Source organism: Priestia sp. SIMBA_032 (genome assembly GCF_046535215.1).
Taxonomy (GTDB): domain Bacteria; phylum Bacillota; class Bacilli; order Bacillales; family Bacillaceae_H; genus Priestia; species Priestia aryabhattai.
Genome location: NZ_JAWRXD010000001.1, coordinates 173014 through 288356, shown reverse-complemented (window position 1 = coordinate 288356; position 115343 = coordinate 173014). Strand labels below are relative to the sequence as shown.

The 115343-nt window shown below is 36.2% G+C and carries 105 protein-coding genes and 7 pseudogenes (2 of these 112 only partly in view); 88 read left to right on the top strand and 24 right to left on the bottom strand.

Going from position 1 to position 115343, the window contains the following annotated elements:
- The 15 genes and pseudogenes from SB717_RS01445 to SB717_RS01375 all read left to right on the top strand — a co-directional run.
- Positions 1-159, top strand: partial view of a Crp/Fnr family transcriptional regulator gene (locus tag SB717_RS01445; protein WP_410903064.1) — the final stretch only. Its footprint begins 534 nt before the window's first position; 159 of the gene's 693 nt are visible here — the last part of the coding sequence; its start codon lies off the left edge, out of view; it ends in the stop codon at positions 157-159.
- A gap of 34 nt (positions 160-193) precedes the next feature.
- The gene (locus tag SB717_RS01440) at positions 194-910 is read left to right on the top strand and encodes a YjjG family noncanonical pyrimidine nucleotidase (RefSeq protein ID WP_410903063.1); all 717 of its coding nucleotides are present in this window, start codon (positions 194-196) and stop codon (positions 908-910) included.
- Between the two features lie 230 nt (positions 911-1140).
- Positions 1141-2829 (top strand): gamma-glutamyltransferase, encoded by a 1689-nt coding sequence (ggt, locus tag SB717_RS01435; RefSeq protein WP_271991429.1) that lies wholly within the window; start codon positions 1141-1143, stop codon positions 2827-2829.
- 587 nt (positions 2830-3416) lie between these two features.
- Positions 3417-4871 (top strand): glycoside hydrolase family 68 protein, encoded by a 1455-nt coding sequence (locus SB717_RS01430; protein WP_097823867.1) that lies wholly within the window; start codon positions 3417-3419, stop codon positions 4869-4871.
- A 97-nt stretch (positions 4872-4968) separates the two neighbouring features.
- Positions 4969-6534, top strand: coding sequence for a glycoside hydrolase family 32 protein (locus tag SB717_RS01425; protein WP_410903062.1), 1566 nt, complete (start codon positions 4969-4971; stop codon positions 6532-6534).
- Between the two features lie 106 nt (positions 6535-6640).
- Positions 6641-7075: a ferritin-like domain-containing protein gene (locus SB717_RS01420; protein ID WP_013056263.1), complete on the top strand. Its 435-nt coding sequence runs from the start codon at positions 6641-6643 to the stop codon at positions 7073-7075.
- 301 nt (positions 7076-7376) lie between these two features.
- Positions 7377-8837, top strand: coding sequence for an MDR family MFS transporter (locus SB717_RS01415; protein ID WP_410903061.1), 1461 nt, complete (start codon positions 7377-7379; stop codon positions 8835-8837).
- A 478-nt stretch (positions 8838-9315) separates the two neighbouring features.
- Entirely contained in the window at positions 9316-10506 is a 1191-nt protein-coding gene (locus SB717_RS01410) for a glycine C-acetyltransferase (protein WP_410903060.1), read from the top strand.
- A gap of 37 nt (positions 10507-10543) precedes the next feature.
- Positions 10544-11503, top strand: a complete 960-nt coding sequence (locus SB717_RS01405) for an L-threonine 3-dehydrogenase (protein WP_410903059.1) — start codon at positions 10544-10546, stop codon at positions 11501-11503.
- A 210-nt stretch (positions 11504-11713) separates the two neighbouring features.
- Positions 11714-12178: a histidine utilization transcription antiterminator HutP gene (gene hutP / locus SB717_RS01400; protein WP_074678180.1), complete on the top strand. Its 465-nt coding sequence runs from the start codon at positions 11714-11716 to the stop codon at positions 12176-12178.
- A 358-nt stretch (positions 12179-12536) separates the two neighbouring features.
- Positions 12537-13757, top strand: coding sequence for an MFS transporter (locus SB717_RS01395; RefSeq protein WP_410903058.1), 1221 nt, complete (start codon positions 12537-12539; stop codon positions 13755-13757).
- A gap of 252 nt (positions 13758-14009) precedes the next feature.
- Positions 14010-14111 (top strand): annotated as a pseudogene (locus tag SB717_RS01390) (type 1 glutamine amidotransferase domain-containing protein); the annotation flags it as partial.
- 189 nt (positions 14112-14300) lie between these two features.
- A complete protein-coding gene (locus tag SB717_RS01385) occupies positions 14301-14591 on the top strand; it encodes a putative quinol monooxygenase (RefSeq protein WP_074678176.1) in 291 nt (96 codons plus the stop codon).
- 479 nt (positions 14592-15070) lie between these two features.
- Entirely contained in the window at positions 15071-16510 is a 1440-nt protein-coding gene (locus SB717_RS01380; protein WP_410903057.1) for an aldehyde dehydrogenase family protein, read from the top strand.
- Between the two features lie 151 nt (positions 16511-16661).
- Positions 16662-17510: an MBL fold metallo-hydrolase gene (locus SB717_RS01375; protein WP_045291409.1), complete on the top strand. Its 849-nt coding sequence runs from the start codon at positions 16662-16664 to the stop codon at positions 17508-17510.
- A 136-nt stretch (positions 17511-17646) separates the two neighbouring features.
- Here the strand turns inward: SB717_RS01375 and SB717_RS01370 are convergent, their stop codons facing one another.
- Positions 17647-17883, bottom strand: a complete 237-nt coding sequence (locus SB717_RS01370) for a hypothetical protein (RefSeq protein ID WP_129707417.1) — start codon at positions 17881-17883, stop codon at positions 17647-17649.
- A 166-nt stretch (positions 17884-18049) separates the two neighbouring features.
- On the opposite strand from SB717_RS01370, the gene SB717_RS01365 reads away from it, so the two are divergent.
- The 3 genes from SB717_RS01365 to SB717_RS01355 all read left to right on the top strand — a co-directional run bounded on the left by SB717_RS01365 (position 18050) and on the right by SB717_RS01355 (position 20358).
- Positions 18050-18676 (top strand): LysE family transporter, encoded by a 627-nt coding sequence (locus SB717_RS01365; protein WP_074678170.1) that lies wholly within the window; start codon positions 18050-18052, stop codon positions 18674-18676.
- Positions 18677-18803: 127 nt separating this feature from the next.
- Positions 18804-20147 (top strand): amino acid permease, encoded by a 1344-nt coding sequence (locus tag SB717_RS01360; protein ID WP_182003872.1) that lies wholly within the window; start codon positions 18804-18806, stop codon positions 20145-20147.
- A 70-nt stretch (positions 20148-20217) separates the two neighbouring features.
- Entirely contained in the window at positions 20218-20358 is a 141-nt protein-coding gene (locus tag SB717_RS01355; RefSeq protein WP_013082476.1) for a hypothetical protein, read from the top strand.
- Between the two features lie 46 nt (positions 20359-20404).
- Here SB717_RS01355 and SB717_RS01350 read toward each other — a convergent pair whose 3' ends face one another.
- Complete coding sequence (locus SB717_RS01350; RefSeq protein ID WP_013056278.1) at positions 20405-20557, bottom strand: YpzG family protein; 153 nt, start codon at positions 20555-20557, stop codon at positions 20405-20407.
- 227 nt (positions 20558-20784) lie between these two features.
- Entirely contained in the window at positions 20785-22458 is a 1674-nt protein-coding gene (locus SB717_RS01345; RefSeq protein WP_410903056.1) for a ribonuclease J, read from the bottom strand.
- Positions 22459-22675: 217 nt separating this feature from the next.
- Between SB717_RS01345 and SB717_RS01340 the strand changes: the two genes are divergently transcribed.
- The 3 genes from SB717_RS01340 to SB717_RS01330 all read left to right on the top strand — a co-directional run bounded on the left by SB717_RS01340 (position 22676) and on the right by SB717_RS01330 (position 23681).
- Positions 22676-22816 carry a hypothetical protein gene (locus SB717_RS01340; protein WP_410903055.1) on the top strand — a complete coding sequence of 47 codons (141 nt, stop codon included), beginning with the start codon at positions 22676-22678 and terminating at the stop codon, positions 22814-22816.
- Positions 22817-22884: 68 nt separating this feature from the next.
- The gene (locus tag SB717_RS01335; protein ID WP_410903054.1) at positions 22885-23031 is read left to right on the top strand and encodes a hypothetical protein; all 147 of its coding nucleotides are present in this window, start codon (positions 22885-22887) and stop codon (positions 23029-23031) included.
- A gap of 233 nt (positions 23032-23264) precedes the next feature.
- On the top strand, positions 23265-23681 hold the full coding sequence (locus tag SB717_RS01330; protein ID WP_074678164.1) for a hypothetical protein: 417 nt from the start codon (positions 23265-23267) through the stop codon (positions 23679-23681).
- A gap of 81 nt (positions 23682-23762) precedes the next feature.
- Here the strand turns inward: SB717_RS01330 and SB717_RS01325 are convergent.
- Positions 23763-23966 (bottom strand): annotated as a pseudogene (locus SB717_RS01325) (KGG domain-containing protein); the annotation flags it as partial.
- Between the two features lie 220 nt (positions 23967-24186).
- Between SB717_RS01325 and SB717_RS01320 the strand changes: the two are divergent.
- Entirely contained in the window at positions 24187-24411 is a 225-nt protein-coding gene (locus SB717_RS01320) for a hypothetical protein (RefSeq protein ID WP_025749248.1), read from the top strand.
- 96 nt (positions 24412-24507) lie between these two features.
- Here the strand turns inward: SB717_RS01320 and SB717_RS01315 are convergent, their stop codons facing one another.
- Entirely contained in the window at positions 24508-25239 is a 732-nt protein-coding gene (locus SB717_RS01315) for a ZIP family metal transporter (RefSeq protein ID WP_410903053.1), read from the bottom strand.
- A gap of 466 nt (positions 25240-25705) precedes the next feature.
- Here SB717_RS01315 and SB717_RS01310 point away from each other — a divergent pair, with 466 nt between their 5' ends.
- The 3 genes from SB717_RS01310 to SB717_RS01300 all read left to right on the top strand — a co-directional run bounded on the left by SB717_RS01310 (position 25706) and on the right by SB717_RS01300 (position 27823).
- Positions 25706-27091 carry an amino acid permease gene (locus tag SB717_RS01310; RefSeq protein ID WP_410903052.1) on the top strand — a complete coding sequence of 462 codons (1386 nt, stop codon included), beginning with the start codon at positions 25706-25708 and terminating at the stop codon, positions 27089-27091.
- A gap of 151 nt (positions 27092-27242) precedes the next feature.
- Positions 27243-27464, top strand: a complete 222-nt coding sequence (locus SB717_RS01305; protein WP_016763596.1) for a hypothetical protein — start codon at positions 27243-27245, stop codon at positions 27462-27464.
- 158 nt (positions 27465-27622) lie between these two features.
- Entirely contained in the window at positions 27623-27823 is a 201-nt protein-coding gene (locus SB717_RS01300; protein WP_045291392.1) for a hypothetical protein, read from the top strand.
- 89 nt (positions 27824-27912) lie between these two features.
- Here SB717_RS01300 and SB717_RS01295 read toward each other — a convergent pair whose 3' ends face one another.
- Both SB717_RS01295 and SB717_RS01290 read right to left on the bottom strand, forming a co-directional pair.
- Positions 27913-28122 (bottom strand): alpha/beta-type small acid-soluble spore protein, encoded by a 210-nt coding sequence (locus SB717_RS01295; RefSeq protein ID WP_013058452.1) that lies wholly within the window; start codon positions 28120-28122, stop codon positions 27913-27915.
- A 90-nt stretch (positions 28123-28212) separates the two neighbouring features.
- On the bottom strand, positions 28213-29196 hold the full coding sequence (locus tag SB717_RS01290; protein ID WP_410903051.1) for a LacI family DNA-binding transcriptional regulator: 984 nt from the start codon (positions 29194-29196) through the stop codon (positions 28213-28215).
- A gap of 299 nt (positions 29197-29495) precedes the next feature.
- Here SB717_RS01290 and SB717_RS01285 point away from each other — a divergent pair, with 299 nt between their 5' ends.
- The 12 genes and pseudogenes from SB717_RS01285 to SB717_RS01230 all read left to right on the top strand — a co-directional run bounded on the left by SB717_RS01285 (position 29496) and on the right by SB717_RS01230 (position 47179).
- Positions 29496-30716: an MFS transporter gene (locus SB717_RS01285; protein WP_410903050.1), complete on the top strand. Its 1221-nt coding sequence runs from the start codon at positions 29496-29498 to the stop codon at positions 30714-30716.
- A gap of 42 nt (positions 30717-30758) precedes the next feature.
- Positions 30759-32216, top strand: a pseudogene (locus SB717_RS01280) (glycoside hydrolase family 32 protein).
- A gap of 274 nt (positions 32217-32490) precedes the next feature.
- Positions 32491-33951, top strand: coding sequence for a protein adenylyltransferase SelO (locus SB717_RS01275; RefSeq protein ID WP_410903049.1), 1461 nt, complete (start codon positions 32491-32493; stop codon positions 33949-33951).
- Between the two features lie 589 nt (positions 33952-34540).
- Positions 34541-35992: a glycoside hydrolase family 68 protein gene (locus tag SB717_RS01270; protein ID WP_410903048.1), complete on the top strand. Its 1452-nt coding sequence runs from the start codon at positions 34541-34543 to the stop codon at positions 35990-35992.
- A gap of 363 nt (positions 35993-36355) precedes the next feature.
- Complete coding sequence (locus tag SB717_RS01265) at positions 36356-39142, top strand: sigma-54-dependent transcriptional regulator (RefSeq protein ID WP_193423413.1); 2787 nt, start codon at positions 36356-36358, stop codon at positions 39140-39142.
- A gap of 255 nt (positions 39143-39397) precedes the next feature.
- On the top strand, positions 39398-39838 hold the full coding sequence (locus SB717_RS01260; protein WP_014460796.1) for a mannose/fructose/sorbose PTS transporter subunit IIA: 441 nt from the start codon (positions 39398-39400) through the stop codon (positions 39836-39838).
- Complete coding sequence (locus SB717_RS01255; RefSeq protein WP_074678150.1) at positions 39835-40329, top strand: PTS sugar transporter subunit IIB; 495 nt, start codon at positions 39835-39837, stop codon at positions 40327-40329. The genes SB717_RS01260 and SB717_RS01255 overlap by 4 nt, the downstream gene beginning before the upstream one ends.
- Before the next feature lie 12 nt (positions 40330-40341).
- A complete protein-coding gene (locus SB717_RS01250) occupies positions 40342-41151 on the top strand; it encodes a PTS mannose/fructose/sorbose transporter subunit IIC (RefSeq protein ID WP_074678148.1) in 810 nt (269 codons plus the stop codon).
- Positions 41152-41177: 26 nt separating this feature from the next.
- Entirely contained in the window at positions 41178-42005 is an 828-nt protein-coding gene (locus tag SB717_RS01245) for a mannose/fructose/sorbose PTS transporter subunit IID (RefSeq protein ID WP_013056298.1), read from the top strand.
- An 85-nt stretch (positions 42006-42090) separates the two neighbouring features.
- Positions 42091-45669: a glycoside hydrolase family 32 protein gene (locus SB717_RS01240; RefSeq protein WP_410903047.1), complete on the top strand. Its 3579-nt coding sequence runs from the start codon at positions 42091-42093 to the stop codon at positions 45667-45669.
- A 244-nt stretch (positions 45670-45913) separates the two neighbouring features.
- Positions 45914-46660 carry a type I methionyl aminopeptidase gene (gene map / locus SB717_RS01235; protein ID WP_410903046.1) on the top strand — a complete coding sequence of 249 codons (747 nt, stop codon included), beginning with the start codon at positions 45914-45916 and terminating at the stop codon, positions 46658-46660.
- 210 nt (positions 46661-46870) lie between these two features.
- Positions 46871-47179 carry a DUF5634 family protein gene (locus SB717_RS01230; protein WP_410903045.1) on the top strand — a complete coding sequence of 103 codons (309 nt, stop codon included), beginning with the start codon at positions 46871-46873 and terminating at the stop codon, positions 47177-47179.
- An 841-nt stretch (positions 47180-48020) separates the two neighbouring features.
- On the opposite strand, the gene SB717_RS01225 is transcribed toward SB717_RS01230, so the two are convergent.
- Positions 48021-48494, bottom strand: a complete 474-nt coding sequence (locus SB717_RS01225; protein WP_410903044.1) for a YbaK/EbsC family protein — start codon at positions 48492-48494, stop codon at positions 48021-48023.
- 316 nt (positions 48495-48810) lie between these two features.
- Here SB717_RS01225 and SB717_RS01220 point away from each other — a divergent pair, with 316 nt between their 5' ends.
- From SB717_RS01220 to SB717_RS01195, 6 genes are all read left to right on the top strand, one after another.
- On the top strand, positions 48811-49002 hold the full coding sequence (locus tag SB717_RS01220) for a hypothetical protein (RefSeq protein WP_410903043.1): 192 nt from the start codon (positions 48811-48813) through the stop codon (positions 49000-49002).
- Between the two features lie 37 nt (positions 49003-49039).
- Positions 49040-49864, top strand: a complete 825-nt coding sequence (locus SB717_RS01215; RefSeq protein WP_410903042.1) for an aldo/keto reductase — start codon at positions 49040-49042, stop codon at positions 49862-49864.
- A gap of 352 nt (positions 49865-50216) precedes the next feature.
- Positions 50217-51728, top strand: coding sequence for a histidine ammonia-lyase (gene hutH, locus SB717_RS01210; protein WP_410903433.1), 1512 nt, complete (start codon positions 50217-50219; stop codon positions 51726-51728).
- Positions 51729-51777: 49 nt separating this feature from the next.
- Positions 51778-53439, top strand: a complete 1662-nt coding sequence (gene hutU, locus SB717_RS01205; protein ID WP_410903041.1) for a urocanate hydratase — start codon at positions 51778-51780, stop codon at positions 53437-53439.
- 16 nt (positions 53440-53455) lie between these two features.
- On the top strand, positions 53456-54745 hold the full coding sequence (gene hutI, locus SB717_RS01200; RefSeq protein WP_410903040.1) for an imidazolonepropionase: 1290 nt from the start codon (positions 53456-53458) through the stop codon (positions 54743-54745).
- Positions 54720-55703, top strand: coding sequence for an agmatinase family protein (locus tag SB717_RS01195; protein ID WP_410903039.1), 984 nt, complete (start codon positions 54720-54722; stop codon positions 55701-55703). The genes hutI and SB717_RS01195 overlap by 26 nt, the downstream gene beginning before the upstream one ends.
- 147 nt (positions 55704-55850) lie before the next feature.
- On the opposite strand, the gene SB717_RS01190 is transcribed toward SB717_RS01195, so the two are convergent.
- Both SB717_RS01190 and SB717_RS01185 read right to left on the bottom strand, forming a co-directional pair.
- Positions 55851-56789 carry a nucleoside hydrolase gene (locus tag SB717_RS01190; RefSeq protein ID WP_410903038.1) on the bottom strand — a complete coding sequence of 313 codons (939 nt, stop codon included), beginning with the start codon at positions 56787-56789 and terminating at the stop codon, positions 55851-55853.
- Between the two features lie 39 nt (positions 56790-56828).
- Positions 56829-57899: an isocitrate/isopropylmalate dehydrogenase family protein gene (locus SB717_RS01185; RefSeq protein WP_410903037.1), complete on the bottom strand. Its 1071-nt coding sequence runs from the start codon at positions 57897-57899 to the stop codon at positions 56829-56831.
- A 434-nt stretch (positions 57900-58333) separates the two neighbouring features.
- Between SB717_RS01185 and SB717_RS01180 the strand changes: the two genes are divergently transcribed.
- From SB717_RS01180 to SB717_RS01165, 4 genes are all read left to right on the top strand, one after another.
- Positions 58334-59755 carry a YfcC family protein gene (locus tag SB717_RS01180; protein ID WP_048018582.1) on the top strand — a complete coding sequence of 474 codons (1422 nt, stop codon included), beginning with the start codon at positions 58334-58336 and terminating at the stop codon, positions 59753-59755.
- A 63-nt stretch (positions 59756-59818) separates the two neighbouring features.
- Entirely contained in the window at positions 59819-60991 is a 1173-nt protein-coding gene (gene iadA / locus SB717_RS01175; protein WP_410903036.1) for a beta-aspartyl-peptidase, read from the top strand.
- A 92-nt stretch (positions 60992-61083) separates the two neighbouring features.
- Positions 61084-63654 carry a cyanophycinase gene (locus SB717_RS01170; protein WP_410903035.1) on the top strand — a complete coding sequence of 857 codons (2571 nt, stop codon included), beginning with the start codon at positions 61084-61086 and terminating at the stop codon, positions 63652-63654.
- A 243-nt stretch (positions 63655-63897) separates the two neighbouring features.
- Entirely contained in the window at positions 63898-65943 is a 2046-nt protein-coding gene (locus tag SB717_RS01165; protein WP_410903034.1) for a sigma 54-interacting transcriptional regulator, read from the top strand.
- A gap of 70 nt (positions 65944-66013) precedes the next feature.
- Here SB717_RS01165 and SB717_RS01160 read toward each other — a convergent pair whose 3' ends face one another.
- Positions 66014-67090, bottom strand: a complete 1077-nt coding sequence (locus SB717_RS01160; RefSeq protein WP_410903033.1) for a cyanophycinase — start codon at positions 67088-67090, stop codon at positions 66014-66016.
- Between the two features lie 422 nt (positions 67091-67512).
- Here SB717_RS01160 and SB717_RS01155 point away from each other — a divergent pair, with 422 nt between their 5' ends.
- Together SB717_RS01155 and SB717_RS01150 are read left to right on the top strand one after the other, a co-directional pair.
- Positions 67513-68781, top strand: a complete 1269-nt coding sequence (locus SB717_RS01155) for an MFS transporter (protein WP_410903032.1) — start codon at positions 67513-67515, stop codon at positions 68779-68781.
- 36 nt (positions 68782-68817) lie between these two features.
- Positions 68818-68985: a MerR family transcriptional regulator gene (locus SB717_RS01150; protein ID WP_410903031.1), complete on the top strand. Its 168-nt coding sequence runs from the start codon at positions 68818-68820 to the stop codon at positions 68983-68985.
- Positions 68986-69291: 306 nt separating this feature from the next.
- On the opposite strand, the gene SB717_RS01145 is transcribed toward SB717_RS01150, so the two are convergent.
- Positions 69292-70038 (bottom strand): phosphorylase family protein, encoded by a 747-nt coding sequence (locus SB717_RS01145; RefSeq protein ID WP_410903030.1) that lies wholly within the window; start codon positions 70036-70038, stop codon positions 69292-69294.
- Positions 70039-70323: 285 nt separating this feature from the next.
- Here SB717_RS01145 and SB717_RS01140 point away from each other — a divergent pair, with 285 nt between their 5' ends.
- From SB717_RS01140 to SB717_RS01130, 3 genes are all read left to right on the top strand, one after another.
- On the top strand, positions 70324-70881 hold the full coding sequence (locus SB717_RS01140) for a GNAT family N-acetyltransferase (RefSeq protein ID WP_410903029.1): 558 nt from the start codon (positions 70324-70326) through the stop codon (positions 70879-70881).
- 52 nt (positions 70882-70933) lie between these two features.
- Positions 70934-71383 carry a GNAT family N-acetyltransferase gene (locus tag SB717_RS01135; RefSeq protein WP_410903028.1) on the top strand — a complete coding sequence of 150 codons (450 nt, stop codon included), beginning with the start codon at positions 70934-70936 and terminating at the stop codon, positions 71381-71383.
- A gap of 144 nt (positions 71384-71527) precedes the next feature.
- Positions 71528-72289, top strand: a complete 762-nt coding sequence (locus SB717_RS01130; protein ID WP_074678111.1) for a class I SAM-dependent methyltransferase — start codon at positions 71528-71530, stop codon at positions 72287-72289.
- A 95-nt stretch (positions 72290-72384) separates the two neighbouring features.
- On the opposite strand, the gene SB717_RS01125 is transcribed toward SB717_RS01130, so the two are convergent.
- Complete coding sequence (locus tag SB717_RS01125; protein ID WP_098621366.1) at positions 72385-73032, bottom strand: YczE/YyaS/YitT family protein; 648 nt, start codon at positions 73030-73032, stop codon at positions 72385-72387.
- A gap of 117 nt (positions 73033-73149) precedes the next feature.
- Between SB717_RS01125 and SB717_RS01120 the strand changes: the two genes are divergently transcribed.
- Together SB717_RS01120 and paiA are read left to right on the top strand one after the other, a co-directional pair.
- A complete protein-coding gene (locus SB717_RS01120) occupies positions 73150-73602 on the top strand; it encodes a MarR family winged helix-turn-helix transcriptional regulator (protein ID WP_074678107.1) in 453 nt (150 codons plus the stop codon).
- Positions 73603-73621: 19 nt separating this feature from the next.
- Entirely contained in the window at positions 73622-74146 is a 525-nt protein-coding gene (gene paiA / locus SB717_RS01115) for a spermidine/spermine N(1)-acetyltransferase (protein WP_410903027.1), read from the top strand.
- A 309-nt stretch (positions 74147-74455) separates the two neighbouring features.
- On the opposite strand, the gene SB717_RS01110 is transcribed toward paiA, so the two are convergent.
- Entirely contained in the window at positions 74456-75037 is a 582-nt protein-coding gene (locus SB717_RS01110) for a DUF2087 domain-containing protein (RefSeq protein ID WP_410903026.1), read from the bottom strand.
- Between the two features lie 315 nt (positions 75038-75352).
- Between SB717_RS01110 and SB717_RS01105 the strand changes: the two genes are divergently transcribed.
- Positions 75353-76021, top strand: a complete 669-nt coding sequence (locus SB717_RS01105; protein ID WP_410903025.1) for a type 1 glutamine amidotransferase domain-containing protein — start codon at positions 75353-75355, stop codon at positions 76019-76021.
- A 122-nt stretch (positions 76022-76143) separates the two neighbouring features.
- Here the strand turns inward: SB717_RS01105 and SB717_RS01100 are convergent, their stop codons facing one another.
- Complete coding sequence (locus SB717_RS01100; RefSeq protein WP_013082531.1) at positions 76144-76338, bottom strand: hypothetical protein; 195 nt, start codon at positions 76336-76338, stop codon at positions 76144-76146.
- Positions 76339-76569: 231 nt separating this feature from the next.
- On the opposite strand from SB717_RS01100, the gene SB717_RS01095 reads away from it, so the two are divergent.
- From SB717_RS01095 to SB717_RS01005, 19 genes and pseudogenes are all read left to right on the top strand, one after another.
- Positions 76570-77034, top strand: coding sequence for a hypothetical protein (locus SB717_RS01095; protein ID WP_410903024.1), 465 nt, complete (start codon positions 76570-76572; stop codon positions 77032-77034).
- Between the two features lie 49 nt (positions 77035-77083).
- On the top strand, positions 77084-77338 hold the full coding sequence (locus tag SB717_RS01090) for a hypothetical protein (RefSeq protein WP_410903023.1): 255 nt from the start codon (positions 77084-77086) through the stop codon (positions 77336-77338).
- Positions 77339-77966: 628 nt separating this feature from the next.
- Positions 77967-78563, top strand: coding sequence for a class I SAM-dependent methyltransferase (locus tag SB717_RS01085; protein ID WP_410903022.1), 597 nt, complete (start codon positions 77967-77969; stop codon positions 78561-78563).
- A 303-nt stretch (positions 78564-78866) separates the two neighbouring features.
- Positions 78867-79082 carry a DUF6366 family protein gene (locus SB717_RS01080; protein WP_098621360.1) on the top strand — a complete coding sequence of 72 codons (216 nt, stop codon included), beginning with the start codon at positions 78867-78869 and terminating at the stop codon, positions 79080-79082.
- A gap of 390 nt (positions 79083-79472) precedes the next feature.
- Positions 79473-80144, top strand: coding sequence for an HAD family hydrolase (locus tag SB717_RS01075; protein ID WP_410903021.1), 672 nt, complete (start codon positions 79473-79475; stop codon positions 80142-80144).
- 797 nt (positions 80145-80941) lie between these two features.
- A complete protein-coding gene (locus SB717_RS01070; RefSeq protein ID WP_410903020.1) occupies positions 80942-83455 on the top strand; it encodes a PEP/pyruvate-binding domain-containing protein in 2514 nt (837 codons plus the stop codon).
- Positions 83456-83547: 92 nt separating this feature from the next.
- Entirely contained in the window at positions 83548-84132 is a 585-nt protein-coding gene (locus tag SB717_RS01065) for a TetR/AcrR family transcriptional regulator (protein WP_074678085.1), read from the top strand.
- A gap of 16 nt (positions 84133-84148) precedes the next feature.
- Positions 84149-85495 carry an MFS transporter gene (locus SB717_RS01060; protein WP_410903019.1) on the top strand — a complete coding sequence of 449 codons (1347 nt, stop codon included), beginning with the start codon at positions 84149-84151 and terminating at the stop codon, positions 85493-85495.
- Between the two features lie 297 nt (positions 85496-85792).
- Complete coding sequence (locus SB717_RS01055) at positions 85793-86644, top strand: transketolase (RefSeq protein WP_051463703.1); 852 nt, start codon at positions 85793-85795, stop codon at positions 86642-86644.
- Complete coding sequence (locus SB717_RS01050) at positions 86644-87597, top strand: transketolase family protein (RefSeq protein ID WP_410903018.1); 954 nt, start codon at positions 86644-86646, stop codon at positions 87595-87597. The genes SB717_RS01055 and SB717_RS01050 overlap by 1 nt, the downstream gene beginning before the upstream one ends.
- Positions 87598-87640: 43 nt before the next feature.
- A complete protein-coding gene (locus SB717_RS01045; RefSeq protein ID WP_098621353.1) occupies positions 87641-88399 on the top strand; it encodes an SDR family NAD(P)-dependent oxidoreductase in 759 nt (252 codons plus the stop codon).
- 208 nt (positions 88400-88607) lie between these two features.
- On the top strand, positions 88608-89318 hold the full coding sequence (locus SB717_RS01040; protein ID WP_025749192.1) for a FadR/GntR family transcriptional regulator: 711 nt from the start codon (positions 88608-88610) through the stop codon (positions 89316-89318).
- A 707-nt stretch (positions 89319-90025) separates the two neighbouring features.
- Entirely contained in the window at positions 90026-91357 is a 1332-nt protein-coding gene (locus SB717_RS01035) for an MFS transporter (RefSeq protein ID WP_410903017.1), read from the top strand.
- Positions 91358-91465: 108 nt separating this feature from the next.
- Complete coding sequence (gene pfkA / locus SB717_RS01030; RefSeq protein ID WP_410903016.1) at positions 91466-92422, top strand: 6-phosphofructokinase; 957 nt, start codon at positions 91466-91468, stop codon at positions 92420-92422.
- A gap of 89 nt (positions 92423-92511) precedes the next feature.
- Positions 92512-92646 carry a GapA-binding peptide SR1P gene (locus SB717_RS01025; RefSeq protein WP_107917869.1) on the top strand — a complete coding sequence of 45 codons (135 nt, stop codon included), beginning with the start codon at positions 92512-92514 and terminating at the stop codon, positions 92644-92646.
- 75 nt (positions 92647-92721) lie between these two features.
- Positions 92722-93186: a ribose 5-phosphate isomerase B gene (rpiB, locus tag SB717_RS01020; protein WP_098621352.1), complete on the top strand. Its 465-nt coding sequence runs from the start codon at positions 92722-92724 to the stop codon at positions 93184-93186.
- 293 nt (positions 93187-93479) lie between these two features.
- Positions 93480-93917, top strand: coding sequence for an NUDIX hydrolase (locus SB717_RS01015; protein ID WP_410903015.1), 438 nt, complete (start codon positions 93480-93482; stop codon positions 93915-93917).
- Between the two features lie 94 nt (positions 93918-94011).
- On the top strand, positions 94012-94395 hold the full coding sequence (locus SB717_RS01010; RefSeq protein WP_074678069.1) for a YkvA family protein: 384 nt from the start codon (positions 94012-94014) through the stop codon (positions 94393-94395).
- 133 nt (positions 94396-94528) lie between these two features.
- Positions 94529-94867, top strand: a pseudogene (locus SB717_RS01005) (hypothetical protein); the annotation flags it as partial.
- A gap of 205 nt (positions 94868-95072) precedes the next feature.
- On the opposite strand, the gene SB717_RS01000 reads toward SB717_RS01005, so the two are convergent.
- Positions 95073-95549, bottom strand: coding sequence for a DUF2062 domain-containing protein (locus SB717_RS01000; protein WP_410903014.1), 477 nt, complete (start codon positions 95547-95549; stop codon positions 95073-95075).
- 315 nt (positions 95550-95864) lie between these two features.
- On the opposite strand from SB717_RS01000, the gene SB717_RS00995 reads away from it, so the two are divergent.
- Positions 95865-96776: a C40 family peptidase gene (locus SB717_RS00995; protein ID WP_410903013.1), complete on the top strand. Its 912-nt coding sequence runs from the start codon at positions 95865-95867 to the stop codon at positions 96774-96776.
- Between the two features lie 448 nt (positions 96777-97224).
- Here the strand turns inward: SB717_RS00995 and SB717_RS00990 are convergent, their stop codons facing one another.
- Positions 97225-97959: an NADPH-dependent F420 reductase gene (locus SB717_RS00990; RefSeq protein WP_410903012.1), complete on the bottom strand. Its 735-nt coding sequence runs from the start codon at positions 97957-97959 to the stop codon at positions 97225-97227.
- A gap of 225 nt (positions 97960-98184) precedes the next feature.
- On the opposite strand from SB717_RS00990, the gene SB717_RS00985 reads away from it, so the two are divergent.
- On the top strand, positions 98185-98544 hold the full coding sequence (locus SB717_RS00985; RefSeq protein WP_074678051.1) for a winged helix-turn-helix transcriptional regulator: 360 nt from the start codon (positions 98185-98187) through the stop codon (positions 98542-98544).
- A 254-nt stretch (positions 98545-98798) separates the two neighbouring features.
- On the opposite strand, the gene nfsA is transcribed toward SB717_RS00985, so the two are convergent.
- Positions 98799-99539: an oxygen-insensitive NADPH nitroreductase gene (gene nfsA, locus SB717_RS00980; RefSeq protein WP_410903011.1), complete on the bottom strand. Its 741-nt coding sequence runs from the start codon at positions 99537-99539 to the stop codon at positions 98799-98801.
- 525 nt (positions 99540-100064) lie between these two features.
- On the opposite strand from nfsA, the gene SB717_RS00975 reads away from it, so the two are divergent.
- The 7 genes and pseudogenes from SB717_RS00975 (at position 100065) to SB717_RS00945 (ending at position 106303) form a co-directional block, all read left to right on the top strand.
- Positions 100065-100655, top strand: a complete 591-nt coding sequence (locus SB717_RS00975; RefSeq protein WP_176547854.1) for a TetR/AcrR family transcriptional regulator — start codon at positions 100065-100067, stop codon at positions 100653-100655.
- A gap of 67 nt (positions 100656-100722) precedes the next feature.
- On the top strand, positions 100723-101079 hold the full coding sequence (locus SB717_RS00970; RefSeq protein ID WP_410903010.1) for an MmcQ/YjbR family DNA-binding protein: 357 nt from the start codon (positions 100723-100725) through the stop codon (positions 101077-101079).
- Entirely contained in the window at positions 101060-102037 is a 978-nt protein-coding gene (locus SB717_RS00965; RefSeq protein ID WP_074678043.1) for an NAD(P)H-dependent flavin oxidoreductase, read from the top strand. The genes SB717_RS00970 and SB717_RS00965 overlap by 20 nt, the downstream gene beginning before the upstream one ends.
- Before the next feature lie 389 nt (positions 102038-102426).
- A pseudogene (locus tag SB717_RS00960) lies at positions 102427-102681 on the top strand (CBO0543 family protein); the annotation flags it as partial.
- A 1285-nt stretch (positions 102682-103966) separates the two neighbouring features.
- A complete protein-coding gene (locus SB717_RS00955) occupies positions 103967-104791 on the top strand; it encodes an MBL fold metallo-hydrolase (protein WP_410903009.1) in 825 nt (274 codons plus the stop codon).
- A 247-nt stretch (positions 104792-105038) separates the two neighbouring features.
- Positions 105039-105356, top strand: a complete 318-nt coding sequence (locus SB717_RS00950; protein WP_410903008.1) for an EamA family transporter — start codon at positions 105039-105041, stop codon at positions 105354-105356.
- A gap of 543 nt (positions 105357-105899) precedes the next feature.
- Positions 105900-106303: pseudogene (locus SB717_RS00945) on the top strand (GNAT family N-acetyltransferase).
- A 110-nt stretch (positions 106304-106413) separates the two neighbouring features.
- Here SB717_RS00945 and SB717_RS00940 read toward each other — a convergent pair.
- The gene (locus tag SB717_RS00940) at positions 106414-106554 is read right to left on the bottom strand and encodes a hypothetical protein (RefSeq protein ID WP_410903007.1); all 141 of its coding nucleotides are present in this window, start codon (positions 106552-106554) and stop codon (positions 106414-106416) included.
- A 184-nt stretch (positions 106555-106738) separates the two neighbouring features.
- Here SB717_RS00940 and SB717_RS00935 point away from each other — a divergent pair, with 184 nt between their 5' ends.
- Together SB717_RS00935 and SB717_RS00930 are read left to right on the top strand one after the other, a co-directional pair.
- Complete coding sequence (locus SB717_RS00935; RefSeq protein WP_410903006.1) at positions 106739-107257, top strand: DinB family protein; 519 nt, start codon at positions 106739-106741, stop codon at positions 107255-107257.
- Positions 107258-107302: 45 nt separating this feature from the next.
- Positions 107303-107842, top strand: coding sequence for a DUF1697 domain-containing protein (locus tag SB717_RS00930; RefSeq protein WP_410903432.1), 540 nt, complete (start codon positions 107303-107305; stop codon positions 107840-107842).
- A 572-nt stretch (positions 107843-108414) separates the two neighbouring features.
- Here the strand turns inward: SB717_RS00930 and SB717_RS00925 are convergent.
- Complete coding sequence (locus SB717_RS00925; protein WP_410903005.1) at positions 108415-108750, bottom strand: hypothetical protein; 336 nt, start codon at positions 108748-108750, stop codon at positions 108415-108417.
- A 307-nt stretch (positions 108751-109057) separates the two neighbouring features.
- Complete coding sequence (locus SB717_RS00920) at positions 109058-109618, bottom strand: MEDS domain-containing protein (RefSeq protein ID WP_074678032.1); 561 nt, start codon at positions 109616-109618, stop codon at positions 109058-109060.
- Positions 109619-110011: 393 nt separating this feature from the next.
- Between SB717_RS00920 and SB717_RS00915 the strand changes: the two genes are divergently transcribed.
- From SB717_RS00915 to SB717_RS00905, 3 genes are all read left to right on the top strand, one after another.
- Positions 110012-110854 (top strand): STAS domain-containing protein, encoded by an 843-nt coding sequence (locus SB717_RS00915; RefSeq protein ID WP_098621336.1) that lies wholly within the window; start codon positions 110012-110014, stop codon positions 110852-110854.
- An 80-nt stretch (positions 110855-110934) separates the two neighbouring features.
- Positions 110935-111753: an STAS domain-containing protein gene (locus SB717_RS00910; protein ID WP_098621335.1), complete on the top strand. Its 819-nt coding sequence runs from the start codon at positions 110935-110937 to the stop codon at positions 111751-111753.
- 462 nt (positions 111754-112215) lie between these two features.
- Positions 112216-112950, top strand: coding sequence for an alpha/beta fold hydrolase (locus SB717_RS00905; RefSeq protein ID WP_410903004.1), 735 nt, complete (start codon positions 112216-112218; stop codon positions 112948-112950).
- Positions 112951-112993: 43 nt separating this feature from the next.
- Here the strand turns inward: SB717_RS00905 and SB717_RS00900 are convergent.
- From SB717_RS00900 to SB717_RS00890, 3 genes and pseudogenes are all read right to left on the bottom strand, one after another.
- Positions 112994-113542 (bottom strand): annotated as a pseudogene (locus SB717_RS00900) (DUF2268 domain-containing putative Zn-dependent protease); the annotation flags it as partial.
- Positions 113543-113823: 281 nt separating this feature from the next.
- A complete protein-coding gene (locus tag SB717_RS00895) occupies positions 113824-114387 on the bottom strand; it encodes a methyltransferase family protein (RefSeq protein ID WP_074684439.1) in 564 nt (187 codons plus the stop codon).
- A 95-nt stretch (positions 114388-114482) separates the two neighbouring features.
- Positions 114483-115343 carry the 3' portion of an FAD-dependent monooxygenase gene (locus SB717_RS00890; RefSeq protein ID WP_074684438.1) on the bottom strand. Its footprint extends 765 nt past the window's final position, so the window shows 861 of its 1626 coding nt (coding positions 766-1626); the start codon falls outside the window, past its right edge; it ends in the stop codon at positions 114483-114485.

Here is a 115343-nt window from a genome sequence, read left to right as displayed (position 1 = left end):
AAAGATATAGCTAATTTAATCGGAACGACTTACCGGCATTTAAATCGTGTTCTTCAGAAATTCGTAGCGCAAGGAGTTATTGAAAAAAAGAAAGGCTCCATTATTCTTAAAGATAAAGAAAAACTGAGCTGTCTAGCAAACGACAATATATACGAGTAGACAAAGTAATAGATTAGTTGAAGGAGAGAGAAGAATGAAAACATACCGAACGCTTCTATTTGACATTGATAATACGCTTTTAGATTTTAACACAGCCGAAGAGCAGGCTTTACAGCTTCTTTTTGCTAACCACGATATTCCGTTGACTGAGGAAAGTAAAAAACGTTATAGCTTGATCAACCAGGGGTTATGGACAGCTTTTGAAGAAAATAAAATAAGCCGTGAGCAAGTTGTAAATACTCGCTTTTCTACTCTATGTAAAGAATATGGAATAGAGAAGGACGGACAGCTGCTTGAAGCAGAGTACCGAATGTATTTGAACAATGGTCATCAGCTAATTGACGGAGCAGTTGAAGTAATTAAAAACTTGAGCAGTCACTATGAGTTATATGTTGTTACAAATGGCGTATCGGCTACACAATATAAGCGCCTTCAAGATTCAGGTCTATATCCTTATTTTAAAGAAATATTTGTTTCAGAAGATACAGGTTTTCAAAAACCTATGAAGGAATATTTTGATTATGTTTTTTCACGTATAAAAGAGCTGTCCGTACATGAAACATTGATTGTTGGAGATTCTTTGAGTGCAGACATTCAAGGCGGGCAGCTAGCCGGTATTGATACGTGCTGGTTTAATCCTCAGAAAAAAAAGAATGATACAAATTGGAATTCTACCTATGAAATAGGAAGGCTTCAAGAGCTTTATAACTTGCTGAACGTAAATAATAAAGTAGCTTCGGGACAAGTGTAAAAGTGTATAAACGTTAGAAAACGCAAAAAGTGCTAACCTTTTCTTTAAACAAAAAGGGTTGGCACTTTTTCTATTTTACGGCTTTCAAAGGCTTAAAATCTGCTAGGGATATTGGTCTATAAATAGGGTGGTTAAAGTAATCAATACAAATTTAAACAGTTTTATCTCAAAAGCAATAGGGTATTTTACCAATATCCCAGATAAAGTAAGTAACTAGGAGGTCGTAAAAGATGATTAATGGCAAAAGTTTATCTCGTTCAAGAAAGAGTTCATATAGAAGAGAAACAGCGGTTGGAAAAACAGGAATGGTAGCCAGTGCTCATCCAATTGCAACCGACGCCGGAGAACAGGTACTAAGAGCTGGAGGCAATGCAATTGATGCAGCAATTGCCGTTCAGTTTGGGCTCAATGTTGGAGAACCGATGATGACCGGTATTGGAGGCAGCGGCTTTTTTATGGTATACCACAATGAAAGCAAAACAACTAAAATTTTTGACGGGCATTCTCAGGCTCCTAAAGCAGCTTATCCTGAAATGTTTCTTGATGAAAATAAAGAAGTTATTCCGTTTAGAAAGCGTTCTACTCATGCAACGGCAATTGGAATTCCAGGGATTTTAAAGGCGATGGAAGCAGCTCGTAAAGAATATGGAACAAAACCCCTTGCTGAATTAATTGAACCGGCTGCCCAAGCAGCAGAAGCAGGTGTGGAAACAAACTGGGTGCTTGGAGATATTTTAAAAACATATGCCTACCGACTAGGAGAACATGCTAAGCAGCTATATTCCCCAAACGGCAAGCCTATGCAAGAAGGAGATATGATTAATAAAAAAGATCTTGCTAAAACATTCCGCATTCTTCAAGAAAAAGGTATCGAGGCTTTTTATGAAGGTGAAATTGCAGAAGCCATTATTTCAACGATAAAAGAGCACGGCGGTTTTATGGAACTGTCGGATTTGAAAGAATACGAGATTAAGATCGATGAGCCCGTGTGGGGAGATTATAAAGGATACCGAATTGCTTCTTCTAACATGCCTAGTGCAGGAGGAGCCACCGTGCTGCAAATCTTAAAGCTATTAGAGGACTTTGATGTGTCTCAGTACGACGTGAAATCTTGGGAAAAGTATTATTTGTTTGCAGAAGCTATGCGCATTGCATTTTCAGATAAAATTGCATTCTCTGGAGATCCAGCCTACAGTGACATTCCATTAAAAGGACTTTTAAATGACGAATATATAAAGGAACGTCAAAAATTAATTAATTGGAAGCATAAAAATGAGAAAGTTGATTTTGGCAACCCGTGGGATTATGAGAAAGGCCAAAAAGTGAACGTTGTGCGTCAGCCTTATGAACCTGAACGTGAGCTTAGTGAAACAACTCACTTCACGGTAGTTGACCGCTGGGGCAATATTGTCGCTTGTACATCAACTGTGGAACATCCTTTTGGTACAGGAATTATGGTTAAAGACCATGGATTTTTACTCAACAACGAGCTTACTGATTTTGATGCTATTCCTGGAGGGTTAAATCAAGCGGATGCAGGAAAGCGTCCGGTTAGCTGTAAAAGCCCAACCATCGTTTTTAAAGACAGTGAACCTGTACTCACTTTAGGGTCTCCAGGCGGACCAACGATTGTAGGGTCTGTATTTCAAACGCTTATTAATGTCTTAGACTATGGAATGGATATAAAAGAAGCCATTGAAGAACCAAGAATTTTTAATAGTACAGGATCACTTATCGGTTGGGAAGCCGGAGTGGATATGAATGCAAAAGGAGAGCTAGAAGCCATGGGGTTTAATTTTGGAGATGAGCCATTCCCAATCGGAAATGTTCAAGGTATTCAAATTGATAAAGAAACCGGCCGTTTATTTGGAGCAGCTGATTCCAGCCGTGAAGGAAAAGCAACTGGTTTAGACTCTTAATATTCAAAAAATGCATTATACGCTCTCTCTTTTTACAAAAGGGAGAGCGTATAATGCATTAAAAAAGATAAAAATGAGTAGGTAAAAAGAAGGAATATTTTTTTCTGAAAACATACTTTAGACCTTTATTATTATCATCCTAATCTTTAGAAAGGAAAAAGAATAGAACGTTTTCATGTCCGGCTAATAAAAAAAAGGTACTGATTTTTCAAGAGATTGATAAAAACAGAATGGTCGGAAAGTATAAAAAACGGAATAGCGTTTTCAATGCTGGAAAGATAAAGTGTTTAATCATGTAGAAAGTATCAAACGCAACGTCTGGAAATCGTGGTTTGAAATGTAAAAAAGCCGTACACTTTTGTTGGAAAAACGGTTACATAAAAAAGGCTCTTACACGTAAACTTTGGTCCTAGTTACAGCTCGATGAAAAAGATAAAAATGAGAAATAGCTACATTTGGCATGTTTGACTTTCGTCATTTATCCAAGTAATCTTTTGGTTGAACGGAACCGGTTCTGTTTTCGGATTTTTGATAGCTAATTGAATTAATAAATTTATATTCTTTACTAACACAAAAGGAGAAAACATATGAAAATGAAACGAGTTGCTAAGCATACAACTGCTGCTACATTGGCTGCAGCCCTACTAGTAGGCGGGGGATATCAAACATTTGCTAAAGGAAACGACAGCAAAGACTTTAATAATAGCTACGGAATTTCGCATATTACTCGCGATAATATGGTGAAAATTCCACAGCAGCAAAACAGTGATCAGTTTAAAGTTCCTGCTTTTGATGAATCAACTATTAAAAACATTGCTTCTGCTAAAGGAAAAAATGCATCAGGAAATACAATTGACTTAGATGTATGGGACAGCTGGCCATTACAAAATGCTGATGGAACAGTAGCGACTTATCATGGATATCAAATTGTGTTTGCCCTAGCAGGTGATCCAAAAGATTCGAATGACACGTCTGTTTATCTTTTCTATAAAAAAGCTGGAGACAAATCAATTGACAGCTGGAAAAACGCTGGAAGAGTGTTTAAAGACAGCGATAAATTCGTTCCGAATGACCCGCATCTTAAAAATCAAACACAAGAATGGTCTGGTTCTGCCACGTTAACAAAAGATGGTAAAGTTCGTTTGTTCTACACGGATTATTCAGGTAAACAATACGGAAAACAAACGTTAACGACAGCTCAAGTGAACATGTCTCAGCCAAACGATAATACGTTAAAAGTTGATGGAGTAGAAGATTACAAGTCAATCTTTGACGGTGACGGAAAGATTTATCAAACGGTTCAGCAGTTTATTGATGAAGGCGGTTATGACACAGGGGATAACCATACGCTAAGAGATCCTCACTACATAGAAGACAACGGACATAAGTACCTTGTTTTCGAAGCTAACACAGGAACAGAAGATGGCTATCAAGGTGAAGACTCTCTATATAACAGAGCATACTACGGAGGAAACAATCCTTTCTTCCAATCTGAAAAGAAAAAGCTTCTTGAAGGATCTAATAAAGAAAAAGCTTCTTTAGCAAACGGGGCTTTGGGCATTATTGAGTTAAATGATGACTATACGCTCAAAAAAGTAATGAAGCCGCTTATTACATCAAACACAGTTACAGACGAAATTGAACGTGCAAACATTTTCAAAAAAGATGGAAAATGGTACTTGTTCACCGATTCTCGCGGATCTAAAATGACGATTGATGGAATCGGACAAGATGATGTGTATATGCTAGGCTATGTTTCAAATACGTTAACAGGAAAATATAAGCCTTTAAATGATACAGGATTAGTTCTTCATATGGATTTAGATCCTAATGATAAAACATTTACGTATTCTCACTTTGCTGTACCTCAAACAAAAGGCGATAATGTCGTTATTACAAGCTACATGACAAATAGAGGCTTTTATGAAGACAACCACTCTACATTTGCACCAAGCTTCTTAGTGAACATTGACGGTTCAAAAACATCTGTTGTAAAAGATCGTGTTCTTGAGCAAGGTCAGTTAACAGTAGACGAAGACTGAGCGCTTTGCAATAGCAATAAAAGAAAATGGTGATTGTAATCACCATTTTCTTTTGTTTTATTCGATATAGACAAAAAAGAGAAAGGTTGGGGTTTGTTTGAAGAAAAAAGGTGCTTATAAATGGATAACGCTTGCCGTTCTTTTAGTTATAATAGCCGGACTTATTATAACAGCCGTATCCAAAAAAGAGGATACAAAAGACCCAGGAAAAGAAAAAGAGAATAAAAGTGAATCCACTTATCGCCCGGTGTATCACTTTAGTACGCCTGATAAATGGAAAAATGATCCTCAAAAGCCCATTTATTTTGACGGGAAATATCATTACTATTACTTATACAATCATGATTATCCTAAAGGCAACGGGACGGAATGGCGACATGCAACGTCTAAAGATTTGGTTCATTGGAAAGATGAAGGAGTAGCTATTCCAAAGTATACAAATAAAAATGGCGATATATGGTCCGGATCCGTTGTAGAGGATAAAGATAACACAGCAGGCTTTGGTAAAGACGCAATTGTAGCGATTATGACCCAGCCTTCTGCCGATGGACAAAAGCAAGAACAGTATCTATGGTATAGTACCGATAGAGGAAAAACCTTTAAATCGTATAGCAAAAATCCTATCATGCCTAATCCAGGCACCAAAGATTTTAGAGATCCCAAAGTCATATGGGATAATGAACATGACAAGTGGGTTCTCGTCATGTCAGAAGGTGAAAAAATCGGATTTTATGAATCTTCTAATCTAAAGGATTGGACGTATACGGGAGGATTTGTAACTAAAGATATTGGCATTACCGAATGTCCAGATCTTTTTCAAATGAAGGCCGATGACGGGACAATCAAGTGGGTTCTCGGGACAAGTGCGAATGGAAAAGAAAGCGGAAAACCAAACACCTATGCTTATTGGACGGGAAATTACGATGGAACAACATTCACTCCTGATATAGACGAGCCACAATGGCTAGATCATGGCTTTGATTGGTACGGAGGAGTCACGTTTAAGGACGGTAAAAATGAGGATTCTTTAGAAAAACGCTATGCTTTTGCATGGATGAACAACTGGGATTATCCTGATAAGACACCAACGATGAAAGATGGATTTAACGGATTTGATTCAGTAACCCGTGAAATTACGCTTTCGAAACAAGACGACGATCAGTACAGTCTGTTATCAAAGCCTGTGGAAGAATTAAATCAGCTAACTGATTCAACAAATTCTCTCAAGCAAGTAGAAGTGAACGGGGAGAAAAAGTTAAAGATAAAAGGCGAAGCTTATCAGCTTGATACGGATATTTCGTGGTCGGACGCAGAGAATGTAGGCTTACGACTTCGAGAGTCCGCCGATCAAAAGCGGCACATTGATGTGGGCATTTTTGCAAAAGATAACGTCTCATATGTAAACAGAAGCTATAGCAATCAGCCTGATCAAAGCAAAAAGTATGTGGAAAGCCGTGATTACTTTGATGCAGGCAAGAAGAATGTTCATTTGAAGATATTGGTAGATAAAACAAGCATTGAAGTCTTTGTTGATGATGGAAAAACCGTGCATTCTAGCGAAGTGTTTCCGCGTCACAACGACCAAGGAATTACGCTTTTCTCTCAAGGAGGAACGTCTCTCTTTAAAAATATAGAAATCAAACATCTTCGCTCTCTTCAGTAATTTCCCTACTTTAAAAAGAAGGAGCAGAATATCGCCTTATTGTGGTTTAGGACTAGATAGAAAGGGTACATGTCTACTAACAGCAAATGAAAGGGTGTTTATTCAAATGGAAGAGAAAATGAGACAACTAATAGAAGGACTTAATACCGATTTAGCGGGTGAATATTCGGCGGTTATTCAGTACACTTACTATGCGTCTACAGTAACCGGCCTAGAATATCAAATTTTAAAACCTTTCTTTGAAGGAGAAATTCCTGATGAGCAAGGACATGCCCTTTATTTATCAGAAAAAATCAAAAACCTTGGCGGTGAGCCAACAACTAAGCCGGCTGAGGTGAAGCACGTCTCAAACGTGACGGAAATGCTTAAAGAAGCGAGCAAGGCTGAAAAAGAAACTATCCAGCGCTACGAAGAGCGAAAAAAGCAAGCAGAAGAGTTAGGATTAACAGAGCTTGTTGTAAAGCTTGAAGATATGATTGCAGATGAAACAAATCATATGGAAGAAATGGAACGTTTATTAAAAGATCCCCGATTAAGTTGATCATACAAAATACGTAAAAGCATTCCGTACCAGGTGTTACGGGGTGCTTTTTTGCAATTTAAAAAGGAAATAAAACATTATGTACGCATGTTTCTATTAATGAGAGGAAAGTCATATTTTTGAAATTATCTATCGCTTTGAAAAAATTTATAGTAAAATAATTATTTGGCTGCATATGGCAGCAACTATATGCGGGGCATCACATACATATAAAAGCTAAAAGGGTATCCGTATATTGAAACCGCTTTTATCTTCTATAAGAAAAACCATGGTATGCCCGCAGTTGCAAGGAGAGAGAAAGATGAGGAAACGAATCATGACAGCGCTGCTGCTTGTCACTGTTTTAGCTGCAATGGAAGGAACCATTGTCAGTACGGCTGTTCCAAGAATTACAAGTGATCTGTCGGGCATTGAGCTAGTTAGCTGGGTATATGCCATTTATATGCTGACAACTGCTGTATCTACACCTATATACGGAAAGTTAGCGGATCTATTCGGCCGCAAAAAAGTTATGCTTGTTGGAATCATTATTTTCTTAATCGGATCGATACTTTGCGGACTTAGCTTTTCGATGCAACAATTAATTGTCTATAGAGCTATCCAAGGGCTGGGCGCCGGGGTCGTTATGCCGCTTACAATGATTATTATTGGGGACTTGTATGAAGAAGCAAAAGAAAGAGCCAAAGCGCAAGGGTGGATTAGCGCAGTTTGGGGAGTTGCGGGAGTTCTCGGGCCTCTTCTTGGGGGATTCTTAGTGGATACGCTGTCTTGGCGCTATATTTTCTTTTTAAATATACCGTTTGGACTAATGGCTTTTTTTGTTCTTTTAGTAAACTATAAAGAAGAAGTGGTAAAAGAAAAACGCTATATCGATTATATTGGAGCGGTGACGTTTTCAGTGGGAACAATTGGGTTTTTATACGCGCTTTTAACCGGAAGTCAGCATCAAAACTGGGGAGATCCGACCATTATAGGGTTATTTGTTCTAGCTGTTCTAACATTCATTGGCTTTATTTATATAGAAAAGAAATCTCCCGAACCTCTTATCCCGCTTGAACTGTTTTCCATTCGAAGTGTATCTGTTATAAACTTATTAACACTTCTTGTGGGATCAGTAGTTATTAGTATTACGGTCTACCTTCCAATTTGGAGTCAAGGAGTGCTGGGGAAAAGTGCAACCGCTGCTGGTTTTGTATTAATGCCTATGCCAGTATGCTGGACGATTGGTTCACTGCTTTCAGGGAATTTAGTAGGGCGTCTTAAAACGCACTCTATCCTTACGCTGGGCACGGCAATTGTAAGTACAGCTTGTTTTATGCTGTTTTTAGTTTCCACCCACTCACCCGTATTTTTAATTTATGTAGCCGTTGGGGTTCTTGGGTTAGGAATGGGGATTATTACGCCTATCTTTATGTTGGTTATTCAATCAGCAGTCCCAGCTAGCAAAAGAGGAGTAGCGGTGGCTCTTAATACGTTTACAAATACATTTAGTCAAACGCTAGGTTCCGCAGTGTTTGGTACAATTTTTAACTTAGTGACGCTTTCACAGGCAAAGAAATTAGGGCAAGAAAATTTAAATGCTTCGTTTGAGACAGGCGGAGTACCAGCAGAAGAACTGTCAAAGCTGCATGAAATTCTTGCATCAGGTGTTCACATTATTTACAGTGGAACGTTTTTAGCTGCTTTACTAAGCTTTGCTGTCTCATGCTTATTAGTAAAAAACGGACATAAAAAAATAAAGAACATCTCTATGCAAAAGTAACGGAAGAGACTGCTACAAAAGTAGTTTAATTGAAGGAAAATCCGAACGAGTTCGATTAAGGACCAAACTCGTTCGGATTTTTTTATTAGTATGGTGAATGTAGTTTCGTGTATGGAGGTGCTTTTAGCTGTTGATTCAGTTATGTATCAGTCTCTTTTTTAAAAGAATTATCAAAGAGAGAAAAGAAAAAAGATATTGTCTAATAACGTTCTGGCAAAATCGTTAACAGAAGGAGGAATTTTTATTATTGCCGAAAATTTCTTATTTTTTTGTATTTTTAGTATGGACATTTACTGGGTTGTTGATTATTATAAATTCTATAAGTATTGAATTTTAAGCGCTTACAAAAGGAACATTTGTCTTTCTCAGGAATACACTTGATTTTTAATTCATATACTATAAGTGCTTGGATTAATCTTTTAATGGGGAAAAGAGAAGTTTATAAGACGTGTTGAACAACAATGAGGGGGTATGGAAGATGACAAGCAGACGTTTAAAAGAATTTTTGAATAATAATTTAAAAGATTTAAAAGATAAAGGGCTATACAACGTCATTAATCCAGTAGAGGGACCAAACGGACCTGTTATTCAAATTGATGGAAAACAATTAATTAATTTATCATCCAACAACTATTTGGGGCTTGCTACAGACGAAAGGCTTATTAACGCGTGCAACGAAGCTACTGAAAAATACGGAGTGGGGGCTGGAGCTGTCCGAACGATTAATGGAACTCTAGATATTCATATTAAGCTAGAGGAAAAGCTGGCAGAGTTTAAGCATACAGAAGCAGCTATAGCTTATCAGTCTGGCTTTAACTGTAATATGGCAGCCATCTCCGCGGTTATGGATAAACATGATGCGATTTTATCAGATGAGCTGAATCACGCTTCAATTATTGACGGATGCCGGCTATCAAAAGCAAAAATTATTCCTTTTAAGCATTCAGATATGGAAGATCTTCGTGCAAAAGCAGGTGAAGCACAAAAATCCGGTTTATATAATAAAATAATGGTAATTACCGATGGTGTATTCTCAATGGATGGAGACATTGCTAAGCTTCCGGAAATTGTAGAAATCGCAGAGGAATTTGACTTAATCACATACGTAGATGATGCTCACGGGTCGGGCGTATTAGGGAACGGCATGGGCACAGTCAAACATTTTGGCTTATCTGAAAAAGTAGACTTCCAGATTGGAACATTATCAAAAGCGATTGGAGCTGTAGGTGGGTACGTAGCCGGAAAAAAAGACTTAATCGACTGGTTAAAAGTAAGAAGCCGTCCGTTTTTGTTTTCGACTGCTATTACACCAGGCACGGCTGCTGCCTGTATGAAAGCAATTGAAATCCTAAGCACAAGTACAGAGCTGCAGCAGCAAATGTGGGAAAACAGTCGATATTTAAAGCAAGGATTAAAAGAACTAGGCTTTAACATTGGAGAAAGTGAAACACCTATCACTCCGTGCATCATAGGAGATGAAAACCAAACGCAGATTTTTAGTGAGAGATTAATAGAAGAAGGGGTATACGCTAAATCAATTGTTTTCCCAACCGTTCCAAGAGGGACAGGACGCGTTCGCAATATGCCGACGGCTGCTCATACAAAAGAAATGTTAGATGAAGCACTTCGTATCTACAAAAAAGTAGGCAAGGAAATGAAATTAATCTAAACGTTGAATCTAAGCAGTACATGAGGAGGATATTGAGATGAAAAAAGTATTAATAACGGGGTCTCTAGGACAAATCGGTTCTGAATTAACAATGAAAATGAGAGAGATGTACGGTTCAAAAAATATTATTGCCACTGATATTCGCAAGACGGAGAGCGATGTTGTGACTTCAGGTCCATTCGAGATTTTAGACGTAACGGATCAGACTGCTTTATTTACGATCGCCCAAAAGCATAAAGTCGATACGATTATTCACTTGGCTGCGCTGTTATCAGCGACAGCCGAGCAAAAGCCGCTTCTGGCGTGGAATCTCAATATGGGCGGATTAGTAAACGCGCTCGAAGTAGCGCGTGAGCTGAAGTGCCAATTTTTCACTCCAAGTTCAATTGGTGCATTTGGTCCAACGACTCCAAAAGACTGGACGCCGCAGGATACGATTCAACGTCCTACCACGATGTATGGTGTTAATAAAGTAGCGGGTGAGTTACTTTGCGATTACTATCACCATAAATTCGGAGTCGATACACGAGGGCTTCGTTTTCCAGGCTTAATTTCATACGTAACGCCTCCAGGTGGAGGGACAACGGACTACGCTGTTGAAATTTATTATGAAGCCGTTAAACATAAGCGCTATACGTCTTATATCGACAAAGGAACATATATGGATATGATGTATATGCCTGATGCACTAAACGCTGTTATCCAACTAATGGAAGCAGATGGTTCTAAGCTGAAGCACCGAAATTCATTTAACGTTTCTGCCATGAGCTTTGATCCAGAACAAATGGCAGCGGAAATTCGAAAAACGATTCCGGAATTTGTGCTGAATTACCAAGTAGATCCTGTTCGACAAGCAATTGCTGAAAGCTGGCCTAACCATATAGATTCCAGCTGTGCGATAGAAGAGTGGGGATTTAAAACAGAATATAACCTAGAAAAAATGACGAGAGAGATGCTGGGAAAGTTAAAAGTTGAATCACAGCTTGTCTTAACGTAAGTAGAGAAAAATGATTTCTTCCTTGAAAATAAAGTAAGCGCTTACTAAAAGGCGGGTTGTTTGTTTATGCAAGTTCTACTTCGTAACGGTGGTGGAGAGTACACATAGATTTTCTGACCCTTTAAGTGAGCGCTCGTTCGTCGAATAATCAGCACCTTTTTAGGTGCCGTCTGTTAAAATAATAAGGGGATAGAAGGGAGGGAATGACAGTTGAGCAATAAATTTCAACAAGTTAATGATTTTTCAATGGGAAGATTAACATCTTTACTTGTTCTTTTACATAATACGGAACTAGCTGAAGGTATTGAAAAGGAAATCAATGAGAGAGGATACAGCTACACAGTAGGAAAAGTCGGAGCGATGGAACTGTCTAAAGTCGTGGCGGCAATTGAAACGAGCGCCAAGACAAACAAAATTATTAATGCCCAGTCGTACCGGGAAGTCCATGCTCTTTATCATGCTATACTTGAAGCCATTCAAGGAGTTAGTCGAGGAACGCTGCAGCTAGGTGATATTTTACGGACAGTAGGACTCACATTTTCAATTGTGCGCGGAAAAATTGAGTTCTCAGGATCAAGCGAGGAATGGATTAGTGTTTGTGTGTATGGAACAATAGGTGCGCCTAAAAAAGGCTTTGAACATGATACATTAGGCTTTGGTTTTAACCATATCTAAAGAGTAATTGATGAAATAGTATGATAATAAAAAGCGAGTAGTAGATGTACATAGCCGCTTTAAAGAAGATATTTTTCTTATTGAAAGGTTCTGTGCGGCGTGTTAACATAGTGATTAATATAATAACTGCCTTTAAGACGGTCCAGAGAGGCCGAAAAGGACGGATAACTTGTTTATTGCTTCTATGCCTATCTGTGCCCTTTTGCCCTCTGCGACAAAAGGGCTTTTATGCGTTACTTACCTCTTTTAAACGAAGTCCAGAGAGGCTTCAAAAGAGAATGGACATATGTTATTTATCCATTCCTTCAAAAAAGAAAGAGCGTTGATACAGAAAGAATACAGTGGAGGGTGGAGCAACATGAATTATCGTAACAAGACAGTTGTAGCATCAGTAGCAGGTTTGACATTAGAAGGGATGGACATTATGTTTATCTCGTTTGCTATGTCAATGATTATTGCTGAATTTCACATTGATTTAGCAACAGGTGGACTTATTTCTTCTATTACAAATATAGGAATGCTCATAGGCGGCGTAATCTTCGGAATTTTAGCAGATAAATTTGGAAGAGTGCGGGTTTTTACCTACACGGTTCTTCTATTTGCAGTCGGAACGGCATTGACAGGTTTTGCAGCAAATGTTGAACAAGTGTATGCTTCGCGATTTATTGCTGGAATTGGGGCTGGAGGAGAGTACGGAATCGGTATGGCTCTTGTTGCAGAAGCGTGGCCGAAACATAAGCAAGGACGAGCTTCATCTTATGTTAGTGTTGGCGCACAATTTGGAGTTATTCTTGCGGCGCTTTTAAGTTCTCTGATCCTGCCGATTTTCGGATGGAGAGCGCTGTTTTTTGTCGGAATCATCCCCGTCATTTTTACTTTTATCGTACGAAAAAATTTAAACGAATCTCCTGAGTGGCTACAAGCTCAAAAAGAGAAAACAGCGGTTGTTAAAAATAATGGTAAGCTTCGTCAATTATTCGCTACGCCTAGGACGGCGATGACGACTATTTCGCTGGCAGTGATGGCTACAGTCCAAATTGCAGGCTATAACGGCCTTATGATATGGCTTCCGTCTATGCTTCAGCAATCACAAGGCCTCTCTGTTTCAAGTTCAGCTCTTTGGACAATCAGTACAGCCGTTGGAATGATTATAGGCATGCTAACATTTGGTCAATTTATGGACCGTTTTGGATCGAAACGTACTTTTGGAATCTTTCTTCTTGCTTCAGCTTGTGCGGTATTTTTATACTCGTATGCCGAAGGAAGTGCAGGGCTGCTTATAGGAGGAGCTGTGGTCGGATTTTTCTCAAACGGAATGTTCGCGGGATACGGAGCATTGATAAGCAGCCACTATTCAGTAGAAGTTCGCAGTACTGCAACGAACACTATTTTTAACTTTGGGCGAGCGCTCGGAGGGTTATCACCCATTCTTGTCGGCTATCTTTTGCAAAGCTATGATATGACGGTGGCGATGACGTACTTGGCTGGGCTGTACTGTATTTCGTTTGTTTTTATGGTGAGTCTTAAAAAAACGGGTGAAAAGAAAGTAAAACAAATGAACGCTCAGTCTGCTCTTTAAAATAAAAAATAGATGCTATGCTTTTCTGGAAAAACCGCTCTTACTCAAAAGGGCGGTTTTTTTGAGTGTATAAAAAAATAAGTTCAGGTGTTGTGGTGTTGTATGGTTGTTTTTTTCGCAAATGCCTTATTAACAAAGACTTCTACATTATCTATAAAAATATTTATGGATAAGCAGATATTTTCTAATTTGTATTATAGTAATTCCTCTCTTACAATTTGGTATGTAAGGCGGAAACAGAAAATACTATACTGGACAGATAATATACAAGCAGATGGAAACTTGATAACAGGTCAAAATCCTCAGTCCACAATCAGTGTAGCAAAAGCAGTCGTGAAACAATTATTGAAATAAGATGTAAAAAAGCCTGTAGGCTTTTTTATCACCAGCATGAAGAAAGACCGCTGTAGATAACATGTACGTTTTACTGTCTTAGACTAGAGAAATCAAACATCATACAAAAAATATGATGGTTAGTGTAATAAATACAAAAAGAGGGAAGCTTTTCATGGAGAATATTTTTTAAAGAAATGAGGAAAAACGATGTCAGAAGTTATTATTAACGCCATTTTGCAAGCCAAGCCAGGAAAAGAAGAAGAGCTTCGATCAGAGTTAGTAAAAGTTATTGAACCATCAAGAGAAGAAAAAGGATGTATTCAATACACTCTCCACCAGGATACAGACAAAGCAGGCACATTTGTTTTTTATGAGAAATGGGAAAGCAAAGAAGATGTTGAAGCTCACATTGAAACACCTCACTATCAACAATACAGACAGCAAACAGAACCGTTAATTGAAAGCAGAGCGGTACATCGTTTACAAGAAGTGCGTTAATACAAAAGAGGCTGGAGCAAAAGTGTTTTAGTTGAAGGAAGATCCGAACGAGGAATCAAGATTCTTGATGGAGAATCAAACTCGTTCGGATCTTTTTGTGGTTATGGTGAATCTCAGTTTTATTTAGTGAGACCAAGCAGTAGAGTAAGCGAGGAAGCTCATCGACCTCCAGCAGAAAGCGAAGGCTTGCACAGAAATTCACAGCGGTATCACAAGTAATCCATACTAGCTCCTTTATCCAATTTGTTCATCTTTAGATGGGATTGATTTCGCTATGACTTCATCTCTGCTTGTTATAAAGAACTAAAAAGCTTCAGGGGAAAAACAATTTCAGCTGCGAAAAGCCGATTGGAAAAGGGATAAGGCAGTCAAAGAAACAAAAAATAATACCAGTGGTGTTTGAGAAGCAGACAGGCGGGTAGATAAAAACTAGATGACATAGTTCAACAATTAACAAACTAAAAGGAGAGATCAAATCAATGCGTACAAATTTAAAACATTTTATTAACGGAGAATGGGTTGAATCAACAGGAAACGAAACGTCAGATGTGATCAATCCTGCTACTGAAAAATCAATTGGTAAAATTAGCTTAGGTACAAAAGAAGATTTAGATAAAGCCGTGGCAGCAGCTAAAGCAGCCCTTCCCACATTTTCAAGAACAACAAAAGAAGAGCGAATTAAAATGCTTCGCAATATTGCAAAAGGATACGAAAAGCGTAAACAGGAGATTATTGAAGTTATGACTGAAGAGCTTGGCGCTCCTTTAAAGATTTCAGAAGAAGTTCACTATGAAATGGGACTTAGCCACTTTAAAGAAGCAGCTAATGCACTTGAAGATTACACATTTGAAAAAGATCATGGAAGCTACAAGGTCGTAAAAGAGTCTATTGGAGTAAGCGGACTTATTACACCATGGAACTTCCCAACAAATCAGACCTCTACTAAAATTGCAGGAGCTATTGCAGCAGGAAGTCCAATGGTATTAAAACCATCAGAACTTACACCGTATGCAGCGATGATATTAGCAGAAATCATTGATGAAGCTGGTGTACCAAAAGGTGCCTTTAACCTTGTAAACGGAACGGGAAGTACAATCGGTGACGGTATTAGTTCTCACCCGGACATTGATTTTGTATCATTTACAGGATCAGGTGCTGTAGGCGAGAAAATTATGCAAAACGCGGCTAAAACAATCAAAAAAGTAGCCCTTGAGCTAGGCGGGAAATCACCGCTAGTTGTATTAGAGGATGCGGATGTAGAAGAAGCGGCTAAAATAGCAGTTTCACACATTGCAATGAATACAGGGCAAGTATGTACGGCAGCAACGCGCATTATCATTCCTGCCTCTATGAAAGAAAAATTTGAAGAAGCAGTGAAGAAGGTTCTACCATCATTCCCAGTTGGTGATCCATTAAATAAAGACAACGTAACTGGACCGCTCGTAGCGGAAAAACAGTGGGATCGCGTACAGGATTATATTAAAAAAGGAATGGACGAAGGTGCAACACTTCTTACTGGAGGAACGGGCAAACCAGATGGCTTAGAAACAGGATACTTTGTTAAACCGACAGTCTTTACTGACGTTTCAAATGATATGGTTATTGCACAAGAAGAAATCTTTGGACCTGTAACCACTATTATTACGTATGATGATCTAGAGCAAGCTCTTGAAATTGCAAACGATACAATTTATGGACTTGCAGGCTATGCGGTCGGAAAAGACCAAGAAACGCTTGACTATGTTGCTAAAAATATTAGAGCTGGTCAAATTATCGTCAACGATGCCGAGCAAGACAGAGCTGCACCATTCGGTGGATTTAAGCAATCTGGTATTGGACGCGAGTGGGGAGCATTTGGTATTGAAGAATATCTAGAACCAAAGGCGATCATGGGCGTTAAAGTTCCAGCAAAAGTATAATTGATGTAAAAAAGAAAGGAGTTTTTCTCCTTTCTTTTTTTATGGATACATAAAAGAGAGCCAGTTAAAGAAAGAATAACGAAAGCAAAGGTGGATAGCATAAACGTGTATCACATATATGAAGTGACACGTTAAAGGAGGGAATTATAAATTGAATAGAGAGATGCACGGAAGTTCATCAACGGAAAGTTTCATTCCCATGAGCTCTATAGCCAGTGGAAAAGGAGTCGAAGTGGCACCGGATATCTACAGCTACACTACACAGATTGTTAACGTATGTTTTATAGGAAATCCAGACAAAGAAAATAGTTTTGTACTTGTGGATGCGGGAATGCCTAATTCGGCTTCTATGATTATCAAAGAGGCAGAAGAAAGGTTTGGAAAAGAAAAAAAACCGAAAGCAATTATTCTTACACATGCACATTTTGATCATATTGGATCTATTATTGAACTAGTGGAGAAGTGGAACATACCGGTATATGCACATCCACTTGAACTTCCATATGTGACGGGTAAAAAAAATTATCCTACACCAGATGGCACAGTGGAAGGCGGGCTCGTGGCAAAGCTTTCTCCACTATTTCCAACGGAAGCCATTGATTTAGGCTCTCACGTGCAAGCTTTACCAGCCGACGGCTCTATACCTCATATGCCGGAATGGGAATGGATTCACACCCCTGGTCATTCTCCAGGACATATTTCTCTTTTTAGAAAGCAGGATCTGGCGCTTATCGCAGGAGATGCTTTTGTTACCACTAAGCAAGAATATTTACTGGATGTACTAGAGCAAGAATTGGAAATTAGCGGTCCTCCTCGTTATTTAACTACGGACTGGGCATCTGCCAAAAAATCAGTTGAAGTGCTTCAGTCACTTCATCCATCTGTGGCGGTGACAGGACATGGAAAACCAGTTTCCGGCGAATGGCTTTCAACTAATTTATTGAAGCTTACGAAGAATTTTGATGAGATTGCTCGTCCTGATTACGGAAAGTATGTATAAGAATAAAGAAAAAAGTTTACTCTTTACGCAGCTCTTAAAAGCTGCAGGTGAAGATCAAAAGCTCTACGAACTCAGTGAGTTCGTAGAGCTTTTTTAGTTTTTCGTATAAAAGTAAAAAAAGTTACAACTACCCTTATTAAAAATTTTGCTGAATAGCCTGCTGCGCTTCGCGTAAATGTCTTAAGTGCTCTTCCATTCGTCTTAATTCTTTATCACCAGACGTCGCTTCTTTTTGCTCATTAATTTGCTGCTGAACGATATTCAAATGCATTTGAGCATTTTGAAAATTGGCTCCATTCAAATTCATTTGTCCTTGATAAACAGCCTGCTCCGCTAATTGTAGTGCTTCTTTAATATGAGTGTATGAATTCATGTCTCTCATCCTTCTGTATAGTATTTACAGTTAACATGCGCTGCTTTTTCGCAGGTATACAAAAGGATTTAGAAATAAAATAAAAATTACGTAGTACAAGCTAAGCAGGCTGCATACATTTATCATAGTTCAATTTATAAAACCTCAGAAGCAGGGAGGGATGCATGTGGGAGCTTTTTTCAGCTATATGTTACTAGGGCTATCGTTAGCCGCACCAATCGGTCCTATCAACGCCGCTCAGCTTGATAAAGGAATCAAAAATGGTTTTTTACATGCTTGGTTCTTAGGAATAGGAGCAACATCGGTTGACGCTCTTTATATGCTTGTAGTTTATTTTGGGTCCGTTCATTTTTTAAACAGCGATTTTATGAAAACGTTTCTTTTTTCGTTTGGGTGCTTCGTATTAATTTATACCGGTATTGAAGGATTAATGAGCGCAGGGAAAATTACACAGCATCGGAACGCAAAAGGAGATTCGGTCGTAAAGTGTTTTTTTTCAGGTTTTTTCATTTCATTAACAAACCCGCTTACTATTCTTTTTTGGCTTGGTATTTATGGCTCTGTTTTAGCCAAAACAGCTAATACATACGAAACAGGACAGCTTATTTTATACAGCTGTGCTATTTTTACAGGGATTTTATGCTGGGATATTGCTATGGCAGCTTTAGCAAGCACTTTTCGTAGGTATTTAGCGGCGACGTTTTTGACTGCAGTCTCCGTTATATCCGGCCTTTCTCTAATAGGATTTGGTATATATTTCGGCTGGCAAGCTGTACAGCAATTCATTATTTAAAAGGGGAGAAAGCAGAACTGAATTTAAAGCGTTTTTTATCTGCTGAAAAATAGTAGAAAGCTGTCTCTTTTTGCGCATAAATTTTTCAAACTATCACACACTACATCGAGGTGTAAGGAGTGATAGTATGAAAAAGAAAATAGGCTGCGGAAGTCAGGTTGAAGGGAAATTAAAATGGTGGCAGCTGTCTTTAATCGGAGTAGGGTGCATCATCGGTACAGGCTATTTTTTAGGATCAAGTATTGCAATAAAAGCCACGGGTCCCTCTGTATTAATTGCTTTTTTACTAGCAGCAGTATGTACATTTATTGTATTTGACGCTCTTGCTAAAATGAGTGCCCAAGATCCTCAAAAAGGTTCGTTTCGCTCCTATGCTAAAAAAGCTTATGGAAGATGGGCAGGCTTTAGCAGCGGATGGGTGTACTGGAGTTCAGAGATGCTGATCATGGGGAGTCAGCTCACGGCTTTATCTCTTTTTACACGTTTTTGGTTTGACGGTATTCCACTGTGGGTCTTTGCCTCTATTTATGCTGTTTTAGGCATTGCTGTTGTATTAATCGGAACAAAAGGCTTTGAACGAATGGAAAATGTATTTGCTGTCACAAAAGTGGCTGCCATTTTAATGTTTATTGTATTAGCTAGTCTCGCTTTATTTGGATGTCTAGACGAAGGTGCCAAACAAGGGATGCCACGAACGATGAGTGAAGTATTTCCCCACGGGTTTTTAGGTTTATGGGGCGCTTTGCTTTATGCCTTTTATGCTTTCGGCGGAATCGAAGTCATGGGAATCATGACGGTTCGTTTAGAAAACAAAGAAGACGCCCCGAAAGCGGGAAGAAGTATGCTTATTCTCCTTGGAGTTATTTATATTGTTTCACTGAGTTTAGCTATTTTAATTGTCCCATTTCATGATTTTCATGGAAATCAAAGCCCTTTTATAACGGCTTTGGAAACATATCATCTTCCATTTTTTCCTCATGTGTTTAATGGAGCAATGATTATCGCTGGATTTTCAACAATGTCGGCTTCTTTCTTTTCTGTAACAACGATGATTGTCACTCTTTCAGAAGATGGAGATGCTCCTGCATTGTTTTCAAAGCAAAAAAAGAAAAAGCTGCAGTTTCCTTTACCGGCCTTGCTTTTAACAACGGCAGGATTAATTGTTTCTATTGTTCTTTCCTTGCTATTGCCCGGGAAAATTTATGAGTACATTACAACAGCAGCGGGACTGATGCTGATTTATAACTGGTTCTTTATTTTAATTTCTTTTCATCGCTTAATCAAACAAACCGTTTGGGATAAAGTAAAACAAGCTGTTGGCCTCTTATTAATCCTGCTAGCAGTAAGCGGTACGCTGTTAGAATCTGCAAGCAGGCCAGGTTTCTTTGCAAGCTTAGGCTTTCTAATTGTTATAAGCCTTGTTATTTTAAAACTGCGCCATAAGTGGAAAGAAGAAGAAGCCGCTAGCTAACATATATTTAATCTTTATGAGGGACACTATGCACGTTGTACAATTACAAAAATAAAAGGTGGTTATGAACATGCCAAAAAACAAGCAGACTCCTTCTTCACAAGTAGATCAAAAACAAGTAGTAGATGACAAAGCGAAAGCGCTGCGAGAAAATAATTATGAAGATGGTCATATTCGCAAGATAACTCAAAGCGGAGCAGACGGCCAATAACAAAAAAAGACGCGTTCGCGTCTTTTTTTGTTGAAGTGTATCATCCTTACCAACGATGAGCTTTTGCATTACTTCGCAAGATGATGTTCGTTTGAGACATCTCTGTATGTCCATTTACTTGGGACTTTGAACGCTTCGGTCTCGTCCAGTTGTGGCGGAATAGTTCTGAATGCTGATCTACTTGATTTTTATCATTCATCATAATCACCTCAAGGATAGGATACTTTCACAAGATATTTACGGTGAAATATCTCTCTTATAGAATGGGATAAAAAAGAAGAAATACACCTAACACTTTTAACCATACATATAAAGGGAGTGCCTATTCATAAACTATAAAGGGCAACTTCTAACTTTGGGTTAAGCTTCGGATTTATAAAGTAAAACTGCCTTAGTGGGGACTAAGGCAGTTTTTTAGTGGAATAATCAAACTTCAATAATGACAGGAAGGATCATAGGTCTTCTTTTGGTTTGGTTATATAGAAATTGGCCAAGCGCTGTCTTGATTTCTTTTTTCATAATGCTCCATTGGTGAACATGAGCTTTTTGTAATTGATTTACAATTTTAGTCACTTGTCGGTTAACATCTTTTAATAACTGCTCTGAATCTCTGGTATAAACAAAGCCTCGTGAAATGGTATCTGGACCAGACACAATTTTCCCTTCCGCTTTATTTAAAGTAATCACAATAACCAGCATACCATCTTCTGAAAGCTGTTTGCGGTCACGTAAAATCGCGTTGCCAACATCCCCAATGCCAAACCCGTCTACATATACATTACCTGCAGGGATTTTTCTTGTTTGAACAGCTGCTCCGCCCTTGATATCAACAATATCACCGTTATTTATAATAAAAATGTTCTCTTTTTCCACCCCCACGGATGCTGCTAATAAGCTGTGGTGATGAAGCATTCGAAACTCACCGTGAATGGGGATAAAATACTTTGGCTTCATCAATGTAGCCATTAATTTTAGCTCTTCTTGATAGCCATGTCCTGATACGTGCATACCTGTTGCGCTTCCTGAACCGTAAATCACATGAGCACCGAGTGTGAAAAGACTGTCGACAATACGAGAAATATTACGTTCATTGCCAGGAATAGGCCCTGCCGATAAAATGACCGTGTCTTCAGGAAGAATCTCTACTTGTCGGTGATTTCCGCTGGCTAATCTAGATAGAGCGGCCATCGGCTCGCCTTGGCTTCCAGTACAGAGAATAGCGACTTGTTCAGGCGCAAGTGAATGTACTTCATAAGGTTCAATTAGCATTCCTTCAGGAATGGTTAAATACCCTTTCTCTAACGCAACTGATACAACGTTAACCATGCTTCTTCCTAGCAGCGCAAGTTTTCTGTTCGTTTTAATCGCTGCATCTACAATTTGCTGTACGCGGTTAACATTCGAGGCGAAAGTAGAAATAATCACTTTTCGCTTTGCTTTACGAAAAGCTTCTTCTACATGTTTGCCAACTAGCTTTTCTGAAGGCGTAAATCCAGGGCGTTCAGCATTTGTGCTTTCTGATATTAAAGCCAGTACACCTTCACTTCCAATTTTAGCCATTTTATGAAGATCTGGATATTGGTCGTTAACAGGAGTTAAATCAAACTTAAAATCCCCGGTATGCACAACAGCTCCTTCAGGCGTATGAAAGACAATGCCAAGACAATCTGGAATGCTGTGATTCGTTTTAAAAAAAGAAAGCGGAATATTACCTAACGTAATTTCTGACTCTTCGTTGATTTCAATAAGCTCCGTCTCTGCAGATAATTGATGTTCCTGCAGTTTAATGTCAATTAATCCAAGGGTAAGGCTTGTTGCATAAATGGGAAGGTTCAACTGTTTTAAAAGATAAGGAATGCCTCCAATATGATCTTCATGACCATGCGTAACAACCACTGCTCGAACTTTTTCTCGATTCTCTTGCAAGTATGTAATATCAGGTATAATCAAATCAATTCCTAATAAACTTTCGTCAGGAAATTTAGAGCCGCAGTCAATTACAATGATGTCATCATCATATTGAACGGCATACATATTTTTTCCTATTTCATTAATGCCGCCTAAAGCAAAAATGGATAGTGTGTTTCTATTTGTACTCACACTTATTTCCTCCTATATTTTCAAAATGAATATGCAGAATTTCTACTCTTAGTATGAACATTTATTTCTGGTGCATTCTGTTAAATATGGAGATTTTATTTTTATTTAATAAGAGGGATGCAAGCAAAAAGAAAAGAAGGTCATTTTCCTAATACTACCTCTTATTTTCTTTTTATAACTCCATAAAATATAGACGTTACACATGGAGGTGGATGGAATGAGTAAACAAAATAAAAGCAAAAACCAAGGAGTCAGCAGCAGTGCAGCTGCTGTCGATAATGTGAATGAAAATATTTTATCAAACGATATTCATACAGATGAGCTTCAAAAATCAAAAGTAAGCCGTCACAACAAATAAAAGAATGACAACCAAAAGAGCAGCTTTGAGCTGCTCTTGATAAAATAGAGATAGGGAAGTGAAAAAACGTGTCAGAAAACAAAAGTTCTCAATATAAAGAAGAAAATAAGTCAACTCCTAGTCGTTCTCTTGAATATAAAGAACGCACAAATGAATCACAGAGTACACGTCAAATGCTGCGCAGCATTCTCGAATATTCGAGTCGATATCGTTAATAAAATTCTACATATAAAATTATAAGGATAAGCGGGCAATATAAAAGTTGAAGCCCCGCTTTAATACAAAAAAAAGCAAGCAGCTATGCTTGTTTTTTTGTATGTATAGCCTTGTACATATTGAAAAAAAAACATACATACGTTATTTTAGATAAACGTATGTATAATGGTAAACCTGTACATGTATTTTTTGAGAAAAATTAAAGTTTGGAGAAAAGAAGTAGGGGGATTTTATGAATTTACATGATTTTGTTCATGGAGTAGATCCAACAATAGAGCTAGTTATTGAAGATGAATTTCCTGGAACGCGGTGTGTAGGCGGAAAGTACGTTCCTAGCACGCATTCTATTTTTTTATATGAAAAAGATATTAAAATACAGTGTCAGCACTTGTTTGGTTCAAATGAATGTTTAGAATCTTATCAATGGATTATTTTAGCTCATGAATTAGGCCATGCGCTAGATGAAGACCTTTTGTCTTTGAGTAAAAAGTTTGATGAAACAGAAGATATATGGCTTCTGTATCAAATTGAATGTAATGCTTGGGAGATAGGAGAGAAATTGATTCCTTTTATTGATTCAGAGCTATTCTCATCCATAAAAGATCAATCGTTAGCCCATTATCATAAAGAGATGGAAAAGATTAGTTAGAAGAAGAAAAGTTCCAGTGGCTTGTACTATAAGGAACTTTTCTTCTTCGAGTTGTTTATATACTTCAAATACTAGTTAATTATTACGCTGGCTGCTGCTGGATCTGCCGCCTTTTTTTCCAATTTCCTCGTAAAATTCTTTACCTTGATTTTTGGAAGTAGCTTCTCCGCCTTTTTCACCAATTTCTTGATAAAACTCTTTGTCATGATTTTTGGAAGTAGCTTTTCCACCTTTTCTTCCTGCTTCTTCACGACTCATTTTTTCATTCTTTTTATTAGTTGCCATCTTGCATCCCTCCTAATAAATTTGAATTCATAGTCTGTCTTCCCGGTCAAAAAAGGATTAAACTGGTTATTTTTTATTTTTTCTAAAAATTAGATTTTTCTCAAAACTAGCAGATCGCAAAGCGCTGTATAGCAGTATTTATTAAGCTGAAAATAATCTTAAAAAAAATTATATGAAATATGATATGGTTAATAGAAATAAGAAAAAGGAGCTTAGAAACATGTCAAAATATGTAGAAATGGATAACGCTTCGCTGCGACGGAAAATACAAGAATACAAAGAATTAATTTGGAGAGTAGGGCCAGGAAGTGAAAGAACTATAGAAGCTGTTCAAGAGATTCAAGGAATGGAAAAAGAGTTAAAAGCACGCAACGCAGAATTTGAAGCTACGGATTGGAAAGCTTTTACTCGGGAAATAAAAGAAAACTACGATTTTACTTACTAAGAAGACACATTCATAATAATGTGATTGAAATAAATGTCTCCAAGTAGAAGGCTTTCTCTTTTCTACTTGGAAACGATAGAAGTAGTATGAAGACGATTAAGAAAAATGATCCAGTATCAGTGAAGCAAGTAATCCAAGTGCAGCAATCAATCCTGTAATAGAACCTCCTTCTTCATAGGCCTCTGGCATCATTGTAGAACCTACCATAGCAATAATGCCGCCGCCGGCAAAAGCAGCAATAGCAGCCATAAGTGTCTCAGATGCGTGATCTAAAAAAACAAAGCCTGTCCATGAACTAAAAGCTGAAATGAACAAAACAGCTGCCCATAGTAAAAAAATTTTCTTTTTAGAGAATCCGCTTTTTACTAGACCGGTCGTGCTGGACAGTCCTTCAGGAATATTACTTATAAAAATAGCGATAACAAGAAGCCAGCTAACGGTTGCATTTTCAATTAAGCTAGCTCCAATCATAATGGACTCTGGGATTGCATCCATTACGGTTCCTATAAATATAGCAATTCCAGAACTATTCGCGGCTATTTGTTTTGTAGACCTCTTTCTTTTATTCGCTCCTTGACGTGAAATTAGATAGTCTAAAAAAGTAAAAACGACAGCCCCCGCAAGGAACCCAAGAGAAGTAGCTTTTAACCCGCCGCTATGAACCGAGTCTCCAAGCAGCTCATAGGTAGCTGCTCCAATTAATACACCCGTCCCAAAAGCCATAATATAACCAATTATCTTTTTGCCGATAGGCAAAAAAACTGCTGCCAAAGCACCAAGAAGGACAGCTGATCCTGAAATTCCGCCCCACATCGCAGCTTGCCACATGAAAAATCCCTCCTCATCTCTCTTTTCTATGGATACTTTCCCTAAGAAGAGAAAGTGAAAACGTAAAAGGAGAAGAAAGGAATTTGGTCGATTGAGCAGCGGTTTCATTTTGTTATCCTTGAGAACGAGAGTGTTCCAGCATCCAAGCTGAGACTATATTTTATTTTTAATATTCATAAAATTTTAATTATACTGAAATAAAAAACTATTTTACGAAGATGACTGATATGACAGAGGTAAATGGTTTATTTAAGTGTTTTTCTGAAAAAAACAATTGTATTTCTGAGGAAAATTCATTATTATAAAATAAGTAATTATACAGTCGAATAGCTAAAAATAGAAAAAATAGTTTAGTTGTAAAGGTACTAGGTAAAAATGGAATGATTTAAAAACGACAGCTGTTCCATCAGAAACAGAAAGTATCTTTCCTAACAGAGCTATAACAAGTTTAGGAGGAGGAAATGGAATGGCAGACAAAGAGCTAAAAAGAGGCTTAGAATCTCGTCACATTCAAATGATCGCGCTTGGTGGAACAATTGGCGTTGGATTATTTATGGGATCAGCAAGCACTATTCAATGGACAGGTCCATCGGTATTACTTGCTTACGCAATTTGCGGAATGTTTATTTTCTTTATTATGCGTGCTATGGGCGAAATGCTGTACATGGAACCAAGCACAGGTTCATTCGCTACATTTGGCCACAAATATATTCATCCATTAGCAGGTTATATGGGTGCGTGGAGCAACTGGTTTCAATTTGTAATCGTAGGGATGTCCGAAATTATAGCGGTAGGAGCATATATGCATTACTGGTTCCCTCATTTACCAGCTTGGGTGCCTGGTATGATAGCCATGTTGATTTTAGGAGCAGCAAACTTAATTTCAGTCAAATCATTTGGAGAGTTTGAATTTTGGTTTGCGATGATTAAAATTGTGACGATTATTTTAATGATTATCGCAGGACTTGGATTAATTTTCTTTGGATTTGGAAATGGTGGAGACGCAATCGGATTATCAAACCTTTGGGCACACGGCGGCTTCTTTGCAGGCGGATGGTCAGGCTTTTTCTTTGCGCTATCTCTTGTTATTGCAGCTTATCAAGGAGTCGAGCTAATTGGGATTACAGCTGGTGAAGCAAAGGATCCTAAAAAAACGTTAACAAGCGCGATTCAAAGTATCATTTGGCGCATTTTAATTTTTTATATTGGAGCTATTTTCGTTATCGTGACGGTATATCCTTGGAATGAGTTAGATTCTTTAGGAAGTCCATTTGTATCTACATTTGCTAAAGTTGGTGTTACGGCAGCTGCAGGTATCATTAACTTTGTAGTCATTACGGCAGCGATGTCAGGCTGTAATAGCGGGATTTTCAGTGCAGGACGCATGCTTTATACGCTCGGTGTAAACGGTCAAGCACCTAATTTCTTTACAAAAATTTCTCGCAACGGCGTCCCAATTTACAGTACACTCGCTGTTATGATTGGATTAGTAATCGGTGTTATTTTAAACTACATTGCTCCGCCTAATGTATTTGTTTATGTATACAGTGCTAGCGTGCTTCCTGGAATGATTCCTTGGTTCATTATTCTTATCAGCCAAATTCGTTTCCGTAAAGCTAAAGGCGCTGAAATGGATAGTCACCCTTTCAAAATGCCCTTTGCGCCTGTAACGAACTATGTAACCATTGCTTTTCTACTAATGGTGCTCGTAGGTATGTGGTTTAATGATGAAACGCGTATTTCACTTATTGTAGGAGTTATTTTCCTCGCTCTTGTTGTCATTAGTTTTTACGCATTCGGAATAAATAAACGTATGATACCTGATACAGAGAACGGTCAAATAAAGAAATAAATATGCTTTTTCATAATCAAAAAACAAAACAACGGCTGATAAAAGCCGTTGTTTTGTTTTGTTTAAATAAAAGACATAAGAAAAAATGTCATTGTGTACTGATAGTTTGGATAAACTATATTCGTTCATATAACGTAAAGGAGCGAATGTCATGAGAAGTCACAGATATATTATCAAAGATTCACTAAAAGCTGATGAAGTTGCCAAGGATTTGGAACTGCAGCTGGATATAAACCGAATGTCGGATGTCAGAATTCTTTCGGTAAATGCACAAAACGAAATACTCGTTCAAATGCAGGAGGAGAACGAGGAAGCAGGAGATGTTATTGATGTATTTATGAAAGAGTATAAAACAGGAGAAATTATTGAATAGCACGTAATTGAGAAGAATATTGAGTGGTTTTGTTGAATAAATAAAAAGAAAACACCTTTATTTTTTATTCAAAAAGAAACGGACGTAAGAAAACTTCTTGTTTATCAAGAAGTTTCTTTTGTATCTGAACAGTAGTTTGTATACGTAGGGGAGAGGTGATGAAGGTGAAAAAAAATGGTGAAGGCCACGTCCTTTTTATTATTCTCGGAGGCCTGTTTATTTTAATAGGTACACTTTTTGCAAATACTTCCGTTTATTTTCTCATCTCCGGATGGATAGCAGCTGTCTGTTGTTTAGGAATCAGTGCTGTACTAAAGAAAGGAAAAACAAAATCAGTCAGCAAAGAGGATGAGCAATAATAATTTTTATATAAAGATGGAAATTAAATATATGAAAAGGAAGAATGGATATCCATTCTTCCTTAAGTCATGGTGTGTATGAAATTGTCTTAGAAACGTCCGCCGCCAAGTTGTTGCTCAGCTAATTGCACAAGACGTTTTGTAATTTCGCCGCCTACTGATCCGTTTGCACGTGCAGTAGTGTCAGCTCCTAAATTTACTCCGAACTCGCTAGCGATTTCATATTTCATTTGATCGATTGCTTGTTCAGCTCCGTATACTAATAATTCATTATTATTGCTGCTTTTATTGTTTGCCATTGTATTCAACTCCTTTCTGTAACGTTAAGGTGTGAATAAAGGAAGAAGAATATGCAACAAACTGATATTTATTTTATAAAAAACGTATTTTTACGTTGTTTGCCCTTCTAGAAGCTTAACTGGAAGACAGATTTCACGGGGGGCATTACTAAATTCTCCTTCAATTTCTTTAAGTAAAATATCAATGGCTGTTTGAGCAATCGATTCAATGGGCTGTTGAATTGTAGTTAGACCAGGTAACAAAGTCTGACTAGCTTCCGTTCCGTCATAGCCCACGATTTTTAAATCTTTTGGGATGCTTTTTCCTCTTTTTTGTGCTTCAGCAACTACTAAAGCTGCAAGTAAATCATCGCTTGCAAAAATACCATCTACTTCCGGATGTTCTTCAAAAACCTTAGAAATAGTTTCTCGCTGAATGTTGCGGTCAAAGGTATTTGAAATTTCATACGTGATAGGCTGTTTTCCATACTGTTTCATCACGTTTTCATAAGCTTTCCTTCTTAAGTTAGCTGGCGTTTCAAGTTTAAGGGGACCGTTAATATGAATAATATGCTTACAATCTTTTGAAATAAGCAATTCCGTGGCTTGTTCTCCTCCAGAATAGTTATCAGAAGATACGGTAGGAATACCTTTTGATAAATAATGATCCACTGCTACTACAGGAAGGCTTTGACTTTCGGAATCAAAAATACCTCTATTATAAGTAACGGCAATAACACCGTCTACCTGATTTCTGATAAGCATTTCTACATATTTTTTTTCTTTATCAATGCGATTCAGACTGTTACAAAGAAGTACTTTGTAGTTGAGGGAAGCACATATACTTTCAATATGAAAGGCTAACTCTCCGAAAAAAGGGTTGCTTGTTTGCGGGACAATCATACCGATTAAATTTGTTCGCTTATTAAATAATGAACGCGCAATATCATTTGGGAAATAATTAATTTCTTTCATTGCTTTATAAACATTTTCTCGCGTTTCATTGCTTATGTAACCACGGTTATTTAATACACGAGAAACTGTAGTCGGTGAAACACCTGCAATTTTTGCTACATCACTAATTTTGGCTTTCATCTAGTTTCCTCCTAATTTCTCCAAAACCTTGCTTTATCAGACATGTAAAAGTCTTAAAATAAATGCAATCAAGCAAGCAGCTTTCCAGTCGCTACGTTTTATTTTGATACATAAAAATCTATGTAAGGATTGTAAACGGTTTATTGAACAATTTAAACATACCATAAAGCTCACTTTTACGCCTAATACAATCTTTTTGCCATATAAAGTGTGAAACCGGTTGACATAAAATCAAATTGAAAGTGCTTTCATTTTGTTAGATAAAAGATTTTATATCTTAAGCTAAAGGGGTAACTAAAATGAAAAGTTCAAAAAGTTTATATTGGAAGCTGAGTGCATATTTTTTCTTCTTCTTTTTTACGTGGTCGTCGAGCTACTCTTTATTTTCTATCTGGCTAGGGCAAGAGATTAAGTTGAACGGATCAGCTACAGGCTTAATCTTTTCTGTAAACGCTATCTTTGCTTTGTGTATGCAGCCTTTGTACGGATATATATCTGACAGGATAGGTTTAAAGAAACACATTTTATTTTTTATTAGCTGTCTTTTAGTGTTTGTAGGACCATTTTATATTTTTGTTTATGGGCCTTTGCTTCAATACAATGTGTTGATAGGAGCTATTATTGGAGGCTTATATTTAGGAGTAGCGTTTTTGGCGGGCATCGGAGCGATTGAAACATACATAGAGAAAGTCAGCCGGAAATATAAATTTGAGTACGGGAAATCTAGAATGTGGGGGTCATTAGGCTGGGCTGCAGCTACGTTCTTTGCAGGACAATTATTTAATATTAATCCTCATATTAATTTTTGGGTGGCATCCGTTTCAGCGGTTATCCTAGTGGCTATTATTCTTTCTGTGAAGGTAGAAATGAGCAGCTATGAAATGGAAAAAGCAGAATCCGTCACGTTGAGAGATGTAGGTAATTTATTCTTATTGAAGGAATTTTGGTTTTTTATGATTTATGTTGTTGGCGTTACGTGCGTGTATAGGGTATACGATCAGCAATTTCCTATCTATTATGCATCTTTGTTTCCTACTGAATCGATAGGTAACCAAGTATTTGGCTACTTAAATTCGTTTCAAGTATTTTTAGAAGCTGGAATGATGTTCGCAGCACCGTTTATTGTAAATAAGATTGGTGCAAAAAATAGTTTGATTTTAGCAGGATTTCTAATGGGATTTCGTATTATTGGGTCAGGACTTGTGGTTGGTCCAATTGGAATATCTTCAATGAAGCTTATTCATGCATTAGAACTTCCTATTATGCTCATTGCCATCTTTAAATATTTGGCAGCTAACTTTGACACGCGCCTATCTTCTATACTTTATTTGGTTGGATTCCAATTCGCTTCACAAATAGGTGCTTCAGTCCTTTCACCCATAGCGGGAGGATTATATGATAGCGTAGGTTTTTCCCGTACCTATTTAATTATGGGAGGCATGGTTTTGGTATTTAACGTTATTTCCATGTTTACACTACTAAACTCTAAAAAACATAAGTTTATAAGAAAAGATGTATAAGAAAACACGCAGATTATATAGGGGGATATGATGATGTTAACGATAAATAAAATCGAGCAAGCTCAAAATTCATTAAATGAAGCAGAGAAAAAGGTAAATCATCAATATCGGTTGGGGTATCATATTATGGCGCCAGCGAACTGGATTAATGATCCGAATGGATTGGTTCAGTATAAAGGGGAATATCATGTTTTTTATCAACATCATCCTTATGACGAGAGTTGGGGGCCGATGCATTGGGGACATGTAAAAAGCAAAGATCTTGTTCATTGGCAGCATTTACCGATTGCTTTAGCTCCTGGAGATGCATTTGATAAAGATGGATGTTTTTCTGGAAGTGCCGTGGATAACGAAGGAGAGCTTACGCTAATTTATACAGGACATAATTATATAGACAAAGAACTGGATACTTTTTTTCAAAACCAAAATATAGCTGTTAGTAAAGACGGCATTACCTTTGAAAAAGCAGAGGTCAACCCAGTTATTGCTGAGCCGCCGGAAGATAGCTCTCATCATTTTCGAGATCCTAAAGTATGGAAGCACGAGGATTTCTGGTATATGATTCTAGGAAACTCAACAAAGAAACATGAGGGATGTGTTATCTTATACAGGTCTTCAAATTTACGACAGTGGGAATATGTTGGCGTCCTTGCTAAAAGCGATGGAGATCTAGGATACATGTGGGAGTGTCCGGACTTCTTTGAGTTAGACGGAAAGCATGTGTTAATGATTTCTCCTCAAGGGATAGAAGCAAAAGGTGATTCCTATCACAACCTTTTCCAAACGGGATATTTAGTTGGAGAATATAGTTATGAAACCAATACATTTCATCATGGGTCATTTACTGAATTAGATCACGGCCACGATTTTTATGCTGTTTAAACGCTTTTAGATGATAAAGGAAGACGAATTGCAATTGGATGGATGGACATGTGGGAAGCTAATATGCCAACGAAAGAGGATGGATGGTGCGGTGCGCTAACGCTTCCGAGAGAACTAACTTTAAGAGAGGATAAAGTGTTAATGAACCCCGTCCAAGAGCTTACATCACTTCGGAAAACTCAGTATAATATGCTAACCAATAAAGCTCTTTCTAACAGCTATGTAGTAGAAGTAAATGAAGACTTGCTAGAGATACAAGCTGTATTTGATTTAGCGGACTGCCAAGCTTCATCGGTAGGAATAAAAATTCGTGGAATAAACAACGAAGAAACGCTTATGTGTTACAACCTTAATGAGCAAATGTTATTACTTGACTGTACTCACTCGGGAAAAGAAGATGGAGCTAGGAAAGTAGCGTTACAAGCAGGTGAGACACTAGCTTTACGGATATTTGTGGACCGTTCTTCCATTGAAGTATTTGCAAACGAAGGACAAGCGACCATGACGAGCCGTATTTATCCAAAAGAAAGCAGGCTCGGAATTGAATTATTTACTGAAGGAGGAAACGTAATCGTAAAAGAGTTAACGTATTGGAATTTAAAAGATATTTGGGGGTAAAATACAGAGGAAGAAGTATATTAATACTTCTTCCTTTTTTGAGCATTTAATAGCTCGTCAACAAAGTGGAGGTATACAAATGGATAAGGCACTTTAGATTAAAAGTACGAGCAAATACGATATAATAGTAAAAGAGAAAATAAATGAAAGAGAAGCTGTCCTGCTCTAAGATGCCCAAAAGAGAGCAGGGTAGAGCAAGGCTTACTACGCTTATAAAACAACGATCAGTAAAGAAAGAATTATGTTTTAAGACACAAAAAGAAAAGGAGATACGATGACTAATCAAAAAGAAACAGGATGGAATTTACGTAATAGCTATGCGGAGTTACCAAACATCTTTTTTACCCCTCTTGATCCTAATCCAGTGAGTTCACCTAAAATAGTTAAATTTAACGACTCTTTAGCCGCATCTCTAGGGTTACAAAAAGAACAGCTGCAAAGCCAAGAAGGAGTTAGTATTTTGGCTGGAAACAGTTTTCCAAAAGGTGCTTTCCCGCTTGCACAAGCTTATGCAGGGCATCAATTTGGCCACTTTAACATGCTAGGTGACGGCCGGGCTTTGCTGATAGGGGAGCAAGTTACGCCTTCGGGTGAACGAGTGGATCTTCAGCTTAAAGGCTCAGGCCGAACTCCGTATTCCCGAGGAGGAGACGGTCGTGCAGCTCTAGGACCTATGCTGCGTGAGTATATTATTAGTGAGGCCATGCATGCTCTTGGTATTCCGACTACTCGGAGCCTGGCAGTCGTAACAACAGGCGAATCCATTGTTCGTGAAAAAGAACTGCCGGGGGCGATTTTGACGCGTGTAGCTTCCAGTCACCTTCGTTTTGGTACATTTCAATTCGCTGCAAAATGGGGAACTGTCGAAAACCTTCAAGCGCTAGCTGACTATGCATTAGAACGACACTTTTCCCACATAGAAAAGAATGAAAAAAAATATTTATCATTGCTTCAAGAAGTGATTAAGCGGCACGCTACCCTAGTTGCTAAATGGCAGCTTATTGGTTTTATTCACGGCGTCATGAATACGGATAATATGACAATTAGTGGAGAAACAATTGACTATGGACCATGTGCGTTTATGGATACCTATGATCCAGAAACTGTATTTAGTTCAATTGATGTACAAGGGCGCTACGCTTATCAAAATCAACCAGGCATTACAGGGTGGAATCTTGCGAGGTTTGCTGAGGCTTTATTACCGCTGTTCGATCAAGATATAGAGAAAGCAGTTGAAATAGCTCAAAGCGCCGTGACGGAATTCCCAAAATTCTATCGAGAAAACTGGCTGGCAGGTATGCAGGCTAAACTTGGACTTTTTAACGAAGAAAAAGAAGATGAAGCATTATTCCAAGAGCTTCTTACCATGATGAAAACCTATAAAGCTGACTATACAAATACGTTTCGTGCATTAACTTTCGATAAGCTAGGAAATAATGACCTGTTTGAAAGCGAAGAATTTGCACAGTGGCAGGAGTTATGGCAGAAAAGACTAGGTAGGCAAAAACAATCTAAAGCGGAGTCGGAAGAGCTTATGAAAAATAACAATCCTGCTGTCATTCCTCGAAATCACCGGGTAGAAGCAGCACTAGACGCAGCACAAAAAGGAGACTACAGTGTTATGGAAGATCTTCTGAAAGTGCTTTCTAGCCCATATGAATCGCCTGATCAGTCAGAGTACTGTACACCGTCTGCTCCGTCTAATCAGCCTTATCAAACGTACTGCGGGACTTGATTTGTTTAGATAAGAACAGCTATTTAAAGACAGCATAAATGATATCAAAAAGAGCTCTTTATAAAGAGCTCTTTTTGATTTTCTGAAAAATGTATTATTGATTCATTAAAATGATAGCGATTTCTTGTAAAAAGCTACATAAAATTTAACAGGACAAAAGAATCAAATCGAAAAACAATTATATAATTCTTTTGTCTCTCATTATTGCCAATAGGAACTATTATATAATAAATTATTCCACTAATTCACAAAAAATACATTAACAATATTTTTTTGGAAATGGCTCACTTTAACAATTGTAGAAGAGCTTATAAAAAATAGCAGGTTAAATATGACGGTGAATTTGCTTATTTAATCAAAAAGTTGAAGGTTTAAGACTTTATAACCAAATGAAAGATATAAGAGGAGAAAAATGAGATAATTACTCCATTTTACCTATTTGACTTTTTAATATTATGCAAGTAATCTTGGAAAGGTAATGGAACCGGTTCTGTTATTTCGCCAGATTGATATGACTTCTCGATACATAGAAAATGAATTGCTTGTGAGTGACACAAGAAAAGGTATTATACAAAAGGGAGAAAAACAGATGAATATTAAGAAAATCGCAAAGCAAACTACAGCTTTATCTTTTGCTACAGCTCTGTTAGTAGGTGCTGGATCTCAAACATGGGCTGCTGAAAGCAATCATAAAGATACCAACAATAATTATGGAGTTTCCCATATTACGCGTGATAACATGCTGAAAATTCCTCAGCAGCAAAAAAGCGAACAGTTTAAAGTTCCAGCTTTTGATAAAGCAACAATCAAAAATATTGCCTCTGCAAAAGGGTATGATAAATCAGGTAATTTAATTGACTTAGACGTATGGGACAGCTGGCCTCTGCTAAATGCTGATGGAACAGTAGCTAACTATCATGGTTACCAAGTTGTATTTGCGCTAGCAGGCGATCCTAAAGATGCGGATGATACCTCTATTTATGTGTTTTATAAAAAAATTGGTGAAGAGTCGATTGACAGTTGGAAAAATGCAGGAAGAGTGTTCAAAGACAGTGACAAATTTGTACCGAATGACCCTCATTTGAAAAAACAAACACAAGAATGGTCAGGATCTGCTACGTTAACATCAGACGGAAAAGTGCGCTTATTCTATACTAATTTTTCAGGTACAAACTATGGAAAACAAACCTTAACAACAGCTCAAGTAAATGTATCTCAGCCAAGTGCAGATACGTTAAAAATTGAAGGTGTTGAAGATCATAAATCCATTTTTGATGGTGATGGTAAAAAATATCAAAATATTCAGCAGTTTATCGACGAAGGCGCATATGGTTCAGAAGATAATCATACGTTGAGAGATCCTCACTATGTAGAAGATAAAGGACATAAATACCTTGTGTTTGAAGCAAACACAGGAACTGAAGATGGTTATCAAGGTGAAGATTCCCTTTATAATCGAGCTTACTACGGTGGAAACAATCCATTTTTCCAATCAGAAAAAGAGAAATTACTGCAGAGTTCTAATAAAAAGAAAGCCTCTTTAGCAAACGGTGCATTAGGCATTGTTGAATTAAATAACGACTATACCTTGAAAAAAGTAATGGATCCACTGATTACTTCAAACACGGTGACAGATGAAATTGAACGCGCAAATGTATTTAAAAAAGATGGGAAATGGTACTTATTCACAGATTCTCGCGGATCTAAAATGACTATTGATGGTATCGGCCAAGATGACGTATATATGCTAGGATACGTATCAAATACGCTGACAGGAAAATACAAGCCGCTAAATGATACAGGACTTGTTTTACATATGGACCTCGATCCTAATGACAAAACGTTTACGTATTCACATTTTGCAGTTCCACAAGTGAAAGGTGACAATGTCGTAATCACAAGTTACATGACAAACAGAGGCTTCTATTCAGAGGAACATTCTACTTTTGCTCCTAGTTTCTTGTTAAATATTAAAGGATCGAAAACAGCTGTTGTGAAAAATAGTATTTTACCACAAGGACAATTAAGTACGGATAGATAACTTTTTAAAACCGAAAGAAAATGGCGATAACTGCTGCTGTTTTCTTTCGGTTTATTATGTAATCACAAATATGCTGTAACTGCAGTGCTGATTAAAATAAAAAAGTAGTATATACAGATTCATAGTTATTTTATTTAAAGAAAATGAAACACTCAGACAGGCTATAACTTTAAGAATGAAACCGGTTGACATGCAAGGTTGACTAACTTAATATATTTACATATAATGGCTTGAAACGCTTTCATAGATTAGTATGACATGATGATACTTGTATATGAAAAGACTTGTAGTAGTAGGGAATGTTTCATATCTTTGAAAGAGAAAATCCCGTTCGTTAACTGAAAATAAAGAAGGTGCTTCTTAATGAAACGAATTGATAAGGTATATAATCAGCTGTTGAGTAATTTTCAGGAGTTTACAGAAGTAGAACTTTTACATAAACAAGGAAGCTCAGCGATTGAAATTGCTGAACAGTTAGATTTAGAGAGGTCTAATGTAAGTCTTGAACTGAACAAACTTGTCCGCATGCAAAAAGTAATTAAAATTAAAATGTTCCCCGTTCGCTACGTTCCGCTAGAGGTTGTCGAAATAATTTTTCGTCAAAAGTGGGATACGAATAAGATGGAAGTGGAAAAACTAGAGCAGCTATCTAATGGGGGAAAAGAAGAAGCACTTCCTGCTAATCCTTTTGAATTAATGATTGGAGCCACAGGTAGTTTAAAAAAATCGATTTCTCAAGCAAAAGCTGCTATCCTTTACCCGCCCAATGGGTTACATATGCTGCTATTAGGTCCCACGGGATCAGGCAAATCTCTTTTTGCAAAACGAATCTATCAATTTGCTTTATATTCAGAGAGGTTAAAAACAGGGGCCCCGTTCATTACCTTTAACTGCGCTGATTATTATCACAATCCTCAATTACTTCTTTCTCAGTTATTTGGTCATAAGCAAGGGAGTTTCACTGGAGCAACTGAAAGTAAAGTAGGTTTAGTAGAACAAGCAAATGAAGGCATTCTCTTTATGGATGAAATACACCGGCTTCCTCCTGAAGGTCAAGAAATGCTCTTTTACCTCATTGACCAAGGTACGTACAATCGCCTAGGGGAAACAGATCATAAGCGAACGTCTAAAGTATTAATTATTTGTGCTACAACTGAAAATCCCGGTTCAGCCTTACTGCAAACTTTCTTAAGAAGAATTCCGATGACTATCCATATTCCCTCATTAGAAGAGCGATCTCTAAAAGAAAAGCTTCGTCTTACAACGTTTCTTTTAGAACAAGAAGCTAAACGAATTAATAAAAAGCTAAGTGTCCACATTGATGTATTAAATGCTTTAATCCACACTGAAAAATTCGGGAATGTAGGGCAGTTAAAGTCCAATGTACAGCTCGTTTGCGCACACGGATTTTTAAATAACCTTGATAGTAAACATATGGTGGAACTTACAGTGAGAGATTTGCCTGATGATATTAAACGAGATTGGATTTCGAATAGTAAAAATATGGAGCGCAGCAGAAAAATTTCTGAATATGTAAACCTCAAAACCATCATTTCTCCGGCTATGGAGAGCCAAGAAATAAAAATGGAAGAAGACGTATCATTTAATTTATATCAGTTAATAGAAGAAAAAGTAGATGTTTTAACAAAAGAAGGTTTATCTCAGGAAGACATCAATCAATATATTCTTACCGACATTCATTTGAATGTTCGGAGCTTTTTTAATCAAAAAAATGGCCAAAGTTCTAATTTAATGAAATTCGTAGAAGACGACGTGATTCAGCTTACAAAAGAATTAAAACATTTAGCTGAAAAAGAATTGAACTGTAAATTTGATCGCAGGTTTATTCATTTTTTAAGTATGCATATGGAATCCTTTTTAAAGCGAAAAAAACAAGTAGACGTATTAAATACAAAGGAGATAGATGAAATTCGCGAAACATATCCAAAAGAATATGCGGTAGCCCTGCTTTTTAAAAATCGAATTGAAAAGTGGTTTAACATTGTCGTGCCGGAAATAGAAGTCATTTATCTCACAATGGTTATTCAATCGATTCGAACGTTAGAAGAAAATAAACGAGTAGGGATTGTAGTTGCTGCGCATGGAAACAGCACGGCCACTTCTATGGTTGAAGTTGCTAAAGAGCTTTTAGGAAGCACTCCTATTATAGCTATTGATGTGCCTTTGACGGTATCTCCGGTTGAAATTGTAGATAGGTTAGTCCAGGGAATTAAGAAAGTAGATGAAGGAGAAGGCGTATTAATGCTTGTGGACATGGGCTCGCTTGCCATGTTAGAAAGCAAGTTGGAACAAAAAACAGGGACTAAAATTAAAACAATCAGCAATGTGACGACGTCTATGGTGTTAGACACCGTTAGAAAAGTAAATTATTTAGATTTAAATTTATATGCCATATTTGATTCGGTGCAAAAAGACTTTATGGAATTTATAGATAAGCAGCAGCACGCGTTTGGAAAAAAGAAAGCACTTGTTTCTATTTGTACAACAGGAAGCGGTACAGCAAAACAATTAGAAAAAATCTTAACGATTATTTCACGCAAAGTATCTCAAGAGCCTATTAAAATTCTAACCGTTTCTTCTATTAAATTAGCAGCCAACATTCGAGAAATTCAAAAAGAATATGAAATTGTTGCAACAGCAGGTACTAAAAATCCAAGGATTGATGCGCCTCATGTATCATTAGAAGTCCTCATTGAAGGGCAGGGAGAGCGAATACTTCAACAGGCAATTACAAAAGAAACGATACGCTATGATGACGAGAAAACCGAAGCGAATATTGTAGTGCGTGAACTTTGCGAAGAAAACTTGCGAAAGTATCTTCTATTTATTAATCCGTATCTCATAAGTGAAATTCTGTTAGAGTGGTTACGTCACGTACAAGATGAGTTAGAAATGGAATTAAGCAACACCGTTATGATTCGGATTGTGATGCATACAGCCTTTGCTTTAGAAAGAATGATAAAAAACGAACCTCTTGCTTTTCCGAAGGATGAAGAAATCACTCATCAATTGGAAAATATTTATCAAAAAACGGAAAAAACATTACAAGCCGTCGAAAAAAAGCTGAAACTTACCTTAACAAGAGATGAAAAATTATTTATTTCCACTATTTTTGCGGATGAAATGTAAAAATCATATTATAATCCTAAGAAACTAGTTTGATTTGTATGCCACTAGTTTCTTTTTTTTGTCTCACTTTTTAAATAACAGAAAAACCTGTATTAAAACGCATTGAGTTTTGATACAGGTTTATTTATTTTAAGAAACCTGTATCAATAACGAAGAAAAAGGTATTGAAAAATAAATGAAAGCGCTTAATACTCTTTGTTGGCACGATACTTGCAATAAATAAGTGTAGAACGCAAAAGAGAGGAGCAAGTGTACATGATTTCAGTCATTATTAGTGGACATGGTGATTTCGCGCCAGCATTAGAAGGTTCTTCCAAAATGATATTTGGTGAAGAGAATCACGTAGTAGCCGTACCTTTTCTAAAAGGAGAGGGTATCCAAACCCTTGAAGAAAAATATAAGCAGGCACTAGAGGAAATGCCTTTAGAAAATGAAGTGCTTTTTCTAGTCGATATTTTCGGAGGTACGCCCTACAATGCAGCTACTCCCTATATCCTTAAAAATAAAACAGCGGATATGGTATCCGGAGTTAACTTGCCTATGTTACTAGAAGTGTTAGCCATGCGAGAACACGTTACATTAAAAGAGATGCTAGGAAGATTAAAGCAAGTGAATGAAGAAAGTTTTCAAGTGTGCAGTGAACATCTGGAGAAAATCCAGCAAGCAAACCAAATCGGAGAGGATGGATTATTATGAAAATCGTTTTAGCAAGAATTGATGACCGCTTTATTCACGGGCAGGTATTAACAAGATGGATCAAAACAAATGCAGCAGATCGAATTATCATTGTTTCAGATGAGGTGGCAGCGGATGAAATGAGAAAAACGCTTATTCTTTCTGTAGCTCCTTCGAATGTAAAAGCAAGTGCTGTCTCGATTTCTAAAATGACAAAAGCTTTTCATAGTCCGCGTTATCAGGATACAACAGCCATGCTGCTGTTTGAAAGTCCTTCAGATATTGTTGCTCTTGTTCAAGCTGGAGTGCCTATTGAGACAGTAAACGTAGGCGGCATGCGTTTTGCTAATGACCGAAGACAAATCACCAAATCTGTAAGCGTTACCGAAAAAGATATCGCTGCTTTTGAGAAACTGCAGGAACTAGGCGTAAAGCTTGAGCTGCGCCAATTACCTTCAGATTCTAGCGAAAATTTTATTCAACTACTGAGAAATGAAACAAAAATCAAATAAGGAGATGAGTTTATGTCTTCCATACAAATTATTTTATTATTAGTCGTTGCAGCGGTAACTGGCATCGCAAGCGTGTTGGACGAAGGGCAATCCCATCGTCCTCTCATTGCCTGCACGTTAGTAGGCTTGGTGCTTGGAGATTTAAAAACGGGCATTATTTTAGGTGGAACGCTGGAATTAATGGCTCTTGGGTGGATGAATGTTGGATTGGCGATGGCACCAGATACGGCTATTGCTTCTGTTATTTCAACTATTTTAGTTATCACAGCTGGTCAGGGTATTGGTGAAGGCATTGCGGTAGCTATAGCTTTAGCAGCCGCAGGGCAAGTACTCACCATTTTTGTTCGTACCATCACAGTATTTTTAATTCATCGAGCTGATAAGTACGCGGAAGAAGGAAACTTTAAAGGAATTGAAATTATGCATATTACTGCTATGGGTTTTCAGGCTCTCCGCGTTATGATTCCAACTTTAATTGTTACATTAATCAGCGTAAGCGCCGTGCAAACTTTCCTCGGAAATATTCCGGAAGTTATTACAAAAGGTCTGCAAATTGGGGGAGGCATTATCGTGGTCGTAGGATATGCCATGGTTATCAATATGATGAACATTCCTCATTTAAAACCTTTTTTCTATATCGGGTTCTTATTAGCGGCATTTACAGGGTTTAACTTGGTAGGATTTGGGGCGTTAGGCCTTTGTTTAGCCCTTCTTTATCAGCAAGTAATGCAGCAGCGGAATCAAATGCAGCCGGCAGGCGTTCCCGCAGCTACAGGGAGCGAACAAGTATATGATGATGACGATGATGATTTAGATGCCTAAACGGCGAATTTAAGGGAGGGATAGAGATGGAAAATGAAAAAAGATTAACGAAAAAAGACATCTTTAGCATGTTTATTCGCTCGAATTTTTTACTCGGTTCATTTAACTTTGAGCGTGTTCAGGCAATGGGCTACTGTTATGTTATGATTCCAGCAATCAAACGTTTATACGGACCAGGGGCACAGCGAAATGCAGCACTGAAGCGGCATTTAGAATGGTTCAATACACATCCATGGATTTCTGCACCTATATTCGGCGTCACGGCAGCAATGGAAGAAGAAATGGCAAACAAAAAGGATTTCGATGAAAAAGCCATCAGCGGAATGAAAATTGGATTAATGGGACCGCTTGCTGGCGTAGGAGACCCTATTTTCTGGGGAACGCTGCGACCAGTCCTCGCAGCACTAGGCGCATCTCTTGCGTTAGGCGGGAATATTGCCGGACCACTGCTGTTTTTCATCTTAATTAATGCAATTCGATTAAGTACAAAATATTATGGATTAAAATATGGCTATTTAAAAGGAACAGAAATTTTAAAAGATTTAGTAGGCAATCGAATTCAAAAACTGACGGAAGGTGCGTCCATTTTGGGACTCTTTGTAATGGGAGCATTGGTTTCGAAATGGACCACTATTAATATACCAGTGGTTGTTTCTAGGATCAAAGATGATTCCGGTAAAGTTGTCGTAAAAACCGTGCAAGACGTACTCGATAGTATTTTACCGGGACTGCTGCCTTTAGCACTAACTCTATTAGTAGCATGGATGCTTCGAAAAGGTACAAATCCGCTGCTTATTATTTTCGGTATTTTCTTAATCGGTATAGGAGGTTATTGGATCGGCTTTTTAGGCTGATAAATAAGGGAGTCATCTATTCTTCTAGCATATGCTGGTGAAAATATTTTACATAGCCAGTATGCCAATAAAGGAGGAAAGGAAGATGAAAAGAACCGTCAAAAAGTTATTGATGATTGGAGTCGCTTGTTCCATAAGCTTGTTTTCTGTATCCCCTGTATTAGCTGATAATACAGGGTATTATCAAGAAAAATACCGGAATCAATTTCATTTTTCTCCAGAAGCGAACTGGATGAACGATCCAAATGGAATGGTCTACTATAACGGGGAGTACCACCTTTTTTATCAGTATTATCCTTACGGTACCACCTGGGGACCTATGCACTGGGGGCATGCAGTTAGTACAGACTTAGTGAAATGGAAACACTTGCCGGTTGCTCTTTCCCCAGATGAGAACGGAGAGATCTTTTCAGGAAGTGCCGTTATCGATTGGAATAATACCGCAGGGTTTGGAAAAGAAGCGATGGTAGCTATCTTTACGCACTCGGGCAGTAAAGGGCAAGTTCAAAGTCTAGCATACAGCACGGACAGCGGAAGAACATGGACCAAATATGAAGGAAATCCTGTTATGCCAAATCCCCCAGTTCCGGACTGGCGCGATCCAAAAGTATTTTGGCACGAGCAAACCAAGCAGTGGGTGATGTCTTTAGCTGCTAAAGATAAAATCATGTTTTATACATCACCTGACTTAAAAAAGTGGGAATACGCAAGTGAGTTTGGATCTGACGGAGGGATTCAAGCAAACGGTCAAAGCGGTGCCTATTCATATACCTTGTCTGAACAAAAAGGTCAATCCTTTACTCTAGAGGGAGAAATTACGCTTGTAGAAAAGAATGGACGCGAAGGTGCAGGAGGCCTTGTTTTTCGTTCTAATAAAGATGCAACAAACGCATATACCGTCAATTTAGATGCTGAAAAGAACCTCTTAACACTTAACAAAGTAGAGAAAGGAAGCGTAACGACTGTTGTTTCAAAGCCAATGAGGCTTGATACGTCACAAGCGTATCGTGTAAAAGTAGAAGCAAACAGTCACCACTTTAAGATACTGCTAAATGGGAAACAGGTTTTAGAAGGCAGTGATGCATCTTTTGAAAACGGTCAGTTTGGACTAACAGCATGGAATTCCACAGCTGTCTTTCGTCATGTTAAATTTACGAATCAATCTAATTTCATAACCAATCTATCTAACTGGAAACCTGTTACGGGAACATGGAATGATACTACTGATGGAAAAACCGGTAAATCTGACAGCGACGGATATATTATGAGTGAAGAACAGGGAGATCAGTTTATTTACGAGTCAAATATGACATTTTTAGATGAAAACCATGGTTCAGGTGCACTACTTTTTCGAGCAGACGCGGAAGCCAAAAACGGATATATAGCTAGCGTGGATGCTTCTAAGGATACAATCAAACTAGTAAAGCTTCAAAATGGCATTCCAACTGTCCTTGCCGAAACAAATGAAAAAATTGATACGAGCAAATCACATCAAGTAAAAGTAACTGCATCGGGAAATGAACTTGATTTGCATATAGACGATAACTTCACCCTTACTGCAAAAGATGAAACTTTTTCAAAAGGATTGTTTGGACTGCACGTTAATCAATCTTCAGTCCGGTTTCAAGACGTTAACATGACCAAGTTTATTGATACAGATGAAAAAGAAATTAAAAATAAAAGTTTTGAAACAGGGGATCTCACCGGCTGGAAAACGATAAAGGGAAATGCATTCACAAACGATCATGTGACGGATGCAACCGCAAATTGGAGCGGTCTTTTTGAACAAAAAGGAAAGTATCATTTATGGGGTTTTTCTGATAAGCAAGATGGCGATAGTGCCACTGGAGAATTACATTCGTCTTATTTTAAATTGAGCGGATCAGGTGAAATCAATTTGTTAATGGGAGGCGGAAACGACCCCACAAACCGCTATGTAGCCTTAGTCCGGGCATCCGACGACAAAGAATTGATTCGTCAAGCGAATACAAAGTTTGCAGATGAAAAGTATCAGCGCTACGTATGGGATGCTTCTAAGTATATAGGAGAAGTACTGTACATTAAAGCCGTTGATCAAGCTGTAGGCGGATGGGGGCATATTAATCTAGATGATGTGAATGTATTTAATACAGAAAAAATGCCGGATAAAGTGGACAGTGTAGCAAAAGAACCGGAGGAAGTTAAACAAAGGGAAAGCGGAGAGCTTTCAGATTGGAATACTGTGTCAGGAGAATGGGTGAAATCAACTCATGGAAGCAACGGAGGGATTTGGGAGTGTCCTACTTTACTCGAACTGCCGGTTGATGGAGACAGTACAAAGAAAAAATGGGTGCTGGAGGTCAGCATCAATGATGGAGCGGCAGCTGGAGGTTCAGGGATGCAGTACTTTGTTGGGGATTTTGACGGGAAAACATTTAAAAATGAAAACCCGCCAGAGGAAGTGCTTTGGACAGATTATGGTGCCGACTTTTATGCCGCTGTAGATTGGAGCGGAGTTGAAGGAGATAACGGAGAAAAGTATTGGCTAGGCTGGATGAGCAACTGGCAATATGCAAATAATACCCCAACTACTACTTGGAGAAGCTCTATGTCAATCCCAAGAAAAATAGAACTCACCAACACAGCAAAAGGGCTTCGTTTAAAACAAACACCTGTTTCAATTGATTCAATCCGCAATAAGCAAGAAAAAAAGATATTGAAGAATCTCATGGTTACTGAAAATGGAAATCTTCTTTCAGGCATACAGGAAGACAAATATGAAATCATGGCAGAATTCGATGTTTCTACTACAGATGCACAAGAATTTGGTTTTCAAATTCAAAAAGAAGGCAGTGAAAATACGAAAGTCAGCTATAACATAAACAAACAGCGATTATCTGTTGATCGAACAAACTCTGGAAGTTTTGATTTTGGTGAAAATGTGAAAGGCAAACACTCTGCTTCCATGCTTCCAAAAGACGGAAAGGTTAAGCTTCATATGTTTGTAGACCAGTCGTCTGTAGAAGTATTTGGTAATGACGGCACGGAAGTAATAACAGACCAGCTCTTTCCAACGCTTTCAAGCAATAAAATAAAGCTTTATAGTAAAGGAGGCGCTGTAAAATTAAATTCTCTTAAGATGTATCCGTTAAAATCTATTTGGAATAAAAGTCCTGTTGAGACAAACTTATCAGGGTGGAAAAGCATTAGCGGACTATGGGCCGATACGATTAATGGAAAACAAGGACGAAGCAAAGAAGATGCCTTTGCTTTATCATCAGAAAATGCAAAGAATTTTATATATGAGGCAAAGATAAAGGTATTAGACGATCCTGTTTCAAATTCTACAGGAGCAGGAGCGCTAGTATTCCGTTCGGATGAACAGGCAAATAACGCTTATGCTGCGAATGTAGATGTGCTTAATAATCAGGTCAAACTCATTGCGTTTAGAGATGGAATAGGAAAGGATCTCATGATTTACGACGATGGGGGAAAGCTGGATTTAAAGCCAAATACGGATTACCATCTAAAAGTGATGGCTGAAGGGGAACACATTCAAATTTATCTCGATGGCAAGCTGGTGATCGATACAATGGACCCTACCTTTTCAGAAGGTTATGCTGGGCTGAATGTGTGGAATTCTACTAGTTTGTTTAATGAAGTGAAGTTTGAAACAGCGGATTAAGGGATTGTGGAAGCTTCTGCTTGTTTGAGGGAGCTTTTATATAACATAAAAAAGCATGCTGCAGTGAAGTAGCATGCTTTTTTGAATTTCATAGGTTAATGAAGAGGATTTTTACATATGATAAATATCTTATTAATCTAATTAATCGTACATTTTAGTTCTTAAAAGGTCTTCTGAAAAATCCTCATAAAAATATGATAAAATCGGATAGGATATATATTTCGAGGAAGGAAAGTGTTTTTTTATGATTATTGGTAACGAACAAGATTTAGAAAGTTTACGCAAAATTGGGCGCATCGTGGCACTTGCGCGCGAAGAGATGAAAAGCCAAGCAAAAGCAGGTATGACAACAAAAGAGCTTGATATGATCGGTAAAAAAATATTGGATGAACACGGTGCTACTTCTGCACCTGAAAAAGAATATGATTTCCCAGGTGTAACGTGCATTAGTGTTAACGAAGAAGTGGCTCACGGCATTCCGGGAGACCGCGTATTAAAAGATGGCGATTTAGTAAATGTGGATGTATCTGCCGTACTTGATGGCTATTATTCAGATACTGGTATTTCATTTGTTATTGGGCAAGACAAAGAAAAAGAAAAGCTGTGTCAAGCTGCAGTAGATGCATTTTGGGCAGCTATGAAAAAAGTAAAAGCTGGTTCAAAACAAAACCAAATTGGTCGTGCTGTTTCTAACTTTGCACATCAAAACGGATATGCTGTTATTGAAAACTTAACGGGTCATGGTGTTGGCCGCAGCTTGCATGACGCTCCTAACCACATTTTAAACTATTATGATCCAATGGATAAAGCCCTTTTGAAAAAAGGTCTTGTTATTGCTGTCGAGCCATTTATTTCTATGAAAGCTGATCATATCATTGAACGCGGAGACGACGGCTGGACGTTTGTTACACCTGATAATAGTCTTGTAGCACAATGTGAACATACAATTGTTGTAACGAAAGGTGAACCGATTATTTTAACTGAACTATAATCAAGTTTCTCTATAGATATCGATAACAAAAAAGCTACTTCACTTAGCAAAGTTTTTTCATTGTATTAATAGTGAGGTAGCTTTTTATTATTGTGTAATGAATGAATTTCATATTGAGTCGCTTTGTTTATACAACGTTTGAAAGATAGTGTAATTGAATATGCTCAAGGGAATGCTAAGTATAAATCAAAATGAAAAGGGGTATGAAATGTGGAATATGTAGGAAGAGAAGCAATTGTAAGTGAACTGACGCATCATATGGATGACATTTTAAACAAATATAACCTTCAAGGCGTTTCTGTATATGAAGAAGAAGGAGAAGGGAATCACTATTATCTTGGCTATACAGTAAAAAAGAATGATCATGTGTTTATGGTTAACAGACCTTATCTAAAAGATAAAGACGGGAAACTAGCAGTAGAAAAGCAAGAATGGACTCTTCAAGGTAACGAAGGAGAAACAAATGGATATACTTCACTTGAAGATGCATTTCAACAAATTGATCAAATGGTAAACTAAAGAAATTTGATTAATTTCACTGCGGATGCTTTTCTTTGCCTGCGTGAGGATAAGCAAAAGAGGCACTAATAGCTGGCGTGCTTCTTTTGCTTATAGTATCTAAATTTTCTTTGCTATAAATTCTAAAAAATTGTTTTTTAGGTTTTACTATATAAATACGGGGTACACATATAGTACAGCAGCTATCATGCAAATGGTTGTTGTGAAAGGTTAAATACTTAGCGTTTGAAGGGACTGATTAGTTTTGAAAGGCTTAACAGCGACTTCAGCAAATGTATTACCGCAAATTGAAAGCAGATACTCGTATCTGACACAAGGCACTTTGGTTATGAACCGATATACGTAACGAAAGGGCCTGACTAGGCAAACAAAGGAAAGACTGAATCAACGAGAAGAAGCCTGCATCTAAACATGTAGGCTTCTTCTTTTTTACAGATAAAAATAAGACGATGAATGAGTACATAACAGGTATAAATTAGGAAGATTCACATTCAGTCCATTTTCCGTGCACGTTTTTCTTGAAAAAAGGTCATAAGTTGAAGATACTGTATATAACTATGTAAAAGAATTTTTGAATACAAAATAGTAAATCTGCTTGAGGTGAAAATGATGAGAAAAGCAAATAAAAGTGAATTTCTGTGGAATACGTTAGACGGCTGGCTTTTTATCCCTAGGAACATTCCTTTACTATTTCTTTTTGTATTTCTCTTAGGGGTTTCTTACCTAGGTTGGGTTAAGCTGTTTCATAAATTCGTTTAGATACACCAACAAGCTGAAACAAAAAATTGTTTCAGCTTGTTGGTGTTCTGATTAATTATATCTGTACCGTCATTCACATAGATTATTCATTCCATCCTTTGCACACATCAACCCATTTTAAGCATTTCGAAAATTCTTCTAGTTCGGGTATTGTTAATTCGATTGCGCTATTTCCACTTCCGCAGGCAGGGAAAACGGTAACAAACCGTTTCAGAGATTCATCTAAATATACGTTAACACCTTCATTAACAGCAAACGGGCATACTCCGCCTACAGCATGACCAATCAGCGTTTCTACTTCACTTGCTCCAAGCATTTTTGCTTTGGTTCCAAACTCTTCTTTGTATTTTCGATTATCAATTTTTGCATCTCCTGCTGCCACAATCAATAAAACGGTTCCTTCTGCGTTAAAAGAAAGACTTTTTGCGATCCGTTGCGGCTCACATTTTAAAGCTTGCGCTGCCAGTTCTACAGTAGCACTGGACTCATCCATTTCAATAATTCGATTCTCCATGCCATATTGTTTAAAATATGCTTTTACTCTTTCAATCGCCATTTTTTATATCCATTCCTTTCGTTAACTTTTGCAAATATGTATGATTACCTTACAGAAAATGTACAGTTTTTCTTTAAAATAAAAAATTCTTATTATTTTGTATATACGGAAATTATACACAACTTCGCAGTTAAAAGCACATATTCGTTTTAATTAAAAAAGTTACGTAGGTAAAGTATTTTTAGCTGATTGAAGCAGGATTACGGAACCCTTTGACGAATGTAACTATGTCGGCTGCGAAAACACAGGCATTAGAACAAAAGATAAATGATGAAATTGAAAAGGCGCAAACGTTCTAGTGAAATGAGGAGAAGGCATGCCAAATTTACACACTATCGTCAGTTTCTTTAGCAGTACATGTATGGCAACGATGAGTATGATTTATTTGTTTTCCCTTGTACCGCGGGCATGGTCTTTTAAATTTCGATTTGGAGCCATGGTTATAGGAATCCCAGTCGGCGTTATAATGGGCCAGGTTGCTATGCTGATTGGCTGGCACCATCATTAAAACTTTGAACTTTTTAACAAAAAAGGAGACATGTAAAATGAATATTGTTACATTAAACAACGGCTTAAAAATGCCTCAGCTTGGATTTGGCGTATGGCAAGTAGAAGACAACAAAGCAGCAGCTGCAGTGTCAAAAGCAATTGAAGTTGGATATACCTCTATTGACACAGCTATGATTTATAAAAATGAGGAAGGAGTAGGTCAAGCGATTAAAGAATCTTCTGTTCCTCGAGAAGAGCTTTTTATTACAACAAAAGTTTGGAACAGCGACCAAGGCTATGAAAATGCACTACGTGCGTTTGATGAAAGTTTAGAACGATTAGGGCTTGATTATGTTGATTTATATTTGATTCACTGGCCTACTCCTCAATATGATGAGTATGTTGAGACGTATAAAGCATTAGAAAAGCTTTATCGCGATGGAAAAGTAAAAGCAATTGGCGTCTGCAACTTTGAAATTGAGCATTTGGAGCGCTTGTTAAATGAATGTGACGTAACGCCTGTTTTAAACCAAATTGAATGTCATCCGTATCTTGCTCAAAATGAATTAAAAGAGTTTTGCGCCAAACATAATATTTTCGTGGAAGCATGGAGCCCTCTTGATCAAGGAGGAGAAGTGTTACAAGACGAAGTCATTCAAAAAATTGCTGAAGTACATAGCAAAACTCCGGCTCAAGTTGTATTGCGCTGGCACTTACAGAACAACACAATTGTCATCCCTAAATCAGTTACACCGTCTAGAATAGAAGAAAACTTTAACGTGTTTGATTTTGAACTCACTGCCGATGATATGGCAGAGATTAATGGGTTAAACAGCAATCGCCGTAAAGGTCCGCACCCAAGTGACATGAACGTCCGATAACGTTTAAAAAAATAAAATTGTGCAGCCGTGAGTCACCGCTGCTATAAGAAATAACATTTTTTCAGATTATTTTAAATTTTATAAAATAAAAATTGACAAATGATTAATTCAGCGCAATACTTAGTGTAGGTACCCTAGTTGCTTTAAGTTGTACAGCTTAAAGTGTATAGTAATTTAGTTATTTAGCGATTGTATGTATAAGTGAAATACTGATTATTAATAAAAGCCCATAGTGTAAGTAGGTTAGTTTATAGGGGGCTATATCAAAAGGAGCTTGTTTCCTCTTTGATATAGCCCCTTTTTGTGTTCAAAAAGAAAAGACAGTCTACAGTTTAACAAGGGAGCGGGTATGATGTTTATTCAAATTGATGGAAATTCACTGACGTTCGACCAAATTTACAAAGTTATTTACCAAGGATACTCTGTGAAAATTAGCGATCACGCAGTTGAACATATACAAAAAAGCAGAACGTTAGTTGAAGAGAGCATTACGAACAACCACGTCATTTACGGAGTCAACACGGGATTTGGAAAGTTTAGCGATACGGTTATTTCAAAAACAGACTTAGCTGATCTGCAGATTAACCTAATTCGCAGTCATGCCTGCGGACTAGGAGAACCATTCTCGTTAGAAGTAAGCAGAGTCATGCTGCTTTTACGAGCGAACGCATTAGCTAAAGGATATTCCGGAATACGACTGGAAACCTTGCAGCTTCTTATCGATTGCTTAAATCAAAACCTAGTACCGGTTATCCCGAGTCAAGGTTCGCTTGGAGCTAGCGGTGACCTAGCCCCGTTATCACATCTAGCGCTGCTGCTAGTTGGAGAAGGAGAAGCTGTATATAATGGTCAGCGAATGCAAGGAGAAGAAGCTTTAAAGCTAGCGGGGCTTGAACCTATCCAATTACAGGCAAAAGAAGGGCTAGCTCTAATTAACGGCACTCAGGCAATGACGGCTGTAGGCGTAGTTTCGTACCTTGAAGCTCAAAAGCTCGCTGATCTTGCTGACGGGATTGCAGCACTAACATTAGAAGGTCTGCAAGGTATTGTAGAAGCATTCATGCCCGAGTCTCATGCAGTAAGACCTTATCGCGAACAACAGCAGGTAGCTGCCCGAATTCTTTCGTACTTAGAAGGCAGTCAATTAACTACTTCTCAAGGTCAAATAAGAGTGCAAGATGCTTATTCACTACGCTGCATTCCTCAAGTTCATGGTGCTATTTATCAAGTTTTAAATTATGTAAAAGAAAAGCTGTTAATTGAAATTAATTCAGCAACCGATAACCCGCTCATCTTTGCTGACAGCGGCAAAGTAATTTCTGGAGGGAATTTTCACGGGCAGCCTATTGCGTTTGCTATGGATTTTCTAGGAATTGCAATGGCGGAGCTTGGGAATATTTCTGAACGGCGCATTGAACGAATAGTAAACCCTCAGCTTAGTGGGCTGCCCGCATTTTTAAGTGCAGATCCAGGTCTAGAGTCCGGGCTCATGATTACTCAATACGCTGCAGCTTCATTAGTTTCCGAAAATAAAGTATTAGCGCATCCATCAAGTGTTGATTCTATCCCATCTTCAGCAAATCAAGAAGATCATGTCAGTATGGGAACGACTGCTGCACGTCATGCTTATCAAATTATCCAAAATACACGAAGAGTTCTATCGATTGAAGCAATTTGTGCGGCTCAAGCAGCCGATATTCAAGGAGTGGATAAACTTGCTTCAGAAACAAGAAAAATTTATTCAAGAATTAGAAAAAACGTACCAACCATTATTAAAGATCGAATTTTCTCGCGTGATATTGAGGCGTTAGCAGCTGATTTCAAAACTTTTGTGCAAGATACTAATTATGAACTAGCGCTGTAATAAAAAGTTAGTTTAACAGTTTTTCATTTTTATAGAGGAGGAAAACAAAATGGAGACAAAACAAAGTGGGATAAAAGCATCTCGTGGAACAGAACTAATGACAAAAGGCTGGGTACAAGAAGCTGCTCTTCGCATGCTTCTAAACAATTTAGATTCCGAAGTAGCCGAGCATCCGGAAAAGTTAGTTGTATACGGAGGGATCGGAAAAGCAGCCCGTAACTGGGAGGAGTTCGATCGTATTATAGATACGTTAAAAGAATTAGAAGAAGATGAAACGCTTCTCATACAGTCGGGCAAGCCGGTTGCGGTTTTTAAAACACACAGTGATGCGCCGCGTGTTTTATTAGCAAATTCAAATCTTGTTCCTGCTTTTGCGAATTGGGAGACGTTCCATGAGCTTGATAAAAAAGGACTCATGATGTACGGGCAAATGACTGCAGGAAGCTGGATTTATATCGGAAGCCAAGGCATTGTTCAAGGAACGTATGAAACATTTGCTGAGTGTGCCAACCAGCATTTTAATGGAAGTTTGAAAGGAACGATTACGGTAACAGCTGGATTAGGAGGAATGGGAGGTGCACAGCCACTAGCCGTTACGATGGCAGGAGGCGTTGTAATTGGAATTGATGTTGATCGCACGCGTATTGAAAAACGTATCGAAACAAAGTATTGCGATACGGTAGTCGAAAGCGTAGCTGAAGCCATCACGTTAGCTGAAGATGCAAAAAGATTGGGCAAAGCGCTTTCCATTGGATTAGTTGGAAATGCAGCCGAGATTCTTCCTGAGATGATAAAGCGAGGATTTATCCCAGATATTGTGACAGATCAAACATCGGCACATGATCCGCTTAACGGATATTTGCCGATTGGAGTCAGCTTAGCAGAAGGAGAAAGATTGCGGAATACAAATCCAAATGAATATATAAAACAATCAAAATCAAGTATGGCTATTCATGTTCAAGCCATGTTAGAGATGCAAAGAAAAGGTGCAGTTGCTTTTGACTATGGCAATAATATTCGCCAAGTGGCGCTCGATGAAGGTGTCACGAATGCATTTGATTTCCCGGGATTTGTCCCAGCGTACATCCGTCCACAGTTCTGTGAAGGAAAAGGACCGTTTCGATGGGTCGCTTTGTCAGGAAACCCAGAGGATATTTATAAAACAGATGAAGTCATTTTACGTGAGTTTTCGGATAATACGCATCTTTGCAACTGGATTAAAATGGCGAGAGAAAAAATTGAGTTTCAAGGATTGCCAGCTCGTATCTGCTGGCTAGGCTACGGAGAAAGAGCGCGCTTTGGAAAAATTATTAATGACATGGTAGCAAACGGAGAGCTGTCAGCGCCTATCGTTATTGGCCGAGATCATCTAGATGCCGGTTCTGTGGCTTCGCCAAATCGTGAGACTGAAGCAATGAAAGATGGCAGTGATGCAGTAGCAGACTGGCCTATTTTGAATGCATTAGTCAATACGGCAGCAGGTGCAAGCTGGGTATCTGTGCACCACGGAGGAGGAGTCGGTATGGGGTATTCCCTTCACGCTGGAATGGTTGTAGTAGCAGACGGGACGGAAGATGCTGCCAAACGTCTAGAACGTGTTTTAACAACAGACCCAGGCATGGGTGTTGTTCGTCATGTAGACGCTGGCTATGATAAGGCCATTCAAACTGCAAAAGAAAAAGGAATACAAATTCCCGCGTTAAATGAATAAAAAAGGAGGAATACGTATGACTATTACGTATATCAAATGCGCTGAACAAGTCATTACGATTAAAGGAGGAAGTCAGCCTAGACGAGCGGAAGAGATGTCAGAGCTAGGCATCATTGAAAACGGCAGCGTACTCGTGAAAGATGGAAGAATTGTATTTGTTGGTCCTGACGTCAAAGCTAAGGAATATCTTGAACAGATTCAGGAACAGGTTCATGTAATTGATGCCTCAGGAAAAATTGTAACGCCTGGGTTGATTGATCCCCACACTCACCTTGTGTTTGGCGGCAGTCGTGAAAAAGAATTAGAAATGCGCTTAAACGGAGCAAAGTATATTGATATTTTAAAAGCAGGAGGAGGAATTTTACAAACAACCGTTAGTACACGACAAGCAACGGAAGAGGAGCTAATCAAGCAATCTACAAAACGTTTAAATAGATTTCTGCAGTACGGAGTTACAACTGTCGAAGCCAAAAGCGGGTACGGTTTAAATCTTAAAGATGAAATCAAACAATTAAAAGTAGCGAAGAAACTGAATGAACAGCATCCAGTAGATGTGGTTTCAACCTTTATGGGAGCTCATGCGGTGCCAGTTGAGTACAAAGGCAATGAAGATGAGTTTGTTCGTTTCGTTATCGAAGAAATGATACCCATCGTTGCAAAAGAAGAGCTAGCGGAGTTTTGTGATGTATTTTGTGAAGAAGGTGTGTTTACAGTTGAACAGTCAGATCGTATTTTACAAGCTGGAAAAGCATACGGACTAAAACCTAAAATCCACGCTGATGAAATTGTGTCTTTTGGCGGGGCAGAATTAGCGGCTAAAGTGGGAGCTGTGTCAGCGGATCATTTACTAAAAGCATCGGATCAAGGAATTAAACAAATGGCTGAAAGCGGAGTTATAGCCGTCCTATTGCCGGGTACTGCATTCTTTTTAATGGAAGAGCCGGCTCGTGCTAGAAAAATGATCGAAGCAGGAGTGCCTGTTGCTTTGTCTACAGATCGAAACCCAGGGTCTTCTCCTACGGAATCGCTGCCGTTTATTATGAATTTAGCTTGTTTAACGATGAAGATGACGCCAGCAGAAGTTTTAACGGCCTGTACACTTAATGCAGCTCATGCCATTTGCAAAGGCGATCAAATCGGAAGTGTTGAAGTAGGGAAAAAAGCGGATTTAGTGCTATTTGACGCTCCCAATTACCAAACGCTGCAGTATAACTATGCGGTAAATCTTGTAGATACGGTATTAAAAGATGGAAAAGTAGTGGTTGAAGGCGGTGTGTTACATGAGCTATCCGTACCCACAGCTTGATCGACCGCCTTTTTGCTGGCAGCGTCAAAGTACTCATGACCCAAAAGTAAGCGACTGGATTCAAACAGTTGAAGATGGGAGCGACTTTGATTTTACACCAATAGATATTACGATCTTAGGGGTGCCTCTTTCAAGGTCTTCCATTAGCGCTTCTGGAGCCAGTGAGACGCCAATGGCCATGAGAAAGATCTGGAAATCCTTCAACCCGTATCATATTGAGTATGATACGGATTTGACTTCCCTGTCAGTTTTAGATTTAGGGGACGTTAAACAGCATGTAACGGATATAAAGAAATCCCATCAGCATATAAAAGAAGCGATGATGTCTATGCGGAAATATCATCCGCATGCGCTGCCTGTTATGCTTGGAGGAGACCACTCTATTACAGCTATGTTAGTAAAAGGGTGGAAAGCGTCACATCCCGAACAGAAGATAGGGATTTTACAGTTTGATACGCACTTTGACTTACACAGCTTAGAAGATAACGGTCCTTCTAACGGAACCCCTATACGAAATTTAATCGAAAGCAACACGATTGATGCAGCTCATGTATGGAATATCGGACTTCACGGGTTTTATAATTCAAAATCGTTAAAGGAATATGCAGATAGCAAAGGCGTTCATTATGCAACGTTACTGCAAGCAAGAAAAGCAGGAATAAATCATACCGTGAAAGAAGCATTAAAACAGCTGAGCAAAGAGGTAGATATGATCTATTTAACCGTTGATATGGATGTGTTAGATATCGCTTACGCACCGGGAGTTGCAGCAGGAACGACAGGCGGAATGAGGACAGATGAGTTATTTGAAGCAGTATACACCGCCGGGAGTCATCCGCTTGTTCAAGCAATGGATATTGTATGTCTAGATCCGCTGCGTGATGTAGGAGAAATTACCGTGAAAGCAGGCGTACACGTGTTTTTGAATTTTTTAACAGGCGTTGCAAACAGAAAGTAAGGAAGTGTTATTATCGCTTTAATCATTACTGTAATGCTCAATCAAAAAGCGAAAAGAACAGCTAGATAGCATGAATAAAAGTGAGACAGCACCAGCAAGTGGCAAACTCTGCTATGGTGCTGTCTCACTTTTATAAAGTCATGAACATTACGAAGCTGAATATGTTTTAAGAGCCTTAATCATTAAATCCCAAAATCCGTCTACGTCAAGGGTTAAACCAAATTTCGTATTGGGTTTCCTTCCTGTTACTCCCAGGAAATCAACTGAAGTCGTTCCAGCCGTGTATTCTCCGCGTGTTTCTACTACAATATTAACTTCTTTGAGCGTAAATAGTTCTGGAGCTACGCAATAAGCAACGGTCAATACATCGTGAACGGGAGGGCCGTCAAAGCCAAAGGTTTCTTTATAGGCAGATTTAAAAAATGCTAATAATTCCCCGACCTTTTTTGCTACGTTATTATCGATGTTCATGACTTGGTTAATAACGTCATCTGTTGCAACGGCTTGATGCGTAATATCTAACCCCATTACTATGAGTGGAATGCCGCTATCAAACACTTTTTTAGCTGCTTCCGGATCTGCCCAAATATTAAACTCAGCCGTCGGCGTCCAGTTCCCAAATGTTCCACCGCCCATAAGGATAATCTCTTCAATGTTTTCTTTCATTTCTGGAGCTTTTATTAAAGCTAAGGCAATGTTCGTCAAAGGACCGGTAGGCAAAAGCGTAACGGGATTCTCTGACTCTTTGACCATTCGTATAATAGTATCTACTCCGTGTTCTTCGCTCCAACTGCGAGAGAGAGCCGGGAACTCAGGGCCGTCTAATCCTGAATCCCCGTGTATACTAGGCGCATTTTCACGTCTGCGCATCATTGGTTCGCTTGCTCCTTTTGAAACAATCACGTTATGTAATGATACCAAATCACACACTTTCAAAGCATTCATCGTCGTTTTTTCAATTTCTGCGTTTCCTGAAACAGTTGTAATCGCCAAAATATCTAATTCCGGTCGTGCGGCAGCCAAAATAATAGCAATAGCATCATCATGACCTGGATCACAGTCCATAATAATCTTTCGTTTTTTCATTATGATCACCTCTATAGAATGGATAAATTGCTGCTAATGTTACATGGATTTTATTTTTTCTAAAATAGCTTCTGTAAACTCTGACGTAGAGGCATGTCCGCCTAAATCTTTCGTTTTCACTTCATCTTGGAGCGTTTGATAAAGAGCGTGTTCTACTGTAGCAGCCACTTCTGTAAGTTTGTGATCCGCATGTTTTTCAGCCAACCATTTCAGTAGCATGGCTGCTGAAGAAATAATACCCGTTGGGTTTGCTATGTTCAAACCTGCGATATCTGGCGCAGAACCATGAGCTGCTTGTGCCATAGCGATATGTTCATTTGCATTAAGAGAAGGGGCTAATCCTAAGCTTCCTACAAGCTCGCCGGCTAAATCTGAAAGAATATCACCGTACATATTTTCTGTCACAATGACATCAAAATCGGCTGCACGACGTACGAGATGAGCAGCCATGGCATCGATATGGTAGTCGTCCACTTTTACTTCAGGATATTGCTCAGCTACTTCTCGACAAACGTTTAGAAATAGTCCGGTACTTAATCTTAAAACATTTGCTTTATGTACGATTGTTACTTTTTTACGACGCTGCATAGCCAATGCAAAAGCTTCACGCGCAATCCTTTCTACGGCTTTTCGCGTAAATACGCCCGATGTCACCACAACGTCTTTTGTAATCTGCCATTCGCCGTGTCCAGAATACATATTACGATCGGCATAAAATCCTTCTGTATTTTCTCGGACGATCACTAAATCAGCTTCTTTCACGACGCTTTTAATACCTGGCGTTGTTTTAGCAGGGCGAATATTTGCGTAAAGATCTAAACTGTGACGAAGCTCTCCGCTAGGATTACGCTTTTCTTTGTGTTCAAGAGGGTAAGCCGCAGAATCATGCGGGCCAAGTATCCATCCATGCGTATGTTTTAAAGCATCTATCGTTACTTCTGGAAGAGGATCGTTATATTGTTTAATTCCTTCCCATCCCATCGGCAGATAAATCCACTCCATTTTTACTCCTGCTTTGCAAGAAGCATTTTTAACTATCTTAACTGCGGCATCGACAATCTCCGGGCCGATGCCATCACCCCCCAATACCCCGATACGATAAACAGTCATTGTTTTGAACACCCTTTCATTATGCGCAATGCTTTTATAAATAGATTGAAGGTTTATAGTATTAATCTACTTAAAGAAAAGACAATAATAAAATAGTATTTTTTTATGTTTATAGATTAAATTCTTTTATCTTTCTTTTCGTGGCTTTTTAAAAAAAGAACTAGCTAATGCTTCGTGCTCCAGATTTTCTATCAACCAACATCTTAATTGGCGCTGTTAATTTTTTAAAAACACCCAATTAACACCTAAAACGCGATTTAATTATATCATAATTCAGAAAATTAAACGGTTCTACGTTGGCACGAAAATTGCTTGTACTGTATATGAGGAATACAAAAGAAAGGAGCAATATGTAGTCGCAGATAAGGAATCTGCTTTTAAAGAAAGAGATGTTTATCTAAAGCTATTATTTCACAATGAAGGGGAGAAGAAGAATGAGTGAACCGCAAAAGGAAATGAGTTCATTAAATCAGGTACGGAAAAAAGAGAGGAAAATAAACGTTTTTGCTTTATTGTTAGGCTTTCTTGTGATTGCTACCATTTTAACGTATATCTTGCCAGCTGGAGAATATGCGCGTGTAGAAGTAGACGGGAGAACAACGGTAGATCCTCAATCGTTTAAATGGATTGATTCTACACCTGTTGGATTCTTTGATATGGTCAAAGCAATACATACAGGAATGGTAGAAGGAGCCGACATTATCTTTTTTGTATTAATTATCGGCGGTTTCTTTGGTGTACTAAGCGCTACGGGGACAGTAGATGTATTAATTACAACGATGGCTAAAAAACTTGCTACCCGAGAAAAATTGTTAATTCCCGTTATGATGTTATTTTTTGCAGTAGGCGGTTCTTTAATGGGGATGGCGGAAGAAACGCTAGCCTATATTCCTCTTTTAATTCCCCTGGCACTTGCTCTTGGATTCGACGCATTAACAGGGACTGCTATTGTTTTAATTGGCGCATCGGCTGGTTTTACTACGGCTGTTATGAATCCATTTACAGTTGGTGTTGCGCAGGGGGTAGCAGAGCTTCCTATGTTTTCTGGAATGGGCTTTCGACTCATCTTGTTTGTAGTTGTTTATGCTGTTTCAGTATGGTTTGTCTACCGATATGCGATGAAAGTGAAAAAAAGTCCTTCGATTGGAACGTACGGGAAATACAGCATAACTAATGCAAATAAACTTTTAAACTCTGATGCGAAGTTAACTAGAAAGCATAAATGGATTATGGCAGCATTTCTTGTTAACTATGTAATTCTTGCTTTTGGCGTTATTAAGTATAAGTGGTACATTACTGAAATTGCCTCTTTATTTGTCATTTTGACAGTTGTAATTGGGATTATTGGAAGGCTCTCTGTTGAAAATACAGTTAAGTCGTTTACAAACGGGGCAGCAGCACTAGTTGGAGGAGCGCTCGTTATCGGAGTTTCTCGCGCAGTTCTTGTTGTTTTGAATGAAGGTCATATTGTAGACCCTATGCTTCATCAAGTATCTGGAGCTATTCAACATATTCCGGGATATTTAAGCGTCATCGGAATCTACAACTTCCAAGCGCTGATTCATCTTATTTTAGCATCTGGAACGGGTCATGCGATGCTGACGATGCCAATCATGACGCCTCTTGCAGATTTGCTTGATATTACGCGACAAACGGCTGTATTATCTTTTTCTTTTGCAGACGGCATTGGAAATATTATCTTCCCGACAGCTGGAACATTAATGGCTGGCTTAGCGATTGCGGGAATTTCATGGACAAAGTGGGCAAAATGGGTGCTGCCGTTAGTCCTTATTCAATATGTGATTGGTTTAATTGCCGTTGTGATTGCTTATTTTATCAATTACGGACCATTTTAAGCATTAAAATTATATAGAAAAATATTATTCGCAAGTCGAGCTTACTAATAGGAGGAATAGAAGTTGTTAACCTTAATCAAAAACGCAGAAGTATATGCACCACAGCACTTAGGAAAAAAAGACGTATTGCTTGCAGACAGCAAAATCATCCTTATAGAAGATTGTATTGATCATGTAAATACGTCCATTCCTATTCATGTTGTAGACGCTGCTAATGATATTATAGCTCCAGGATTTATTGACTCACATGTTCATATTATTGGCGGAGGAGGAGAAGGCGGATATAAAACACGCACGCCTGAACTAATGTTAACCGATGCAACGACTGCCGGTGTTACAACTATTGTAGGTGTACTTGGAACAGACGGTACAACAAGAAGAATGGAAAGTCTTCTTGCTAAAGCAAGAGGATTAGAAGAAGAAGGGATTAGCTGCTTCATTCATACAGGTTCCTATCAAATACCAGTAAAAACCTTAACTACCAGCATCGAAGAAGACCTTATTTTAATTGATAAAATTATTGGAGTAGGTGAAATTGCCATTTCTGACCACCGTTCTTCTGAACCCACATTTGAAGAACTGGTAAAAGTGGCTGCTGCTGCCCGCAATGGAGGAATTTTATCAGGAAAAGCTGGGATATTAGAGATTCACGTAGGAGATGGAAAACGGAAATTATCTTTATTAAATCAAATCGCAGATGAAACAGACCTGCCAATTCGTCAGTTTCACCCTACACATATTAACCGAAATGAAGAGCTGTTTAAAGAAGGAATTCAATTTGCAAAACGAGGCGGCTATGTAGATTTTACGACTAGCACCATTCCCTATTTTTTAGAAGAAGGCGAAGTTAAGTGCAGCAAAGGGTTACGCATCATGCTTGAAGAAGAAGTTCCGATTTCGAATATTACGTTTTCATCTGACGGACAAGCAAGCCTGCCGTTTTTTGATAATAACGGAGATTATAAAGGTCTTCAAGTTGGAAAAGTGTCTTCTTTATTTCAAGAAGTGCGAGATGCAGTACTAGAAGAATCAGTGCCGTTAGAAACAGCACTTCAAGTCATTACATCTAACCCTGCTAAAGTATTAGAACTGTCCAATAAAGGGCATATTCAACCTGGAAAAGATGCAGATTTAGTTCTTTTAGATAAAGAGACGCTAACAATTAAAACGGTTTTTGCTCAAGGTAAAGTAATGGTAAAGGACGGTGTTCCTGTTGTGAAAGGAACGTTTGAATAAAAGGTTTTAGACATCATTTAACGAAAGTATCGAGGAAAGATACGAGCTAGTCAGAGAAAGGTATTAAAATTTGCGTGGAAAGGATCTTTCAAATGAAAAAGAAACTTGTTTCATGTCTTATCAGCTTTACATTACTTTCTTCTTTAAATACACCCCTGCTTGCAAAAGCACAAGAAAATACTGGAGACATTAAAGGCAGCCTTGTTATTGCAGGCGGAGGTGTAGGAAAGTCAAATCATGATGTATATGAAAAATTTCTCTCGCTTGCTGGAGGAAAAGAAAAAGCAAAAGTAGGGATTATCCCAGCTGCCAGCACAACGCTGCAGGCCTCTGAAAAGTTTAAGGATGACCTCGTGAAATATGGAGTGAACTCAGATTCTATTAAAATTCTTCCCGTTTCAACTCACGATTTTTCTGACACAGAAACAGATGAATCAACTTGGAAGAGTCAAGTAAACGATAAGAAGTTATCCAGTACAATTAAAGGACTAACGGCAGTCTGGTTTGTTGGAGGAGACCAAACAAAAATTGTAGATTCCCTTCGGCAAAATAATGGAAGCGATTCCGAAGCGTTAAAAGCTATTTGGGATATATACCGTAAAGGTGCAGTAATCGGAGGTACAAGTGCAGGAGCTGCAATTATGAGTGACGTCATGATTACGGGGGGAGACAGTCTAGGAGCTTTAAAAGAAAGTATAGGAAACAAGGCAAATAAGCATGTAAATGAAGGGGAAGATGGTAAAAAAGAGTACGAGCCTTTATCAGTTCAAAAGGGGCTGGGTTTTTTCCAACACGGCATAATCGATCAGCATATGGATGAACGAGCACGACTTGGGAGACTTGCAGTAGCTGCATATACTTCTGAACGTGAGAAAGAAAAAAACTTTGCATACGGTGTGGACGAAGATACAGCTATGGTTGTTAATAATAAAGATCAAAAAATTGAAGTTGTTGGACGAAGCGGAGTAGCTGTCTTGGATATGAGCGAAACTAAGCTAAAATCAGCTTCAAGCTATACATCTAAGCAAAAAGCGCGTTCAGGCTTAGCGAACATAAAAGTTAGTTACTTATCTCCTGGAGATCAAATTGACTATCATTTAAAATCATTTGAATTTCCAAAAGATAAAGTAGAAACGAAGGGATTTGAATATAATTCCTTTAACGCGCTGCCTGCTACGGGTGTTTTTACACCCTATGGAAGATTAAAGGCTTATTTATCATATTCTTTTGTTGACAATAAATCGATGAAATCTGCTAGCAGCTATGTTTATGACAGTAGAGGGTCTGGTTACGAAATTGCTTTTCAAAAGGATAATGACACAAACGGCTACTGGAGATATACTGACGGACAAAAAGATGACTATTCCATTGTAAATGTAAGAATGGATATTACGCCCAAAACCGTCAAATTCCAATCGGATAGAAAAACTAGTTTAACGTATAAAAAATCTACTTTTTCTTCATCTGAAAGTCCTGCATACGATTCGATTAAAGGTAATCTCTTAATTGCAGGAGGAGCGCTTGGCAGCAGCAATTCAAGCGTGTATAACAAGCTTATTAATCTTGCAGGAGGAAAACAAGCCAAAATAGGAATTGTGCCTGCAGCGAGTACTAAGTTCGACTCTTCTAATCAGTTTAAAAGTGATTTAATTAAATACGGAGTGAAAGCAGAAAATATAGAAATTTTACCTATTTCGAACCATGACTTTAAAGGAACTTCTGAAAATGAGTCGACTTGGAAAACAAATATGAACAGTGATAAACTAGCGCAAAAAGTTAAAGGGCTAACGGGCATTTGGTTTGTAGGAGGAGATCAAACCTTGATTACGGGCTCGTTGCGTAATGAAAATGGTTCGGACTCAAAAGTTTTACAAGCTATATGGGATACGTATAAAAAGGGAGCAGTACTTGGCGGTACGAGCGCCGGAGCTGCAATTATGAGTAATACTATGCTCGCTGGCGGGGATAGCTACGGAGCTCTTTCGTACGGGTTTACAGACACATATGATGATATGACTCAGCAAGAACAAGGGCCTGCTTATTTAGAAAAAGGCCTTGGCTTCTTCCAATACGGTCTTGTAGATCAGCATTTTGACAACAAAGCAAGACTCGGACGTCTTATTGCAACAGCATATGAAAAAGGAAATAAAAATCAGCTTTCATACGGAATTGATGAAGATACTGCTATGGTGGTAAATAATAAAGAAAAACAAATAGAAGTTGCGGGAAGAGGCGGTATTACGCTAGTTGACTTAGCGAAGGTACAGACAAATGACAAATTTCCGAGTGATTACAAAAATATTGTTATCTCTTGTATTACTCCAGGCGATAAAGTAAATATCACAACAAAAGAAATCGTCATAAACCCAGCTAAAACGTCTACTAGAAAAAATGAATACTACAGTGAAAAGGTTGGACCAAATACAGGTCTTTTCTCTCCACACGGTGTATTAAGAAAGTTTTTAGCTTACGATCTTATTGATAACGCTCAGAGCAAAGAAATAAAGAGCTATGCGTTTAACCAAAACAAAGGATTTGAGCTTACCTTCCGAAAAAGCCCCGAAAGCAATGGGTATTGGGCTTATACCGACGGTCAAAAAGACGATTATTCCATTGTAAAGGTAGCCTTAGATATCAAATCAATAAACGTAGACATTAAATAAAAGAAAAGTAATCCAATGTATCTAGCACTTTAGCACATCGTGCCTCCACCTATTAAAGTGGAGGCGCTTTTTTTAACACGGATTCTTGAAGAACCACCCCCATTTTGCCTGTTTATATTCTTAATAGGGACAAACGTCCGCTAGATGAAATGGAGAGCAACGTATAAAATGATAGGTACAGTATTCCAAGACTAATCTCTGAAGGCAAGCAAATTTAAAGGCCTGTAGAAAGGTGTTCATACGATGAAAAAGAAATTAGTTTTAATAACAGGAAGTAAGCAAACTAGAATCATTTTGCACAATCAATTAAAAGAGCTGCTAGACGATTACATTTTTATTGAATGCTTTGCGATTGACGAAGAATTACCGGGTGAAATTGATGGCGATGTTGTACTCTACTCATCAGAAAGTATAAAGCATGAAATGAAGGACAGATTAGACGTTCAGCATGCACATGAAATTGTAGGAAATAGAACAATTCACCATAAACATATAAATGAATTGCTGCAAATCCCTGCCCATACAAGAGTATTAATTGTAAACGATGACGATAAAGAAACCCTTAAATTAATAGAATCTCTCTATCAAGTAGGTATTAATCATGTTCAGTTTATTCCTTTTAAAAAGCAAAAGACCTATTACGAAGGTGTGGAAGTTGCTGTTTCTCCAGGTGAGATTCACTTATGTCCGCCATATGTAAAACATGTAATTGATATAGGCGTTAGGCTTTTTGATATGGCGACCATTTTTGAACTTATAAAATCATTTGGTTTTAATCAGTCTAATCATTCAATTATTTGGGATCGCTATTTACGAAATATTATTGAGCTGCAAAAAAAGCTAATAGAAGCAGAAGGGCAAATGAAAGAACTTCACCTCCATGTAAAGAGTGTTGTAAATGTAGTAGAAGATGGGATCCTGGCCGTGGATTTCAATAAAAGAATTACGTTATTTAATAAAAGGTTAGAATCATTGTTTCAGCTATCTTCTTCTGATGTTGTAGATCGTGAAATTCAACATGTCATTTCTAACGAAGGCCTTGTGGAGTTTATTACATCGTCCGAAGAGAAAAGTCAGTACTTTAACGTAAACGGGTACGAAATGGTCATCTATAAGTCTATAATTCAGGAAAGCAATACTACGGTAGCAACGTTTAAAAGTGTGAATCAAGCTGTTGAAATAGAAGGAAAAGCGCAGTCAGAACTTAGAAAAAACGGCTTTTCTGCTAAGTATGATTATCAAGATATTATTGGAGAACACCCAGCTTTGCTTAAAACGATTGAAATTTCCCGGAAAATGGCGGTTACTGAGTATCCTATTTTAATTCAAGGAGAAACCGGTACAGGAAAAGAGCTGTTTGCTCAGGCTATCCATAATCATTCTACACGTAAAAATGGACCGTTTCTTGCCGTGAATTGCAGTGCTATGACCGATACATTGCTAGAAAGTGAGCTGTTTGGGTATGAAGAAGCCAGTTTTACAGGAGCGCAAAAAGGCGGCAAAAAAGGGCTGTTTGAAAGCGCTGATAAAGGTACAATCTTTTTAGATGAAATTGGTGATATCAGCCCGCGCTTACAAACCCAGCTTCTAAGGGTGCTTCAAGAAAAAGAAATTAGACGGGTAGGAGGTACAAGAGTCATTCCGATCAATGTAAGGATCATAGCAGCTACTCACAACAATTTACTACATAAAATGAAAGAAGGTTTGTTTCGAGAAGATTTGTACTATCGTTTACATGTATTATCTTTAACGATTCCTCCTTTAAGATATAGAAGAACCGATATTCCTTTACTGATTCATCATTTTGTTTCCAAATCAAAAACGTGGACGCATATCCATCCAGAAGCGATGAAGCTGCTTATCGAATATGAATGGTTAGGAAATATAAGAGAATTAAAAGGAGTCATCGAGTATTTGCTTACCGTCTGCGATGAAAACGAAATGAAAGCAAAAGACGTAGAGTATAGGCTTAGTAGTCAAAAAGAGGAACATTCTTTGTATGAAGTTGAAAATGAATCGGTTGACTTAATCGAACTTCAAGAAAATCATGCCCTGTTAGAAACGATAAAACAGTGTAATGATACCGGAAAAGCAGCAAGCAGAAAGTGGATCACACAGCATTTAAAAGGCTTTACACTTACAGAACAGCAGGTGAGAAATCGTTTGGATGTACTAGAAGAAAAAGAGTATATTATAAAGCGCAGAGGCAGAGCAGGAACGAAAATAACAGAAAAAGGACTGCATTATCTGTATCATTTAAAAACAAAACAACACTTAATCAATCCTTGATGTAAGGAAGAAAGGGAACCTTTACTAATCAAGTTTCCCTTTTCTATAAAATAGGGTATTCATTTACCGTTTACGGCTGATTTTCGCCGTAAACTTTTCCTGTAGAAGAAGTAATAACACCGCCGTTTACGTTTAAAGTATAAGCTAACCCTCCAGAACCCGTCCAAGTGGAAAGATTAAAAGTGCTGCCATTGAATAGTTTATAGATAGAAATGTTATTAAACGTCAGCGGCTGACCGCTTATACAAGTAGCAGGCGCCTTATTCGTTTTAGCTAGATAAACAGCTGCGTTTGTAGAGCCTGGCTGTGTTACTACTTTAGCTGAACCATCTTTTTCTACCAGAAGCGCTGACTGTTCATTAACAGCAATTCCTTTGGCGCTTGTTCCAGTTTCTTCTCCGTCTTGAATATTACGTGCAAGAAATGTTAAAAAGCGTCCCATTCTATCTCGTTGTTCAAAATGAGTGTCTGTTTGAATGTTATTATTATGCGGGGTTTGAATCAAATAATCTGTAAAAGAAATAAGAAAACTATAGGGATTGTTTAGCGCTGTTTTCGAATCTAAAGTTGTAGAGCCTGCTGAGATAGAGTCATAAACGTGATCACCTTGAATCATGGTGCCGGCACTTGTTCCTCCAAAAGGAATGCCTTGATTAATACGATTATTTAAGGCTGTAAGAGCTGGGGATCCTTCTAAGAAATCTACGTAATCAGCTTGATTGCCTCCAGCAAAAAAGATACCTTCTGCCTTGTTAATTTTGTCAATTAAAGAAGAGTCTGAACCTGCTTTTATTAAATCATCAACAACAATTGTGCTAACAGAGTTAAGGGGCTTACCTATGCTTTTGGCGAGGTCATAGATATATGAATTATAGGCGTCAGTACCCGTCGCTCTTATAACCAAGAAATCTCCGCCGCTTGCCTTTTGAATCATCCATTTGAATGCTTCATCTACATCGATGCTTCCGCCCATATAGACTTGTCCGAAGCTTGTACTAGTAGCTTTGTCTGCAGTATTTCCGACTTGATAAAGCGTATAAGGTGCAGAAGCAGCGGAAGTGGAGATTGGAAGTAAAAGAGATGCCGCGAGAACAGCACAAGTAATGACCTGCTTTTTAATACTTTTCTTACGTTCAGCTTTTTTCATAAAGTTCTCCTCCTTTAATAAGTGTTCATAAATGAACATGCAAGTTTTATACCAACTTATTGAACACCGGCAAAATAGTGAAAGAAGGCTTTATTTAAAAGCTCTATGTGTAATATAGGTTATTTATGGGTCATTATTAAGGTTTTTACACCCGAAAAATGGCGAGAACGACTCTAACTTGGATATCTAATAGTGAAAAGAAATTGCAAAAGGTATATTACAAGATTACATCCCTCATTGAAAAATCACCTTTAAAAACTTAAAATTATAATAGAAAGGAAAAACAAGGATAAAAAGAAGAGCTGTCTGCAATAGCGACTTATTTATCAAACAGACCTTCGTTCTATCAATATCTTCATCTCTTAAACGTTTTCCACCAGCATTTCTACGCAGAAAAATTATACATGAGAGGATCTGTCAAAATGAACAAACAGGAAAGTAGCTACAGATGGGTTGTTTTTGGGACCGCTTTACTAGCATATTATTTGATTGTCAGTCAACGAACAGCCCCTGGACTTATTACAGAACAGTTAATGAAAGATTTTCACGTTTCAGCGTCTGTTATAGGATTAATGACTAGTATACAATTTTTAGCCTATGCAGGTCTTCAGATTCCTATTGGTTTACTTTCTGACCGATACGGTCCCAATCGATTTTTGATTATAGGGTCGCTTTTAACTGGAATAGGAAGTCTTATCTACAGCACGGCTCCTAACGAATATGTGTTAATTTTCTCTCGTTTACTAGTAGGTACGGGAGACTCCATGATTTTTGTCAATTTAGTGTTAATTTTAAGTCAGTGGTTCAAAGGAAATGAGTTTGTAAAGCTATTAGGTTTAATTGGGCTGGTAGGAAGTGTAGGTTCATTATCAGCTACGGTGCCTTTGTCTATGTGGATTTCATTTTCAGGCTGGAGGGTTCCTTTTCTTAGCATAGGTCTAGTTTTAATGGCGGTGTCCTACCTGCTTTATGTCGTTTTAGTCATAAAACCTAAACGGTTATTTCAAGATGATGCTAAAGCAAATAAATCCTCTGTCAAGACTCAAGAAAGCGTATGGGCAATTTTAAGAAGGGTAATGACGACTCGTCAAGCATGGGCAACATTTCTTTGTCATTTTGGTGTAGTGGGTACATACATTGGTTTTATTGGTTCTTGGGGAGTTCCTTATGGAATGAATGTGTTTCATTTATCTCGCGCTGATGCAAGTCAGCTTATTATGTACGGTTTGTTTGGCGCTATGATTGGCGGACCTTTAATCAGCTGGATATCAAGCAGGTTAAACTCCATTAAAAAAATCTATTCACTTATTCATCTTATTGTGGTGCTTAGCTGGACAGGATTATTATTAACCGGAGTGAAACCTTCATTCATGCTAGTCGTTATTTTACTGTTTATCATCGGCTTTGGAAACGGCGCAAGCGCTTTGACATTTGCCGTAGTACGTCAATCCTTCTCAGTAAAAGAAGTAGGAGTTGTATCAGGTTTTGCTAATATGGGAGGCTTTTTAAGCGCCGTATTATTACCTAGTATTTTCGGAAATGTCCTGGATTTATTCCCTGAGCGTTCGTTGCATGTTGGTTATCATTATGCTTTTATGATTCCCATTTTGTTTTCAATGATGGGGTTGTTAGGTGTCTTACTAATTAAAGAGAAGGGAAAAAAGGAGCAGAAAATGCTGAATGCTTCTTAATGTCTTATACAATGAGAGTGAGAGACACGCAAAAAAATGGGGCTGTCTGCGCCCACTCTGCGATACTACGAAAAGGAAGGTATTTTACCGTTTATCGAACGAAATGAACATAATCAGCTTCTATACAATGACCATAATATCGAGTGGGTCAAGTTTGTTTTAGCTTTACGTGCAACAGGGATGCCGCTTGCTGAGATTAAGTAGTATGTAGAGTCATATAAAAAAGGCGAAAGTACAATCAGCGAACGTAGAAACATGATGCTTCACCATAAAAAGAAAGTGGAAGCAGACATGGCACAAACCTATCTGCATTTAGAACGAACCAATTATAAATTAGCTCTGTGTGATACGTTGGAAGCCGGTTTAAACAATAAATAAATAAATAAAAATCTAAATGCTGATAACAAAGAGGATCCTCTTTATACACAAGCTATAGACCTCAGATGTGAAAAGCTAGGAAACAAAGAAAACAAGATAACTGGGCAGTTATCTTGTTTTCTTTGTACTATTTTAATATGTACTGCTTAAATAAAGAGCTACATCGCGAATTGCTTTATCAGTTTCACTTTCCATTAACTCTCTGTCCTTTGTATACGAATAAAGAGTGTCGCCGTGAAGAAGGTGGTCTGATAAATTTAATAAGCCGACAGCGCGCTTATTAAATTTATGAGCAATGGCCAAAGTAGTAGCTGTCTCCATATCCACACCGAGAAAACCTGCAAGCGACCATTCCTTTACCATGTCATGCGTCTCAATCAGCATGGCACCCATACTGACCGTCTGTCCTTTTATATAGCTGTAGCCTTTTTGTTCACAATATCTACAGGCGGCTTCCACTAGCTCTTTGTCAGCTTCCACAAGCGTTTGTTCTGGTAAATACCAGTGTGATACGCCATCTTGCATTTTTGCTGCAGATACAATTAAGATATCTCCATATTGTACAGTGGAAGATAAGCCTCCAAAATATCCCGTTTGAATAAATAAGTCGGTTCCGCTGCCGGCAAATTGATGTACGATGTTTGACGCCATCGGACTGCCATACACATTCGCAAATCCTATATTTCTGTTATTTAACTTACCTATTACCGTGTTCCATTTAGGCATATGCACATCAGTGGATAAGATCTCTTTCCATAAATTTATATTATCTTGAAATGCCCACTCACCATGAATAATAAATGCATTAGGCAGCTCTTTTTCTGATAGCTTTAATACATTTAGCCAATCTTCTTTTTTAAAATCACCATACAGCTTCATCTTTTTCTCCTTATTATCTCATTTAGACTAGTTAGAAAAGAGTTCTTCATTACTAGCTTTCATTCCTTTAATTTTTATAACTAACAAATATAAAAGAAATGAAGGTTCTGATTTTAAAATGAAGTTATACGTGCTTTTTTTACTCATTTCTCGACAAATATTTAGTATTAAAAAGGAATTCAGTAATAATAAAAGAAATTTCTTACTAGCGGTTATTTAAATTAGATAAAGCTGTGAGAAAAGATCCGTTTAGTTAATGAATGGATAAGAGGAGGGAAGGTACAGGTGTCAAATTATTTTCCCGTCATTAAAACAAAAAGGCTTACCCTAAGGGAATTTGAAACAGAAGACGCAAGCACTATTTTAAAATACTTATCTGATAAAGAAGTAATGAAACACTACGGACTAGAGCCTTTTAAAACGGTTGAAGATGCTTTAAATGAGATTGCGTGGTATAAATCAATCTTAAACGAAAAATCTGGAATAAGATGGGGTATTACTCTTAAAGAACAGGATGACATTATTGGCAGCTGCGGGTTTCTTAATAGAATTCATAACCATTACCGTGCAGAAATTGGATATGAGCTAAGCAAAGATTACTGGGGGAATGGGATTGCTAATGAGGCATTGGGCGCCGTTATAAAATATGGTTTTACACATTTTAATTTGCGGAGAATTGAAGCATTAATAGAGCCCGCTAATGCTGCTTCACAAAAATTAATAAAAAAGCATGGCTTTATAAAAGAAGGCCTATTAAGAAGCTACGAATTTACGTGTGGGAAATTTGATGATTTGTATATGTATTCTTTATTAAAGCAAGACTTTGAGAAGCTTCAAGCTTAGATAACGACATTAAAAATACAAATAGCACTATGACAGGGGAGGGAGAAAATGTATGGCCCATTTTAATGTTGATATTGTTCACTATCATCCTCAATTTGCTGAGGCAACGGTAAAAATGTGGAGAGATAGTAAAGAAAAAGCGATTGAACAAATGGAAATGTACAGTTTTGACCGTCATGTCTATTTTTTAAATCATATACTGTCAGCACACTATAAAATTGAATTAGTGTTAATGGATGAACAAATAGTAGGAATGATTGCTTATCATGCTGATGAAATTAGCCAGCTGTACGTTCATGTAGATTATCAAGGAAGAGGAATCGGACAGCTTTTACTCGAAAGAGCCAAGATAGAATCAAATGGAAAATTAATATTACGTACATTCGAACGAAATAAAAATGCCCAGAGGTTTTACGAGAAACACGGCTTCAGTATTATAAAAAGAGGATGTGAAAACGAAGAGCAATTACCCGATATTACATATGAATGGACAAGCAAATGAAGCATACGTAATTTTAATAAAGGAGCGGTTAGTGTGAATACGTTAGCACATGAAACATAACAATGCTGTCTATATGTCCGTGGTCCGCCTTTTACTAGTTTAGGATAGATGATTAATGCTAGCTATAAAAAGGAGGAGTTTAATATGATAACGGACAAACATTTTTTAAACGCTGTAAACAATACAAATGTTGATTTTACTGGATGGGATTTTTCTATTATTACTCGTACTGGTCGTATGGATAGCAACATGCTTTCGTGGTCATACGGAAGTGAAGCTTTTCGTCTTATTCAAGAATCCAATTCTGCTTTAGATATGGGAACAGGAGGAGGGGAATTTTTATCTTTGTTACAGCCTTTTCCTCGCGTTATGTATGCTACAGAAGGATACAAACCTAACGTTCCAATTGCTAAAAAACGTTTAGAACCGCTTGGTGTCAAAGTTGTTGAACGAACTGAAGACGAAAACTTACCGTTTAAAGATGATACATTTGATTTGATTTTGAACCAGCACGAATCTTTTTGTGCTTCAGAAGTAAGAAGGATTTTGTCAAAGGAAGGCACGTTTTTCACGCAGCAAGTGGGAGGATTAGACTGTTCACGAATCAATGAATGTATAGGGGTTCCAATAAATAAAGAGTTTTGTAATTGGAATTTAAAGAAAGCAATAGAAGAGCTTAAACAAAGTTCTTTTAACATTATCTCTTGCAAAGAAGAGTTTCCTGTACAGAGATTTTATGATATTGGAGCGCTTGTCTTTTATTTAAAAGCAATTCCTTGGCAAGTTCCTAATTTTGATGTAGAAACATATATTGAAGGGTTGCATAACATACATGGAATTATACAGTCTAAAGGTTTCTTTGACGCAAAACAACATCGTTTTATTATTAAAGCTGAGGCAAAATAAATAGTGTAAACTAGTCACATATAAAAATCGGATCTCTAACTGGAGATCCGATTTTTATATGTGAATGATGATTGTACATAAACGTTCTATTTCAGTTATGTAATGGAGCGTTTATGATCTTTAGTATGATTTTGTGATATACGAGAGTTTGTTAAAATGCAGTCTAATGCTCTTTTAGTAATGGGCATAAAAAAATTAAGCAGCACGCCGCCTAAAAACACGGTTAATAACGTTCCAACACCAATTGGTCCGTTTAAAAGCATCGCAGCTAGTAGGAATGTGAGGTAAATAAATGTTCTTGAAAGAAATAAATTGGTTTTAACTAGTTTTTGTATGATTAATGTCAAGCGGTCAATTGGAATAGGTGCAAAATTTGTATGTAAATAGGCTGAGGTTCCTACACCTATAATGATTAAACCAATTCCAAAACAACATAATTTGCTGTACCACATTTCAAAGGGAGCCCAACTCTCTAATAAAAAAAGCCATACATCAATACCAAGACCCGTAATGAATGCGGTCAACAGTCCCAGTACTTCCGGCTTTTGTTTGCTTAAAAGAGCATTGACGCAAATTAAAACACTGGCAAGTATCATTTCCCAGCTTCCAATGCTAAGACCTACGTTTAGGGATAGTCCAACTAAAAGTGCATCAAAAGGTGAAGCTCCTAGGTTGGATTGAATGGTCAAAGCAATTCCCAGAGTTAATAGTAAAATTCCTCCCACATACACAACATATTTCACTGTAATCAGATCCTTTATTCATTATTTTTTTATTGCAAATGCAACTATTTTAAGGTACATTAAACGTATATTATTTTTATTGTATTTGCAACAAAAATATGTGCAAAGGAGATATTTATGAGTGAAATTCTGCGTGAAATTGGAATGATAGCAAGAGCGTTGGATTCAATTAGTAATATAGAATTTAAAGAATATGACCTGACTAAGGGGCAGTATTTGTATTTAGTGCGAATATGTGAAAATCCGGGAATCATTCAAGAAAAGTTAGCTGAAATGATAAAAGTAGATCGGACAACAGCGGCTCGGGCTATAAAAAAGCTTGAAATGAATGGTTTTATTGAGAAGAAAGACGATCTCCACAATAAAAAAAATAAAAACCTTTTTCCCACTGAAAAAGGGAAGAACGTATATCCGTTCATAAAAAGAGAAAATGATCATTCGGATAAAGTGGCATTAGAAGGTTTTACCCAAGAAGAAGCAGATACCATTCTTAAGCTGGTTCAAAGAGTAAGAAAAAATATAGAAACAGACTGGGAGTTTGTCAAAAAAGGAAATAAGAGAAATTATTGAGGATATAAAGGAGAGGCGTATGTCAGTGATGATGAATGTAAAAAAGTGTACTCTTGAAGATGTAAATCACCTTCAAAGTATTAGTTACAAAACATTTAATGAGACATTTAAAGATCAGAATTCACAAGAAAATATGACAGCTTATTTAGAAAAAGCATTTACAGTCGAACAGCTAGAAAAAGAACTATCCAATGCATCCTCGCAATTCTTTTTTATGTATGTTAATCATGAAATTGCAGGTTATTTAAAAATTAATATGAACGACGCTCAGTCTGAAGACATGGGGGAAGAAACCCTTGAAATTGAAAGAATTTATATAGGTAACAGCTTTCAAAAACAAGGGCTTGGTAAACATTTATTTAATAAAGCCGTAGAAATAGCAACGACACTTAATAAAAAGAAAATTTGGTTAGGCGTATGGGAAAAAAATAAAAATGCGATTGATTTTTATAAGAAACAGGGATTTGTTCAAGCCGGATCTCACTCGTTTTATATGGGAGGCGAAGAACAAATAGACTTTATTATGGTTAAAACACTTTTATAGTTTTTTAAAAGGTAAATAAAGTACGATAAGGATTATTCACTAATTTAGCTGGTAGAGGATAATCCTTATTGCATACAGAGGTTTTATGATTTTTTTCAAAGCAGATGCTTTTAGGGTAAGCAGTAAGGAAACTAATATAGTTGCTGTGCCAGCACATAGGAGAATGAAATTAATGTCACATGCTTACCAAAACGTTGGCTTTTTTCATTTTGAAAATTCCATTTTACTTTAATTCTATTTGAAATAACATAGACTAACTAGATATATATCGAATTAGAAAGCTTAAAAAAGAACGTTTTTACGTCCATTTTAAAAGATAACGGGCCACATCTCTTTCGGATTTAACTCGTATTCTCCATTTTGCCTATACATAAAATGCTGCATAATTAACTCTCGGCGAATCGTTGCATAATCTTCATGATACTTTTTTATATGTTCATTTAATTCTTTTTCTTGATACGTTTTTCCGTGCTGTAAATCGCGTATTAAATAGGCTAATATTACGTTCTTTTTCTTTCTTTGACTTGGAATGATCTTTAAACTTCCATCACTATTTAGAAAGTTTTTAACAATCGATAATTTGTCTTTATCCTGTAAATGGTTTTCTTGATTTTCCATCGAATCCTCTCCAATACTCAAAATAGCCTTCGAGTTATATTCAAGTCTTTCAAGGTCTAGATAAAAATAAATAATGTTCCCTTGTCTTCTTTGATAAATAATTCCTGCATTTCTTAGTTTTGAAATGTGATGAGTAATAGTTGAAGGCTGCAACCCCAGCTTATAAGCAATTGCTTGCCCGTGAAGAGGTCCTTTTTTTAATAGTGAAATAATTCTAATCCTGGTAGGATCACCAACGGCTTTATGATAATTTACCAACTTATCTAATTGCATAGCTTACTACCTTCTTTCCCTAATTCGATATACATCTAATTTGATATTAATCGAATTGGATGTATATGTCAAAAAAATATTTAAAGTGAAGACTTTTCACACTGTATATAAAAAATCGGCTCCGTCTAATCTTTAAAGTGTAAAAAAGAGCCTGCTTCTTCGTATAATTTAACCATTGTTTTTACCTGTTCTTTTTATTATTAAGAAAAAGTTACCATGTTTTCGACAAATAATACCGGGGAACATATTCAGAGATAAATGAATTATTAAAGATACATGTATGTAAATAATAAATGAAAATGGAATGAGTAAATCATGACAGGAAATTCAAAAATTTTAATGGTTGTTACAAATGGACATACAATGAAAAACGGAGAACTTGCTGGAATTTGGCTTACAGAATTTTCTGAAGCATATTTAGAATTTAAGAAAGAAGGATACGAAGTAGTCGTAGCAAGTCCAAAAGGCGGAAAATCACCTGTGGATCCTAACAGCTTAACAGATGATGTGACGGACGAAGACAAAGAAGCAGGAAAACTTTTAGAGAATACAAAATCATTAGCTGAAGTAAGTTCACAAGACTTTGCAGGCATGTTTGTACCTGGAGGGCACGGAACAATGTTTGATTTTCCAGACGATACGCACTTACACCGTTTGCTAACAGAATTTTCTGAAGACAACAAGCTGATTGCAGCAGTATGCCACGGACCGGCAGCTCTTGTAGGTGGAAAGCTTAAAAACGGTGAGCCGATTGTAAAGAATAAACGTATTACAGCGTTTACTGATTCAGAAGAGAAAGATACAACGTTGGATAAATACATGCCGTTTCTTCTTGAAACAAAACTTCGTGAGCTAGGCGCTGAGTTTATTGCAAAAGATAATTGGAGCGATCATATTGAAGTAGACGGAAAGCTTTTAACCGGGCAAAATCCACAGTCTACAATCAGCCTCGCAAAAGAATTTGTGCGTGTTTTAAACGCGTAAAAGTATGTATGACCTTAATAAGGATGTCTCATGATTGTTTGAGACATCCTTATTTTCTTTAGTGTGAAATAAAATAGGAATTAAGGAAAATAAAAAGGGCAGCTATCTAAATAGCGGCCCTTTTATTTGTTAGAAGATTTGTTTCTGAAAATATATGTAGTAATTCCTGTCACAATGATAACAGCTACAACACAAATGATCAGACGAACAATCTGTGTCACAAAGATATTATCTGCAATGCTCATGTTTTTGGTTAAAATCAACGTTCCATAAGCAGCTAAGACAGATAAAAACATATTGACGATTCGTTGAGCCATGTTGTCGTTACTCCTTTCCTTCACTACTTTACACTTTAACATATGTGCTCATTGTAAAAAATATCGAATTAAAAGTATGTCAGAAAATCAACACTCTAGTAAAAGAATCTTCTTATAAGAGAGTATTTGATATCATATTAGTTATGACGATTAGAGCTCAGAAAAGGAAATAAGGTTTCTTTAGTCGAATTTAACATGCTTATATTATTTTTTCAGATAGGTGGGAAAAGCTTGTTTGATAAATTAAAAAATCTATTTATGGATAAACAGGATCAGGAAACAGATGACAAATATATTTTAGTCCCTGAGAGTGAAATAAATGAGAATTTAAAAAGAGATATAGTAAATTTGGAAGAAGTAGGAGAGGCATACTGCAAAAGTCTTCAGCACAAATATAGAAGTAAATTTGAACGTGAGGATAAGCAGAACTTAAAAATATGGGTGTGTCGGGATATTGATGGCGACCAACTACCAAATCTAAGTTCGGAGCAGTGTTTAGAAAAAGAATATCGTTCCCAGATTGCAATAAACTTTGATGGCTTTACAGATGAAGAAGATGCATACGTCCATTACATCCAGTTGTGGTATTACTTTGGCGGGTATTTTAAAGGGACAGGCACTTTGTATGATTTGTCAAAAAATCATTTAGAAGCTGATATTGAAGAAAAGTTAGAAGAATTACTGAACCAATTATAGATTTCTACTTAGCACTGAGATTATTTGTTAATACATAGGGGGAAGGAATATGAGGAGGAGGCCAGAGCTAGAAATAGAAAGGGAAAAAGTTTATAAAACGAAAAAAAATCCTAACGGAACATTTATAGCGCGAATTATTCAAGTACCTAAGGAAGAAAATATGTTAGATTTCATGCTGGAAATTAAACACTTAAGGAAAAAGGAACTTACTTATAGAAATCTATTAATAACGACTGAAAACTGGTACTATTCTTTTCGGCTTGCTAGAGGAGGATACCGGAGCAACAATAATAGGGTATTTTGATAAAAATCATAAACTCAATATTGAGTTTTCTTTAGATGACAAGGATGAAGTTGGAGGCATTTTGGTTCAAAAAATAAATAATTAAGATGAATAATAATCATTTTTGCTGCAGCTTTTAATATGTACTCATTTATGTAAATTGGGTATGTTTGAGCTATAAATCTAAAACAAATAAACAGAAAGGGTCTTTTTCTATTGAGTACGTTTACTAAAGTAGTACCGTCAACTTTTATACTGCTCTATATAGTATTTTTCTTTTTAGATATTTCTTATCATTATGGTGTTCCTTATTCATATAGCTTTTTTCTTTTTTTATTTTTGTCGTTAATATCTCTAGTTTTATGTTTAATAATATGGTTTAAGGAAAGGGAACGTCTTTTTCTATTTTTGGCTGTAGTTTCAATCCTCCAACTTACGTTTACTGTCTTTATTTATCTTTTGCCAGAAGCAGGAACTAAGCCATTAATTTATGAAAAAGTAATCACAAAAGAAGATGTTTTACATAAATAAGCTTACACAAAAAATGTTTTAAAAAAGATAGTATCATCTTACTTTTTTTATTTTGGACTATAATGAGTCTTATATAGCTTTAACGTTTCATAAATAGAACTAAGAAAGTGAGAAGAACATGGAAAATAGTGTTTTTGAAAAGATTGCAAAAAGATATGATTCAGAAGAACGAATTGAATTGGCTAAAATTATCGTGAAGGAAGTCAGGAAAGAATTATCCAAAAATGAATCAAAATCTTTAATAGACTATGGGAGCGGTACAGGCTTAGTTAGCTTAGAATTATCGGATGTAGTTGACTCTATTTTGTTGGTTGATTCATCTGAACAAATGTTGGAAGTGGCGAAAGCTAAGATTTCTCACAAAGGACTTACGAATTCCAAAATACTTTGTTCAGATTTCACTCAAGAAACTCCTGAACTTAAGGCAGATATAATTTTAATGTCATTAGTCCTTCTTCATGTCCCAGATACTAAAAAAATCTTACAAGAATTATTTAATATTTTAAATGATAACGGAAAGCTGATTATTGTTGATTTTGATAAAAACCATAGTGTCAATCATCCGAAAGTTCACAACGGCTTTGCACATAACGAACTGACAAAAATACTAGATGAAATTGGGTTTAAATCAATAAAAATAAAGACCTTCCATCATGGTCATAAGATTTTTATGAATCAAGATGCCTCTATGTTTATGTCTAGCAGTATAAAGTGAGTCTTCAATATAGGCGTCTGTAGTTTTAGAAAATTTACGATTGGATGAAGGGTTTAACAATTTAAAGAATAAAAGCATTTCTGGGATTACGTTGTTTATAATCAAAGTTCCGTTAAAACTAATGTATGTGCTAGTTCAATAAACCGTAAAAAGGATCTTCCACTGAAGGTTCTTTTTTACTTTTATTTAACACTCAGTATGTTAAATAAAAGCTTATATCATATATAAGAATAAAATTATTATGGTTTTTATTACCATTAAAACCATAATATGTTATACTATTTTAAAAATGGTGGTGTGAAAATGAGCGGAAATAACGAAGCGCCTGAAAGAAGAAGAGAGAGGCTAAAACAAGAAGAAATAAAAAGAAATCCAGCGGGAAATGTTAATGATGCATTTAATAGAAGTGAAACCGGAAACCTATCTGGTTTAGCAGGTAGCTTAAGTTGGAAGGGTCTAGGTGTACTTATTGCTGTAATAATTATAGGTTTTATTGTTGCGTCCCTATTCTTAAAATAATATGAGGTTTATAAATTAAGAGTAATGGAGGAGTCATTTTGAAAAAATATATAGTGTTTACTGGCAGTTTTATAGTATTACTGTTTGCTTTTCAAATTGTTTCTGGACTATTTCTTACATTTACATATGTACCTGATCTTTCACAGCCTTTTAGTAACTCAACGGTCAGTGTTTTTTCTTTTAATTATCCATTTTTAAGTTCGATTATAGCGGCTACCTTTTCATTTATTATTTCAAACAAAGTATGTAAAGTTAAAAAGAGCACCTATAAATGATTAGGTGCTTTTTTGTGCTAAGAACATGCATTATGGTTTTTAATAACTGTAGTTTCCTTTTTATGGTATTATATATAAATACATATTTAATACTGCCGAAAGAGGGAGATACTTAATGTTGCAATCACTAATCTTTGATATGGATGGAACGCTGTTTCAAACAGATAAAATTTTAGAGTTATCACTTGATGATACCTTTAACCATTTGCGTACACTTAACCAATGGGACGCTAGTACTCCTATTGATAAGTATCGTGAAATCATGGGTGTACCTTTACCCAAAGTATGGGAAGCTTTATTACCTACTCATTCGTATGAAATCAGAAAGTATACGGATGACTATTTTTTGAAAAGCTTAGTTGCAAACATAAAAAAAGGGAAAGGTGCTTTATATCCCAATGTAAAAGAGGTCTTTAGCTATTTAAAAGAAAATAATTGTTCCATTTACATAGCAAGTAACGGTTTAAAAGAGTATTTAGAAGCAATTGTAGATCATTACGATTTGAATAATTGGGTGACAGAAACATTTAGTATTCAACAAATCCAAACCCTCGATAAAAGAGAGTTAGTCAAAACGATTATAAAAAAATATGATATCAAATACGCTGCAGTAGTAGGAGACCGCCTATCTGATATCAATGCTGCAAAGGATAATGGTTTAATGGCAGTGGGGTGTAATTTTGATTTTGCTCAAGAAGCTGAGCTTGCACAGGCGGATATGGTAATAGATGATTTGAAGGAGTTAAAAACTATTGTATCTAACATAAATAGTAGCTTGTCAATCTAATAGACCGATCTTTGGACATAACTATTATAGATGGTTAATGTCTCAATTTTATTAAGAAAATCAATTTTTTATATGCTATGTAAAAGGATAAGTCTTTAAAGGCCTATCCTTTTAATTTACCTTACAGTATTAGAATCCACTTGATTTTGAATATTCACTGCAATTTTTGCTTCGTCAATGAATTCACATATATAAAGATCTCAATCTATTGAAGCTGAAACATAACTAATGAGTGGCTCCCCTACAACTCTCCAATGTTTACATAATCTTTTCTTGTCATTAATAAAGAATTTACAATACTGAGCTATGCTTAGGTTAAGATTTCCAAAATAGTTTTATATTAAAAATAATTCTATGAGAAAGGAGATTTTTAATCATGACTTCGCATATGACTCGTAAATCTGATAGTGCTCACTTATATATTAGAGGATATAAAATAAAATTGACACTCAGCCAGTGGAAGCTTGTAAGCACTCCGAGATAATGGTTAACACAACTATAAAAAGAGAAAAACCTCCATCTTAATTTAGATGGGGTTTTTTGCATTTCTTTTATTAACCTTTTAATTAGTTAGCTATTTAGACTTTATAATAAAAAAGACTAATAAAAGTTAAAAAATGGAATAAAAAAGAGGAATATTATTTAAGTGAAATTAAAATAAAGCACAACTAAATATGCATTTTTTAAATGTTTTACCACTTTTTATTGACCATAAAAATTTAAAAGAATTAAAATAAATATAAAGTAAGTAGTTACTTACATTTTAAAATAGTTTTGTGGGAGGATGAATATTTTTAATGTATAGTTTAAGTTTTCAGAAGGTCGACGAGGCGAATGAACGAGTTGGAGCAAAAGCTTTAAACCTTATAAAAATGAAAAAAGAAAATTTACCAATTCCAGATGGCTTTGTTATTCAAACCGAAGCTTTAAAGCGATATATCGAATGGAATGGGATTGATCGTCACACGGATAATATACACGAGAGAATTTTGCACGGGGAAATTCCTATTGAAATTGAATCGGATCTTATAGAGGCATTTATAAATCTAAAAAACTCTTATATGTCAGTAGCTGTTCGGTCATCATCCAGTGCTGAAGATTTAGAAGGTGCATCTTTTGCTGGCCAGTATGAAACCTATCTTAATGTGAAAAGTATCGAGGTTTTTTTGAGTAAAGTGAAAGCGTGCTGGGCCTCATTTTTCACTGAAAGAGTCGAACAATATACTCAAAATATGTATGCCGATTTTGATGAAATTTCAATGGCAGTTGTTGTTCAAGGATTAATTGAGTCCGAAGTATCGGGAGTCATCTTCAGCCAAAACCCCGTTACTCATAATACAAAAGAAATGATGATTAATGCCAGCTATGGACTAGGAGAAGCAATCGTATCAGGCTTAGTAACACCTGATGTTTACCTGATTAATAAACAAACCTTTGAGATAGAGAAAGAAAAAGGGCTAAAGGAAGTAAAAATACTTCCACTTGATGAAGGTGTTGAAGAAATCGAAACAACGGAAGATGAGCAGCAAAAATTTTGTTTAACAGACGAAAAAATCATTGAGCTAGCGGAAATAACAAAAGAAGTAGAAGCTCTTTACCAACATTCCGTAGACATAGAGTTTGGTATTCAAGACAATCAAGTATATCTATTACAGGCAAGAGCAATTACAACATTAGCAGAAGATAATAAATTAACTCCTTTCCAAAAAGATATATCTTTAAGTTTCGAGGATATGGAAGAGTTTTGGATTTTAAATGACACAAGTTTTTCTCATGCTGTTAGTCCTTTGTACGCTTCATTTATTATTCCGGCATTTTCTGAAGGAACAGCTGCTAGTTTTCAAAAGTTAAAGTTTATGTTTAATAGACTTAATTTAAAGCTTTATAAAGGTCATATCTATACAAAAACGGAGCTTTTTAAAGGAGATTCTCATAAAAGATTCCAAGAAAATAAAGAATTGATGGAAAGTATTTATCCAATCTTAACAAAAAGAATGAATCAAATTATCGATGAACACTTCCTACCTTACTATAGCAAGTTAGATAGCTTTACCGGGGAGAGTCTCAGCCTTCAGAGAGGAAAGGAGATTCTTCAAAGTTTGACTGATTTTTATAAAACGGCATATGATCTGCATTTTGATATTGTTATGCCTCAAATGTCTTTAAATACTACAGTTGAAGAATCCTATAAAAACCTTACAAATAAAAAATCAGGACATGATGTTTATGAGCTATTGACCGGGAAAATGAACAAATCGTTAGAAACGGATCAACAGCTTTCTAGACTTGCTTTAACAGTTAAAAGCGATAGGGAACTTACTGAAATCTTTCAAGAAGAATGCACAGAAACTTTATTAAAGAAATTAGAGGGAAATAAAGCAGCAAAAAGCTTTATGGCTGAAGTAGATACTTTTCTAAAACAGTATGGATACCGAAACGTTGTAAGTCACGATTTTGTAGGAGAAACTTGGCTAGAGAACCCTCTTCACGCATTGTCTATTATTCAAGGATATGTTAATGACGGTTACAACTTTGATGAGAATTTTAAACAGACGGTCAAGAAACGTGAACAGAACTATAATGAATTGCTGGAACAGATAGCGGATAGCAAATACAAAGAAGAGTTTAAAAAATACTATCAGTGGGCATTAGATGCATCCGTTATAAGAGATGACCATCATTTTTATATCGATGCAATGTTGGATGCAAAAGCTCGTTTATTCCTACTCAAGCTAGGTGATTTACTAGTTAATCATCATGCTCTTCTAGTGAAAGAAGATATTTTCTTTTTATATCTTGATGAGCTAGAGTCTCTTTTAGAAAATCCAGTAGATGTGACAGAACTAGTTGAGAAACGTAAAAAAGAACACGCAGAACATGAGCAAATGCCTAATTTACCTAGATACTTCGGCGTCCCTGAACCAGCTCAGCTGAAAGAAGCTGAGAAATATATGGGAGCTATTGAGGAAAATGACGCTAACAGCGAACATTCTATTAAAGGATTAGCCTCTTCCTCGGGAACATATACCGGAAAAGTAAAAGTCATTTCAAATACGAAGGAATTTTCCAAGCTGGAAAAAGGTGATGTTTTAGTATGTAAAACCACTACTCCACTTTGGACTACTTTATTTCCGACTGCAGGGGCTGTTATTACTGACGCTGGAGGTATTCTTTCTCATTCGGCAATAATTGCACGTGAATATGAAATTCCTGCAGTGGTTGGTACGAAAATAAGTACAGATAAGCTAAAGGATGGCGATATGGTTATGGTCGATGGTACGAATGGAATTGTCACGCTTTTAAATGAATAAATAATTCTCTTCGCTTCCATTTGACAACAGCTCTTTTTCCTTTATATACTGCCTAATGGAAAGTAAATACTTACATTCAGGAAGCATAAAGGATGATTAACATGAAAAAAGATGAAACAAAAAAGAAGATAACAAAAGCTACAATAGAACTGCTTAAAGAAAAAGGCTACAAAGGTACTACCACTAGAGAAATTGCAGAACAAGCTGGCGTGAATGAATTAACTGTTTTTCGCCACTTTGGCAATAAAGAAGGCATTATTCAAGCTATTGTCAAAACAACAAGCTTTTCGCTTGAAATTTTCGATAAATCAATTGAATGGGAGCTTGAAAAAGATTTGACGAATTTCGGTTACCTGTTACTAAAAGACTTTGATAATAACCGAGACATGATTTCCATTGCTTTAAAAGATCCTTTAATTTTCTCACAGGCGCACGAAGAAATTTTGAAAAAAATTAATGATACGAAAGAAATACTAAAAGAATACTTTGAAGAAATGCAAAAGAAAGGATATATCAAAGAATTAGATTGCTGCACACAAGCAGAGATTTTCCTAAGTACGTACTGGGGATATTTTATGTATAAACTGAATTTTGGAGACAAAGCCTTACATGCAGATTATCAAGGTATGATAACAAACAGTATAAACACGTTTATAAAAGGAATTTCTCTTCACTAAAAGGAGGCAATAATGTTTGGGTAAACATAAAGAGCTTATCTTGGTTATTTCATTACTAATTGGGACATTTCTTGTACCAATTAATTCGACCATGATTGCCGTTGCTCTATCAACCATATCAGCTCATTTTAATGAACCACTTGCAAATATTTCGTGGGTAGTAACGATTTATTTAATTGTAATGGCTGTTACTCAGCCTATCGCTGGAAAGCTAGGAGATTTGTACGGAAACAGAAATATCTATTTATGGGGCGTAGTGTTCTTTCTTATAGCATCTTTAGGCTGTATATTTTCAACTAATCTCATTTCCCTTATTATCTTTCGATCACTGCAGGCAGTAGGAGGAGCTTTACTTACTCCAAACACGATAGCAATCATCAGGTATGTGGTACCAAAAGAACGGCTCCCTAAAGTTTTAGGTATATTTGGAATGGGGATGGGCTTGGGTGCTGCAATTGGACCTTTATTAGGGTCTTTCCTGCTGGAAAACTTCAATTTAGAAGCTATATTCTGGGTCAACGTTCCTTTTCTTTTCTTAGCTTTAATCAGTGGAATAGTTATGATTCCTAAATTTAATGTTAAAAAGCAAACAAGTACTTTAGATATTCAAGGTTCTATCTATTTAGCAATTAGCATTTCTTTATTGATCTTATTAACACACGGTATGGAATTTACTAAGGCTTTAATAATGGGAATAATATTTATTCTATCTATAATCTTGTTTATTAAAAGAGAAAATACGGCAGAAAACCCGATTATCGATTTTTCTTTATTTAAAAATTCCACTTTTACAAGCGCTAATTTATCTATTATGCTTAGCAATTTTGTTATGTATGTGATTTTGTTAATTATGCCTCTGTTAATGAAGTCTCAATTTCATTTATCTACAGCGCAAACAGGGCTTGTTTTATCAGTTTTTTCGATTTCAATGTCTTTAAGCGGCTGGATAGGAGGATTATTAAACAATAAGTTTAGTTCTAAAAAAGTGATTGGATTTTCTTTTGCTATGATTATTGTCTCTAATATTCTTTTTTTATCTTTAGAGAACGTTGGATCTATTTTTTTTCTTATAGCGGCTTTAATTATTGGAGGTTTTTCTACAGGAATAGGTTTAACAAGCATGCAGGTTGCCTCGCTGGACTCCGTAAGTAAAGAGCAATCTGGTACAGCCTCTGGCATTTATTCAACGTTTCGTTATTTCGGAAGTATTATTTCGTCCACGCTTATTGCTCTCGTTACAAGCTATAACTACATCTTTATTATTTTAGGATTATCAGGGATAGTAGGTTCACTAGTAGCTAGAAGCATTAAATCTAGTAGCCAAGATGTAATAAGCAGCAATAATTCCAGTGCAAAAGCATAGTTGTTTTTTGATAAAGCTGTTGGTTATATCTACAATTTACCAATCAATCAATAAAAAAAGTACTGCTTCTAAAATAGGAGCAGTACTTTTTTTGCTTAAAAACCTTAGTAAAAACAACACACGAATTTACAAAGTGACGTGTTTTAAATAAAAAAATTCTAATAATTCAATCTTGTTATTGACGAACTCTCATTTCAGATGTACACTTAAGTCATAAAGCTACTTAGTATACAAGTTACCTAAGTGTACTAAATTATATGTTAATGGATATATCATTTAGAAAACAGCAAGTCATAAATTAATGAGGTGACTAAAATGAAAGAAATTAGTATTGAAGAATTAAAAGAAAAAGCCATTCAATTAAGAAAAACAGCACTTACAATGATTTATGGAGCACAATCTGGCCATCCAGGTGGTTCACTTTCTGCAGCTGATATTATGGCAGCGCTTTATTTCAAAGAAATGAATGTTGATCCGCACAACCCTAACTGGGAAGATCGTGATAGATTTGTACTTTCTAAAGGTCACGTTTGTCCCATTCAATATTCCGCTTTAGCTTTACGAGGATTCGTTCCCTATGAAACGATATACACGTTAAGAGAATACGGTTCTCCTTTTCAAGGACATCCAGATATGAAAAAGTGTAAAGGTATTGATATTTCAACAGGCTCACTAGGACAAGGACTTTCTTGTGGCGTAGGTATGGCAATCGCAGGGAAACGAGATTTTAAAGATTATAGAGTTTTTTCTTTAGTAGGAGACGGAGAATGTCAAGAAGGACAAATTTGGGAAGCTGCTCAAACGGCAGTTAAGTACCAATTAGATAATTTAATTGTATTTGTAGATAATAACAGACTTCAAATCGATGGATTTTGTGATGAAATTATGCCATTACAAGATTTAGAGAAAAAATTTGATGCGTTTGGTTTTGAAACAAAGCGAATTAATGGACACTCAATGGAAGAGATCGTAGAAACATTGGATGAAGTAAGAGTAGCGAAGAATGGAAGACCAAAATGTATCATCTGTGACACGGTAAAAGGTAAAGGCGTTTCGTTCATGGAGGATGTGGCTGATTGGCACGGGGTTGCTCCTAATGAAGAACAATATCATCAAGCAATGGAAGAAGTAGCAGGAGGTTTAAGATAATGAGCATACTAGAAAAAGATCTTACAGTAAAAAAAGCTACGAGAGAAGCCTTTGGAGATGAAATCGTAAAATTAGGGAAAGAAAATAAAAATATTTATGTCATTGATGTAGATATTGCAAAGTCTTGTAAAACTGTAAACTTTATCAAACAATTACCCGACCAGCATATTAATGTCGGTATTGCAGAGCAAAATGCAGCTGGGTTAGCAGCTGGACTTGCTACGACTGGTAAAATTCCTTTTGTAAGCACTTACGCGGTTTTTGGTTCATTAAGAATGCTTGAACAAATTAGACAAGAAGTCTGCTATCCTAACTTAAATGTAAAGATTGCTTGTTCACACGGCGGTTTAACGCCAGCTAATGATGGCGGAAGTCATCAAGCTATAGAAGATATGGGTGTATTAAGATCGGTTCCAAATATGACCGTCATTATGGGAGCTGACTATTACTCTACTAGAAAGCTAGTAGAACAAGCTGCTAAAGTGTACGGACCTGTATATCTTCGTTTTACTCGCGATACGGTTCCAATGATTTACGATGAAAATGAAGAGTTTACAATTGGAAAAGCGAAGAAAATTAAAAATGGAAGCGATATCGCTATTATTGCCAACGGTGATACAGTACGACTCGCTTTAGAAGCAACGAAAGAATTAGAGAAACAAGGTATATCTGTGAAATTACTAGACATGCATACGATTAAGCCTTTAGATCGAGAAGCAGTGGTTGACTGCTTAAATATTGGAAAAATCATTACGGTTGAAGATCACAATATTCTAAATGGCCTTGGCAGTGCCGTATGTGAAGTAGTTGCGGAAGAAGGAAAAGGTACAGTTCGAAGAATTGGTGTACAGGATCAATTTGGACAATCTGCGCCTTATGAAAAACTATTAGAGTTAAATGGAATTACCGTAGAAAATATTATCAAAACAGCTAAAGAACTGATTTTAGACTAACTATATTAAATAGAAGAAGCTAACAAGATGGGGGAAATATAATATGTTTGATTTAAAAGAGAGAGTAGCAATAATTACTGGTAGCGGTTCTAAAAAAGGAATTGGACGTACAATCGCCCTGACACTTGCAGAGCAAGGAGCAGCTGTTGTTATAGCAGATATCAATTTTGATGGCGTGCAGGATACCGTAAATGAAATAAAAGAAGCGGGCGGCAAAGCCCTAGGAATAGAGTTAAATGTAACAAGTAAAGATTCTTGCGATGCGATGGTTAGAAAAACACTTGAAGAATTCGGCAGAATTGATATTTTAATTAATAATGCAGGAATTTCTCAAAAAGTTACAGTTCAAGATATGACGCTCGAAGACATTACAAAAGTGTTTAACGTCAATATGTTTGGATTGTTTCTATGTACGCAAGCAGTATTAGAAACAATGAAAGATCAAAAGTATGGTCGAATTATAAGCCTGTCTTCTGTTTCGGCTAAAAGAGGTGGAGGAGTTTTTGGAGGACCGCACTACTCGGCATCTAAGGCCGCAGTACTAGGTTTTTCAAAGAACTTAGCGCGCGAGGTAGCCTTAGATGGCATTACGGTTAACTGTGTAGCTCCTGGACTCGTTAATACAGAAATTTGGAAGTCTCTTCCTGAAGAAGATGCAAAGTCTGTGATTAATAGTATTCCTATGGGTAGACCGGGTGAAGTGAAAGAAATCGCAGCTACAATTGCCTTTTTAGCTTCAAAAGAAGCTTCTTATATTACAGGAGAAGAAATTGATATAAACGGTGGCTCACATATGGATTAATATTCAGGTTCGTTATACAGGCATGCCATTATGGTATGCCTGTATAGCTGTTTATTAATAAAATCAATAGTAAAATGGGAAACTGACTACATAAATAAGGATTTTTTTGCTAGAAGATGCTAGGCTTGTTGCCCCTAAAAATAGAACAGTATATAATAATTATGTCTACTTAATTATGAATAAAATGAGCTAATAATTATAGAGAGAAGTGATTTCCATTAGTTTTAATCCAGTTTCCAATAATAAATTATATATTCAAATTTATAATCAAATTCTTTCTGAAATTCAATCTGGAGCGTTTCAAGTAGGAGATAAACTCCCTGCTGAAAGGGAGCTGTGTGAACAATTTGGTGTAAGCCGAGTGCCTGTTAGACAAGCCCTTAGCGCCCTAGAATTGAACGGTTTTATTTATTCTCGTCAAGGAGAAGGTGTATATGTTAAAGAGTTTCAAACAGAAGCTGAAAATTCTCAATCAACACTTTTAACGGAATCTACCTCCCCTGAAGACATTGTGGAAGCAAGAATGAACATAGAGCCTCTTATTGTACGTTTTGCAGCTTTGAGAGCTACAGAAGAAGATATTAAGGACCTGCGTGCAACAATTGACAAGATGGAGGAAGAAACGAACGCAGGCGTGTATGTACCAGAAACAGATGAAGCCCTACATAATGGTATAGCAAAGGCTTCTCATAATGATTTATTTATTAGTATTATGGCAGCTATTAGCAATGCGATGAAACAGCAGGAAATGTGGAAATTTATAAGAGATCGAACCGTCACGAGACCTGACTACCGAGAAGTTAATTTTAATGAGCATAAATTACTTATTAATGCAATTGAACAACATAACGAAGAAGAAGCTGTGAGAATTATGAATTTCCACATGCGAAACTTGTATGATCGCTATTGGAAAGCTTAATTCCAACTGATTTTCTATTAAAAGCATATCAAATATTAAGTTAAAAGGCAGCTGAAGTGTAGCTGCCTTTTTGGCGTTTAAAAAACGGCATAAAGCAAGCACTTTTCTATAATCCCAAATTACGCATTTTTCTCTTCATTCATAAAAATTCAGAAAATATTTAATCTAATAATTATATTGACAATTGGTAGGTATGTAAGTACACTGTTTATATAAGGTAACTTAGTATACAAGTAGCTAAATCTATAAAACGGAGGTAATGTGAATCTTAAAATTCATTATTCTTTACAGCTCGATATTTTTTTAGAGAGATTAAGAGAAGGGTTCGAAAATGTAAGCGTTTTTTACCGTCAATGTGGAGTACAAATACAAATGCTTTGGATTATTAGGATAGAAAGTAGAAAGTAGAAAGTAGATTTATAGTGTTTTCATATCGCTAGTAAGGTTTTGGTGTATGACATTTTCTAATAGTTCTTACTTTTTTAAATGATAAATAATACACGGGATACTTCGCTTTTTCATTTTTTATATTTCCATATGAAAGGGATTACAGAAGTAGGGACTAGATTTACTTAGACTTAGAAATAGATCAATCATCTTTTATGTAAACTTTTAATTCTTTCTGTCAATTAGCCTAGAGCAAACACTCAGGTCAAAGACCGAAGAGTATGAAGAGTAGAAGGATGGTAACCCAGGGAGGAATTATTTTGGATCCAATTAACTTAGAACGTTCAACTACTAAAAAAGTAACGTTAAGGCTCATTCCATTTCTATTTTTATGTTTTACCATATCGATACTTGATCGAGTAAATATTGGGTTTGCTGCATTACAAATGAATGAAGATTTAGGTTTTTCTAATGCTGTTTTTGGATTAGGGGCAGGGATTTTCTTCCTTGGCTATTTCCTCTTAGAAGTACCTGGAAGTGCTATGATGACGAAAGTCGGAGCTAGAAGATGGATTAGTAGAATCATGATTACATGGGCAGTAATTGCTATTTTAATGGCTTTTATCCAAACACCATGGCAGTTTTATACAGCAAGATTTCTTTTAGGAGTTGCCGAAGCTAGCTTTTATCCTTGTATGGTCTTTTATCTAAGTGGTTTTTATCAAACAAAACATCATGCAAAAGCAATTGCTGGATTTATGATTGCAATCCCTGGTGCTAATGCAATAGGATCTCCTCTTTCTACTTATTTATTAGGTATTGACTGGTTAAACATGGCTGGATGGCAATGGCTTTTCATTTTGGAAGCGATTCCAGCTTTAATCTTAGGTGTGATATGTTTCTTCTATCTTGACGATAAGCTTGAGGATGTAAAATGGCTGACTAACGAGGAGAAGAAATGGCTAATCGACGTTACGACAAAAGAAAAGTTAGAAAAACAGGAAGCCAAACACTATACATTCGCTCAGGCCTTAAAAGATCGTGACGTATTAACCTTATCTTTAGGATACTTTTTCTGGATGGTTGGCTACTATGGCATCGTCATGTTTTTACCGACAATTTCAGAAGGGTTATCTAAAACGACTTCTCTTAGTACGCATGCGATGGGGTGGATTTTAGGGTTAATGTATGTTTGCGCAATGGCAACCATGATGTTGGTTAGTAACCACTCTGACAAGAAAAATGAAAGACGCTTTCACGTCGTTGCTTGTTTAGTAACAAGTGGCGTGGCATTAATTATCAGTAGCTACGTTGCAAATATGAACATTGTTTTATCATTTGTATTCTTAACGATCAGTCTTTGCGGAGCGTTCGGAGCATATTCTCCGTTTTGGGCAATTCCACCGTCTTTCTTAACGGAAGCTGCTGCTGCAGGTGCGATTGCTCTTATCAATAGTATTGGTAACCTGGGTGGGTTCTTTGGACCTTACATCGTGGGATACATTAAAGATCTAACAGGATCTTTTAATTCTAGTATGACATTTCTAGGTATTAGCATGTTCGTAGCGTCCTTTATCGTAGCTTTTTTATTAAAACAATCAGGAAGAGCTATTAAAAAAAATACAGTCGATCGATTAGAAAAAACTAGTTGATTCTTGTTGGAAAGAAAAATTGTGCTACTGGGAGAGGCTGACAACTGGTTTTTAGCAGCTGTCAGCCAACTTTCTTAGATGGACAAGAATAAGCAGGGGTGTATGGCAATGATGAAGCTAGGAGTTTTAACAAGTGGCGGAGACGCTCCAGGAATGAATGCTGCTATTAGAGCAGTAGTAAAAACAGCTAACTATCATAACATAGAGGTAATGGGAATTGAGGGTGGTTACCAAGGTTTAATAGAAGGTAAACTTCATAGATTAACCTGTACGGATGTAGACTACATTGCGGATAAAGGCGGGACATTTTTAAAAACCTCCCGCTGCGCAGAATTTATGAAAGAGTCGGGCAGAATAAAAGCCTTAAGTGTATTAAAGAATTATGGAATTAATCATTTAGTGGTAATCGGCGGTGAAGGCTCTTTTAAAGGAACACAAAAATTACATCAATTAGGTGTAAATGTCATTGGTATACCGGCAACAATTGATAATGATTTATCTTACACAGATTATTCAATTGGATTTGATACTACATTAAATACGATATTAGAATGCCTCGGTAAAATTAAGGATACAGATTTATCTCATGACAAGACTACTATTGTAGAAGTTATGGGAAGATATTGCGGAGATTTAGCCCTGTACTCTGCTTTAGCAGGCGCAGGGGAAATTATCTCCACACCTGAGAGAAAATTAAGTTTTGAAGAGATATGTTCCAAACTGAACGAGAAAATGAAAAGCGGCAAAAAAGATAACCTAATCCTGATTACTGAAAAAATGTACGATATTCAAGACCTGCAAAAATATGTCGAGGATCAATTAGATATTAGCGTCAGGACAAGTATATTGGGTTTCATTCAAAGAGGAGGACAGCCGTCCGCATTTGATCGCATATTAGCAAGTAAAATGGGAATCACAGCAGTAGAATTATTACTCAAAGGGTATTCTGGCAGAGCTGTAGGAATCAAAGAAAATGACTTAATCAATGTAGATATTGAAAAAGTTCATTCGAAGTTATCTAGTAACGATGATAAATACAGCTTACTGGATACCATTCTAGCTTAAGGATATCTTTTCTAACATACAATGAGTGATCTCTAAAAAAATGTATTTGAATACAAACGAATTTTTCTAATAAAAAGGAGGAAATAAACATGAATAAGCAGGTTAATGTAAAGCAGGGAACTATCGTTTGTCAAGTATGTGGGAAAGTTATTGAAAATGTAGACAACTCTGAAGGAGTTAAAACATGGTACGGGAAGTGTTCTGAGGATTGTTCTAGGAAATAACGTATCGGGAAAAATAGACTTCAAAAATCATTAGAATTTTAATTAAGACTATAGCTAAACAAGGAGAGTATTCTTATGAAAGTCATAATTGCTTCAGATCATGGTGGGATAAACATTCGTAAAGAGATTATAAATCTATTAGATGAAATGTCCATAATATATGAAGATCTAGGCTGTGAATGCAGTAGCTCAGTCGATTATCCGGACTATGCGATTCCAGTTGCCCAAAGAGTAGCAAATGGAGAAGCCGATTTTGGAATTTTAATCTGCGGTACGGGAATTGGCATGAGTATTGCTGCGAACAAAGTAAAAGGAATTCGTTGCGCACTCGTTCATGATGTTTTTTCAGCTAAAATGACGCGTGAACACAACGACACGAACATTTTAGCTATGGGGGAACGAGTAATTGGGCCAGGTTTAGCCCGCGAAATTGTGAAGACTTGGTTAACAACCCAGTTTGTTGGGGGCCGTCATGAATATCGCATTGGTAAAATTACGGAATACGAAAATGTATCAGAACCTTCTCTTGAAAGAAAATAAAACCAGAAAAGGCAAGAATCAATTTGATTCTTGCCTTTTCCTATTATTTCACTTACTGATATGATGATTATAGGTCCTATCAGAATAGCAAAACTAACCGTTCCAATTCCCATACCAGTTAACCTTCCGTAAAAGCAGCTTATTATGACAAGACTGAGACTAATTATTTTTGTAAATAAAATAGATGCAATAAAATATGCCTGATTTATTCTTGGGAGTTAAAGAAGTTTGTTTGCTGATGAAGAAATCTGTACGGTTAGTATCTATATATAGGAATATAGGAGGAAGCGAATATGCAGGAGAAAACGATGATAACAAAAGTTATGGCTTACATAACTAGATTCAATGAGCCCTATACAGAGTTACTAGTTTGCGAACACAAAGATTATCCAGAAGCAGGAGTTCAAGTTCCAGCCGGTACTGTAGAAGAAGGAGAAACAATTGAAGAAGCTTTATATAGAGAGGTCAAAGAAGAGTCTGGGTTAATGGATTTTTTATCGGTGAACAAAATAAAAACATACGTCTATCATCATGAAAGTAAAAGTCAGTATCATGAACGACATATTTTTCATTTAGAAGTTCAAGAAGAAACGGCAGAACAGTGGGAATATAAGGTGAATTCTGAAGGGAAAGATGCAGGATTAATCTTTTTCTATTATTGGGTTCCTGTTGGAGCTGTTCCTAAACTAGCTGCAAATCAAGATGACTGCATTAATCAGTTATTCGTATAGTTTTGAATTTACTCATAAAAGAAACATGCAGTTAAACAAAAAATAAAACCGATTTTCACATTATATTAAACCGTCCATAAGGAGAATAGGAAACATGCTTAATCAATTAAAGCTGTGGGCTAAAAAGTTAAAAAAGCAGCTATTTATCTTATACTTAGCTTATAAAGATGAACGAGTATCTTGGTATACCAAATTATTTACTGCTTGTGTTGTTGCATATGCCTTCAGTCCAATCGACTTAATTCCTGATTTTATACCGGTTTTAGGCTATATTGACGATATAATCATTGTTCCTTTAGGGATTATGATTGCTTTGAAGATGCTGCCTAAAAATGTAATAGAGGACTGCACAATAAAAGCAGAAGAGCTCATTCAAAATGAAAAACCTAAAAACTGGGTTGCAGGTTCAATTATTATCATAGTATGGCTACTTATTTTTATGTGGAGCTGTTTTATTGTTTTTAAGTTTTTAAACTGAATGTACTCTTACAAAGAAAAAAATATATTAGGTTTACTATGGATCGTTATGATACAAAATGGTAAATGATATATATAATTGAAAGGAGTTCATTAGAACACATGCAGCAAATTGATATTCAAGAAAAAAAGATATATATAAGGAAGCTAAACAATCTCTAGAGAGTTTATTTAGATACCAGGAAAACGTGAATGCGAAAAAAGACAGCCTGTTATTGCTGATTTTGACTCTTTATTCCGTAGTAGGTCAAATGCTTGGAATGGGGCTTGTAGTAAATGATTTTATCGGAAGAATCAAATGGAGAAATATAGTTGCGTACAATCCTGTAGAATACTTTGCATTAATACTAGCAGTTAGCGGGGTCATCATCTCTCTGATACTAGGTATACAAAGTTTGTACCGATGGATAATTGATCAAAGAAATCGAAAAAAATGGGTGAAACAGACTGTATTATCTTCAACAAAGGAGTGAGAGCAGATCCTTATTTCCTCTATATGCATCTTAAAGCAGAAACAAAGGTTGTATCTTAGCCCATAGTTGGTAACCACAGGTATCAATTATGGGCTAATTTATCTCTATGCCTTTTTAAAAAATGTTCAGCTATATCGTTTTACAATTAAAAATAAATGTTGAAATTGAGCTAATAATCCGTTTTTTTAGTGTGTTTTTTTACTGTCTATTTCTTATAGATGTAGTGTAAGAGGAAGCCTCTGTACTGATTTATAATATAGTAGCTAGCAATATAGAGTATACTTCCAAACAAAAAGCTATTAAGAAACATTCCCGTTAAAAAATTCTTTCCTACTTTCGCTCCTAGTTCTAGTCGATTATCCAAATTTTCATCTGCACTTTGAAGTAAAGTTTGATCAAAATCAAGTGGAAATATATATCCTCCAACTACTGTATTCAAATAAAACATCAACGGAAAAGCCCACATAAAAAACATTCCACCAACCAGTCCTGCTATGCTGTTTCCTTTACATAATTTAGCTAAACCTACGGATATTATAAGGCCAAATCCAAAGGTAGGAACAAAGTTCACAACAGAACCTAGACTAAAACCTAGCGCAACTTTATGTGAATGATCTTTTAATCGTAATAGTTTAATAAGTAAGTATTTAAACCGGCGTTTCAAAACCACTATTTTGTTCACATTATTCCTCCTATCTCTTTACGCTTGTATCCTATTTTTTCTTTTTATGGTTACAACCATAAAAAGGTGTTTTATTGTATGAAAGATTTAGGGGTATATACGTAAAAAGAAGAGTAAGATTAAAGAAGAGTAACTTTAACCATTATAAGTATATTTATACTTTATATAACAAAACAAATAATTACCTCCTAATAAATCAAGTGTTTTTTTAAAATATCACAAAAAATTCACAAATAGGTTGTTTCTTTTCTATTTCTCCCTGCTAAAATTTTATAGTCAAGAACAAGAAAAATATAACATCGGGGGATATACTTAGTGAAAAAGATAATTTCTTCATTAGCTTTATGCTCATCATTGATTGTTTTACCAACAATAAGCCATGCAGCTTTAGGAGACAAGCTATTAAAAGAAGGTATGACAGATCCAGACGTAAAAGAATTACAGGATGTTTTAAGACAGAAGGGCATATTTTCAGCTACTTCGACTGGCTATTTTGGTTCAATTACAAAAGATTCAGTTCTAAGCTTTCAGCGTTCTCATAGTTTAACCGCTGATGGAATTGTGGGGCCCAATACATATCAATCGTTAATAGCTAATTCAACAAGTGCGGTTACAAGCAGTACGCTTCTAAAATATGGAATGACTAGTAATGAAGTTGAAAAAGTACAGCAGCTGTTAAAGGAAAAAGATTACTTTAACGCCACACCAACAGGCTATTTTGGCACAATTACCCAAACTGCCGTTATGAATTTCCAGCGGGATCAGGGCTTAGCTGTGGATGGAATAGTAGGGCCGGCTACTTTAAATGCCTTAAATAACGCATCTACGAGCACCGCTGGTTCTTCAACTGTTAATAGTTCAACGCAAGCGACAGCTAGTGATATTGTTGCTTATTCTAAAAAATTTATAGGGGTGCCATATGTTTGGGGAGGCACGTCTCCAAACGGTTTTGATTGCAGTGGTTTCATTTATTACGTATTTAAAAATGGAGGTGGAGTAACTGTACCGCGAACAGTAGCTACCTTGTATCAGTCAGGAAAAAGTACATCTACTCCGAATATTGGAGATATCGTATTCTTCGATACTACTGGAGGTCCTTCACATGCTGGAATTTATATTGGAAACGGCCAGTTTATTCATGCTGGAAGTTCAACGGGTGTAACTATTGCATCGTTAAGCAATTCTTACTGGGCACCTCGTTATTTAGGAAGTAAATCTATCCTCTAATAGATTACTAGTAAAGAACACAGCAATTGAAACTAAGCAGCAGCTTTATTCTTATTTATGTAAATAAGGTAAAAAGTCCTGATATATAGTCAGGACTTTTTACTTTAGCAATGAGCAGCGGTCTTAAATGCATAACTAAAAATTACAACCCTAACTCAGAAATGAGTAGGGTTGTAATTTTTAGTTTTCTAGTTTCCATAAGTTTGATTATAGGAAGTAGACTTTTCAATCTATTACTTTGCTAAAATTGTTCATAAAACTATATACATTTTAAAGAACGTTCGTAAATTCTTTTTGGATTTAAACGAACGTCGAAAATAATAAATTTTTTATACAAACTCATCGTCCGCAAAAGTATACTTTTACGGACAAGGTATTTGATTGTGTTTCAAAATATTAAAGGAATATAGTCAAAAAAGGTGCGCTCTACCTGAGCGCACCTTTTGTTTTATAAATTATATATTTCTCTGTTTAGACTCACAACATCCTTATGTGAGAAGTCAACTTCCTTTTCTTCCGCAAATTTTTCTATTACTTTGTCGCGAAGTAATGGTGCTTTTTCTTTGTTTGCCTTTTTCAACGCTTTCGTGAGTTCATCTTTTGTTAGCTCTGTGCAGTAAGCAGGAGTTCCTGGCTGTTGTCTCCAGGAGTCACTTAAAGAACCACTGTCTATTGCTTCGAATCCTAGCTCGTATACTATGCCCATGACTACTTGTTTTTGAGCTGGATCATTACCAGCAACTGCCATTGCAATTCGTCCACTAGAATCTTCGCATGTTCCTTCATTTTCTAAAGTATAGGCTAATAAGTTGTTGAAAGCTTTAATGACAGGTCTACCTAATTGATTTGAAACCCAAACACTTTCAACCATTCCGTTCTCGATTTCTTCAATCTTACCGTCTCTAAAAGGATAGTAATTTGAAGTATCTACAATGATTACTTCCTCCCCGACTTGATTGATAATGTTCCGAATGCTTGGTATTGCTTTTGTAGGAAGAGATATTATAAGAACTTCAATATCTTTAATTGCATTTTCTACAGGCACTGGTGTTCCAGCAATATCATTTCCTTCTAAATGTTCCATTCCTCTTGCATCAGCAATTTTGACATCCTGGCCATTCTCAACTAATTTTTTAGAAATAATTGATCCAATTGATCCGGCACCTATAATTCCAAATCTCATTATGATTCCTCCTCAAGAATTTGTATATAAAAGAATTATTCTGCTTAAGGTTGCACAATTATATGTCTATCAAACCTTAAGCATATATTCATTAGAAATTAAAAGCTTATTGAGTATTTTGGTTACATATACTAGAATAAAATCATTTCTCACTTTTTTAAAGTAGGCAATAAAAATTGCCGTAGTACATTTTTTTGTACCTAACAGTAGAAAGCAGGTGAAAAGGTGTCAAGAATATGCAAGGATGGATTCGACAAAGAATGTATAAGAGACCAGAGAGAAGTATATGGTATTGCCTATACCCAAAATATACTTTCAGGACGTTGGAAGTATATTATCCTTTGGTTTTTAAAAGCCAAAGAACGTCGTTATAGTGAAATTAAAGCTTTTTTATGGGATATTTCGCAAGGTTCTCTGACAAAACAGTTAAGAGAACTAGAAACAGATGGACTAATTCAACGAGAGGTTTTTCCTGAGGTACCTCCACGTGTAGAATATTCCTTAACAATTAAAGGACGAGAATTTATTCCAATACTTGATATGATGGAGAACTTCGGCAAAAAATTCGGGGAGAAACCTGAGTGAAATAATAAGCAGAGAGCCTTATATATGTAAGCATGAATGCTAATTTATATAAAAAATGTTAGAACAAAGAGCGTAAATCCTTTGTCATTCATTGGGTTTACGCTCTTTCTTTTCCTTTAAATATGGTTTTATGGAAAACAATTTCTATTTGTACAAAAACCTATTACTTTAATTTGAGTTAGTTTTAATCTAGGTAACATTAAAAAGTGGTTAACATTCCGGAGCCTAGTGTGTTTTACGTGAATTGTAAAAGTTTATTTTTTAGCAAATCCTTGTTTGTTTAAATATTCAAGCATAAAAGGCAGTTTACTTCTTTCAAGATGATCCTCAATATGATCTTTCCATCCCTTTACTTTCTTTACTGTGAAAGGAGCTTTAACAGGACGATCCTGATAATACTCACGCATCTGTTGATCATACAGTGCTAATTTTTCTTCATCCAATGGTTGATACTGATTATCAAACATGACCATTGATTGAGGCAAGCGTGGTTTTAGTCCAGGTTTCTCTCCTGCAGGATGCCCAATGCATAGCCCTACTAGAGGAACCACATATTTTGGCAAATTTAATACTTCGGTTAATTTTGCAATATTAGCTCTTACTCCACCAATATAGACACCACCGAGCCCCATTGATTCAGCTGCTGTTAAGGCATTTTGAGCCATAAGCCCAGCATCAAATGAACCTATCAAAAGGTACTCAATGTAGTCCAGGTCTACTTTAGGAGCTATTTGATGATTTCGGTTAAAATCTGCACAAAAAATCCAAAACTCTGCTGCTGCTTCAATATAAGGTTGATTCACAGAGAGTTGCGTCACTTGTTTTCGAAGATCTGGGTCTGTAACCCTAATGATAGAAACGGCCTGTAAAAGACTGAAAGATGAAGTTTGATTAGCAGCCTTAAAGATTGCATCTCGTTGTTCCTCTGTCAAAGGTTGATCTGTAAAAGAACGAATAGAGGTATGATTAGAAAGTAATTCAATTGTATTATTCATATTAACATTCTTCCTTCCTTTCTTTCCTAAATATTAAATTCATAACTAATTTTGTAATGATTGCCGAATTCGATTGGAACTATTTGTAAAGGGTAATTTCACTTGCATAGACTATAATAAAATCATTACTCTTATTTATGAAGAGGGCAATTTTAATTGCTCTAGTACTATTTTTTGTACCTAACAGTAGAAAAAGGGTTTAAAGACGCTTAGATTATGTAATGTTGATTTTTCAAGAAATTTCATAAATGAATAAAACGACGTATGACCATACTCGCTAACTTCAAAAGAATTTTATTTGTCTGTATTATTGGAATAACGCAAGGAAATATAGGTTTATAGCGTTAAGAAATTCCTATTAAAAAGTCCGTAAAAGTGTACTTTTACGGACTTTTTCCAAGCTATTTATATCCTTTTGTTGATTATAATAACTAATGTAAATGAGATATGAAATTTATCTATAATTGACCATCAAGATAAATACTGGTAACATAAACTGACGAACGTTCGGAAGGAGACGAGATTGTGACATTTAATCAACTTAAAGAAGCATCCCTAAGACAGTTTGCACTAAATGGTTATGAAGGAACGTCATTATCATCCCTTGCTAATGAAGTTGGAATTAAAAAGCAATCTATATATACATATTTTAAAAGCAAAGAAGAGCTTTTTGTTTACTCTTTCAATGAATCTCTATCACGTGAACTACATTTTATAGAAGGCTTTTTTGACGGAACCAATCGTATGTTACCCCTAGAGAAGTTATTATATAAGTTCTTAATAGAGTATTTAAATCGATATGACAGAGATTTTAACACAAGCTTTTTTATCCGAACCTCATTTTTCCCTCCACAGCATCTCAGGGAGCTGATAGTACGTGACTCTTATCAATTAACAAATAATTTAGAGCATTTATTAGAAATATTATTTAAAGAAAAAGAGCCTTTATTACATTCCCAATTTAGCGCTGATACTGCTACAGCAGCGTATCTGACTATTCTAGACGGTTTATTTGTAGAAATGTTGTATGGAGGAAGATCAGAGCGTTTAGAGAAAAGAATCTCTTCAACTTGGGATGTCTTTTGGCAAGGAATTAATGGTGGTAAACGAGAATAGCCATCAAGCTTTCTTAACTTTCATTTACGTAAATCTTTATTCATAACAAATGAAAGGATGAAAATTCATGAAAAGTAGACAAGAAGCTGTTAATTACTGCATGAAATATAGGGATGTATTTGAAGACCAACCGTTTCGTGATAAAAATTGGACTACCATTAGGCATACAGAAAATCAAAAAGTCTTTGCATGGATTTTTGAGAGAGACAATCATATTTGGATAAATTTAAAAGGTGAACCAGAGGTAAATCGTCGTTTACGTCAAATTTATCATTCCGTAGTACCAGCATATCACCTTAATAAAGAACATTGGAATTCTATCATTCTAGATGGTACCGTACCAGAAAAAGAAATATATGAAATGGTTAAAACAAGCTATCATTTAACGAAGGAGAGGAGAACTTATGAAAACAAGAATAACTGAAATCTTAGGAATCCAATATCCAATCATTCAAGGAGGATTAGCCTACTTAGCTTATGCTGAATTAGCTTCAGCCGTCTCTAATGCTGGTGGACTTGGGCAAATTACAGCTGCGACTTTAGGAACTCCAGAAAAGCTTCGAGAGGAAATTCGTAAAGTACGTAAGCTCACTGATAAGCCCTTTGGTGTAAATTTTGCAATTGCGAGACATGATGGAAAGTATAAAGACTTGCTTGAAGTTGCTATCGAGGAGAAGGTACCGGCTATCTCTGTAACGGGAGGTAATCCTCAACCCGTTTTTGAACGAATAAAAGGAGAAAATATTAAAACCCTTGTTCTAGTTTCGGGAGTTAGACAAGCACAAAAGGCTGAGGAACTTGGGGCTGATGCCGTAATGGCAGTAGGACAAGAAGGTGGTGGTCACTTAGGACGAGATGATATTGGTACAATGGTCCTTATCCCTCGTGTAGTTGAATCTGTGTCAATTCCTGTACTAGCTAGTGGAGGGATTGGAGATGGAAGAGGCTTATTGGCAGCCTTCGCCCTTGGAGCCGAAGGAATAGAAATGGGAACAAGGTTTATCGCTACGCAAGAGTGTGTACATGCAAACCCTGTATACAAAGAAGCACTTGTGACTGGAAAAGAGACAGACACAGTTATTATCAAGAAAACTTTAGGGCATCCTGGGCGTGTTTTAGAATCAAAATATACTAACGATATTATTGAACGTGAGCACAAAGGAGCAACTTATGAAGATTTAAAAGATATGGTCAGTGGTAAGGCAAACTGCAAATATATTTACAATGGGAATGAAGGGAAAGGTTTTGGTTGGGCTGGACAAGTTATTGGACTAATTAATGATGTTCCTACAGTTCAAGAATTATTTGATGAGATGATTTCTACAGCTGAACAAGGGAAGCAGCGTTTGATAAACATTTTAGAAACAACAAAGAACTGTTAATAGTGTTCCAGCTTTAAGTAATATGTAATAACTAAAATCGGAAATTTTAAATTATATTTGGCTTATTAGCGATAACAAAATAAAACAGATGTGAAAACTTATTCGTTGTTGGCTAATTTACATTTTAATTTTATAAACAGCCATACTAATTGTATTCAATTTATTTAGTAATCAAAGGTGGAAGTCTAATAATGATGTATGTCTTTCTGTGCTTTTTAGTTTTTAATTTACTAGCATTTTTCGTACCTAAAAGGTTAGTTCCAATTGAAATATATGCTACATGTGTTTTTGCCTACGCTTATGGGGTAACAACAGATTTAGTGTTAGATCTACATTACAATCTATATGGTTATCTTCAAAAAGGATTTCAATAGTTATCGCTTTTAGCAGTTATTATGTATTTTCCTTCTATCAGTTTTTTATTTTTAAATTTTTATCCATTTAACAAAGGTTTAAGAAGAGTAGTACTTTATATTTTAGGATGGACACTTTTTTCTGTTGTATTTGAATGGTTCTTAGTTAACACGGACTTTTTTTATTATAATGGCTGGAAATTACTATATTCAGCTTTAGTATACCCAATCATTTTTCTTATTCTTGTAAGTAACTTGAAATTGGTAAGAAAAATAAGGGCTAGTAAATAATAATTGTCCCCTTGAAATTTGATGTGTTCCGAAAAATGGTTTTATGTCGACTAGCTCTGTATATCTTATACAGCTTAAAAAAACGAAAAACCAACCTCTGAGTCCTAAAGGTTGGTTTTTCTGCTCTTGGAGAAGAGATTCGTGTTGGATATTGGATGCCTCACGGCGTCATAAGTAGTTTGCTCAAGATAAAAAGAATTCATGTAAAGAAAAACAAAGAATTAGTGTTTTCTCATTATTAGTATTTTAACAACTTTGTTTATAGTTTTTTCTGATTCCTATAACCGTTTTTGGGTAGTTACTAAAGAACTTTGAACAGATAACGGTGTAAGTACTTTACTACTCTTTACTTCCGTACATACTAGATGACCTATCCCCTCTTTCCATTGAATCGTACATTTAAAATTCCCAAAGAACCCATTCCTTGTCTGTAAAATTAGATTTTTTGTTACAGGGTCGAAGTTAGTACTCAGTGATAGCATTACTATAGCTTTATTCCGGTCTTCTTTATGAATGATCGTCCATATATTAGATATAGGATGAAAATATGAATGTGTTATGTTTGAAGAATATAGAATTGCACCCTCTTGATTGATTTGAAAATAAGGAACAGGAATCCATTTAGTTGTAGAAGTATCCATATTCTAGCTCCTTTACATTAATTAATCTTTTTACTTACCATATCATATCCAAGTAAGTTTTAGATGTACCAATAAAGCACATTATGGTAACTAACCTTGTATATTCTATACAACATAAAAACGGAAAAAACTACTGCTCCTGTACAGTAGTTCTCCTAGTCGTTGAAATATAGATGTTATGTTGATAATGCTCTATTGCATCTTGAGTAGTTTGCTCATATTGCTATTTATTATTCTTTTTATAATCTTAAATAAAAAAAGAAACAGATCTAAAAAGACTGTCTCTTGTAAAATTTCAATCCATCGTAGTACTTTGCCCCTTTTATTGAAAATGAAACATGAAATATGATTATTTTTTATAAAACTTATTTTACTTCTGATAACTCACATTACGTTAACTAAAGATGTATACACACGCATGTAGCCAAACTTCATATTAATCCTCTCCTCTACCGAATATTGTTACAAATATTATTGTTGTTATAGCTACTATGCAAGTTTACTAAGTTAAAAGCATATCATTAATCACCCTAACAAAAACGCACATTTTTGTTAAGGCAGTTATAAAAAAGTCTACTTTATAAAAATTAGCGATTATTTATGGTGTCATTTGAATTAAAAATAAAGAAAGGGAGTGTAAACATATGCCAAATTATATTTGTACTACATGCGGTGTCCAATATCCTCAAAGACAAGAAGCTCCAGTAGATTGTCTGATTTGTAATGAGGAGAGACAATACGTAAATCCTTTAGGACAATCATGGACGACATTAGAAGCTATGCAACAAGGTAACTCTTTTAAAAATGAAATTCTTCCAGAAGAGGAAAATTTATATAGTATTACAACAAATCCTGAATTTGCAATTGGTCAAACAGCTTTTCTCATCCAAAATCAAGGCTTTAATATGTTATGGGACTGTATTACATATTTAGATGAGAAAACTATCGAGAAAATTGATAATTTGGGTGGAATCCAAGCAATTGCTCTTTCTCATCCACATTATTACTCTACACAAGTTGAATGGGCAGAGACATTTAATGCCCCTATCTATATCCATGAGGATGATAAGGAGTGGATAGTGCGACAAAGTGATAAAATTAAATTTTGGTCAGGCGAATCCCTTGAATTAACAAATGGTATAACCCTATACCGACTGGGCGGTCATTTTAAAGGAGGAGCTGTCTTACATTGGAAAAATGGAGACAATAATAAAGGAATTTTATTTACTGGTGATATTATGCAAGTAGCTGCCGACCGTCAGTGGGTAAGCTTTATGTACAGTTACCCAAATTTCATTCCACTTCCAGCAAGCAAAGTAAGAGAGATGGCAGATAAAGTTAAAGATTTATCGTTTAACTGTATTTATAATGCATTTAATCGAGTAGTAATGGAAAATGCAGAACAAGCTGTTCAGAAATCAGCAAATCGGTATATCAAAGCAATAGAGGGGACACTGTTTAATACATGAGATGTAAATGTTCTAGATTCTTTATCAGTAATTGGAGTTATTTACTTAATGATGATGAGTGGATCAGGGGCTGAAACAGCGAATTTAGTCGGTAGTGCATTTATGATCATATCTGCCATCACAAATGCTTTGTATAATGTTCTAGCAAGAAAGCTTACACAACGCTATTCCTTATTAACCATAACGTATATCATGACATTGTTTGGATTTATAGCGTTTAATGTTATAGCAATTAGAAACCATGTGATTGATTGAAGGAACAACAGGAGAGTTTTTTCAACCATTTTCAAACATAAAATTTTTATTAGCTATTTTATATCTAGGGATATTGTCATCACTTGGGACCTCATACCTTTCAAACTATGCTTTGTCTAAAATAGCAGCAGCTCAAATGAGTGTTTTCAGTAACGTTGCTACGCTAATTACCATTATTGCCGGTGTTTTATTCTTAAACGAGGTGTTTCATTTTTATCACTTAATTGGTGGAATTATGATTATCATTGGTGTAATTAGGACAAACTTCGCCGGTAAAAAAAGTAAAAAGGATTCAAAAGAATACCTATAAAAGTTGTACAAGTAATGATTGAAGAGATAAGCATCAATCATTTCAGTGGCGGTGAGACGCTACTTAACAACAAGTAAATTAATGCAAAAAAGCAATCAAATTAGACTATAATTATTTGATTGCTTTTTTCTTTTTTTATTATTAGTTAAATAAAAACAAAGATGTTGTTCTTTTATAAACTGTTCTTATATATAAAAAATTTAAAAATAAATATTGTAATTGATTCTACTCATAAAAAAATATAACTTAATCATAATTCCTATAATTTAATAGGTAAATGATAAAGTACTTTATATATTATTAAAGTTTTACTATTTACACTAAGTGACGACAAATTAGTTCTTATTCCACAAGTATTATAAAGAAGGTTCTTAAACAATCGGGCGCTATCCTGGAACAAGAATAAGCGCTCATTTTCATTTTGGGACCAGGTTTTTGAAGATCAGAAGGTTTTTAGACTTACAATGATGAATGAACTAAGAAGAATTAAAAAAACATGTTGATATTAATCTGTAAAAATATAATAAATTAGGAGGTGCTTAAATGGGAACTATCCAATATACATTAGAACCCCCTGAGGATTTTTCGCAATTACAAAACTTATATGATTTTTTAGGATGGAATTCACTCAAATTAACAGTCCATGAATTGGAACAAATGTGCAATCAAAGCTGGTATGCAATTTATGCTTTCAATGAAAAAAAATGGTGGGTATGGGGCGGGTTATATCAGATGGTGTGGTTATTGGAATTATTTGCGGAGTCAGTGTGCTGCCGAATTATCAAACCAAGGGTATCGGCAAAGAAATGTTAAATCGAATAATTCAACATTGTGAACAAAATCGAGTTATACCTCAACTTTTGTGTGTAGAAAATTTAGAATCATATTATGAATCTTTTGGATTTAAGAAATTTTCAATTGGAATGACAAGCAATATAAAACGATAAACGCTTAACACCAATAGACGACCTATTCCTTCTGTTCAGAAAGATAAAGTCACCTACACGATTTTTGCATTCATTATTATTTACCCTTTCACTTTTTCTTATTTATAAATTTATTGATTTACATGTCCCTGTTCTAACTGATCTACTACATCTTCCTGACATTCATTGATAAATAAATAGGTAAGGTATGAATGTAAATCAAATCTTCCTTCATTAATAAACGTAGAGAAAACCTGTTTATATTCGCTCAATAGTTTGGCCTCCTTTATGCAAGTTCCTATTTTTGATTATTGCCTCACTAGCAATCTCTTACACATACAAATTAACAAAATATTTTATATGATAAGCTATTTTCGTCTTGTACTGGCTCCGCCTACGCCATGTGCAATACTATCCAACCTAATATTCATTATATTTAAGAGGAGGGGGATCTCGTTGAAAAAAAGAGCTTTAATGGTATTTTCATTACCAGAATATAAAGAAGAAATTGGCCGATGGCTGGGGTGTTTAGAAGATGTTCGCCGTACGCTTCTAACACAATTAAATGGAATCAGCCAGCGTATGCTCGATACAAAAATTGATGAAAGACAAACGATTAGTACACTATTGTATCATATTGCATTGATTGAGGCAGATTGGTTATATGAAGAGGTCCTTGTTACCGAATGGGATCCCGAAATACGTTCTTTGTTTTCATTAGCAGTTCGTTCTGAAGATGGCTTTTTAGCCCACATTGAGGGACAAAGCTTAGAAGAGCATTTTTACCGCCTTCATAAGGTACGAGAAGCATTTCTTTCCCACTTTTGTTCAATGGACTTAACAGACTGGCGTAAACCAAGGATACTTGAACATTACGACGTTACACCTGAGTGGGTTGTTTACCATTTGATTGAACATGAATCTCATCATAGAGGTCAAATTTTCCAACTACTTAGAGAATTAAGAAACGATTAAGATGTTAAAGTAAAATAATGAAATAAAACAAAAGAGGTGCCAAAAATAACTATTTATATTGCTTTATTACGGGGCATTAACGTAGGTGGACACAAATTAATAAAGATGCAAGAATTAAAGGACGTATTAACAAACATGGGATTAGATAAAGTCAAAACCTACATTCAAAGTGGAAATGTAATATTTCATTCTGAAAGAAATGCAGAACAATTAGAAGAACAAATGGAGCAAGAGATTAGAAGGGCTTTCGGTTTTTCTGTCATTATTATCTTAAGAACAGCTTCAGAATGGGAACAAATTATTAACAATTGCCCTTATCCAGTTAACTCGTTATCGGAAGGGGAGAGTGTACATATATCGTTGTTAGCTGAAGAACCTTCTAAGGAATGCATAAATCATTTACTCGAATATAAAAGCGAGATGGAGCAATGTTGCATAAGGAGCAGAGAGATTTATTTATATTTGCAACAAAGTATTCGGCATTCTAAGATTTCTGCTCAACTTCAGAAGGTAGGTGTTCCAGGAACATCTCGCAATTGGAAAACCATTAACAAGCTCGGAACTATGTTAAATGAAATACAATAAGTAGTTTGAAAAAATCTATATAATTTCGTTGTTCAACTAATACGAAGAGGCTGTTAGTTATTTATTATGTATCTTGCGGAAAAATAGACAATTTTTCTACTTAACATAATGGATTTTATAAGAACCAAAAAAAAGCCGGAATCAGTTAGAAAAATGTTTTTTTTGTTCAAATATACATATGCTCTCTTTTGTTCGGAGTCATCGAAAAATGGTGGATGAGGAAAAGAGAGATTATTTTCTTTCAGTAAATGGCCTAACTATCAAAAGCAAATTCCTTATTTGTATAAAATTAGCTGCTTACTATGTGGGATATTTTATTGAATGCAAAGTATGGAAACATGTTGTTTAATACAATGTGAACGTAGCCAAACAGAAAATAAACCTTATAGAAGTTAGTAAAAAAAGGATCTTCGGTTGAAGGCCCTTTTTTTTATACTGCATGTTATAAAAAGCTAAATCCTATATAGTAAGAATTCGGCTTTATTTTTATTAAAAAATGATTAATATGTTTATTTGAAAACACGGATCCAGTTTAGTTAGTTAAATAAGAATATGTAAAAATTGATATCCTATTAGCAGGATATCATTAGAAGGGGAGAATTGAGATTATTTTCATTAGCTGATATCCATTTGGATAGTCTATCAAAAATAATCTGAGCTTGTTCTTTATTTAACGTGTCAACTTTTCCCCAAGCAGTGGAAATATAGCCCTCTACATAATCAGAATAGGAAATAGATTCGGCAGCAAGTGCCTTATAGAATAACGGATTACCACCTTTATCTACTTCACCCTTACATCTATAGTTTTCGAACTTCCAACCATTTTTTGTTTTCATAAACTGATAAATGTCATTTTGTCCCCATTTAGGGCTGTAAATTTGCATTTTAAATCTAGATGCACTAATCAATTTCAGATACCTCCTACCTCCCAAAAATATCATTTTTAAATAAGATTCTTTATATCTTTAACCTTAAAACATATATTTTATATATATATCTTTTTTACTATATATATACATAGTCCCTAACTATATTGCATTCGTCATACACAAGATAAATATAAAAACCCTCTACAATGAGGACAATAGAGGGCGAAAAACATATGCAACTAAATTTAAGTATCTAATTATACCACGTTTTTCAACTGCTAAAAACAAAAAATGATATTGGAATCAAAAAAGCCATGAATATGTAGATTCATAGCCATACTTTTAATTACCTATTATAAAGAGGAGAGATAAAAAACTTATCATCTGTCATAATGTATTGATGTAATTGCTGCAAAGTAGTATCCAAAGTAGAAGATAAAGACTCAGCAGCATAGGCACAAACTGAAATCATACCTTCCTCTTTAACAAAATTATCAGCAGTTGATTCAAATTCTTCTAACAAAAGAACATCTGGTTCCTCTGAAGCCCATTCTACGTGAGCCCATGTTCTTATTGGCGTATTTTTCATTTTCAACATAGACAAATCTTCTTGAAAATGAGTAAGAATGGTTTTGGTGTGAAAATCACCACTTGCCAAGTAATAATCAAAATTATTAACTAAACGAATAGCTTCTTGTTGTTGATGATTAAACTCTTTATCAATATTAGCTTTTAGTTGAGGAAGTGTCCTCATACTCTCAATTATCAATATACGTTGTTTACCCTCTAACCCATTCTTAATAAAACTCATTAAATTATTTATGTAAAATTGGTTGTTTTCATAACGGTAAAAGACATGGCCCTTATCAAATTGTTTGGAACTAGATATAGAATTAATTGTTTTCATAGTTCACCTCAGTATTATTTTAGCAAAAAATACCAAATGACTATAGAGTAATAAGGTGTATTTATTTGCGATAATTTTACATATTCTGACGTTAAATTTCCTTTAATATACTGAGTAAACCATCCAAATCGTAAGAGGGCATTAGCTTAACGTCTATATTCTTATGATGTTTATAATATGAAAAAGTTCTATTTACTGAATTGTTCATATTGTAGAAGGTTAATTAGACTTGGATATTTTTCCATTTTTAACATATTATATGATAAGTAATAAAGGCGAGAGTAGAGAACTTTATACTAATAAATTAACAAAAAAACAAGTATTTTGACATGTGGTGGTATAATTAATATAAAAAATTAGTTAATAGTCTCAACAGGCTTTTCGGAGGAAATTATGAAAGATGAAATAGGATTTTTAGGGGATAAAATTTTAGAATATAGATTTGAAATCGCTAATGAAGTACATGAAAATAGAATAATTGATCTTACGGAAGAAGAAAAAAAACAATTGGCTCCTTTTGAAGTGGAACTTATTAATATCCGAGCTCACTTTATAAGTCTATTTGGTGAAGTTCTTAAGGATCATCTTGATGAAGAGACGGCCCTCCAAAAATTTACACAATGGGGAAAAGAAACCGGGGAAATGTTTTGCAATCTGAAAGTGCCGTTGGATGAAGCGTTAAAAGATACAGGATATTATCGAACTTTCTTATGGAAGAAATTGAAGGAAGTAATAAAGAAAAACCATCTATCAATAGATACTGTATTTGAAGTAGGTGGAATTATTGATCCCCTGCTTGATCATGCTGCTTATTCTTTTAGTTTAAGTTATGTGCATTTCTATCAAATAACACTTGAACGTGCGCAAAGTGCATTTCTTGAATTATCGGTTCCAGTCGTTCCTTTAGCCAAAGGGATGGCTATTTTGCCTCTCATTGGAAATATAGATACAGAAAGAGCCAATTATCTAATGGAGGAAACGTTGAAGTCAGCGAATAGACTACAGCTTCACCGTTTAATAGTAGATTTATCGGGTGTTTATATTATAGATACCATGGTAGCAGATCGAATTTTTAAAGTGATAGACTCGTTAAAGCTTCTCGGTGTAGAAACAGTCTTAACAGGAATTCGTCCGGAAGTTGCACAGACCGTTATAAGTATTGGTATTGATTTTAGTAGTTTGACTATAAAATCCAGTTTACAAAAGGCGATACAAGATCTACTTATTAGTGTTTAAAACAATAAAACAGAGAAAGCACGAGATAAAATGACTACCTAAATGCATTCATGAATAAGAAGATGAGGGAGTGACAATTATTGAAAGGAATTATAGGCGTTGCTAAGTACTTAGATAATAACGCAGAAATGTTAGCAAATGAAATTGTTCAAGAAATTTCTCAGAGTCCTAACTTTAAGGCTCTAAAGGAGGAACTTGAACAAGCAATTATCGTCTATACTGAATTTATTCGGTTTTTAGGTGAAAGTCTCCTTAGCAGTGAAAACAACGTGCCTGAAGGGCTTGTTGAATGGAGTAGGACCAATGGTAAGTGTACAGCATCTCAAGGGGAGAGAATTTCTATTATTATTACACGCTATCCTCCTACCCGCCTGGTCTTTATCGATCGCCTTACTGAAATAAGTATAAAGCATGGACTTTCTTCAGAAGAAGTTGTATTTATTAATAAACGATTTAACTATTTGTTGGATATAAGTATCAACGAAACGCTTCTAGTGTTTGAACAAGTGAAAGATGAAATGGTTAAAAAGGCACAACAAGAGGTGTTGAAACTATCTGTTCCTGTAGTGCCCATTCAAGATAAAATTGCCGTTCTCCCACTAATTGGCTCTATTGATTCAGAAAGAGCTGAATATATCTTGGAGAATGTTATCTTAAAAATTCTTGAAATGAAGGTAGAGTATCTAATTGTTGATTTCTCAGGCATCTTAAATATAGACACTATAGCTGAACATTATCTCTTTGATATCTACAGTGTTCTTCGCTTGCAAGGTATTGAGGTCATGATGACTGGTATACGGCCTGAACTTGCCCAAGCTGTTGTTAAAAATGGAATTGATTTCTCATCTATTAGAACCTACGCAACGGTTAAACAAGCAATAGAAACTCTAAAAAGCTAGGAAATTAAATTTCCCCGATTTTTACAAACTGCAGGTTCAATCCAAAAAAGGAGGGGGCTGCAGAGGCGTCTCTTTTTTTGAAAACTTGTTTATACTCGACTAAACGCGGGTATATAGAAAACTAGCCGAGCTGTTTTTAGCAACCGAAGCTAAGTCGAAAACCTATAACCATAAATTTACGAAAGAGACCATCGGTTAAGATGGTTTTTTTCATGCGTTTACCTGTAGTTAAGACTTATACATACTGCAACTGTAGTCCAGAATGCTACGTTTGAGGATTATATTAGCCAGAGAGAAAGACAGAGTCATTATATAACAGAACCCCGATAATAACGTATGTATACTTCATACATACTTAGTTAAAATAATGTTGCTTATAGGAACTTTCAAATAAAAAGTATCTCTTATTCTTGCATTTATCTTATACTTAAAGATGATATGGATATATTTGGAGGTTGTTGCATGAAAGAAATTATTAAATCAAAAACTATGCAAGATATTGATGGTATTAAACTTTATTACGAATTCTTCGAAAAGCAAAATGAAAACTTAACTATTGTATTTGAATCTGGATATGGATGTACTTCTGATTACTGGGGACCAATAAAAGAGGGAATTTCAGAATTCGCACAGTTTTTTATCTACGATAGAGCAGGTTTAGGAGAAAGTGAACAAGATAATAGACCAAAAGACAGTAAACAGTCCATTGAAAATTTACATATGCTCTTACAAAAGGCCAACATCAAACCACCATATGTACTTGTAGGTCATTCACTTGGAGGAGCTAATGTAAGATTATATGCTAGTAAATATCCTGAAGAAATAGCAGGAATTATTCTTTTAGATTCCTGCCATGAAGATCAAAACAAAATTATGCCCCCATTATTCACTGAAGAAATGAGGTCTATTTATTTTAACCAGTTTTCAATCGAAGGTTCTATAGATGACATTGAAAAAAGCTTTGAACAAATAAGTGAAGTTAAATCATTAGGAGACGTACCTCTTACAGTTGTGAGCGCTGGCCTACAGTCTTATCACACAACGGAATCTTTTGCTGCATGGAATCTATTTCAACGTGATTTAACACGTTTATCAACGAAGAGTAAACATATTATTGTTAAAGAGGCAGGACATCTACTTCACGTTGATCAACCTCAGATTATCATCGAGATTATTAAAGAGGCATTACAGGAATAAAAAAAGTGGGAGAGAAGTATTATAATACTTCTCTCCCACTTTTTTAGAATAGATCAGAACCATGTATAATCTCCTTTGTAGAAAGAAGCGATGCTTCATAAATATTACTGTCAGTATTTTTCAAAAAGGCTTGGACAACTTCATAACCTACAGCATATCCAGCGCAAAAGGATAAGCCTACTGGTTGATATCCTTCCTGTTTAGCAATTTCATCACCAAACATATAACTGCTAACTTCAGCAAAACCTTTTGTGTTTAAAGCTTCTCCGATTACATAAATAGAGTACTCTAGGTCTTCCTTGTCCATACTCGTCACCCAAGGGCCTAGCTGCTCTACACCATATAATTCTTTTGCAAAAGATTCAGCTAAACCCTCTATTACTAAATAATCACCTACTGTGACGTTTCCATGATCCCAATCAAAATAAGAAAAACGAATATTATGATGAAACTCATGAGCAATAACAGCCGGAAGTCTAGGGATATTATAGCTATTTGGATAGACGGTTATCGTAATATACCCTGGTATTCCACCAAATCCAGAATATCCTTTATGAAGATGTAGCTTTATTGGATCTGCAACATATAAACCTACTATTGATTTTGAAAGAAATAAGATTGATTTTTATTTTAGAGATAGGGCTCGGAAAATACGGATTTACAATATAACGTTGAGACACTTTTTTTGAAATCAAACCCTGATTTATCTACACTAAGTAGAAGAATTAGGGTTTGACTTGCCTTATTATTTTCAAACTTTCTAATCCCCAAATATTCTTATCTTAAATTAACGCACCCTTTTGGCTATGTTAATCTTCCATTTTTACTTTTAATATGAATGAAAGACGTATCCTTTTTCAACACAAACTAGTACTAAATATATTTACGAACTTTTTTACAGTATGCTTCGTATTCTTCACCGTAAATCTTTTTCAAGGACTTTTCTTCAAGTTGAACCTGACGATTAAAAAGCCAAACTCCAGCAAATACGTACAATAATAATATCCAGTTTGGTAAAATTAAGAATGTTCCTATCAAAACAAACCCAAAAGCTGTGTAAATGGGATTACGGCTAATTGCAAAAACACCTGTTGTTATAAGTTCACCTGGTTTTTCTTCATCAATTCCAACTCTAAAACTTTTTCCAAATGAAATTATGCTCAACGAGAATAATACTAAACCCATCGTGCATAAAACTACACCTATCCAACTAAAGACTTCATTGCTAAATAGTTTAGTACCTAGTTTTGGCAAATCAAAAACACTAGAGAAAATAAGATAAAAAAACAGTACTGCAAATGGGATAATAAAGAAATCTTTTTTATCTAGCTCACCAAATTTAAAAACTTTAATTCCTTTCTTTTTCAACTGTTTAGCACGAATTATAACCATTATCATCATTAGAAATAAAGATACGATTGCAAAGTATCGTTGCATAATTCCCCCTCATTATTAACTATCCTACAATCTCTTTAATATTTATTACCTATTTATTACATATAAGAATTTTAACCTATTTTAAATCAGGCGTATTAGTTTATTTGCCATAGTATGCTGGTCATGACCTGTTTAAGTATTTGATAATGATTTGATACTCTCTCTTTTGTACGCCATGCTACAAAACCGTCTGATCTTATCAATACAGCTCCTTGAGAGGTAACATCGTACAATGCTTCCCAGCTATCCTCAGACTCGACACAGTCCCCTTGTGAACCGATACTATAAACATTAATAGGGACACCTAAGTGAGAAGATATATTTCGGGCAGCAGTGCGCCAAAGGCTATTATCTTCTCCCGTAAATAAGACGAAATTTTCACCTATTAAATCTAAGGTAGATATACGCTTATCTTGATACTTCAACCACATATGCGGAGCACGTGTACCCGGTCTTCCGTTTAGTTCTAATTGATCCATTCTATGTGGTGTATCGAAGTTTTCCTTGATAATGGCTGTTGAGTTATATTTATATCCTACAGTAACTGCAAGATGGTCCATACTATTGAGGGTGCTTACACCTTTCTCTATAACACTAAATAACAAATCACTGGCATATTTCGTTGTTACTTCTGCAGCATAGTGTCTCTCATCATGATAAGTTTGGAGCAATCGTGGATGGGCTTGTTTGTGTATCACTGCAGCCAACTTCCAAGCTAAATTATGAGCATCTTGAATACCTGTATTCGAACCAAACCCTCCGGCAGGTGGCATGAGATGCGCTGCGTCTCCAATTAGAAAGACTCGATTATCTTGAAAACGAGTAGCTGTCTGTTCTGCAGCTGCCCAAGGTAAAATACTGAAGATAACAATATCAAGATTTGAAACTCCTATAGCTTTTTTTATAATCTCACAGCATCGCTCTTTAGAAAAATCCTCCGGACTTTCTCCATTTGA

What these genes read in the sequence shown, in the direction of transcription:
- SB717_RS01440 (WP_410903063.1), top strand. Translation starts at nt 194, where the DNA reads ATGAAAACATACCGAACGCTTCTATTTGACATTGATAATACGCTTTTA.
- ggt (WP_271991429.1), top strand. Translation starts at nt 1,141, where the DNA reads ATGATTAATGGCAAAAGTTTATCTCGTTCAAGAAAGAGTTCATATAGA.
- SB717_RS01430 (WP_097823867.1), top strand. Translation starts at nt 3,417, where the DNA reads ATGAAAATGAAACGAGTTGCTAAGCATACAACTGCTGCTACATTGGCT.
- SB717_RS01420 (WP_013056263.1), top strand. Translation starts at nt 6,641, where the DNA reads ATGGAAGAGAAAATGAGACAACTAATAGAAGGACTTAATACCGATTTA.
- SB717_RS01415 (WP_410903061.1), top strand. Translation starts at nt 7,377, where the DNA reads ATGAGGAAACGAATCATGACAGCGCTGCTGCTTGTCACTGTTTTAGCT.
- SB717_RS01410 (WP_410903060.1), top strand. Translation starts at nt 9,316, where the DNA reads ATGACAAGCAGACGTTTAAAAGAATTTTTGAATAATAATTTAAAAGAT.
- SB717_RS01405 (WP_410903059.1), top strand. Translation starts at nt 10,544, where the DNA reads ATGAAAAAAGTATTAATAACGGGGTCTCTAGGACAAATCGGTTCTGAA.
- SB717_RS01395 (WP_410903058.1), top strand. Translation starts at nt 12,537, where the DNA reads ATGAATTATCGTAACAAGACAGTTGTAGCATCAGTAGCAGGTTTGACA.
- SB717_RS01385 (WP_074678176.1), top strand. Translation starts at nt 14,301, where the DNA reads ATGTCAGAAGTTATTATTAACGCCATTTTGCAAGCCAAGCCAGGAAAA.
- SB717_RS01380 (WP_410903057.1), top strand. Translation starts at nt 15,071, where the DNA reads ATGCGTACAAATTTAAAACATTTTATTAACGGAGAATGGGTTGAATCA.
- SB717_RS01370 (WP_129707417.1), bottom strand. Translation starts at nt 17,883, where the DNA reads ATGAATTCATACACTCATATTAAAGAAGCACTACAATTAGCGGAGCAG.
- SB717_RS01360 (WP_182003872.1), top strand. Translation starts at nt 18,804, where the DNA reads ATGAAAAAGAAAATAGGCTGCGGAAGTCAGGTTGAAGGGAAATTAAAA.
- SB717_RS01355 (WP_013082476.1), top strand. Translation starts at nt 20,218, where the DNA reads ATGCCAAAAAACAAGCAGACTCCTTCTTCACAAGTAGATCAAAAACAA.
- SB717_RS01350 (WP_013056278.1), bottom strand. Translation starts at nt 20,557, where the DNA reads ATGAATGATAAAAATCAAGTAGATCAGCATTCAGAACTATTCCGCCAC.
- SB717_RS01340 (WP_410903055.1), top strand. Translation starts at nt 22,676, where the DNA reads ATGAGTAAACAAAATAAAAGCAAAAACCAAGGAGTCAGCAGCAGTGCA.
- SB717_RS01330 (WP_074678164.1), top strand. Translation starts at nt 23,265, where the DNA reads ATGAATTTACATGATTTTGTTCATGGAGTAGATCCAACAATAGAGCTA.
- SB717_RS01320 (WP_025749248.1), top strand. Translation starts at nt 24,187, where the DNA reads ATGTCAAAATATGTAGAAATGGATAACGCTTCGCTGCGACGGAAAATA.
- SB717_RS01315 (WP_410903053.1), bottom strand. Translation starts at nt 25,239, where the DNA reads ATGTGGCAAGCTGCGATGTGGGGCGGAATTTCAGGATCAGCTGTCCTT.
- SB717_RS01310 (WP_410903052.1), top strand. Translation starts at nt 25,706, where the DNA reads ATGGCAGACAAAGAGCTAAAAAGAGGCTTAGAATCTCGTCACATTCAA.
- SB717_RS01305 (WP_016763596.1), top strand. Translation starts at nt 27,243, where the DNA reads ATGAGAAGTCACAGATATATTATCAAAGATTCACTAAAAGCTGATGAA.
- SB717_RS01300 (WP_045291392.1), top strand. Translation starts at nt 27,623, where the DNA reads ATGAAGGTGAAAAAAAATGGTGAAGGCCACGTCCTTTTTATTATTCTC.
- SB717_RS01295 (WP_013058452.1), bottom strand. Translation starts at nt 28,122, where the DNA reads ATGGCAAACAATAAAAGCAGCAATAATAATGAATTATTAGTATACGGA.
- SB717_RS01290 (WP_410903051.1), bottom strand. Translation starts at nt 29,196, where the DNA reads ATGAAAGCCAAAATTAGTGATGTAGCAAAAATTGCAGGTGTTTCACCG.
- SB717_RS01285 (WP_410903050.1), top strand. Translation starts at nt 29,496, where the DNA reads ATGAAAAGTTCAAAAAGTTTATATTGGAAGCTGAGTGCATATTTTTTC.
- SB717_RS01275 (WP_410903049.1), top strand. Translation starts at nt 32,491, where the DNA reads ATGACTAATCAAAAAGAAACAGGATGGAATTTACGTAATAGCTATGCG.
- SB717_RS01270 (WP_410903048.1), top strand. Translation starts at nt 34,541, where the DNA reads ATGAATATTAAGAAAATCGCAAAGCAAACTACAGCTTTATCTTTTGCT.
- SB717_RS01265 (WP_193423413.1), top strand. Translation starts at nt 36,356, where the DNA reads ATGAAACGAATTGATAAGGTATATAATCAGCTGTTGAGTAATTTTCAG.
- SB717_RS01260 (WP_014460796.1), top strand. Translation starts at nt 39,398, where the DNA reads ATGATTTCAGTCATTATTAGTGGACATGGTGATTTCGCGCCAGCATTA.
- SB717_RS01255 (WP_074678150.1), top strand. Translation starts at nt 39,835, where the DNA reads ATGAAAATCGTTTTAGCAAGAATTGATGACCGCTTTATTCACGGGCAG.
- SB717_RS01250 (WP_074678148.1), top strand. Translation starts at nt 40,342, where the DNA reads ATGTCTTCCATACAAATTATTTTATTATTAGTCGTTGCAGCGGTAACT.
- SB717_RS01245 (WP_013056298.1), top strand. Translation starts at nt 41,178, where the DNA reads ATGGAAAATGAAAAAAGATTAACGAAAAAAGACATCTTTAGCATGTTT.
- SB717_RS01240 (WP_410903047.1), top strand. Translation starts at nt 42,091, where the DNA reads ATGAAAAGAACCGTCAAAAAGTTATTGATGATTGGAGTCGCTTGTTCC.
- map (WP_410903046.1), top strand. Translation starts at nt 45,914, where the DNA reads ATGATTATTGGTAACGAACAAGATTTAGAAAGTTTACGCAAAATTGGG.
- SB717_RS01225 (WP_410903044.1), bottom strand. Translation starts at nt 48,494, where the DNA reads ATGGCGATTGAAAGAGTAAAAGCATATTTTAAACAATATGGCATGGAG.
- SB717_RS01220 (WP_410903043.1), top strand. Translation starts at nt 48,811, where the DNA reads ATGCCAAATTTACACACTATCGTCAGTTTCTTTAGCAGTACATGTATG.
- SB717_RS01215 (WP_410903042.1), top strand. Translation starts at nt 49,040, where the DNA reads ATGAATATTGTTACATTAAACAACGGCTTAAAAATGCCTCAGCTTGGA.
- hutH (WP_410903433.1), top strand. Translation starts at nt 50,217, where the DNA reads ATGTTTATTCAAATTGATGGAAATTCACTGACGTTCGACCAAATTTAC.
- hutU (WP_410903041.1), top strand. Translation starts at nt 51,778, where the DNA reads ATGGAGACAAAACAAAGTGGGATAAAAGCATCTCGTGGAACAGAACTA.
- hutI (WP_410903040.1), top strand. Translation starts at nt 53,456, where the DNA reads ATGACTATTACGTATATCAAATGCGCTGAACAAGTCATTACGATTAAA.
- SB717_RS01195 (WP_410903039.1), top strand. Translation starts at nt 54,720, where the DNA reads ATGAGCTATCCGTACCCACAGCTTGATCGACCGCCTTTTTGCTGGCAG.
- SB717_RS01190 (WP_410903038.1), bottom strand. Translation starts at nt 56,789, where the DNA reads ATGAAAAAACGAAAGATTATTATGGACTGTGATCCAGGTCATGATGAT.
- SB717_RS01185 (WP_410903037.1), bottom strand. Translation starts at nt 57,899, where the DNA reads ATGACTGTTTATCGTATCGGGGTATTGGGGGGTGATGGCATCGGCCCG.
- SB717_RS01180 (WP_048018582.1), top strand. Translation starts at nt 58,334, where the DNA reads ATGAGTGAACCGCAAAAGGAAATGAGTTCATTAAATCAGGTACGGAAA.
- SB717_RS01170 (WP_410903035.1), top strand. Translation starts at nt 61,084, where the DNA reads ATGAAAAAGAAACTTGTTTCATGTCTTATCAGCTTTACATTACTTTCT.
- SB717_RS01165 (WP_410903034.1), top strand. Translation starts at nt 63,898, where the DNA reads ATGAAAAAGAAATTAGTTTTAATAACAGGAAGTAAGCAAACTAGAATC.
- SB717_RS01160 (WP_410903033.1), bottom strand. Translation starts at nt 67,090, where the DNA reads ATGAAAAAAGCTGAACGTAAGAAAAGTATTAAAAAGCAGGTCATTACT.
- SB717_RS01155 (WP_410903032.1), top strand. Translation starts at nt 67,513, where the DNA reads ATGAACAAACAGGAAAGTAGCTACAGATGGGTTGTTTTTGGGACCGCT.
- SB717_RS01150 (WP_410903031.1), top strand. Translation starts at nt 68,818, where the DNA reads ATGGGGCTGTCTGCGCCCACTCTGCGATACTACGAAAAGGAAGGTATT.
- SB717_RS01145 (WP_410903030.1), bottom strand. Translation starts at nt 70,038, where the DNA reads ATGAAGCTGTATGGTGATTTTAAAAAAGAAGATTGGCTAAATGTATTA.
- SB717_RS01135 (WP_410903028.1), top strand. Translation starts at nt 70,934, where the DNA reads ATGGCCCATTTTAATGTTGATATTGTTCACTATCATCCTCAATTTGCT.
- SB717_RS01130 (WP_074678111.1), top strand. Translation starts at nt 71,528, where the DNA reads ATGATAACGGACAAACATTTTTTAAACGCTGTAAACAATACAAATGTT.
- SB717_RS01120 (WP_074678107.1), top strand. Translation starts at nt 73,150, where the DNA reads ATGAGTGAAATTCTGCGTGAAATTGGAATGATAGCAAGAGCGTTGGAT.
- paiA (WP_410903027.1), top strand. Translation starts at nt 73,622, where the DNA reads ATGTCAGTGATGATGAATGTAAAAAAGTGTACTCTTGAAGATGTAAAT.
- SB717_RS01110 (WP_410903026.1), bottom strand. Translation starts at nt 75,037, where the DNA reads ATGCAATTAGATAAGTTGGTAAATTATCATAAAGCCGTTGGTGATCCT.
- SB717_RS01105 (WP_410903025.1), top strand. Translation starts at nt 75,353, where the DNA reads ATGACAGGAAATTCAAAAATTTTAATGGTTGTTACAAATGGACATACA.
- SB717_RS01100 (WP_013082531.1), bottom strand. Translation starts at nt 76,338, where the DNA reads ATGGCTCAACGAATCGTCAATATGTTTTTATCTGTCTTAGCTGCTTAT.
- SB717_RS01090 (WP_410903023.1), top strand. Translation starts at nt 77,084, where the DNA reads ATGAGGAGGAGGCCAGAGCTAGAAATAGAAAGGGAAAAAGTTTATAAA.
- SB717_RS01085 (WP_410903022.1), top strand. Translation starts at nt 77,967, where the DNA reads ATGGAAAATAGTGTTTTTGAAAAGATTGCAAAAAGATATGATTCAGAA.
- SB717_RS01080 (WP_098621360.1), top strand. Translation starts at nt 78,867, where the DNA reads ATGAGCGGAAATAACGAAGCGCCTGAAAGAAGAAGAGAGAGGCTAAAA.
- SB717_RS01075 (WP_410903021.1), top strand. Translation starts at nt 79,473, where the DNA reads ATGTTGCAATCACTAATCTTTGATATGGATGGAACGCTGTTTCAAACA.
- SB717_RS01070 (WP_410903020.1), top strand. Translation starts at nt 80,942, where the DNA reads ATGTATAGTTTAAGTTTTCAGAAGGTCGACGAGGCGAATGAACGAGTT.
- SB717_RS01065 (WP_074678085.1), top strand. Translation starts at nt 83,548, where the DNA reads ATGATTAACATGAAAAAAGATGAAACAAAAAAGAAGATAACAAAAGCT.
- SB717_RS01050 (WP_410903018.1), top strand. Translation starts at nt 86,644, where the DNA reads ATGAGCATACTAGAAAAAGATCTTACAGTAAAAAAAGCTACGAGAGAA.
- SB717_RS01045 (WP_098621353.1), top strand. Translation starts at nt 87,641, where the DNA reads ATGTTTGATTTAAAAGAGAGAGTAGCAATAATTACTGGTAGCGGTTCT.
- pfkA (WP_410903016.1), top strand. Translation starts at nt 91,466, where the DNA reads ATGATGAAGCTAGGAGTTTTAACAAGTGGCGGAGACGCTCCAGGAATG.
- SB717_RS01025 (WP_107917869.1), top strand. Translation starts at nt 92,512, where the DNA reads ATGAATAAGCAGGTTAATGTAAAGCAGGGAACTATCGTTTGTCAAGTA.
- rpiB (WP_098621352.1), top strand. Translation starts at nt 92,722, where the DNA reads ATGAAAGTCATAATTGCTTCAGATCATGGTGGGATAAACATTCGTAAA.
- SB717_RS01015 (WP_410903015.1), top strand. Translation starts at nt 93,480, where the DNA reads ATGCAGGAGAAAACGATGATAACAAAAGTTATGGCTTACATAACTAGA.
- SB717_RS01010 (WP_074678069.1), top strand. Translation starts at nt 94,012, where the DNA reads ATGCTTAATCAATTAAAGCTGTGGGCTAAAAAGTTAAAAAAGCAGCTA.
- SB717_RS00990 (WP_410903012.1), bottom strand. Translation starts at nt 97,959, where the DNA reads ATGAGATTTGGAATTATAGGTGCCGGATCAATTGGATCAATTATTTCT.
- nfsA (WP_410903011.1), bottom strand. Translation starts at nt 99,539, where the DNA reads ATGAATAATACAATTGAATTACTTTCTAATCATACCTCTATTCGTTCT.
- SB717_RS00970 (WP_410903010.1), top strand. Translation starts at nt 100,723, where the DNA reads ATGAAAAGTAGACAAGAAGCTGTTAATTACTGCATGAAATATAGGGAT.
- SB717_RS00965 (WP_074678043.1), top strand. Translation starts at nt 101,060, where the DNA reads ATGAAAACAAGAATAACTGAAATCTTAGGAATCCAATATCCAATCATT.
- SB717_RS00955 (WP_410903009.1), top strand. Translation starts at nt 103,967, where the DNA reads ATGCCAAATTATATTTGTACTACATGCGGTGTCCAATATCCTCAAAGA.
- SB717_RS00920 (WP_074678032.1), bottom strand. Translation starts at nt 109,618, where the DNA reads ATGAAAACAATTAATTCTATATCTAGTTCCAAACAATTTGATAAGGGC.
- SB717_RS00915 (WP_098621336.1), top strand. Translation starts at nt 110,012, where the DNA reads ATGAAAGATGAAATAGGATTTTTAGGGGATAAAATTTTAGAATATAGA.
- SB717_RS00905 (WP_410903004.1), top strand. Translation starts at nt 112,216, where the DNA reads ATGAAAGAAATTATTAAATCAAAAACTATGCAAGATATTGATGGTATT.
- SB717_RS00895 (WP_074684439.1), bottom strand. Translation starts at nt 114,387, where the DNA reads ATGCAACGATACTTTGCAATCGTATCTTTATTTCTAATGATGATAATG.